A 115,343-nucleotide genomic window follows, 5' to 3' on the forward strand; every position below is an offset into this window, starting at 1 on the left:
TTTAAGGATTAGCTGGATTTTGTTTTTTCGCTTCTTGAAAGCGCTTTATCAATCAACAAAATCCTGAAAATCTGTTCCATCCGATAAATCCTGGTTCAGAAAACAAAAAATATGATTCTCCCAATTATAGCCTACGGCGACCCAGTACTGCGGAAACGGGCCAAAGAAATTGAACCCGATAGCATCGACGTCAAAGCGTTGAGCGAAAATATGTTTGAAACGATGTATGCCGCATCGGGCGTGGGGCTGGCTGCACCACAAATCGGGCAAAGCATCCGCATCTTTGTTGTAGATGGAGAACCGATTAATGAAGATGAACCAGAGGAAGATATTGACAAAAGTCTGATCGGTTTCAAAAAAGTCTTTATCAATCCCGAAATCATTGAAGAAGCAGGCGACGACTGGGGTTTTGAAGAAGGATGTCTGAGTATTCCCGGCATTCGGGGAGAAGTATTTCGGCCCGAAATCGTTGTAATCCGCTATTTCGATACCGACTGGAACGAACACCAGGAAGAATATGAAGGTATGGCAGCACGTATCATCCAACATGAATACGACCACCTCGATGGTAAATTATTTACCGACTATTTGCCATCACTACGTCGGACACTTATCAAGAAAAAACTAGCCGACATATCGAAGGGTAAAACCGATGCTGATTACAAAATGAAATTTCCAAGTAAATAGATAGCGTGAGTTGCAGAAAAGAACAGGGCGCTTTTACCCTTTTTGCAACCCACGCTAATTCCTGCAATCTCCAGCTTTTATGCACGTCACTTTCCTCCAATCAAACCTGTATTGGCACGACCCCGTAGCTAACCGTGCTAGGCTGGAGGAGCAGATATTCAATCTTCCGGAGAAAACAGACCTCATTGTACTACCCGAAATGTTTACAACAGGGTTTACCATGCAGGCGTCAGACGTAGCAGAACCAGTAAACCTTGCTACGTTTCGCTGGATGAAACAAATGGCTGCCCAAACAGGAGCAGTTGTTACGGGCAGCTACGTAGCACAGGAAGGGGGCGGTCCGACGGGTCGGCGTTATTTTAATCGACTGATCTGGATGCAGCCTGATGGGCAGTCTGATACGTATGATAAGCGTCATTTGTTTCGAATGGCTGGCGAAGATGAAATCTACAATGCTGGAACCCACCGAATTATTAAGGAATGGAAAGGCTGGCGTATTTGCCCACTCATTTGTTATGACCTTCGTTTTCCAGTCTGGAGCCGCAACCGGCAATCTGATTCAACCAATTTCGCTTACGATTTGCTGCTTTACGTAGCAAACTGGCCAGCCGCCCGACGTAACGCCTGGAATACCTTGTTGCAAGCACGTGCCATTGAAAACCTGAGCTACGTAGTGGGTGTAAACCGAGTTGGAACCGATGGGAACAACCATCCATATACAGGCGATTCGGCCGTTATTGATTTCAAAGGCGACGTACTTTTCCGACATTCAGATACTGAAATTATTCACCAGCAAACGCTTTCGCTGGATGAACTACGTTCGTTTCGGGAGAAATTTCCGGCCAATCTGGATTCCGATTCGTTCAGACTTCTTTAAATCAGCGATTTAAATCCAGATGCTGCGCACTTACCTGTTTCCAGCCATCTTTTCCTTTCGCAAATACATACGTGAACAGATGTTTGCTCCGAAAGCTGTTGCCACCACCAAATTCTCCTGAATAATACGCTGTACCCGTAACGATACCTGTGTTTCCGTAAACGCGATATTTTTCGTTCTCGAAAGTCAGTTTTAAGTTTTTTACACTCCCGTGTACCTGCGCTGTTTCTTCGAGCGAGCGGATGATACCATCTCCTGCAATTATCTGATAATCAGAAGCGGCTCCTTCATGCAAGGTCTTGGCTGGATTGGCCGCATAGGCCTTGGCATACGTAGCAAAAAATGTTTTAAACTCGGTCGTATCATCTGATTGGGCCATCAGCGACGTAGCTACAGAAAAGCAGAAAATAAAGAATATGTTCATGCATCTATGATTTTAGAAATGAAACCCTAAAATCATAGATGCCAGCGACTTATAGGCTTCTGTTTTCTGAAAAGCGGAACCTGTTTCCTGAAATGCACTATTTAACTAATAGCCAACCGACCAAGTAAATCCTGTTTCGTATTTCTGGAAACTCCTATTTCACTTCCATCCATCAATATGACCGAGCCGCCTTCTCCCCGAACGTAACGCTCCACTTTTTGAAGATTAATAAGATGCGATTTATGTACTCGGAAAAAATCGACTGGATCAAGCTGTTGCTCAAAGTAGGCAATTGGGCGGGAGGCCACTACTTTTTTATTGTCAGATAAATAGATCGTACAGTAACTACCCAAAGCTTCAAGTCGGAGAATATCCTGCGTTGTCAGCAACAGAATACCGTAGAGCGTGTAAAATTTATTGGCTGGCAGAATGCCCGCAAAGGCTAACGTAACAATAGCATAACCCGTTAGAAAGCATCCAAACGCAATAACATAGTACTTGGCGGGTTTATAACCCAGCAGATAAATGTGAATTCCACCAAATAGTAGCGATACCGAAAATGTCAGATGAATGACTTGATACACATTGTTTACCCACGGCTGGTCCGGAAAAAATTCGGTGGGAAGCAGCGCAATGCCTAATAAGGCTAAAAACGTAATCCAGCGATGGAAAACCGGAGATAGTGCACGTGAATTCAGAAAACGGATTGAGAATAGCCAGGCAAACGTAATCATCAACGATGCGCTAACATTCGTTTCGCTAAACCAGAGGGGATTGTCGTGGAATAAAAACTCATGCGTTAATCCTTTAGTATCGACAATCAGATAAGCCGAAAAAAAGATATAACCTGCGTAGTAAAGGTAAAGCCGGTCTTTAACGAAAAAGAAAAAAGCCAGATTATAGACTGCCATCGCAAGGAGTAGACCCGTAATAATACCAAAAAGCAGGTCGACCCGATGTGTTTCGTTAACGATGGGCTTAACCACCCCAATTTCCATAGGGGCATACATCACCGGTGTTTTCAGACGAACATACACCTGTTGAGGTGTCGTTCCCAGATCCATTGCAGGAAGATTTGTCTGAAACGAATAACGTCCAAACGGACGTAGTACGCCCGCACTCCAGGTTTGCAGTTTTCCATTTGCCGAAATACTATAAACGTCAGCCAGTCGTGCATCCTGAATTTTCAGCAACAGATATAACGACTGCTGTGTCTGATTCTGAATCGTGAGCCGAAACCAGTACGTAGCACTCGTATTGCCATAACTCATTCCAGAATTATCGTTTAGCCGGAAAGACGTAGGAGCCAGCTTCCGAATGGCGTCGAACGAAAGTAAATTGGTTGAATCAATATAATAAGACACATAAGGGCTAACCTAAACCAGTTTTGTTGAGTCTCGATAAACCAGTGTCGATTGGGCCTTACTTTCCCAAAGACAAATCCAGTAAAAAAACAGCGTAAGTAACGTAGTGCGGACAGACATAACGAATAGCGTGCGAACGTAGCAATAATACGCTATTCGTCAGGGATTTAAAAGGAGGGTTCTCTTTCGAACAACGTTAGCAGTTCGCGCGCGCTTGCCAACGTAGTGAACGATTTTCCGACCAATTGTTCATCAGCAACATGTTCGTGTATCCACGTAATGGCATACGGAATATGGATGGCGCGGGCACCAATGTGGACAACCGGCAATATGTCGGATTTTAGTGAGTTGCCAATCATGATAAAATCGGCAGGGTGTACGTGGTATTTCTGCAATACACGCTGATAGGCATTTTCGTTTTTCTCGCTCACGATTTCAACATGTTTGAAGTAGTGAGCCAAACCCGAACGCGCAATTTTACTTTCCTGATCGAACAAATCTCCTTTGGTAAGTACCATCAGATCAAAATCTTTTGATAACGCTTCCAATACTTCCGGAATGCCGTCCAAGAGATCAATCGGAAAATTCATTAAGTGTCGGCTCGCGTCGATTATTTGTTGAATTTCTTTGCCTGTAATCGCGCCATCGGTCAATTCGATAGCCGTTTCAATCATCGACAGAATAAAACTCTTGGCTCCATAGCCAAACAAATGCAGGTTGCGCGTCTGCGCATCATAGAAGCGGTCAGTTAATACGCTTTGGTCAACGTAGTGTGATAATAGCTCACATAATTTTTCTTTAACATCTACGTAGTTTGGCTCGTTAACCCAGAGCGTATCATCGGCATCGAAAGCAATTAGTTTCATAATACTAGAGTTGAGTGGCGTAATACGGCAAAGTTAAGGGAGTATATAGGAATATAGACGTATAAAATAGACATTTAGTTAGTTGATTTTGCAATAATTTGATTTGCGTCCTATTTCCGAAATCCGCAATTTGCCGTCCGTTCGATAGTCGCTTTTTCGTTTATATCTATATGCAGTTTACTGAACAGGACCAGGACCAGATTCTGGCACAGGGCGTCTCGCTCGACCAGATTGATCAACAGATACAACATTTTGTACAGGGATTCCCCTACTTACATGTTATTAAAGCCGCAACCATTGGCGATGGAATTATTCGCGTTGAAGACAGCCAATTACCCGGTTATATTCATCGATTCGATGAGGCCGCACACGAGCGCGATCTGGTAAAATTCGTGCCAGCGTCAGGGGCTGCCACCCGAATGTTTAAATCGTTATTTGCCGCACTGGATGGTAAATTCGATAAATCGGTGGATGAGGTATTTGCCCGCCTAACCGACTTTGCTTTCTATGAAGATCTGAAAGCGGCTATGGCAACTAAAGGTCTCGATTTAGACAAAGCTGTTGCCGAGAATGACAGAAAGACCATTTTGCAGTTTATTCTAACGGCCGATGGGCTTGATTATGGAAGTTTGCCAAAGGGCTTGCTGAAGTTTCACAATTACGCCGACGGCCCACGAACGCCAGTAGAAGAACATCTGGTTGAGGGAGCTGCTTATGCTAATTCCGATGGACTAGTGAAAATCCATTTTACGGTTTCTCCCGAACACCGTAGCCGTTTTGAGCAACTAATCGAAGAGCAGAAAGCCGATTACGAAGCGTGGCTGGGCGTTACGTTCGACATTAGTTTTTCGGAACAGAAGAAATCGACCGATACCATTTCCGTAAATCCTGATAATTCACCATTTCGAAATGCAGACGGTACATTGCTTTTCAGACCGGCCGGTCATGGCGCGCTGATTGAAAACCTGAATGACATTGACGCTGATATTGTCTTTATTAAAAATATAGACAACGTAGTACCCGACGAAATTAAAGAGCCAACCATTACGTATAAAAAAGTACTGGCCACTGTTTTGCTCGATGCACAGCAGCAAATTGCTCGGCTACAGCAGCTTTTGTCGGCCGATGAAGTCAGTGATGGTTATCTGGCCGAAGTTGATGAACTCCTTCGCCGAACGTTGTATACATTGCCTCCCGATGGATTTGAAAATCTGCCGAAAGCGGAAAAACTGGATTACTACCGTCGGAAGTTAGATCGGCCTGTTCGGGTTTGCGGCATGGTAAAAAATGTTGGTGAGCCAGGTGGTGGGCCGTTTTGGGCTAAAAATCAGGATGGTTCAGTTTCATTACAAGTGGTTGAGTCGGCGCAGATTGACCTGAACGACCCCAGCCAGAAAGCTATTTTCGATGGTGCTACACACTTCAACCCCGTTGACCTGATTTGTGGACTCAAAGACTCGAATGGCCGCAAATATGATCTACCTGCATACCGTGATCCGCAAACGGGCTTCATCACGGCCAAATCGAAAGACGGCAAAGACCTGAAAGCGCAGGAACTGCCCGGTCTATGGAATGGAGCTATGGCAGATTGGAATACGATGTTTGTAGAAGTGCCGCTCATTACATTCAATCCGGTAAAAACCGTAAACGATTTACTTCGGAAAGAACACCAACCTTCGGAAGAATAAAATTTCGTTATAAAGTTGGAGGGATATAGAGTTGTAAAGTTTTGGGTTTCTGCCAACTTTATAACTCTATATCCCTTCAACCTTATAACTAACGGCTAGGCTGTCATTCGGTTCGACGTATCGGGAATTTCCGAAGCGGGTGCCCCAATAGAAATCTCTTTAGTTGCTAACGATTCTGGATTTTGGAATGTTAACAGCGTCGTATTTTCATAAACGCCTAAGTTAGCGTCGCGAACTCGTTCCATAATCGGACGTAGCATACAAGTTACTTCATCGTCGCAGTCGTCGCATTTAACGTAGAAGTTAAACGACACACAAGGGGTTGGCGCAATGGGACCGTCAATTACCCGAAGTACTTGCGCCAAATTCACCCGGCCCGGATCGACACGTAGCAAATACCCCCCTCCTTTTCCTTTCTGACTTTGAAGAATGCCGTGGTTTCTAAGCTCCAGCAGAATAGCTTCCAGAAATTTCTTTGGAATATTTTCTTTGGCCGAAATATAGGAAATCAGTACGGGACCTTTTCCGTATTCTTCGGTCAAAACTTTCAGTGCTTTGATAGCATATTTGGCTTTTTTCGAAATCATAGTTACGGTGACTGAAAAGTTGTATTGGGTGTAGTGAATTTACAGGTAGTAGATGGGTGCAGTCAAATACCAACTAAAAAGTTGGTTAATTGCCTACAAACAAAAAATCAACGCATTTAGCACATCGAGCATACAAAAACGCTAACTAGTTGCGCAGGCAAATTTACTGTCGAACATTCATATAATCCCTAAAAGTTCATGGATTTAGTCGAGTAATATCCATAAATATACAGTTTTATATGTTTGGCTAACTAATTTACAGCTTTGTAAACGCCTGCTTAGCCGCTGTTTATTGTCTTGTCATCAATTTTAGGCTAATTGTAAGAAAATTTTTGATAAGCTGATCAATTAATTATTCCATTTCGCACAGAATTTAGCTCGTCTTTCCAGAAACCATTTACAAATCGGTATTGAATCTGGCTTCCTTTTTTCAGTAAAAACGTAGGTATTTGCTCCAGTTCGAGCGGAGTTCCGGGCAAGTTGCCCTCATAAAGTAAGTGAGCAGCTTGCTTAAGAAACGTATCGCTCTGCGCTTTTCTGACCTTAAACGCCACAACCCCGTTACGCCGGAGCGTGGCCAAATCAAGCGTGGCCAAATCAGCAGCGGAATCAAGCGTGTCTGGATAAACGTTGGCAGGACTAAGTGTCAGACCTGTAGCATCAATTTCGTCAATACCGAAAAAGGTAGACAAATCACCGATGTCATCAATTTTGCTTTTATAAGAGAACGAACGAGCAGCCAGATCGCTCACTTCATACCGGTTGATGCCGATATCTATCAAAATAGGATGGCCTTCGCGCATGATCGTTGCATTTCGAATCAATACGTCAAAAAGTGCCCGACCGTTTTCTGGAATAGTCTGATAATCGGCCATATTTTCCTGTTTATAAGACCCTTCGGCAATCGCTTTCAGCGCAGTAAGAATAGCCACGAAGTTGAGCCTTCGGATGGCCATTTTTTCCGAATCATCTTTAAAACCGCCCGACTCGATCAGGATTAACGTGGTACCCCATTTCTGAATATTGTCACCAAAGGCACGGGGCTCAAATTCGTCGTCATAGCGGGCAACTTGTCCGGGTATAAACTGCTGTAATATCCGATTCATACCCACAACAAGCTGCATCGAACGTTGCCGCACATCGTTTACATTCCGTTCTTCGTCATAAGCTGTTGCTAAAAAGGAAACTACGGCCTGTTTGCCGGTTTTGCCAACGCTATAACGAGGGTTTTGATCGTGTAAATTGAACCCGACCAGCGGTTTTAATGTCTGTTGAAGATGTTTCAGAAGTGCACCTTCAGGAGTTTGCAGACGTAGCGCATCCCGGTTCATATCTATGTCGGTAGCAGTACGTCGCTGAAAACGTTCGGCTCCATCGGGGTTAAGCATAGGCACGAAATGAATAGACGTATTGCCCAGAATCGTCTGCCGGAGCGCGTCGAAACCATCATTTTTCGCTTGCAGGAAATTGAAAATATCGAAGAGTGCCATTGTAGCCGTAGCTTCATCGCCATGCATTTGGCTCCAAAGTAGTACGTTCGCAGAACCAGTTCCTGTTTTTACCTGATAAATAGCCCGTTTCTCCAGCGATTCGCCAACCTGACTTACAGATAGAGGATGACTCAGTTGCTGTATTAGCGGCACCAGATCGGCATGTTTGAACCGACGATGGGTAAGCGTTTTTTCCTTGAACGTATCGTGCGCGTCGTAAAGCCGACGAGACAATTCTAAATCCTGAGCTTGTAAATTCGTAACCGACATTCGTGATAAATAGAGAAGTAAAACGAATAAAGCGGCTGGGTACTGCGTAATACGAAACCGCCGATTCGTTAAGAGGAGTATAAATCTGCGCTGCGCCTGGGAAGTGAGAACGCCCTTTTTCATTCGTTTTTACAGTTTATGCCCAATCCACAGACCACCAACCGAAGCGAACAGACACAGCACAAGGTTCAGGCCGATATTAAGCAAAGCCGCACCTGGCCGACCGCCCTGAAGCAGGGCAACCGTATCATAGCTGAAACTTGAGAACGTACTGAGTCCTCCGCAAACGCCAACACCAACCAGTAACCGTACATCTTCGGCCTGCCGATACGTTGCCCAGCCGACTACCATACCAAGTAAAAAACTAGCTACTACGTTGACCAGCAGAATGGCGTTGGGAAACGGTGAACCCGTAAGCACAGCCGGTACGAAGCGTCCTGCCAGATAACGTAGCAGACTGCCCGCACCTCCGCCAATAAAAACCAATACGTAGGGATGTGTCAGCAGTAATCTCATCGGAACAAACTTACAAAAAATCGGGAAGGATGGCCGTTTCGGGCGCGAATGCTACGTCGAGCAAGCAACTTTTTCGCTATCATTGCAAGATTACCCATTCCTGCGTTCACCTACCTGATTATGGCTCAGAATCAACTCAAAAAACTATTGGGTGTTGGTTTCGGTGTGGCTGTCACCATTGGCGGCACCATCGGAACAGGTATTCTTCGAAAACCAGGCCCAATTGCACAGGATATCGGCGATCCGACATTAATAATTGCGGTATGGCTGGCTGTTGGGTTTTATGCATTAGCAGGTTCACTTTCGGTGATGGAGTTGGGCACTATGTTGCCCAAAGCAGGTGGCTGGTACGTATACGCTCGTCGGGCATTTGGGGATTATGCAGGTTTTGTTATCGGCATAAGTAGTTGGCTGGGTAGTGTATCGGCCATGGCCTTTGGGGCGGCTGTTATGAGCGAATACACGGGGTTATTGTTCCCATCGGCGGAGCCTTATCAAAAAGCCGTCGCCATTGGTATTCTGATCGCTTTTGTTGCGTTTCACTCGATTGGTGTTCGTTTGGCAAGTAAAGCGCAAGAAGTGATGAGCGTTCTAAAAGCTGTTGGTTTGCTACTTTTTGTAATCGTCTGCTTCACGGTTAAACCCGATAAACCAATTGAGCTGTCGCCCAGCACCATTCAGCCCTTAGCAGAAGGCGGTCTGTGGCTGGGTATTCTTGCGGCTTTGCAATCTATTTTTTATACGTATGATGGCTGGCATACAGCCGCCTATTTTACGGAAGAAGACGTTGACCCCAGCCGAAATCTGCCCCGCTCGATGATTAGCGGGGTTTTACTGATTATTGGCATTTATATTCTGGTCAATCTGGCACTTTTATACGTACTACCCATATCGACGCTGGCTGGCTCAAAACTGGCAGCCGCTGATGCGATTCAATATTTGTTTGGGCCAGGAAGTGCGCAGGTGGTTACATTCCTGCTGATGATTTCGATAATGGGGATCATCAATGCTCAGATAATGTTCAATCCCCGTGTCATTTTTGCCATGGGCCGCGATGGACTATTTTTTCGCTTCGTTACGCAGGTAAACTCAGGTGGTACGCCTACTAATGCTACTATATTAACGGCGGGTGCATCGGCACTGATGATCCTAACCAATACGTATGGCAAACTTTCTGATATTGCTACGTTCTTTTTCGTGCTTTGTTACGCATCCTGCTTTGCCGCATTAATTCATTTACGGCGCACCGCACCTGAGTTACACCGACCCGTACGCGCCTGGGGATACCCTGTTTCAACCTGGATCTTGCTGATTATATCGTTAGCGTTTCTGCTGGGCGTAGTTATCGGCGATTTTTCCAGTAGTATGTACGCCATCGGATTTATCGCTGTCAGTTATCCGGTTTACTTGTTTATCAAGCGATAAACTACACGGCATCCCAGAAAGCACCAATCTGCTCCAAAGCTTCATCAACCGATTCGGCTACAATCAGCAATGCTCGGTTAGCGGGTTTAAGAAAACCGTCGTCAACCATTCGGTTTAGTTGCTGGAGCATCAGGTCGTAGAAGCCGTTGATGTTGATAATAGCAATCGGGCCTTCATATATTTTCAATTGCCGCCAGGCCAGAATCTCGAATAATTCGTCGAGTGTGCCGTATCCGCCCGGTAACGCGATAACACCTTTCGCAAGTTGCACCATTTTGTATTTCCGCTCGTGCATGGTTTCAACAAAATGCAACTCGGAAAGTGTTTTGTGGGCCACTTCGAGATCGGCGAGAAAGTTGGGAATAACGCCAGTTACTTCGCCACCATGCTGTAAAACGGCATCTGCTACGTCGCCCATTAAGCCAAACCCTCCGCCCCCATAAATAAGACGAATGCCATTATTCGCCATTTTTTTGCCAAGCTCGGTAGCTATTTCGTTGTAAACAGGATTATTACCTGTGCTAGAGCCGCAGTATACGACAATACTATGCATGATTTTTGAGAATAGGTGTTACGTAGTAGCCTCCTTGCTAGCACGTAGTGATCAAATATGATTAGAGTAACTGACGGCCAATTGCGGCCATATCGAGCCCATCAAACGTAGCAGAACTCATAAACAGGAAAATATCGACGTGCTGGCGTTGGTCGAGCAGATATGTCTGCAAACTGTCGGTTGTTGTGAACAATCGTAAATCAGTCCGACCAAACGTAGCACTGAAAACTTCTGGAGCAACGACGTCTGACGTATTATTAAGGTGATTTTGCCCATTTACATAAACCACTGCTACGTCGGCAGCCGAGAGGCTATCTTTATATTGCTCCAGAAAGGTAATATTCTGGCTGTCGGAAGTCGATAATTCCAGAACTGACAGAAGTTTCTGACCCGGATACTGGTTTCTGACTGCTTGTGTTGCCGCATTCACCTGCAGGGGAGCGTGTGCAATGTCGCGGAAGAGAATTCGCTTGGCTGAGCCATTACTGGCAGTTTCGGCAATTTTTTCCAGACGTTTGTCCACACCTGCAAAGGTTGGAATAGCGGCATAGAACTGATCTTCAGTAATACCAATTCGGTCGCAGACAATCATGGCGCCAGCAATATTTTTCAGATTATGCTCACCAAAAATCTGTACGGGTATACGCTGTTTCTGCTTCGTAATCAGGTATGTTTGGCCATCAATTACTTCGCTGGCATGAGCCTGATACGGAATTTTGGTAATGTCTTCCCGCTCTTTCTGCCCAATTACGTCGAGCATGTCGTCTGACTCGTCAAAGATTAAAATGCCGCCTTTAGGCATGGCTTCCGCAAGTAACTCAAACGGGTCTACATAGGCCTCCCAAGTTGGGTAATAAGCAACATGATCCCAGGCAATGCCGCTGATCAGAGCAATATGTGGCTGGTATTGTAAAAACTTTGGTCGAGTATCGATGGGCGAAGATGGAAACTCATCTGCTTCCAGAATAATAACCGGTGCGGCTGTCTGATCCTTCCCATTCGTAAGTCGCACAGTTGTGTCGGAGCCTTGTGTTGGTGCGCCTATTACGTAGTCGACATTACGTTGATAATATTTCATTACGTGCAGAATGATTGCCGCAATGGTGGTTTTTCCGTGGCTGCCTGCAATAACAACCCGTTGTTTATTCTGGCTAAACTGATCAATAAATTCTGGATAGGAATAAATGGGCAAGCCAAGTTCCTGCGCTCGTACAAGCTCAGGGTTGTTAGCTTGCGCATGCATACCTACGATAACACTACTTAGCCCGGCATGAATTTTTTCGGGAAACCATCCTGCTTCGGCCGGCAACAAACCCTGCTGTTGCAGACGAGTACGCGACGGTTCATGGATTTCATCGTCGGAGCCGGTGATGACGTAGTCCTGCTGCTTAAGCGAGAGAGCGAGGTTATGCATGGCGCTACCGCCAATAGAAATAAAATGGATGGCCTGAGACATCAGATAAGAACAATAGGTATTGGAGAACAAAAGTAGGGCTTCTTTTTGGGAAGAACATAACCTATTTATCGGATACGTAGCGGTAAGAAGCATAGAATTTCGTCGGTGTTTTAGGGTGTTTCACTCCTCGATTTAGGCCGTTCATCACTTTCTGAAAATTATGCTGGAAACTGAGAACTATATTTGAGTTTCCAAAGTTCATCCTGCAAAAGTTCTATTTTTTTAATGAAACAGAGGATTCTGGCAGAGGCTGAGCGACTATTCTGGAAATATGGTGTCCGTTCCGTAACAATGGAGGATATCGCTAAACAACTTGGTATTTCGAAGAAGACAATTTACCAGCACTTCAACGATAAAGAACAGATATTATACCAAGTCATACAGGACAAAACCGACCGAAACCTATCAGAAATGGATTGTATGGCCATGGAGGGTGCTAATCCGGTAGAAGAAATGCTATGCGTATTGCAGATGATGCAAAGGCAGGCCGACCAAGTAAGCCCGAATCTGGTGGTCGATGTGAAACGTTACTACCCACAGGCGTTTGCGCTATTCAAACAGTATAAAGAAGATCAGATGATGGGCTCTATTCTTGAAAATATCCAAAAAGGTATTAAACAAGACATATATCGATCTGACATCAATCCGGCTATTTTAGCCCGTCTTCGAGTTGAGCAGATTGAACTGGCATTTAATAATGAAATCTTCCCAACTGACCAATATACTATGCAACAAATCCAATATGAACTTATTCACCATTTCGTGCGCGGGATGCTCACGGAGAAAGGTTTCACCATCTACAACCAGTATGTCAAACAGTACAACCATGAAGTTCACTAATACGAAACGAGCCCTGATGTTCGGGTTGCTTACTCTGGTAAGCGCCGGGCCATTGCTGGCTCAGAATAAGCAAGATTTCTCGTTGAATGAAGCGATTAAATTTGCTGTCGACAACAACATAAACGTGAAAAATTCGGGACTTGATGCCTTAAGTTCCGAAGCTCGTATCCGGGAGGTCAAATCGTCGGCATTGCCACAAGTGGGTATCGGAAGCCAATTGACCTATAATGCTATTATTCAGAAAGTTATTCTACCAGCGGGCGGTTTTGGGGCCCCCGCTTCTTCGACAGGCACCAGCGGTAACCAACCAGAAAATGCCAGTGTGTTGGCCATCCCGTTTGGGGTTAATTTTCAGGGAAATGTGCAGGCTACGGTGAATCAGTTGCTCTACGATGCCAACTACAAAATTGGTCTGAAAGCCGCTGCTACGTTGCGCGAGTTGAGTCAGAAAAACGTAACAGCTTCGAAAATTAACGTAGCAGAACAGGTTGCCAAAGCCTATTACAACGTACTGGTAAGCGAAGAACGGATTAAACTGCTGGATTATAACATCGGGCGGGTCGATACGTTGCTCAACGAAACCGTGGCGATGAACAAGCAGGGGTTTGTCGAAAAAATCGACGTCAATCGGCTTGAGGTACAGTCAAATAATCTGAAAGCGGAACGGCAGAATGTGCAAAATCTGGTTGGACTGAGCTATTATCTCCTGAAATTTCAGATGGGTTTGGGCATCAACGATGCCATTGCATTAACCGACAAAATTCAGGATCTAAATTTGGAAGAACTGGAACGATCAGTGGCGGTTACACCAGATTTCGACTACAACCAACGTATCGAATTCTCGACTCTGCAAAACCAGATCCAATTGGCCGACTTAGATTTTCAGAGTATTGGCAAGCAATACTTACCTAGAGTAGTGGCTTCTTTAGTCTACGGTCATAACAACGGTCGTAATAATCTGGGTACATTTTTTACAACGCAGTGGTTCAATTCGGCCGCTATCAATCTGCAGGTACAGGTTCCGGTATTCGATGGTTTTCAGAAACGCTACGCGGCTCAGCAAAAGAAACTGGCGCTCGATAAAGCAAAGCTGGGAAGCGACCTGCTGAAAAACTCTATCGATCTACAGGTTCGTCAGGCACAAATCACAACGCAAAACAGCCTGCAAACACTACGTACCCAGAAACGGAATCTTGATCTGGCGCAGGAAATTCTTCGCGTAACACGTATCAAATACAAAGAAGGCGTAGGTTCGAACATCGAAGTATTGAATGCCGAAACGTCGTCGCGCGAGGCACAAACCAACTATTTCGCATCCTTGCTCGATTTCATGCTAGCCAAAGTTGATGCCGATAAAGCCAGTGGGAAACTCTATATAGGACAGTAAATTTTAACTAATCATGTAACATGAATCATGAATAGTGGGGTGTTATATCTGGACTCTGACGGCAAACGTCCTTATCCATTTTTCATTATCCATTATTCATTCAATACAGACTATGAAACCATACTACGCCATTGCCCTGATTGGCCTATTAGCTGCCTGCTCAGGTGAAAAAAAGACCGATTTAGAAGGTAAAAGGGAAGAACTCGCAGAACTGAAATCGCAACAGGGCGAGTTGAATACCAAAATTAAAGCACTGGAAACCGAACTGACTAAGCTTGATCCTAACAAAAAAGAAGATGTTCGGGCGAAAGACGTAACGGTGGCTCCGCTCACAACCAGTACGTTCCGCCATTTTGTGGAATTGCAGGGAACGGTTGATGCCAAAAATAACGTACAGGTTTCACCAAAATCAGGCGGTGTTGTTACTGCCGTTTACGTAAAAGAAGGCGACAATGTTCGCGCTGGGCAAGCTATTGCTAAAGTTGATGATCAATTACTACGTGAATCGCAGGAAGAAGTAAAAACGCAACTTTCGCTGGCAAATACGGTCTTTGAAAAGCAGGCGGCTTTGTGGAAACAGCAAATTGGTACGGAAATTCAGTACCTACAGGCTAAAAATAACAAAGAATCGCTGGAGCGTCGTCTCTCTACGTTGAACGCTCAGCTAGGCCAGTCGACGGTAACGGCACCAATTTCGGGTGTTGTTGATCATGTGATGGTAAAAGTTGGTCAATCGGCCATGCCCGGTATGGGCTTGGTTCAGGTCGTTAACCTGTCGCAACTGAAAGTAGTGGCTAAAGTGGCTGATTCGTATTCGGGTAGTGTTCGGAAGGGCGATGCTATTGCCATTGAATTTCCGGATTTAAAAAAGCAACTGAACTCACGCATTTCGTTCGTCGCCACTACTGTCGACCCATCTACACGGACATTCACGATAGAAGCTCCGCTACCATCAGACAATTCATTGAAGCCGAATATGCTGGCTCGGGTTAAAATCAACGACCAAACGCAGGGAAACGCTATTGTTATCAACCAAAACCTGATACAGAGCACAGAAAACGGGCAACTCGTATACGTAGCGGTGAGTGAAGGTGGCAAGAAAGTAGCGAAAGCCAAAACGATCAAAACAGGCCAGTCATACGGCGGTCAGATTGAGGTAACGCAAGGTTTACAGTCGGGCGATCAGATCGTAACGACTGGGTATCAGGATTTGGTGGATGGTCAACCAATAAATTTCTGATTTGTAGAGACGCAACACCTTGCGTCTCATGTCCGGATGGCTTAATAGCGAACTAGATTATTGCTGGCGCGAATCAGACGCAAGGTATTGCGTCTCTACAAATCGAAAAAACTATTTCAATATGAAATTTGAACAGTATAAAACCCTCGGATTCACCAACTGGTGCGTTGAAAACCGGACGGCGATCTACATTTTCACCTTCCTGATTACGCTTGGTGGGCTGTTCGTATACAATAACCTGCCGAAAGAACAATTTCCGGATATTAAAATCCCGCAGGTATATATCAACACAGTCTACGTAGGTACCGCTCCTGCCGATATCGAAAACACCATCAACAAGCAGATTGAGAAGCAGTTGAAATCGGTGTCGGGCGTAAAACGAGTAAAATCGAATGCCTTACAGGACGTATCGGTTATTTTGGTCGAGTTTAATCCCGACGTAGAATCGGCTGAAGCACTGCAACGAGTTCGGGATGCCATCGACAAAGCAAAACCCGACCTGCCACAAAAGCTTGATTCAGGTCCAACCGCGCAGGATGTCGATATCTCGGAAATGCCGATCATGAACATCAACATGGCCGGTAACTTCTCATTGAAACAACTGAAAGAATATGCCGAAGATTTACAGGATGTGATTGAAGGAATGCCTGAAATCCGCCGTGTCGACATCGTTGGTGCGTTAACTCGTGAGATTCAGATTAACCTCGATCTGGCCCGGATGCAGTCGGCAGGGTTGGCGTTTACCGATATTCAGCAATCGATTCAGGGTGAGAATATTAACGTATCGGGCGGTGAACTTAATGTAGATGGTGTTCGTCGGACAGTACGTGTAAAAGGTGAGTTTACCGACGTATCACAACTTGCTAATTTACAGATACGTACCGCTACGGGCGCTACGGTACGTCTGGGCGACATTGCCGATGTACGTGACAACTTCGAAGAGCAACTGGATTTCGCTCGTCTGAACAAGAAATCGGTTGTTACGTTGAACGTTATCAAACGGGCGGGTGCTAACCTGATTTCGGCTGCTGACCGGATTGAGCATACAATTGAGGAGCGTAGAGGAACCGAATTCCCTCCGGGTCTGGACGTAAAAATTACGGCCGACCAATCGGAACGTACCCGGGAGAGTGTGAATGACCTGATCAACACAGTTGTGTTGGGCTTCATCTTCGTGGTACTCGTACTCATGTTCTTCATGGGCGTTCGCGATGCCATTTTCATTGGTTTATCGGTGCCCTTATCAGCGCTGGTAGCTTTCGTAATGATGCCGGTTTTAGGGCCTGTAGTAGGTACTACGTTCACGCTGAACATGATGGTGCTTTTCGCCTTCCTGCTTGGTCTGGGGCTTGTGGTCGATGATGCCATTGTGGTTATTGAAAACGCGCACCGACTCTTTAACGATCACAAGGATTGGGATATCAAAAAGGCGGTTAAGGCCGCTGCGGGCGAAGTGTTCGGTCCTGTATTGTCAGGTACATTGACCACAATTGCACCGTTCTTCCCGCTGTTATTCTGGCCGGGTATTGTGGGCGAGTTTATGAAATTCTTACCGCTTACACTCATCCTGACGCTGTTTGCCTCACTATTTGTAGCTTACGTAATTAACCCGGTCTTTGCCGTTACGTTCATGAAACGCCATGACGAAAGTGGTCATGACGAAAAGCCTACTTTTGAGGAAATCAAGCGTCCAATATTGATTATGACCGTTCTGGCGGGTGTTGGCTACGTTATTGATCGGGGTATCGGAAATCTATTTGTGTTGTTCCTGATTCTGTACGTTTTCAATCACTACGTACTGACGCCAAAACTGATTGTGCCGTTCCAGGAAAACCTGTTACCTAAGCTGAAGAATGGCTATCGGAAGTTGATTTCTTGGATTTTACACGGCTGGCGTCCGGTGTTTGCTATCATTGCTGGATTTGCTCTGCTGATTGTTACGTTTATTATTGTTGGCATTGCCAAACCTAAAGTGCTGTTCTTCCCGAGCGGTGAGCCGGATTATATCTACGTATACAACGTAATGCCGGTTGGTACCGACGCTCGCGTGACAGACTCCGTGACAAAGGTTATTGAGCAGCGCGTGTTTAAAATTCTGGACGATAATAAGGCGGGCGATATTGTTAACTCGGTAATCTCGAACGTAGGTAAGAACGCGGGCGACCCGCAAAATCCCGATCGGTCGGCCACTCCGCACAAGTCGAAGGTAACCGTTGCTTTTGTACCAAATGAATTCCGCCATGGTATATCGACGGATTCGTTACTGTCGAAAGTTCGGCTGGCAATGCGCGGATTACCCGGAAGTGAGATTTCTGTTGAACGCGAATCAAATGGGCCACCAACAGGTAAACCAATCGCCGTTGAAATTGCTGGTGAGGAGTTCGATGAGCTGAAAAAGCTGGAAACGCAAGTAAAACAAGCCATTGCGAAATCAGGCATTAAAGGTATCGATCAGTTGAAGTCAGATCTGATTACTAACAAACCTGAAATCGTAATTGATATCGACCGTGAGAAAGCCGAACGCGAAGGTATTTCGTCGGGCCAGATTGCGATGGCAATACGTACCGCGCTTTTCGGATTGGAAGTATCTAAATTCCGGGATGCGAAAGATGAATATCCGATTATGGTACGTCTGAAATCGGATGACCGTAGCCAGATTGACCGACTGCTGAGCCTGAATATTGTTTATCGCGATATGGTTATGGGTGGTCAACTACGTCAGGTGCCTATTACGTCGGTGGCTAATATCAGCTATTCTACTACGTTCAGCCAGATTAACCGGAAGAACCAGCAGCGTCTTGTTACGCTCAGCTCCGACGTAGTGCCGGGTTATAACGCAAACCAGATTGTGGCTCAAATTCAGCAGGTTATAGACCAAATGGAGATGCCGAATGGCTATACCGTGAAAATGGGCGGTGAGCAGGAAGATCAGCAGGAATCGATGAGTTTTCTGGGGGCGGCATTCATGATTGCATTGCTGCTGATTTATCTGATCATGTCGACCCAGTTTAACTCGGTCGTAAAACCACTGATTATCTTCGTTACCATTCTGTTCTCGCTGATTGGCGTATTACTTGGCTTCGTGGTCTTCAACAAAGATTTCTCGGTGATCATGTCGGGCGTTGGTATTATCGCGCTGGCGGGTATTGTGGTGAAAAATGGTATTCTGCTTATCGAATTTATTGAAGAGCTACGTGGTCGCGGTGTTCCGCTACGTGACGCCATCATCGATGCGGGCGGAATACGTCTGACTCCCGTATTGCTGACGGCTTCGGCGGCTGTACTCGGTCTGATTCCGTTGGCGTTTGGTATTACTGTCGATTTTGTTGGTCTTTTCCGCGATTTCGATCCACACGTAATTATCGGTGGCGATAGCTCGGTATTCTGGAATATTCTGGCCTGGACCATCATTTTCGGCCTGACATTCTCTACTGTCCTGACGCTGGTAATTGTGCCCTGTATGTACTGGGTCAACGAACGGATTCGGATGAAGTGGTTCGGTAAGAAAGATCCGGCACTGGCTATGAAGGAAGAGCCAGAAGAAGAGCTGGTTTAATCATAATAATTACAAAAAGAAAAGGTGGCCCATGAATAGAACTTCATTTATGGGCCACCTTTTTTGTTGCGCGTCTCTGTTAAAAGTTCGACCGATAGCCAGTTTTAAAGACGAAATTTAACTTTTAAAAAGCGCTTGATTAGTCCCAGCAATAGCCAGCCTCTACCAGAAAGTTTTTGTGAAAGACTATTTGGGCTTGTTTTTGCGTCGACCGTTGGACTGAGATTACTACTATGGCGTCGGTAAGAGGACAACGTTTCTGGAATAAACTCTACTTTGACAAAGGTTGAACAAATCAGCCCAATCCAGAAATCATGATAAACATGAAACTTAGCTGCGGAGTAAAGCTCTTTAGGAAAAGGTAATATAAACGATTTGGCAGAGCTGTTAAACGCCATACAGTTACCGATAAATGTATTTTTTGTAAAGTTCTTTAGCCAACCTTTTCCTGAGTTAAAAACTTTAAAGAAAGAATCGGCCGTTACGTTTCCTGCCTGATCTATGAAATTGCAATCACAAACGACCAGATCGGCTTGTTGAAGTGCCTGTTTTAGGCGGGGTACTTTATTGGCAAACCAGATGTCGTCCTGATCGCAAAGGAAAATGTGTTTCCCTCTCGACAATCGGATCGCATTCTCAAAGTTTCCAATCGGTCCACGAGTCCCCTCGTTGAGCTGAAACCTAATTCGTTTGTCGTTTAACTGCTCAATAATCCTGCGCGTGTTGTCGGTTGAGTGATCATCAGATATTACTACCTCATCCTGAGGAGCTAATTGCAGCAGTACGGATTGTAATTGAGCGGCTATGAATTTTTCGCCATTATAAGTTGCGATGCAAATGCTCACAACGTCTTCTCGACTGACTGATTCCAAGGCTAAAGAATGTTATTTCTGGGGCGTACCGACTAAATAACGCCATTTATTACGTGCAAAGATATTCAGAAGGGATTGCTGTAGTTACATTTTAATTGAGATGGTGATCTATTTGGCCTATACTTTTACACAAACGTCTTTTTGTTATCCTAACGAAGTGAGGACAACAAAAAGACGAATCGAAACACTTTCAACTTTCGGAATACCGTTTATTTGAACAACATTGGTACGTATTCATTGAGGTATTGCCGCCAATTGATCCAGGTATGCCCACCAGCAGTTTCTTTGTATTGGTATTTAATCTGATGTTTATCCAGCAGAGCCAGCGTCTTTTTGTTAGAATCCATCACAAAATCGTCTTTGCCAATACCAATCCAGAACAGCTTTTTACCCTTGTTAAAACCGGGATCGTTTAGCGCCTTTGCGTATTTGGTTTCTGCCTCATCAATTGAATTACCGAAGAAGCCCGAACTGAATACACCAACGTAGTTAAATAATTCGGGACGCGTTAACGTAACATCTAACGTTTGAAAACCGCCCATGCTTAACCCAGCGATAGCGCGCGTGTCGGGCGTAGTTGTAACTCGATACGTCTTCTCAACCAACGGCATAATGTCTTTCAGCAACTCATCGGCAAACAACGCCCGCATCTTGTTCATGTGTTGCGCCGGATTGGCCTGACCAGTTGTTAGCATCATGGGCATACTTCCGTTTGGCATTACCACAACCATTGGCTTTGCTTTACCAGCCGCCAGCAGATTGTCAATAATAAAGCCAGCCCGACCAATGCTGTTCCAGCCCGAATCATCATCGCCTGCGCCATGTAACAGGTAAAAGACGGGGTATTTTCCTTTGTTCTGTTCATAGCCGGGTGGCGTGTATACATGTAACCGACGCATCGTACCCAACGTATTGGACGAGTACCAGACTTCCCGCACTTCGCCATGCGGTACGGCTTTGTTATCTTCAAAAGCTGTTTCGGAGCCGGGGAGCAGCATTACGTTTTCGATACTGGCAATTCCTTGTTTGATAACCGGATTCTTAGGGTCCATTGTCCGAACACCGTCCACCATTAGCGTATAGGTGTAATAATCCGGCGTCAATGACCCTACTGAAACCGACCAAACGCCCTGTTCATTTTTATTCAGGCTCATTGGTTTGGCACCGTTCAGGAAATCACCACCAACCGTTACTTCGGTAGCCTTTGGCGCATAAATCTGAATAAGTACCCGCTTGTCGTCCAGCACTTTCGGCGATTTCAACGTATCGTTTGGCGTTGGCGTCCGCTGTTGGCCCTGAGCCAGTATTGCTGGCGTATGGAGACAGGCACATACTGCGAGTGAGAGGCTAGCAAATCCGGCCAGTATGTTTTGTTTTGAAAAATTCATCATGTATGGTTAGTTAATGGTTGTTGGAGTGATTTTGTATTTGGGCTGGTTTGGTTTATCGCAAAAAGGACAGAGGACGCTTACTTTTTCTGCCACAGATTTGGCAGCAATTTATAATAGAGCAGGTGTCGCCAGGTTCCCCAGTCGTGTGCGCCATCGCCACCAACGTAGTATTCGTGTCTGATGTTGTGTTTCTGCAAGGCGTTACGTAGCGACATCACCCGTTTACCAATTGGCGCATTGGCTTCGCCTGTCCCCTGCCCTATCAGCATATAATCAACTTTTTGATTGGCTTGTGGATCATTGAGGAACGTAGCACTAACCGTCTCAGTATTTGGATCGCCTGCGCTCAGAATGCCGAACGAACTGAACAAATCCAGGTTTTTCAATCCTACCAGTTGCGTATGCCGACCACCCATGCTCAACCCCGCCAGCGCACGGCCTTTTCGGTCGGCGCGGGTGCTGTATGATTTCTCCACAAACGGAATAATCTGCTTTTTCAGCTCTTCTTCAAACAGCGGGAAGGTTTTTTCGGTATGATTTGGGTCGCTACGATGAATCACCTGATTGTTAGGCATCGCAATCAGCATGGGTACCATTTTACCTTCGGCAATCAGATTATCAGCGATGAAATTTGCCCGTCCATCGAGTGCCCAGCCCGACGCCAGCTCACCGCTTCCACCCACCAGATACAATACCGGATATTTCTTTTTGGGCGAATAGTCGGGTGGCGTATAGACATATATTTCGCGCTCACCCTTTAATACGTCTGAATGGTAAACATGCCGGGTTACAGCTCCGTGCGGCACAGGTTTGGCATCATAATAAGCGGGACCATCGCCCGAAACAACCAGATTACTGTAACCGGGCTGATCGTTGAAACCGGTCAGCGTATTATTTGGGTCGGGCACCGTAACGCCATCGATAATGAACTTGTATACGTAAATATCGGGCTTGATCGGGCCAACCGTCAGCGACCATAAACTGTCGTTATCTTTCTGAAACGGAATCGGATCTTTCGCTGATAAAGCCAACAACATAGGCCCGCCCGTGAGCATAACCTGTTTGGCTTCGGGCGCTTTCAGCCGGAAGGTTACGGTACGGTCGTCGCGCACTTCCGGTGAGATAACATTCGCACCAAAAGGCAGTAAGTTTTGGGTATTTTCCTGCGGATTCCAATCAAGATTTACGTGAGCCTGTTGCGCCTGTACCCATTGATTTCCAAGCAGAAAAAGGCAAATAAAAAAGCTATTTAGTCGGCTTATAGTCATTACGTTATCATAGTATCTTGCTAACGTAAAAGCACATTTTCACTAAATGTACTCACCAACGTAGCGCAATTCTTTAGCGCTGACAGCTTACCCAACACCATACTTCCGCCGACGTATTACCTGCCAGATAAAGCCTGTGGCACCCACCAGCAAAAGCGGCCCAAGCAGATTCAGCAGTTGCCAGCCTGTGCGGTTATCGTTGACCCGAATTTTGTCGAGCGGACGTAGCGTAACGGTTCGCGAGCGGGCAGCAATAACACCATTCGGATCAATCAGGTAATCAATCGCATTCAGCGCAAAATCCTTATTGGCGAACGTATTGCGGGTGTATCGGTCGAAACCCAGCGGATAGGGCGCATTACGTTTGTAATCGACATCATTTATTACCAGATCGCCGTCGGAGCAGACAAGCACCCGTGACGTTTCGCCGGACGCCTTGAAGCCAGCCGCTCGTTTATCGCCCGGCAAAATTCGATTGGCGTACATCGACTGAAATTTACCTTCCAGTAAACAAGCCACGATACGTACCCCGCCATCATACGTTTTGGGGTCGGGCTGCTGCCGGGCTTCATTATAGGAAATCAGTGCAGGCGCTTTCAGAATTTTGGTGTAGGGTGAGGTCAGCAGCAACGGCGTTTTCTGAATTCCTGATGCACGTACCGTATCAAGCGAACTCACAAAGCGACCTAACACGGCATCGAGATTCCGGACAATCGGATTGCCACTGGTACCGAAATTATTCAGCAACGGATAAAACCGCCACGGAACGAGTTGAATATTCGGTTTGTCGCCCATGTTACCGACGTTGAGCGGAATAGGCGCGCAGTAAAAGTCTTTTATTACGTCACGGTTGATACGTACTCCCCAATGAAAAAACAGATCGTCGAGGTTCAGATTGAGCGGCTGAGCATAGGTTCCCTCCGTACTAACCGAATCAACGCGCTGGCCATCGGTAAAAAACAACGCCCGCCCGCCATTCACTACGTATTGATCTATTTTAAATAAATCGTCGTCTGAAAAAGGCGTATCGGGTTTCATTACCAGCAATACATCAATACCCTCAATGGGTCCGGGTTTTGCCATATCGACGAAAAACAAATCATAATTTTGCTGCACCGACGCCAGCAAATCGGCAAATCGCGAAGGAGGCACCTGCGTGTGACCATAAAGTAATCCGACATGCCGGCGATTCTCTTTGGTCTGGGTAAGTTTCCGAATCGTTGCCGCTAATTGAAATTCAACGCCTTCGTAGGACTGATTGAGTTGTTCTTCAGGCGAAGCCGTTTTATTTCCTTTCAGGAATAACACCGCCGATTCGTTTCCTTTATAGGAAACTATTGCTCCCGGAAATACCAGTTTTTCAGTACGTTTACCGCCTTCGCTCGCAAACAGATTAGTCGGTAAAAGCCCCCGCTGTTGCAGTTTATCAATCAGCTTTGCTTTGGCATCCGGATTCGTAATCTGGTCTGGATTAATGAATCGATACGTAATGGTTCGATCAGCGCGAGCCTGAAATTCATCCAGTGTTTCGCGAACGGCGTTTTCGAGTCGTTTGAAACCCGGCGGTAAATCCCCCGTCAGATAAACGTCAACGTGTATATCGTCGGGCAGATCGGTCAGGAGCGTTTTTGTAGCACCAGAGAGCGTATAGCGTTTTTCCTGCGTTAAATCGAGCCGAAAAAACACAAAAGCCGACAATATATTTACCGCAATTAAAGCGGCTACGACAATAAGCGTAGAAGAAAGCGCAGATTTCATACCGAACTATAACGAAGAACGTAGCCGCAAATGTCTGGCTTTTTTTTCGTTATGTAGATTTTATATAGCGTGGCAGGGGTTGTAAGGAATGACTCGAGAAATGAAAATGTAAGCTCTACTCAATCAGAATAAGCTCGTCAATGCGCTCGAAGTGTTTTTTGTTCAATGTGGCAAATGCCAGATTATGTGTTACAGCAGTGGCAGCGATAAATAAATCGGCAATGTCAATTTGCTTTCTTTTTCGTTTAAGATTTGAATTGATGGTAACGGCGGTATCCACACATCTTTCATCAAAAGGTATTACAGAAATGGTTTGCAGAACACTATCCCAAAAAGCTAACTGGATTTGAGTAGCGCCAGTATATATTTCGTATTTAGTAATCGCTGAAATAGCAAATTCATAGCCCTGCCTTACTAAGGCTAGCCAAACAGAATTGCTTTTCTCGGTCTTGCGATAATAGTCAATAAGAATAGACGTATCAACCAATATTATGTTGTTCGCCATTGGTTAATCGCTTTTCTATTACTATTAATTACGTCTAGTTGCTTCTTTGTCGCAACAGGCCCATTTAAAAGCAGTGACTCTAAATTTGTTTTTGCTTTAGCGACAATCGTTTCTTTCTCAATTTCTGCCTTGAGCTGTCTAAGTTGTCCGGGTGGCAATTCTCTGACGATTTTGACCAGTTGGTCGAAATCTATATTTACCTGTACCTGCATAAATCAAATTTAAGAAACCTGAGTCAAATAGTGCTAATACTTAGACGTAGTAAAGCTGGGAAAAGTATTGACGCTTCCCGGCTTTACCCTGCCACCCCAGCAACCCCTGCTTTTTTACTACGTATCAATAATTGCCCTTGTACCGATGGTCGTTCCGTTTTTGGCGGATGGGGTGAAGCGGGATTTGTAGGCCATTGGTCGATTCGAGCCAGTCAAACACCTGATTCCGTAAATCTTTCGCAATTTCCTGATGCTCTTTGCTACGTATCAAATTGTTCACTTCCTGCGGATCGCTCTGTAAATCATATAATTCGTTGGCATCCCAAACGCCGTGATTGAAGATGTACTTGTAGCGGCTCGTCCGAACGCCGAACATTGTGGGCGTTTGCGGGAAATCGGCTTCCCAATAATATTCGTAGAAAGCCCGATCGCGCCAGGATACCTTTTCGCCTTTTAGGATCGGCAAAAATGAATTTCCCTGCATTTGAGCAGGTTTGGGCAAACCGGCATAAGCCAGAAATGTAGGTGCCAGATCAACATTCTGAATAACCTGTTCAACTTTAGAACCCGGTTTTACAACCGCCGGGCAACGTACCAACAACGGAACCCGCATCGATTCTTCATACATGTGCCGTTTGTCGATCAGCCCACGCTCACCGAAACTGAAACCATTGTCGCCCATGTAAACGACCATCGTATTTTCTAACTGACCGTTTTCTTCCAGCCATTTCAATACGCGCCCAACGCTATCATCGACGCCTAGCAACGTTTCGCAGTATTGGCGATAGAAATCGTTGAAATCGATGGTACCGTGATAGAGATAATCGACGCCGTGCCAGCTATACCGCTGTTGCTTCACCCAGTTTGGCATATCGGCCATGTTCACTTTCAGATTTGGGCCGAGTTTTGACTTCGATTCGCCCCAGACTTTGCTTGTATCACTGGCCGTCAGATACATCGTTTCCGGATACTGAATCGGCATCGTCCGATACGTATTGCGGTGCCGACGGGCGGGCTGAAAATCGGCATGAACTGCTTTATGCGATAAGTACAGGCAAAACGGTTTGTTTTTATCCAACGTACCAAGCCATTTCAGCGCATAATCCGTCAGCAAATCGCTGGTATAGCTGCTGTCTTTATGCGCAACCTGTTTACCGTTTATGTTGAATATCGGGTTATAATAAACGCCCTGCCCTTTGAAACTCAGCCAGTAACCGAAACCGGGTTGTGGCGCATCGTCGGTATTACCCATGTGCCATTTTCCCAGAAAAGCCGTTTTATAACCCGCTTTTTGGAGGTACTGCGGAAAAAATTTCAGGCCGGGCGTTAGTGGCGCAAAGTTGTCGACAACCTTGTGCGTGTGTGCATACTGGCCTGTCAGAATACTAGCGCGACTGGGCGAACAGAGCGCCGTGCTCACAAACGCATTGGGAATATGCGCCCCTTCATGGGCCAGCCGGTCGAGGTTTGGGGTTTTCAGGCCGGGAACCTTACCTGTGAAACCCATGAAATCATACCGATGATCGTCGGCCAGAATGTAAATAATATTTTTCGGTGACGTAGCATTTCGATGAGAAACAGTTGGCTTGTCGGGCGTCAGCTCAATCTGTGGGCGAAACGCAACCAATAAACCAATAAGCGCTAACGCCCCAACAGCAGGCGAAAAACTTTTTTTCATAAACAAGATATATAAATTAACATTATTTATCCGGATTGTACTAACCAACGAAATTACTGTTTACTACGTTTTTTCGCCGATTTTTCTACCATAAAAAGGTTTATCCTCCGAGCCTGCTGACTTCAAGTCAGCTCTTTCCAATAGGTGTGCGAAGCATGAATTCAATAGATTTACTGTTAAAAATTTGTTATTATTGATACAGAAAACTGTACGAATTCTTAATTCAGCGACAAACGATTAAAAATAAAGCGAACCGAACTTTGTATCACCTATCAATCAATTGAACGGACTTAGGAGATTCAGGCTATGAGCTCAATTTTTACGACCTATTCCGATGAAAGTGAAGATGAGAAGGAATTTGTCAGCCTTTACAATTGCTATTTTCGGCCATTGTTCAACTATACCTTTAGTAAGGTAAATGACCGATTTATTGCGCAGGAAATTGTACAGGAAGCCTTCATCAGCATCTGGAAACAACGTAGCAGCCAGTCAATTCAGTCAAGCCGTTCGTATCTCTTTTCGACGGCTAAAAACCTCATAATCTCGCACTATCGTAAAGAATATACCCGGCAATATTACTACGCTCAGGCAGGCATTGAACAGAACGAATACGAAGCCTCGACCGATCAGGATTTGTTAGCCTCTGATTTACAGGAACAATACGAAAAAGGACTTCAGTTACTGCCGCCTAAATGCAAGGAAGTATTTATCAGTAGCCGGAAAGGTCATTCCAACCGGGAAATCGCTCAGCAACTGGCCATTTCAGAAAAAACAGTTGAGCAACACATCACAAAAGCGCTACGTCTGCTACGTACGCATCTGAAAGAGTACTACGCTTATCTGTTGCTTTTCTTCCTGTCGTAAAACGCTACGTTTAACTTATTACCTACGTAACAAGTCGGGTTCGCTACGTAGCGAACCCGGTTTTGTATTAATTGACTTTGGTTAGTTCAAGCACTACGCTTGTCCGGCGGGCGTTTACATCGGGGTTTATTCCTACGTTCATCAGAAACGAGCCGCTATACGTTTTCCCCTGCTCAATTGTCGATTTCGTGCCCGGATACAGATTCAGTTCAGTAATACGGTATTTGGCGTTAGCATCTAACCCGGCTAACTGAACAGGACGGTTCGAGCCGGTTTCGACTACCTGACTAGAGTGAAAATATGAGAACATGATTGCTTTGTCTTTACTGGCACTGACGTAAGCAACCGAAGCAAATGGATTCTCGTAAGGGCTGGCCAGTCGATATTGTTCGCCGTGCCAGACAGTCGATTTGAAGTTATCGTAATTTTTGAGTGCCTGCTGGCAAAAGATCAGGTCGTTTTGATTCAGATGGCTAACCACAATATCGAAACCCATTTTCCCCATACTCGCTACGTCGACCCGGAACTTGATCGGTTGCTTGCCCCAGTCCGTTACGTGGCAATCGACCGTAAGCGACGGGAAAAAGTAGGAGTAATTCCACTGTTGAAAAATCCGCTCAATAGGTTCGGTATTATCGCTGGGCCAAAACTCGGTGAAATATTTCAGCATTTCGTAGTCGCCCCGGCCACCGCCACCCGAACAAAGCATCATTGGTACTTTTGGGTATTTGCTACGTATCCGCTCCAGCACTTTATACAAACCATGCACGTACTCGACGTAAAGGTGTGATTGCGGCAGTTTATTTTTAGCCAACCACGCCGAATATGCATTGTAAATCACGGCATTACAATCCCACTTAATAAACGCCAGCTCAGGGTTTTTGGTAAACAGATTATCGACCACGCCAAATACGAAATCCTGAACCTGTGGGTTCGACAGATCAAGGACTAACTGATTTCGGTAATATTTCTCAGGGCGTTCCGGCTGACGGATTATCCAGTCGGGGTGTTTTTCGTAAAGCTCGCTTTTCGGGTTCACCATTTCCGGCTCAATCCAGATTCCGAATTTTACACCCGTTTCTTTTGCCGCTTTTACCAGATAACCGATTCCGTGCGGCAGTTTTTTTACGTTTTCCTGCCAATCGCCAAGACCAGCGTGATCATCGTTACGTGGGTATTTATTTCCGAACCAGCCATCGTCGAGCAGAAACATATCGGCACCTAATTTTTTCGTGTCCGTAATCAGACCCGATAGTTTAGTTTCATCGAAATCAAAATACGTAGCTTCCCAGTTATTCAGCAACGTAAGGCGGTCGCCTTGCCCATCAAGCACCCGGTATTTTCTGGCCCAGCTTTGCAGCTGGCGACTGGCTTTCCCCGTACCATTATCCGAAAGTGTATAAACGAGTGCCGGTGTTTTGAATGATTTTCCGGCTGGTAACGTATAGGCCGATGCATAGGGGTTGATGCCAGCAATGAGCCGAAGTGTTTTGTAAGAATCGACCTCAAAATCAAGCTTGTAATTACCACTCCATGCTAACTGACCCAGCATCACCATGCCCGAATTTTCCTGTGCAGGCTGATCGAACGAGACGATAAAATTAGGCGACCCCAGCAACATAGCGCGTGTACCCAATTTGGAGTCGATGGTGCGAATACCCTGCTGGAGTTTCTCCTCGGCGGGTTGCATTTCTTTCAGATACTTGCCCTGAAAGCTGGTCAGGTAAAATTCTTTATTCGGAAAGAACAGATTGGCCGACGCGTATTTCTGTAACACCAGCGAACCTTTTTCCTGATTGGTAACCTCAGCCCACTGCTCAATTACGTTTTCCTTCGTCCAGGTTTTATAAAATAACTTAACCGTTGTTTTATAAACCGGGTCGGCCAGTTCAACGGTGGTCAACGTAGTATTTGCGTCAGGTTTAGCCGTCTGGTGCGACACATATTTTAGCTCGAGCGATGGGTTTCCGTCGGCATGAGTAACCTGAATAGCGGGTTCAACGAGATTCCAGGTGCCTGCGGGCGTGTAGACGTGGCTGTAAATACCGCTGTTGCCACTCGGGAAATGATACGTATCGAAAATATTCTTATAATCATCGGTCTGACTTATTTTTTTGCCAGCATACACCATATGCAGATAATTCTCCTTATCGCTTTGGAGTACCAGGGCAAAATCAGCGGTTTCGATTGGAATGTTCGTCTGGGCAACCGCTTGCAGGGCGACGAAAAAACAAACAGCAACGGTTCTACAGAATGTAATCATAGGACAAGAATCAGGTTAATCTATACAAGTATAAACAGAGCAAAAAACCACCGACAGACGTAGCAAACCGCCATTTATAAAGTCAGCCCTGCTCAATATATAGTTAAGCGTTTAAGAGCTATTTCATACGCTACGTTTACTACGTTATCCGCAAATTTTCATAAATTCTATCCAGATGAACGTTAGCCCTCTCTCTTTTCTCTACTCGCTGTTTGTTACGTTGGCACTGTCTTCCGAAATCGCATTAGCGCAGACAAAACAGGAAAATCTTCTAATCAGGCACCTCGTCCGGGAAGCCAGTGAACCCGATGCCCACAGCGAAAACGATACGTATCTACGAATCACAATCGGAGCAATTGATTACGTCGCCGAACTTAAAACGGCAACTATTGTCTATCAGCAAAAGTCCGAAAATCCGAGTGGCGGGACTTGCGGCAATTACGTTGAAGCAGGACTTACTTTACTGGACAAAAACAAGCAGCAAACCTCGCAGGGAGCCAGTCAGGTGATACGTTATAACGATGGCAATAAGTGGACGCGAATAGCTTTATCAGAAGGCGATTATTCGTGCGAAAAACTGAAACGTATTCCAAAATCTGTGATTAGCTGCCTCAAACTTGAGTGTAATTGATAGTTCTTTTTAAGCGCAAAGGTTTTCGCAAAATCGCGAAGTGATTCGTGCTACGTTCTTTGCGGCAAAAAAGTGATAAATTTTTCTGCGTAGAGTAAGGGTTGGGCTTTTGGTAGGCGACTTAGGTTTTGTAATCGCCCTAAACCATGCTGAAAATTTCACCACAACTACTTGACAAATACCTTCGGAACGAATGTACAGAGCAGGAAAAACAGCAGGTAGAAGCCTGGTATGCTACGTTGCAAGGCGATACTGATTTTCTCAGTTCGCTACCTGAAACCGAGCAACGGCAATTACAAAATGATACGTTCACCAACATTCAGGAAAACCTTGCACCTGAACATCAGCCTGTTATTCGAAAAATTTCGTGGGGCTGGACGTGCTGGCTCGCAGCTTCCATTCTTCTGGCGTTGGGATTTTACGTAACGTATCGTGATTCGGCCGAGCAGATTGCCGCCTTTAATCAGACGACCATACAAAGACCACTCCAACTGGATTTAGCCAATACCGTCCGGTTTGTTAATCAGAAATCGCGCCCGGTTATGCACACGCTTCCCGATGGAAGCTCAGTTTGGATGCAATCTGGGGCGGATATTACCTACCCGAAAAAATTTGATAAAGCCCAACGATTAGTATCCTTTTCGGGAGAGGGGTTCTTCGATGTTAAAAAAGATAAAACCAGCCCTTTTTTCATTCAGAGTGGTGAAATGAGAATCAAAGTGCTTGGCACCAGTTTCAACGTAAAGGCTCTGGCAAGAAACAAGGTTTTTCAGATCGCGGTCGTCACAGGTCGTGTACAGGTAAGCGCGCCCGATCAGGATAAAAAAGAGCAACAGATTATTCTGGCTCCACAACAGCAGGCCACCTTCGAAACCGAGTCGAAGCGGTTGGTAGCAACGCTTATTCCGACACAGATTCGCAAGGAAATTTACGAGCCAATTACGGTTGTTTTCGATAACACCCCGCTGAGCCAGGTAATTACAAAACTCCAGCAACGCTATCATATAACGTTCCATCTGGCTAACCCAAAACTTACTAACTGCCGACTCAATGCTGACTTCGAACGGCAGTCGTTACCAGACATAATGGAAATGTTATGTACTGCGCTCGATGTTACGTACACCATGTCCAATAACATCATTATGATCGACGGTGCTCCTTGCGAATAAACCTCAACGTAGCAACAATATATAATCTCAATTATTGACCCGTAAATCAGAATTCAACTATGCTGAAAACCACCTAAAACTGACTATAAAACAAAAAAACCGGAGTGTACCACCACCCCGGCCCAAATAAAACCATCCTTTTCTCAATTCGTACCACCGAACGAAAGGATGATCAATCAAACAGTGACGAACCATTTGACAATCAAAATTATGCAAAAAACACTCCTTAACAAGTCCGTTGACTGGCGAAAGATTATGCGATACGGATTACTTCAGTGCCTTCTGGCTGTGCTGTTGGTTAGCATGGCAGACGCCAGAGAAATTTCGGCACAATCTATTCTAAATAAGGATATTACACTTCGTCTCAACAACGTAACGCTCAAAGAAGCACTGGATCTGATTCAGGATAAAGTGAACACCCGATTCGTATACAGCAGTCGGATTTCACTGAAAGAGCAGGTGTCGATTGATGAGAAAAATCAAAAATTATCGAAAGTATTAGATCAGTTGCTCTCACCCAGAGGCATTACGTATAAGCTTATCAATGAGCAGATTGTGCTTGCCCGTGAGAAAGCAAATAAACAAACTTCGTTTCTGGAAGAGCTTAAAAGTCGGCCCATTACTACGTTCACCCCAGCCGATATTCGAATTAAAGGTAGCGTTACGGCAGCCGATGGACAGGGCGCACTGGCGGGTGTAAGTGTGGTAATAAAAGGAACCACACGCGGTACTACTACCGACGGAAACGGCGCGTATGAAATTACGGTACCCAATGCCTCGGCGGTACTGGTTTTCAGCTTCGTTGGCTACACATCGCAGGAAATCGCGGTGGGAAATCGTTCGACACTCGACGTTACGTTGGTGGCTGATAATAAAACCCTCGAAGAACTGGTTGTGGTGGGTTATGGTACGCAGAAAAAAGTGAACCTGACGGGTGCTGTTTCGCAGGTGCAGGCAAAAGAGCTGGAAAACCGCCCACTGAACAACATGTCGCAGATTCTTCAGGGTATGGTACCGAACCTGAACATTACCTTCAGCACCGGGCAACCGGGGCAGGGCGGAAACCTGAACGTTCGGGGCGAAACGTCGATCAATGGCGGTGGTCCACTCGTACTTGTCGACGGTGTTCCGGGCGATATCAACCGGATCAATCCAAATGACGTTGAATCGGTTTCGGTTTTGAAAGATGCGGCTGCTTCGGCTATTTATGGCGCGCGGGGTGCGTTCGGGGTTATTCTGGTAACGACCAAAACGGCCAAGAACGGCAAAACAACCATCGATTACAGCAACAACTTCGGCTGGTCGACACCTACGGTAAGCACCAAATTCATGACCAACGGCTATGAAAGCACCATGCTGAACGACGAAGCTTTTATTCGCGCAACGGGAAATAGCTACACGCGCTATTCGCAGGAAGATTACAAAGAACTGGAAGCGCGTCGGTACGATAAAGTTGAAAACCCAGCTCGCCCGTGGACGGTCGTGAAAAACGTAAACGGCAAGGACATTTATAACTATTACGGCAACTACGACTGGTGGAATACGCTGTTTGTAATGACTGAACCGTCGAAACAGCACAACCTGAACCTTTCGGGCGGAACCGATAAAATCAATTACTTTCTGTCGGGTTCGGTTTTTGAGAAAGACGGAATTATGCGCATCAACACCGATAAGTTTACGTCGTATACACTACGTAGCAAAATCAATGCGCAGTTAACGCCCTGGCTCAAAGTGAGCAATAACACCCAATATTTCGATTCGAGATATTCATATCCGGGTCTGGAAGGCGGTGCAAATTCCAACTTTGTGGCTATTACCGTACACGCGCTACCCGCTTATGCCCCTCTCAACCCTGATGGAACCGCTACGTATAATACGCTGAAAAACAACTACTCCATTGGCGATGGTCTGTTTGCGAACCTGCTGAAAGGCGTTGCGGGTGGTGAGAAGAAAGTGCACGAACTGACAACTATTAACTCGGTTACAGTTGACTTTACCAAGAACTGGAATCTGGTTGGAAACTATTCGTACTCATTTTATATCGCTGACGACTGGTATCGGTCGGCAGTAGCGCAATATTCGATTCAGCCAGGTATTCTGACAACTGTACCCAACTACAACGTTGACCAGTACCGGAAAACACTCTGGTTTGACCCTGCAACGGCAGCGAACCTATATACTTCTTATAATCAGACGTTTGGCAAACATTATTTTGCCCTTACAGCCGGCCTGAACCATGAGACTCGTAAACACCAGCGTTTATTTGGTGCACGCAAGAATCTACTTTCGGAAAGCCTGAACGATCTGAATCTGGGAACGGGCGAACAATTGTCGTCGGGTGATGCGTTTCAGTATGCATTATTTGGTGCGTTCTTCCGGGCTAATTACGATTATCAGGGAAAATACCTTTTTGAACTGAATGGCCGTTACGATGGTACATCACGCTTTGGTACAGGTCGTCGGTACGGTTTCTTCCCATCGGTATCGGCGGGCTGGCGGATTAGCGAAGAGAAATTCTTCGAATCGGCACGTAGCGTTATCGACAACCTGAAAATCCGGGCATCATATGGTACGTTAGGCAACCAGCTACCTCCGGGTTCGAACGCTGTCCCTTACAACACTACGTCGTCGAACTACTATCCATACGTAGAGATTATGCCAACAGCACAATCGAGCTGGATCAATAACGGCCAGAAGCTTTTCTACGTAAACAGCCCAAACCCGATTTCGGAAAGTTTAACATGGGAAAAAGCGACCACTACCAACCTCGGTCTGGACGCTACGTTGCTCAAAAACCGACTGAATATGTCGTTCGATGCATATGTACGTAACACCACCGACATGCTCGTGCCGGGTAAAGTGTTGCCAGCGGTTTATGGTGCCAGTGTACCAACTGAAAACGCGGGCGACCTTCAAACGAAAGGTTTTGAATTAGCCCTATCATGGCGCGACAATGTGAAAGTGGCAGGCAAGCCATTTTCCTACAACGTATCGTTCATGCTTTCAGATTCTAAATCGACTATCACCAAGTTTGATAATCCGAACAAGATTCTGTCGAGCCGTTACGAAGGTCAGGTCATTGGCGATATTTGGGGTTACTCGATGGCTGGCTATTTTAAAACCAATGAAGAAGCTCAGGCCTATACCGTCGATCAGACGTTGGTAAACCGTCAACGCTTAAGCGCTCCGGGTGAGTGGAGTAAGCTTCAGGCGGGCGACATTAAATTCAACGATCTGGACGGCAACGGTAAAATCGATCAGGGAGCCAATACGTTGGCAAATCACGGCGATCTAATTATTGTGGGTAACGACCGGGCACGCTACCGCTACGGTATGAATCTGGGTGCTTCCTGGAATGGTTTCGACGTATCGGTACTGGCGCAGGGCATTCTTCGGAAAAACTGGTATCCGGGCAATAACGCCGATAAATTCTGGGGACCTTACTCACGTCCATATTACTCATTCGTTCCAGAGAAATTTGCTGACGATGTCTGGACACCAGAAAACCCAGACGCTTATTTCCCAATCCTGAGAGGTTATACGGCGCTTAACGATGGCGGAGATTTACGTTCGCCCAACGACCGCTATATCCAGAACGTAGGCTACTTACGCCTGAAAAATATAGTCATTGGCTACAGCATTCCGCAAAGCATCACCAAGAAAATACGCCTTTCCAGAGCGCGCATCTATTTCAGTGGTGAAAACCTACTGACATTCACGCCACTACGTACTAAATACATTGATCCCGAACAGCTCGATGGCGACGGTACCAACGGACGGACGTACCCAATGTCGAAAACGATTTCTGCCGGCCTCAACCTTACGTTCTAAGCCGATTTCCATACGTATTCAGATGAAAAAACTAATCAGCTTTATCGCCATTGCCATCGGTTTGGTCTCGTGCGATCTGAACCGATTACCCGAAGATGCTATTTCTCCCGAAACGTTCTTTAAGACAGAGAATGACCTGCTTCTTTACACAAATTCCTTCTACAATTCCCTGCCATCGGCCGAGGATGTTTACAACGAAGATGTAGATAATGTTGTCAAAAACAGTCTGCGCGACGAATTGCAGGGAACACGTATCGTTCCTACGAGTGGAGGTGGCTGGAGTTGGGGTACGCTACGTAACATCAATTACTTTCTGGCTAATTCAGACAAATGCCCCGACAAAAAAGCAGTAGCGAAATACAACGGTCTGGCGAAATTTTTCCGGGCTTATTTCTACTTCAATATGGTAAAGCGCTTCGGCGATGTGCCCTGGTATAACGGTGCAATCGAAGTGTCGGACGCCGATATGCTAACCAAAGCCCGCGATTCTCGTGCCATGGTGATGGATTCGGTGATGGCAGATTTAAATTTTGCCGTTGCTACGCTTGATGGGTCACGTCAGGTATATAGCGTTACAAAATGGACCGCACTGGCACTGAAATCAAGAGTCGGCCTGTATGAAGGTACGTTCCGGAAATACCATCCCGAATTCAGTCTGCCCGATGCCAATAAGTTTCTGGATGCCAGCATAGAAGCTTCTGACAACCTGATGAAAAGCAGTGGCTACACCATTTACAAAGCCACCCCCGCAACGGCTTATATGAGGCTGTTTTCTTCGGACAATGCTATTCCTGATGAGGTAATTCTGGCGCGTGATTTCAGCGATGAATTGCAGGTATATCATAACCTGAATTATTACACAATGACGGCATCGTATGGTAAACCCGGCCTGGAAAAGAAACTGGTGAACAGCTACCTGATGGCTGACGGCACCCGTTTTACGGACATCAAAGGCTATGAAACTATGCAGTTTGCCGATGAAGTTCAAAATCGCGATCCTCGTTTGTCGCAAACCATTCGAACACCGGGCTACACACGTATCGGCGAAACTACACCACTTACGCCTGAATTCGGCGCTACGGTGACAGGGTATCAACTGATTAAATTTGTTTCGGCACCGAAATGGGATACGTTCACTAAGGACATTACCGATATGCCTATTTTCCGGTATGCCGAAGTCCTGATGAACTATGCCGAAGCCAAAGCCGAACGCGGTACGTTAACCCAGGCCGACCTCGACCTGTCGACCAAATTAACCCGCGACCGGGTTGGTATGCCGAACATCAATCTGGCAGCGGCCAATGCCAATCCTGACCCGTATCAGGCACTGCAATACACGCAGTTGACAGGTGCGAACAAAGGCGTGATTATGGAAATCCGTCGCGAAAGACGTATCGAACTGGTTATGGAAAACTTCTTCCGCTGGGATGATCTTATCCGTTGGAAAGAAGGCCAACTGCTGACCAAAGTATACAAAGGCATGTATTTCCCCGGCCCCGGTAGTTATGATCTGGATAAAAACGGCAAAGTTGATTTCGTTATCTACGAAGGCACAAAGCCAACTGTAGCGGGTGCACAGGTACTTAAATTAGGCAGCGAAATTCTGCTCGAAAACGGTAACAAAGGCGGTAACATCGTGGTCAATGGACACATTAACAAGAAGTTTAACGAAACCCGCGATTACCTGTACCCAATTCCAACGCAGGAACTGCTGCTGAATACGAACCTCAAGCAGAATCCGAACTGGTAAGCATGTATGGGCCAAGCTCCAGCCTGGCCCGTGGTAACTAGAGTCAGTAACGACAAGGGCCAAGCTGGAGCTTGGCCCATACTTCCTAGATCCCTTCATTATGCTATCTGACAGACGGTCGTTCCTCGAAAAAATGTCGCAACTAGGTGCGCTTAGCCTGATTCCGACTTCTGCTACGTTGGCCGAAACCAATTCATCGGTCAAAGCCGACGAGAAAAACCATTTCGTAGTTGGCCCGTATCTGCAAAATATGGACACCAGCGAGGTTACCATTATGTGGATTACCCACAAAAACTGCTTTAGCTGGGTCGAATATGGCGCCGGAGCCCATACAAGTAAGCGCGAATTTGGCTACGTCAACGGGCTTATTGAAGCGAACAACCGCATCAATAAAGTTACTCTGACTGATCTAAAGCCCGGTACCGAGCACAAATACAAAATCGTTTCGACAGAAGTTCTGGGGTACAAAGGCTCGAAAGTTGAGTTTGGTGAAACCATTAGCAGTCCGATGTATGGTTTTAAAACGCCCGCCGAGAATGAAGAAGAATTGAAGCTGGTTATCTTCAACGACATTCACGACCGTCCGCAGATTATTCCGCAATTGCTTTATCGTCACGGCTATACGGGCAATAAACGCGATTACGATTTTGTGGTATTCAACGGCGATTGTTTTGATTGGGTCACGGATGAGCAGCAGATGGTCGATCACCTGATAAAGCCAACTGTCGATATTTTTTCTACCGAGTTGCCGTTCATTCTGACGCAGGGAAACCACGAATGCCGGGGTAGTTTTTCGCGGCACATTCCGAGTTACTACGCCTATCCTGAGAATAAATTTTACTACGCTTTCACACGAGGGCCGGTACGTTTCGTCGTGCTGGATTCGGGCGAAGACAAAACCGACGACAGCGTTGAATATGGCGGTTTATCGGCCTTTGACCGGTATCGGGAAGTGCAGAAAAAGTGGCTTGAAAAGGAAATCGAAAGTCCTGAGTTCAAGAAAGCGCCTTATCGGGTCGTGCTTATCCACATTTCACCGTACCATTCGGGCGACTGGCATGGTCCGTTGCATTGCCGCGAAGTATTTGGTCCGTTGCTGAACAAAGCAAAAATAGATATCCAGATTTCGGGGCATACTCATCGTTACGGTACGCATGACGCCGATGCTTCCCACAATTACCCAATCGTAATTGGTGGCGGCCCAATAGAAGGAAACCGGACGTTAATAAAGCTCCACGCTACGCCGAAAGAAATGAATCTGAAAATGATACGTGACGATGGTGAAGTAGTTGGTAAATACACTATTCCTAAAAAGGCACGAACGTAGTGCGGCCGGGCTGGCGCACCAGCATCCCATCCACCATGTTAACTTGCGGACATCCTGTCCGCGTTACTCCAATGAAAAAACTACTTTTTCTTTTCCTGATTTCCGTCACTACCTATGCTCACAACGACCCGGCCAAAAACGCTACGTCATCTGGGCAAAAGCCGACGAAACTGCGGGTAATGACCTATAACATACACCATTGCAACCCGCCGTCGGCTGGAACAAACATTGAGATTGACGCCATTGCCCGCGTCATTTCGAAGGAGAAACCCGATTTGGTTGCGTTACAGGAAGTTGATGTGAACACAGAACGTTCGGGGAAAGGTGTCGATCAGGCGAAAGAGCTGGCCCGGTTGACCGGCATGCACTATTTCTTCTCAAAAGCCATCGACCATCAGGGGGGCGATTATGGCGTAGCGGTTCTCTCACGTTTTCCCATTCTTGAATCAATACGATATACCCTTCCTGTTGATCCGGCCATCGGTGGCGAAATCCGAACTATTGCCGCTATAACGGTAGACGTAGCGAAAGGCAAAAAAATTACCTTTGCCAGCACGCATCTCGATTTGAAAGAAGACAACCGGGTGATTCAGTCCGAATTGATTGTGAAGCATTTCGGTGATTCAAAAACGCCAATGATTCTAGCAGGTGATTTTAACGCCCTGCCTGATAGCAAGGTCATTCAGTATTTCGACAAGATGTTTACGCGGAGCTGTCAGGAATGCGGGTTTACGATTCCCGTTAAAAACCCGAACCGAACCATCGATTTTATCATGTATAAATCAGGCAGCACGTTTTCGAACGTATCGACGCGGGTTATTGATGAGCAATACGCATCCGATCACTTACCCGTTGTGGCCGATTTGACAATGAACTAAGAAACAAAACAGCTAAAGGTGATAGGCAAAGGCCGAACGGTTGGCATCAACTGTTCGACCTTTGCTTTTTTAATGCAGTTACAACGTAGCGAGTTTATTAATGTTACGTTCAACTACCTCAACTACAATGATATTGGGGCGTTCAGATTTGAGAACAGCCGGATCAAGTCGGTCGTCTCGTACGAAAAATGATTGCTCAAAGTAGCCCGGTAAATAATGCATCATGCTGTGACTAAACGAATCACCAATGAGCAACAGGCGGTTAGTACCAGAACCGGCAAGACGCGTTGAGGGAAAGCCAAACCGTTCATTTGGCACGGTAGCAAGCTTACGACCTTCCAGCTTTTCAGGGAACGTAATGTAATAGAATACAGGATCTTTTATCTCCTGTTGCAGGGTTAGCATTGTTACCAGATCGCCACCGCCACCTTTCTGTTTCTCTATATGATAATCGGCGATACGTACTGGCGGCACTGTTGGAAAATCCTCTCGAATTCGGGTAAGCAATGCTGCGCAGCCCACCAACGTACCGTAATCGTTCCAGTGTGTATCTGTCTGGTTATAAACTATATAATCGGATTTGGCGGAACGTAACGTATCGCGAATATCTAAAAACGGCACCGTAGTAGAAGCCATCGCCTGACGTAGTACGTCTAACCGTGACGGGTTCGGGCTTGGTTGCAGGTGATCGGGTAAATTTTCGGGATAAATCGAGTGCGAATCGGGCGCAATCAATACGTAGAGCCGAATTCCCTGATGTGCCAGTTCCTGCTGCCGAAGCGTTAAATGAGTCGCTATGATTCGCGCCGAATCAGCCGAAAGTGGCAGAACGCCCCGGTGCTGATCGACAACGCGGTTGTAGTTGTTTCCGAGGTAAAACCAGCCGTTTTTACCAACCACTACTTTTTCGGGCAGGGGCGACGTACCGAGAATTTTGAATTTCCACCGGCTATAGACGTAAAACAGCGCATTCCGCCAGCCAAAATTTTCTTTATAGTACTGGTCAAACTGTTTAACGAAGGTGCGAACGTGCGGAAAATGTAAAGCGGGCCGATTACTAATAGCTCGGTTTTCGGTACTGGTAAATCGGTTCGATAAACCCAGCAGCTTATCAAGCACGGGCAAAATCAGCATACCAGCGAAAACAAATGCAATTACTCGAGTTCGGGTTGTATTCATTCTATTGTTATCGCCTTAGAGCTGCCCTAACATGCCAATGTTTCGTTCAACAATTTCTATCACCACTACGTCCGGGCGCTCGCTCTGGAACAGCTTTCTGTCGAAATGGTGGGTACGTATCAGGTACGATTCCCGGAAATAATTCGGCACAAACTGATTCATCGAGAAGCTAAACGAATCACCAATCAACAACAATTTGGGTGCATCGTTCGACTTACTCACAAACCGTTGCGTGGGCAAACCAACTTCAATATTTTCAGTGGTTTCAGTCTGTTTTGTCCGCAGAAACGTTGCTGGAATAACCCGGTACGAAACAGTGTCGATAAACTCCCGATTCAGCGCAATCATGGTCACCAAATCACCACCAGCCCCTTTAAACGGTTGAACCGTATAATCGGAACGGCTGGGTTTTGGCATCTTCGGAAAATCTTGTCGAACGCGCTCCACCAGTCCTAACGTAGCAACCATAGACCCGTAATCATTCCAGTGCGTATCGGTCTGGCAGTAAATCACCCGCTCGGATTTAGCGGCACGTAGCGAATCCCGCACATCAACCACCGGGATGCTTGTATGCTGACTCATGTACGCTTTAAATCGGTCAAAATTCGACGTTTGCGGTTTTAGCTGAAGATTTTCGGGCGCATTTTCGGGATAAATTGTATACGAATCTGGCGCAACCAGTACGTATAATTTAGCACCCTGAGCCGTCAATTGCTGCTGCAACTGAGTCAGGTTACGGACAATAGACGCCAACGTATCAGTTCGAATTATGGATACGCCCCGGTGCTGATCGACTATCTGACCAACACTATTTCCGGGATAGAACCAGCCGTTTTTACCCACAACCACCTTTTCGGGCAAGGGCGACGTACCGAGAATTTTGTATTTAAATTGGCTGTACTGATAAAACAGCGCATTCCGCCAGCCAAAATTTTCTTTATAGTATTGTCCAAACTGGGCAATGAATGTTTGTACACGCGGAAACTGAAACGTAGGAAATGGCGTCAGAATTCTCTTCTCGGTGCTTTTGAAGCCTGCCGACAAGTTTAGTATCTGATCTAGCGTTGGTAGAATGAGCAATAAGGCAAATCCTACACCAACCACGATGGTTTTGAAACGCTGTGCTCCACTACTGGCACTGGAATGTTGCTCAGCCCGAACGTTCGTATCAGTCGATGATTTTTGAGTCATTGGTTCGTGCCTGATTAAAACCGGAAATAAATAAATGGATTGTAGGTGTCAGCCGCCAGATACATCACAGCTAAAACAAACAAACCAAACAGACCAACCACATAAACCGAATCGAATAAAAAACGAGTCGATGCCAGCCGCGCCAGCAAGCGTTCCCACCAGCGCTGAAACATCGGAAATATCGGCGTTGCGAACAAAATTCCTAACATCAACGTAACGAGCAGTTCGGCGTTTAGGAAGTAAGATGGTGGGTAGGCAATGGCTGAAGCTGACGAAGTTGCCAGTCCAAACATTTTCTTCAGATAGTCGACACCCGCCCCAAACGTCTCAACCCGGAAAAACACCCAGCCAATTAACACTACTAATAAGGTATAAGCATGAGCAATCGGTGCCCAGATACGTTCCAGTAGTTTGCCAAGTCCGGCGCGTTCAACCAAAAGAAACAATCCGTGATACAATCCCCAGAAAATGAAGTTCCAACTAGCACCATGCCATAGTCCGGTTACAAAAAAGACAATCAGCAGATTGCGATACGTACGCGTTTTATTTCCCCGATTACCGCCTAACGGAATATAGACGTAATCACGGAACCAGCTCGATAGCGAAATATGCCATCGACGCCAGAAATCCTGAACGGAGCGAGAAATGTAGGGATAGTTGAAATTCTCTTTGAAATCAAAGCCCACCATTTTCCCTAACCCAATAGCCATGTCGGAGTAACCCGAGAAATCGAAGTAAATCTGAAGTGAGTAGGCCAGAATGCCCAGCCATGCCGTTGCGGTTGGATAACTATCGGGCGGGGCGGTGAAAATGGTATCGGCCAGACTGGCAAACGTATTGGCCAGCAATACTTTTTTCGCTAATCCAAGAATAAATCGTTCGGCACCGATACCAAACTTCTCGATGGTTGTGCTACGTTCGGCCAGCTCGGGGGCAATATCGGCATAACGAACAATGGGGCCAGCAATCTGGTGCGGAAACATCGCTACGTAGGTACCATAATCCAGAAAACTACGGTTGGCCTTAATTCGACCCCAGTAAATATCCAATGTATAGGAAATTCCCTGAAAGGTATAAAAACTGATACCGATAGGCAGAGCAATATGCTCTAACGACAAACTTGCTGATACGGGCAGCATAAAAGATTCGGCAAACCCTCGCACCGAATCGACAAAGAAGTTGGTATACTTATAATAAAACAGCAACGACAAACTTCCCGTCAGCGAAAGCCACAAACCGGCCCGTCGTTTTCCCTGTTCAATCAGTCGACCCGCTACGTAGTTGATGAATGCCGATAAGAGCAGAATTAAAACTACTTCACCTTCGCCCCAGGCGTAGAAAACCAGACTGGCCGCAAATAAAAAGGCATTATGCCAACGCTTGGGCAGTATATAATAAATGAGCAGGAAAGCGGGCAGATAAAGAAATAAAAAGATTGCTGAACTAAACAGCATAGTATTTTCGCTAATAGATGATGGCAAAAATAGGTGTTTTGTGCCACATAGAATCCGATTCGAACGTATTAGGCACTGTATGAGGTTTCTAAACGAACTAAACTCTTATTGACCGGTTCTATTCATACTTAAATCCCTGTCGCTCGTTTTTACGTAAACTTTACGATATAAAGTGCCTTGAAACGGCAATTAGGCGTATTTTTGCTTACTTTCACCTGATGGCATACTTGTAATACCTATACGGATGTATACTCAACAAAAACGTTTATACCAGTTCATTGGCGTGCTCAGCCTTGTTGGCTGCCTTATAGCTAGTATTCTTGGAATGAACGGATGTGCCAGAAATTATACAGCCGAAATAGGCCCAACCGTCACTAAGCCTCCTTCCTCAACTACTGTTTGCCCCTGTAATACGTCCCCAGGAACAGCTACTACTACGTCGCCAGGCACCAATACCTCTACCACAACATCGCCAGGAACAAACACCACTACGTCGCCAGGTTCGGTAACAAACCCTGTTACGCAGGTGCCCCAGTTAGATACGCTTAACATACCCGCTCCAGTTTTCTCACCCAACGGGGGTAATTTTCACATGAGCGTATCAGTAAAGCTAACGGCTGCTATTATACCAACGGGAGCAATTATTGAGTATTCCATTGATAATGGCACCAACTGGATAAATAGTCAACAGTTCACACTAACAACGGGCGGAAAATTTTTGGCCCGGTTACGATCAGGGAATAGAGTATCGCCCGTTAGCTCGGCTCAGTTCGGTATTTATTTTCAACGCATGCTGGTTATCGGAAACAGTATTATGATGCACCAGCCCGACCCAACCCGAGGCTGGCTTAATGCGAACGGTATGGCAGCCTCCGCTCCCGATAAAGACTTTGTTCACCTGTTGACCGCCAAACTACAGACACTTCACCCACCTATGACCGTCAGATTACAATCGGGCGGTGATTTTGAACGCTATTATGGTACGTCGGGTTATAGTTCAGCCGAATTGCTGGCAACGCTTCAGGAGTACAAGCCTGATTTGATTATTGTTCGTATTGGCGAGAACGTAGCACAGGGCGAAGCTATCCAGCGCGATTTTCAAAAATATTACCGGCAGCTTCTAGAGCAGTTGAACTACGGCCAACCCGTTCGAATTGTCTGTACAACCAGTGTCTGGTGGCAAAACGTATCGGACCCAATTATTCGAAAACTGGTGGCTGAGAAAGCCTACACACTCGTTGATTTAGACTGTATTGTTGGGCAGACACAGTATTTTGCCACGCAGTATAAAGACAAAGGTGTAGCAGAGCATCCGAATGATGCAGGCATGCAACTCATCGCGGATCTGATTTGGGGGAAACTTCAATAATTTGTCTATATTATAACCTACCTATTCTCCTTAAATTGATTCTGTTAACGGAAACTGAAAAGTATACCGTAAGTAATCATAAGGCTATATTTCATTAGCTATTAATATGATTATAACGCGAATCATATTTTTCTTGTTAATACATGTATCTTAAGTCCTTCTACTAAGTCAAAAGATAAGGCTAATGGCAGCTTTTATGTCACCAGAAGATTGGCATAGTTTTGGAGGGGTCATTTAAGCTGATCATACAATCTGTTGTGGTGAACAAAATCTTATACTCCTCAAGGCTCAATCGTTTGTCTATATGGTACGCCATTGTAGGTTTTCTCTGTTTTGGCCTACAATCGTATATAAGTGCTCAAACAATTCCACCGTGCGCGCCGGGGTGTGTACTTATCACCGTCAGACGTTTACCTAAAGGCACTACCCCAAATCTACTACCAACGCCTTTATTTAGTACGCAAAACGGCGGAGTACCCTATGGCAATACGGTAAACGTAACAAGTACTACGTTGCCGGCCGGAGCGGTTCTGGAAGTATCGAAAGATAACGGGCAAAGCTGGCAGACCAGTAATCCAACAACAATTATTAACCCAACGAATCTGCTTGCCCGCACTCGACTAAATCAGCAGGTATCGGCAACGGCTAGTGGAAATTTTACGCCCTATTTCCAGCGGATGCTGGTTATTGGCAATAGTATCATGAGCCATGGCCCTGCCCCACAATTAGGCTGGTTCAATACCAATGGCATGGCAGCTTCGGCCCCAGAGAAAGACTTTGTTCATTTGTTACATGCCTATTTAACGACGCGAAATTCAGCAGCTACGTTTCAGTTACAATCAGGTGGTGATTTCGAGCGGTATTTTGGGAATCAGAATTATAGCATCGACCAGTTTAATCAACCCGTTCAGGATTACAAACCCGATTTAATTATTGTCCGGATCGGCGAAAACGTCGACGACGGTGAAGTGAATGGCAGTCGTAATTTCGAAGCGAATTTTAAACAGTTGCTTGAGCGCCTGGCAAGTCTGAACTCGTCGCAACCTCTAAAAATCGTTGTTACAACCAGCGTCTGGGATAGACCCAATGCGGATGCCGTTATTCGGCGCGTAACCAACGAGAAAGGTTATCCTTTGGTTGATCTACGTAGCATGGTTGGTCAGAGTCAGTATTTCGCCAGCGAGTATGCTGATCCTAACGTAGCGGCTCACCCCAACGATGCCGGCATGAAACGTATCGCTGATTTAATTATTGAGAAACTACCTTAATACGTAACATCCAACTAAAAAAGGCGCTTCTTTTCACAGAAGCGCCTTTTTGTTTGAGTAAATCAGAAACTAGAAGAATGAGATACGTAGCACAAACGGGCTACCATATACCTGACGAGCAGCAAAATTATCACTATAATTCAGGTTATAAAGTGCTGTTAAGTTAACACCAAATCGACGCGAAATTGGCTGAGAATACGTAACACCAACTAATGGTGAAGTCAACCCAAAGCTGGTTGTCCGATCATTATTTGTATTCTCAACCTGCTGGATCGTTGTATTCTCCAATTCGCCATGTAAATACAGGTTAGGCAGAATTGAGGGAATAAATTCATACATCGCAAAGACCCGCCCCCCAAATTGGTTATACGTCAAATAAGGTACGCTTGCACCGGTTACTGTATTTATCGCTTTGTAACGGGTATACGTATAACTTCCTCCAAGACCAACAAGCAAGCGCTCTGAAGCCTGATAGGCAACCACTGGAGAAACACCTAAACTAAATGGGTTCCCAAAGCGAAAACCATTGATACCGCCACCAAACCGAAGCCGTTGGCCAAATGGCAATGGACGACCTTCAGGAGTTTGGGTTCTGAGTGGGTCACGACCCTGATCTTTCCGATCTTCAGGGTCTTCGGTAAGCTGGCCAAAAGCAACGCTACTACTTAATAATGCTGTGATAAACAGCAATTTGTGAATATATTTCATACTCGTTTTCAGGAGAACTTATTTTCTTAACTAACGAAATCAAAAGGTAAATTCTTTTATTTCTGGATCAGACAGCAATTGTTTAATGCATTTTTCATGATTCTTTTCAGAACCGCGCACGCGCCAGTAACCAATTAAGTCCGATTCGGTACGCTGTTGGCGAATTCGGGAAACTGACAACCCACATTTTTTAAACACTTTTTCGTAATAATTGTGCGGCTGGTTACGAAACGTAACAACAATTTTATAATCTCGTGCCTGATTCAGTTCGCCAATCCATTCCGACAAACCCGTCAGCAAAAATAAGGAGCCCATAATCAGCCCAAACCCGATCAGTGCTACATCATATTGGCCTCCGCCTACACACATACCCAACGCCGATACCGACCAAATCGTTGCAGCAGTTGTCAGGCCGCGCACCCGATTATCTTCCTTAAAAATGATTCCAGCGCCTAAAAAGCCTATACCGTTTACAATGTTAGCAGCAACACGGTCGTCGTTCACACCGAGTCGTCCTGAGATAATGGTAAACAGCGATGAGCCGACGCAAATCATAATCATGGTCCGAAAACCAGCCGCTTTGCCATGATACTCCCGTTCAGCTCCGATCAGCCCTCCCAATACCAGTGCTACACACAAGCGAATAATATCTTCCGATGCAAAATTCATTCGTTCAATACCGATACGACAAACTAAAGTATCTCGTTGCAATGAGGCTATTAAGAAGCCAGTAAGAATAGCATTTCAGAGAAACCATATTGCCAAATAAACCGTTAAAACTTAGATAGAGTTTACCCTCATTTGCATCGAATGACTCAGATACCGGAAACCGATCCCCGGAATACCATTGACCAGCTCGACCCCAAACAATTTATCATTATTAAAGGGGCGAAAGTACATAATCTAAAAGGAATTGACGTAGCCATACCTCGTAATCAACTGGTTGTATTAACTGGTTTGTCGGGGTCTGGTAAATCTTCACTGGCTTTCGACACGTTATTTGCCGAAGGTCAGCGCATGTACGTCGAAAGCCTGAGCAGTTACGCCCGGCAGTTTCTGGGCCGGATGGAAAAGCCTGAAGTCGAATACATTAAAGGCGTTTCTCCAGCCATTGCCATCGAACAAAAAGTATCGACCCGCAATCCACGCTCAACAGTTGGAACGTCGACCGAAATTTATGATTATCTCAAACTGCTTTTTGCCCGGGCGGGTATTACGTATTCGCCAGTTTCGGGTCATGAAGTACGAAAGGATACTGTTACCGACGTAGTACGTTATATGTACGGCTTCGAAGAAGGTCAGCGCGTGATGATCATGGCACCGCTACGTATCCGTGAGGACCGCACGCTGGCTTACGAACTGAATATTCTTCTTCAGAAAGGCTATACACGTATTGTATCGAACGGAAATGTGCTTCAGATCGAAGACATACTCGAATCGTCAGATGCTACCTCACTAACTGGTGATTTGGAAATTCTGGTCGACCGGGGCTCCGTGCTTTACGATGCCGACGGAAATCCTGACGAAGACAATCAGTATCGCTTTTCAGATTCTGTACAAACGGCTTTCAGCGAAGGAGATGGTACGTGCCGTGTCGATATTGTAGCACGGTCCGGCGCTCCGGGCGAGTCGCGCGTTTTCTCCGATAAATTTGAATTGGATGGCATTGCGTTCGAAGAGCCAAGCGTAAACCTGTTCACATTCAACAATCCATATGGTGCCTGCCGCCGATGTGATGGATTTGGGAAAGTGATTGGCATTGACCCTGATCTAGTCATTCCCGACAAAAACCTGTCGGTATTCGAAGGGGCAATTGCACCGTGGCGAAGTGAAAAAATGAGCGAGGAATTTTTACGTCCGCTGCTCAAAAATGGCATTCGCTTCGATTTCCCGATTCACCGGCCCTATAAAGACCTGACTCCTGCTGAACAGGAATTACTCTGGACAGGCAATACGTATTTCGACGGCTTAAACGCTTTTTTCGACTACGTTGAAAGTCAGACGTTTAAGGTTCAGTATCGGGTAATGCTTTCTCGCTATCGGGGACGTACCACCTGCCCCGAATGTCGTGGTTCGCGTTTGCGTCGAGATGCCAGCTACGTAAAAGTAGGCGGCAAATCCATTACTGATCTCGTGTTGATGCCGCTTACAGAAGCTACGGCATTTTTCCGGGAAATTACCTTGCCCGAAACCCAACAGCAGGTTGCCAACCGAATCCTGATCGAAATACGCAACCGGCTCGATTATATGGAGCGGGTTGGGTTGGGTTATCTCACCCTCAATCGGCTAACAAATACACTTTCTGGCGGTGAATATCAACGTATTAAACTCGCTACGTCGCTTGGGTCGGCGCTGGTTGGGTCGATGTATATTCTGGACGAACCCAGCATTGGCCTTCATCCACGCGATACAAAACGGCTGGTGAGTGTACTGGAATCGCTACGTGACATGGGCAACACAGTCATTGTAGTAGAACACGAAGAAGAAGTTATGCGGGCCGCCGATCAGCTTATCGACATTGGTCCCGATGCTGGTTCATTGGGTGGCAATCTGGTTTTTCAGGGAACATGGGATGAAATAAAACAGGGAAAAGTTCAGGCAGAAAACGGTGCAGATTCCGAAAAACTGCCCTCCCATACGCTTGATTTTCTGACAGGTCGTGAGATAGTTCCCGTACCAACGTATCGCCGGCGGTCTGCCAACTTTATTGAGTTGAAAGGCGCTCGGGAAAATAACCTAAAAAACGTCGATGTGCGGTTTCCGCTCAACACATTAACGGTTGTGACGGGCGTTTCGGGTTCTGGGAAAAGTACGCTGATTCGGAAAGTGCTTTATCCGGCTCTGATGCGCGAAAAAGGCGAAACGACCGAAGATGGCGGCAAATTTGACTCTCTGGAAGGATCGCTTAATCGGATTTCAGCCGTCGAAATGATCGACCAGAATCCAATTGGCAAATCAAGCCGTTCAAATCCAGTTACATACATCAAAGCTTACGATTATCTGCGGCAAGTTATGGCCGATCAGCCTTTGTCGAAAGCGCGAGGTTACAAACCAAGTCATTTCTCGTTCAACGTCGATGGTGGCCGCTGTGAAGTTTGTCAGGGCGAGGGTGAAGTGAAAATCGAAATGCAATTCATGGCCGACATTTATCTTAAGTGTGAAGGCTGTGGCGGCAAACGATTTAAGCAGGAAGTGTTAGAAGTAACGCTACACGACAAAAACGTGTCAGACATTCTGGACATGACGGTTGACGACGCCATTAATTTCTTTCGGAAAACCGAACCCAAAATGGCCGATAAATTACAACCCTTACAGGACGTTGGTTTAGGCTACATTGGCATGGGACAGTCGGCCAATACGTTGTCGGGCGGTGAAGCACAACGGGTTAAACTGGCATCGTTTCTGGGAAAAGGTAACGCCAATAAAGGCGGTACGTTGTTTATTTTCGACGAACCGACTACAGGCCTTCATTTCCACGACATCCGTAAATTGTTAGCAGCCATCAATGCGCTTGTCGATCAGGGAGATTCAGTAATCATAATCGAACATAATATGGAGGTTATCAAAAACGCCGATCATATTATTGATTTGGGGCCAGAAGGTGGCGAAACTGGCGGATACGTAACATTTACGGGTACTCCCGAAGAAATGGTAAAACTAGAAGATGACAACTACACGGCCGCTTATTTGAAAGGAAAGGTATAAATTGGAGAAGTTTGTATTTACTACGTACAACCTGCTCCAATAATTTTGCTGTTACTTTGCGGTGAGATTCTTCGCTGGCTATGCTGTCATTTATAAAATGGTTTGTACTGGTCATCGGCTTTCCGATACTGGCCGTTGCTCAACTTCAGATTTCACACCCTATGCCGCGTCTGGTTGTACAGCGCGGCCTCGATGGTAATGGACGTATTTATTTGTCAGGTCGGTTGACGGGGGCTGTCGAACGTGTAGAAGCACAACTTACTCCCGTTTCGGCCGGGCAAGGTGTGGCCACAGGTTGGCAGGTTGTGCAAAACAATCCGACAAATAATCTCTTTCTGGGATACGTAACAGGATCGGGAGGCTGGTACGTAGTAAACGTACGTACCATTGTAGGCGGCAACGTATCAGCACAGGCATCAGTCCAGCCAGTGGGTATTGGCGAAGTATTTATTACGGCGGGTCAGTCAAATGCGCGCGGTCTGGGCATTGGCGATAACGATCTGGGAACCAATACTGACCGTGTCAATGCCATCGACTCAATCAACCATTATTATCCGCCGGGTAACCAGCCGCTTTTTTCTTCTGGCGATCCCTTACCTATACCAACCTACAAAGCACTGACTGCTGGCCGTAAGGTTTTTCCAATGGCCGAAAGCTCGTGGGGTTGGGGCGAACTCGGCGATTACATTGTGAATCGATATAACGTTCCGGTAGCATTTTACGTAACGGGATGGGATGGCTCAACGGTTGAAAACTGGATAAATACAGCCAATGGCATTCCAACCTGCAACCGCTATAACTGCAGTGGTGGCGACTGGCCTAATTTACAGCCTTATACCAACCTGAAAAATGTACTTGGTTACTACGCTTCGATGTCGGGGGCACGTAGTATCCTCTGGAATCAGGGCGAAGCCGAATTTGATTTTCCGGGCGGCCCTAGCAGTCTGGGCGAATATGTTGATCGGCTGAGAAATCTGATTCAGAAGTCGAGACAAGATTTTGGCGGACGTAACCTTCCCTGGATGGTTGCCCGAGTATCGTTCGATGGTAATTCAACACGTCAATCGGTTATCGATAAACAGAATGAAGTCATCAATACAAGCGGTCTAAACGTTTTTGCAGGACCCAATAACGATGAGATTATTAATCGAAATGCTGGTGATGTTGACGTACACTTTCGCAATGCATCACGTCCATCACCACACCCGCAATATTACCTGAATCCCGGTTCAATTCCTGCTAATATGGGGCTGTCGCTTTTCGCTCGAAACTGGAATAACAGTCTGGATAATGCCTTTTTTCAGAATGCTCAACCAATCACGCCTACCCAGTTTGCCGTAACCGGAAATCTTGCTGACAACGTATCACCGGGTGCTACGTTGAACGTATCATTTTCAACACTCGGTACGTTCGATGGTGGTAATCAGTGGCAGGTACAGTTGCTCGATTCGCTGGGCCGTTTCATGAGTGCGTTAGGCAGTGGCCCTACCAGCCCGATTCAGATAACTCTACCCGGTTCGTTGCAAAGTGGCCGTTTTCAGATTCGCGTTGTAGCCTCCTCCCCTGCTCTACCCGCCGTTCCATCCAATTTGTTTCGTATTGCCACCACAGCCGACGTTAGTCTGGCAATGGGCATCTCACAGCGAACACCAGCCGTTAACTCGCCCATTATAATTAACTTATTGGTACGTAACGCCGGTCCTTTGCAGGCCCATAACGTAGTGGTTCGCGATCGGCTGCCCGATAATCTGGCCTTTGTTTCATCGAACGATTTTTCGGTTAACAACAATGTATTGACCAGCAATACGTTGAATCTCGCTCCAGAAAGTACGCAGGTTCTCAGCTTTATTGCCCGGCCCACCGCAGAGGGTCTATATTTTAACGCTGCCGAAGTTGCACAAGCTACCACGCCCGACCCCGATAGTCAGCCTAATTCGGGTACGGGCGATGGACAGGACGACGTAGCATCACTGGATTTTCGGACACAACAGGCCAATGGTGCAGCCTTCGCATCACCTAACCCTAATCAGGTTCCACTGCCGGGTGTTCTCGGTAATCAGCCCCCAGCCATTGCCGGAAAAGCCGATGTTAGTATAAAACTGACTGTCAGCAACCGGGCTCCAAGCCTAAATGAGGTTATTACGTATACACTAACCATCGTCAATCAGGGCGCGCAGACGGCAACCGGATTGAACGTAGCAGCCTACCTACCTTCCAATCAAGCGTTTGTTCCCGGCGACGACTTTGGATTATCGGGGGGAACACTTTTGAGTGGCGTCAGCAGTTTAAACGCAGGAACAAGTATCAACCTACGATTTCGTGCACGCGCAACTGCTCTTGATTACGGCATCTGTACTGCTCAGGTGTTAGCCGCCAGCATTCCTGACCCCGACTCAGTTCCCGGTAATGGCACCTCGAATGGCGAAGATGATACAGACCAGATTGATGTTCGTGTTAAGTAATCTGGCCTGATTTACAACCTGTTTGGCTTTTCTACGTTATTAATAAAAGCACTGTTTTGTAAATTTACAGTACAAAATTTCACTCTTTCGCTTTTTATAGAAAGTAGATATTCGTTTGAATAAGTTGTATGAAAGCTCCGTGGATTCTTGTCGGCGCAGGAGGCATTGCGGGCGCATTGCTGCTCTCTTCGTTTCTGGGCATTTTCGAGAAACAGGTAGATTATAATAGCCAGATTAAGCCATTACTGAACAAAAACTGCATTGCCTGTCATGGGGGTGTTAAAAAGGCGGGGGGTTTCTCATTGCTGTTTCGGCATGAAGCAGTAGCCCCTACCAAATCAGGCAAACCGGCTATTATTCCCGGTGATGCCGACGCCAGTGAGATGATTCGGCGGCTTACACTCAGCGATCCTGAAGAACGTATGCCTCTCGATCATCCACCCCTTAAGCCCGAAGAAATTGATCTGCTTCGGAAGTGGATCGATCAGGGTGCGCAATGGGGCAATCACTGGGCTTATCTATCTGTGACAAAACCGGAAGTGCCTAAAATTGGTACGTTCCTGAGTCGGTTGGGCATCACCGAAAACGACGAAACACGTTGGGCAAAGAACGAAATCGACCATTTTATTCTCGACAAATTAAAGCAAGACAAGCTAACGCCTTCGCCCGAAGCTGACCCTGCTACGTTGATTCGACGGGTTTCTCTTGACTTAATCGGGCTACCACCTACAGAAAAGGAAGTACGCGATTTTGTGAGCGATACGTCGCCCAACGCTTACGAAAAAGTTGTGGATCGATTGCTTCAGTCGCCAGCCTATGGCGAACGTTGGACCGGCATGTGGCTCGATCTGGCTCGTTATGCCGACACAAAAGGATACGAACGCGATCCGGGTCGTAAAATTTGGCGTTACCGCGACTGGCTCATCAAAGCCTTCAACGAAGACAAACCCTTCGATCAGTTTACGGTTGAGCAGTTGGCGGGCGATTTATTGCCGCCACGTACCGACGGTTTGCCCGATGATGCCCAGCTAGTTGCAACAGGCTTTCATCGAAATACAATGAACAATGACGAAGGTGGTACGCAGGATGAAGAATTCCGCACATCGGCCGTTCTTGATCGGGTCAATACAACTTGGGATGTCTGGCTGGGCACTACGTTCTCCTGCGTGCAATGCCACAGCCATCCATACGATCCGTTTGTCAATGACGAGTATTACAAATTCGTTGCTTTCTTCAACAACACCCGCGACGAAGACGTAACAAGTGATACGCCAACGCTACGTTTCTACAAACCAGCCGATTCGCTCAAAATCGTTGATTTAAAAAACTACATCAAGGCCAGTTCCGGCGATTCAAAACAGGCTCAGGCGGCTGTAAATGAGGTTTCACATTTTATACGTACTGTAGAACCCAAAATTAACTCGCACGACTTCGACCAGTACGTGAATGCGTCATTGCTTGATGAAAAATATTTTGGTTTTCAGGACAAAGGTTCGGCACGTATCAAAAACGTTACGTTGACCGGACGGCCACGGATGCTGATTCGGTGGGGAACTAAAGCAACAAATGCAATGGTCACACTACGTTTGGATAAGCTTGACGGCCCTATTCTGGCAAAATTCCCTGCCCCTCGTCCTGGAAAAGATACCATTCAGATGTTTCCGATTCCGGCCATTCAGGGGAAGCATAATCTGTACATGTATCTGGACAGCCCTAAGACACCAAAAGACTGGGTACAGATTAAATGGGTTGCGTTTATGCCTATTTTGCCCGGCCAGCCTCAACTGGCTGTTGGTGAAAAAGATAAGATTTTACTCGATGTCTTGAATGCGGAAGCCGAACAAACGCCCATTATGATGGACGGAAAGGGTGATTTAGTTCGTAAAACTCACATTTTCGAACGTGGCAACTGGCTAGTCAAAGGCAAACAAGTAACTCCGGACGTACCAAAATCATTTCCGGCAATGGACCCTAAATTGCCTAAAAACCGATTAGGTATGGCTCGTTGGATAGTAAATCGGGAGCATCCGTTGACGGCTCGAGTGGCGGTCAATCGGTTCTGGGAACAATTGTTTGGGGCTGGCATTGTCGAAACCGTTGAAGATATGGGTACGCAGGGTATCTCACCAACCCACCGCGAGCTACTGGATTATTTGGCCGCCGAATTTATGGATGCTGACCACTGGAGCGTTAAAAAACTGCTCAAAAAAATAGTCATGTCAGCAACGTATCGGCAGGATTCAAAAGCCTCACCAGAACTATTGGCCCATGACCCATTCAATAAATTACTGGCGCGAGGTCCCCGCGTTCGTTTATCGGCCGAAGCGGTACGTGATCAGGCGTTGGCCGTCAGCGGCACGTTGAGCCAAAAGATGTTTGGACCGAGTGTAATGCCCATACAACCCGACGGCATCTGGCAGTCGCCCTACGATGGTGATTCGTGGAAACAAAGTACGGGCGAGGATTTGCACCGCCGGGCGTTGTACACGTACTGGAAACGTACTGCGCCCTATCCGTCGATGATAACATTCGACAGTCCGAGTCGCGAATTCTGTCAACTACGTCGATTACGTACCAATACGCCCTTACAGGCACTAGTGACGCTCAATGACCCTGTTTATGTAGAAGCGGCCCGGAATTTGGCTACGTACATGAAACAGCAAAGTTCATCGCCATCGGCGCAGATTCAGGCTGGTTTCCGGCGGATTATGTTACGTGATTTACCACCGAAGAAGCTCAACATACTTGTTCAGTTGTATAAAACTACAGAACAGCATTACCGTCAACGACCCGGCGAAGCGCAAAATCTGCTCGATCAACCCGGTGTTGATTGCAAAACGCTTACGCCTGAATTAGCCGCCCTGACCGTAACGGCCAACACCATGCTCAATCTCGACGAAGTGATTACGAAAGAGTGATATGAAAAACCTTCTTAACGAACTTCAGCAAGCGGCAGCGCTACGTGCCACCCGGCGGCATTTTCTGCACACCTGTTCAACAGGTTTGGGTGCTATGGCTATCGGCTCAACGCTGGCGGGTTGCGGCTTTTTCGATAAACGTACCGAACAATCGAATGACGTTGGCTCTACGTTACAAACCGATGAACCAACGGCGCCACGACCCTCTCAATACGTAGCAAAAGCCAAGCGGGTTATTTATATCCACATGGCGGGTTCACCCAGTCAACTGGAGCTATTCGATTACAAGCCCGAACTAGCTAAATATGACGGAAAAGATTGTCCGCAGGAATTACTAACGGGTAAGAAATTTGCCTTCATCCGAGGAGTTCCGAAAATGCTGGGACCTCAGGGTAAATTTGCACAACACGGGCAGTCAGGCGCGTGGGTATCAGACTATCTCCCTCATTTACAGAACGTAGTAGATGATATTACGTTTCTAAAAGGGATGCATACCGACCAGTTCAATCATGCCCCCGCTCAGTTATTGATGCACACCGGAAGTGCCCGACTCGGTCGGCCAAGCATGGGAGCTTGGGTAACTTACGGGCTGGGTACCGAAAATGATAATCTCCCCGGCTATATCGTACTGGCATCAGGCGGTAAACAACCCGACGCGGGCAAATCTGTCTGGGGAAGCGGGTTTTTACCGACGGTATATCAGGGCGTTCAGTGCCGGACCGATGGCGATCCGGTCCTCTACGCATCTGACCCATCGGGTATCAGCCGCGACGTTCGGAAAAACACCATTGATGCCATTAATCAGATTAACCAGCAGCAATACGACGACGTTAAAGATCCCGAAATCCTGACACGTATTGCGCAATATGAACTCGCCTTTCGGATGCAGATGTCGGTACCCGATGCGATGGACATTAAAAGCGAACCTCAGTATATTCTGGATAGCTACGGCGTCGACCCGAATAAAGGTTCGTTTGCCAGAAACTGTTTATTGGCTCGTCGACTAGTTGAACGCGGAGTTCGATTTGTGCAACTCTTCGATTGGGGTTGGGATACGCACGGAACCAGTGCACCGGGTTCCATCGATATTGGCCTGAAAAACAAATGTCAGGAATCCGACCAGGCCGTAGCTGCTTTGTTGCAGGATTTAAAGCAACGGGGACTTCTGGATGATACGTTGGTTGTGTGGGGGGGCGAATTTGGTCGAACGCCGATGCAGGAAAATCGCGATGGACAAACGCTTCCGTTTATGGGTCGCGATCATCATCTTGATGCATTCACGGTCTGGATGGCTGGTGGAGGAGTAAAACGCGGTTTTTCTTTCGGCGAAACCGACGACATTGGCTACTACGCGGTCAAAGACAAAGTACACATTCACGATCTTCAGGCCACGATTCTGCATCTGATGGGCTTCGATCACACGAAGCTGACGTATCAGTTTCAGGGCCGTCCATTCCGACTCACTGACGTAGCAGGGAAAATTGTTAAGCCAATTATAGCTTGATACAACGTAGCAAGACAGAAAAAAGCAACAATTTCTTAATCCTTGTATCGATTAAGCAGCTTTATTTAATGACGTCCTTTGCATCTATTGACACATAAAAGATGCATGGTTAGTCAGGCTACACTTTCGTGGATTTACCTGTTTAGTGCCGCCATCTGCGAAATGGTCTGGACATATTCGCTCAAATACATGCGCTGGGATGCGCTCAAAAGCCTGCGTTGGGATACTTTTTATCGACTCGACGCTGGGTTACCGATACTTTTACCCTGGGTTGCCTACGTTATTTTTGGTATCGTTAATACTATTCTTCTGGCCATCGCCATGCGCATAATTCCTACATCGACCGCGTTTGCTGTCTGGATGGCGTTAACGTTGGTTTTCCTGAAAGTAGCGGATGTCGTCTGGCTGAAACTAAGCTGGAGCTGGACAGAGCTATTTTTCATACTGCTCATCGCCGTTGGGATCGTTGGCCTGAAATCGGCAGAGCAAACTCAATAACGTAACACCTATTACGCTCTATTCCAAGACTTTCGGAACCTCGAAGAACTGTTCGTCGTGCTGCGGAGCGTTGACAAGAGCCTGTTCACGCGATAAGTGATTTTTCACTACGTCATCGCGTAATACGTTGGTTTCGTCAGAAATATGCGTCAACGGCTCAACACCCGTTGTATCAACTTCATTAAGCTGCTCCATCCAGGTCAATACGTTGTTCAGGCTGTTGAGCATGTCTGTTTCTTCATCAGGACGAACTTCTAAGCGGGCCAGATGAGCAATTTTATGGAGGGTTTCCTTGTCGACTTTCATAGGTCAAGAATGAAAGAGCGAAAGAACGAAAGGGTGAAAGAGTGAAAGTTATCCGGTCGACACGTTCACTCTTTCACTCTTTCACCCTTTCGTTCTTTGGGATTATTCATTAATTCAGTATTGATAATGTTATACGTTTCTTCTTTCAGCCACTCTAAATCATCAGGCGTCATCCCTTTTGTTTCGATAGGCTGATGAATAACGGCACGTAGCGGATGGCGCCGAAATCGAATTGGGCTTTTATCGGGCAGAATCAGGTAATTATTCAGCAACGTAACGGGTACAATTGGAACTTGCTGCTGAATCGCCATCGTAAATGCACCATCTTTAAACGGAACCATTTGCGGAGGGCTGGGCGCTTTTATACCTCCTTCCGGAAAAATAGCAATGCTACGTCCCGACGCCAGCGTACGTATCGATTTCGCTAATGAATACGCTCGGCTATTCGGCTGGCTCCTGTCGACCTGTACGTGCAGTTTGGCAAACATATAGCCGAGTAGCGGAATGTGTTTAACTTCACTTTTCCCTACAAAAGCGTAGAAATTCTTAATGATAACGCCGAAAGCGGCAATATCAAGATACGAAAAGTGATTGGCGCAGAATACGTACACCGTTTTGGGATCAGGACGAAATCGATGATCGACTTCAACCCGAATACCTGCTCCCAAAAAGAACAACGTTCCCCAGATGTAATTGACTTTGTGCGCCAACGGTTTCCAGGCTTCACGCTGTAGAAACACAAACTGGATAGGGAACAGGATGAGATACAATCCCACAAACCAAATAGCGCACCAGATTGTGTATAGCATATGTTTCAGAACCGCTCCGGCGGCCCGGCGGGATTTTACAAGATTGAATTCAGAACCGCTCCGGCAGCCCGGCGCGGTTCTGAAATTATCAGTGTTTAAAATGACGCACGCCGGTAGTTACCATAGCCAGATCGTGCTGATTGCAGTAATCGATAGAGTCCTGATCGCGGATGGAGCCGCCGGGTTGAACAACGGCTGTGATGCCAGCCTGTCCCGCAATTTCAACGCAATCGGGGAATGGGAAAAAGGCATCTGAAGCCATAACCGCACCGTTCAGATCGAAGCCAAACGTATGGGCTTTTTCAATGGCCTGTTTCAGCGCGTCAACCCGCGAAGTCTGTCCTACTCCACTAGCCAGCAACTGACCTTCTTTGGCCAGAACAATCGTGTTCGACTTAGTATGCTTGCAAACTTTCAGCGCAAACTCAAGTGCACGTACTTCGCTGTCGGTCGGTACTTTATTCGTTACGGTTTTGAATTGACTGGCGGTTTCGGCCTGATTGTCCTTATCCTGCTCCAGAACGCCGTTCAAAATGGTTTTGAACATAACCGTTGGCAACGTAACGGCATTACGTTGTAACAGAATCCGGTTCTTCTTCGACTGGAGCAATTTTAGGGCCTCAGGCTCGTAGCTGGGCGCAATCAGAATTTCCATGAACAACTTGTTCAGTTCTTCAGCCGTTTCCAGATCAACCGCTACGTTCGTAATCACCACACCCCCAAATGCCGAAACAGGGTCGCAGGCTAACGCTTGCAGATACGCTTCTTTGGCAGTTGGTGCTGTGGCAATTCCGCAGGCATTAGTATGTTTAATGATGGCAAACGTGGTATCGCTAAACTCATCGATCAGGCTTACGCAGGCATCAACATCGACCAAATTATTGTACGACAGTTCTTTACCATGCAATTTCTCAAACATCGCTTCTAAATCACCATAGAAACTTGCTTGCTGGTGCGGGTTTTCGCCGTAACGCAGGTGCGTAGCTGGCAACGATTTGAAATCGTAAATCGCACTGGCCGAACGTGGTTCAACGCCCGAAAAGTAAGCCTGAATAGCCGTATCGTACTGCGACGTAACAGCAAAAGCTTCACCCGCATAATGACGACGATCTTCTACGTCTGTCGAACCATTTTTCTCGCTCAGCAACGTAGCAACCTTGCCGTATTGACTCCGTGAGGAAACGATCAGTACGTCGTTATAATTTTTAGCAGCCGCCCGAATCAGCGAAATACCACCGATGTCTATCTTTTCGATGATGTCTTCATCGGAAGCACCCGATGCTACGGTTTCTTCGAAAGGATACAGATCAACCACTACCATGTCGATAGGTGGAATCTGGTGCCGCTCTGCCTGTACCAGATCTTCGGGCAGTTCGCGACGATACAAAATACCGCCCATAACGGCTGGGTGCAGCGTTTTCACACGTCCGCCGAAAATAGACGGATAACCCGTTATATCTTCAACAGCCGTAACCGGAACGCCGAGTTGCTCAATAAAAGCCTGCGTACCACCCGTTGAATAAAGCTTAACGTTCTGATCGTGTAACAGACGTACTAATGGTTCGAGTCCGTCTTTATAAAAAACGGAAATCAGTGCCGAAGAAATTTTGAGAGACATGAAGTCGATAAACCGTCGGTGGGTTCTTTTTAATAGTTGTTGGTTAGAAAGTTTTTCGCTGCTGGGTACAGCGCACTTCGAACAGAAGTGCAAAGATAACCAAAGGTCTTAACTTTGTCAGCCCATTAGGTCGTCGGCTTCATAAAGCTTTGTTCGGCAGGGCATTCCTGACAAAAATGAGTACGTTCAAAAAATTAGCGAGCGACACGGCACTTTATGGTGTCAGTACAATTCTGGGGCGGCTGCTTAACTACGCGCTCGTACCAATTCAGACCTATGCCTTCGCCAAACCAGCAGCCATGGCGTCAAACGTTGAGTTGTATAGCTGGATCGGCGTTTTACTGGTTGTATATACCCTTGGTCTCGAAACGGCATTCTTCCGTTTTATTGCCCGTTCGAAAGATCAGCCGGCAGCCGAAAAGCAGCGCATTTTTAATCAATCGCTCAGCATCGTTGTCTGCATCAGCCTCATTTCCAGTATATTTCTCATCATTCTGGCTCCACAAATAACGGTTTGGCTTGATTTTCCGGGACAGGAACGGTTTATACGCTGGTCGGCCATGCTGGTTGCCATCGACGCTGTTGTCGCCATTCCGTTTGCCCGACTGCGGGCCGAAAACCGGGCGCGGGAGTTTGTCGGGGCGAAAATTACGAACATCGTCATCGTTGTTATCCTGAACGTATTCTTTCTGGTTCTGGCGAAAGACATTTCCGAAGGAAAATATTTGTCCGACCTGCGTTCTATTGCCCAACGGATTTATGATCCTGAAATCGGTCCCGGTTATATATTTCTGGCGAATCTGATCGGGAACGCGCTTTATTTCCTGATTATTCGGAAAGCTTTTGCCGGATTTAGCTTTGAACTTAACGGAACACAAAGCCGTGCGCTGGTTGCCTATGCGTTTCCCATCATGCTGACAAATCTAGCCAGTGTACTCAACCTGCTCACTGACCGGCTTTTTTTACGCCATTTTCTGCCAGAAGGTTTTTATCCCGGCTTATCGTCTGAAACCGTGCTGGGTATTTACGGCAACTGCCTGAAACTATCGGTCTTTATGGCGTTGGCGATTCAATCGTTCAAGTTTGCCGCCGACCCGTTCTTTTTCTCACAAGCCGAAGACAAAAATGCGCCTTCACTGCTGGCCAACGTAACAAAATGGTTCATCATTGTTTGCGTCTTGATCTGGGTGGGAGTCAGCCTGAACCTCGACCTGATCGGTACCATTTTCCTTCGCTCGAAAGCATATCGATTGGGTCTGGACGTAGTGCCATTTCTGTTGCTGGGCAATCTCTTGCTGGGCGTTTATTATAATATTTCGTTCTGGTTCAAGCTGAAAGATAAAACCCAGTTTGGCACGTTGATTACCGTTGTGGGTACACTGGCAACCATTGGCCTGAACCTGATTCTCATTCCCAGAATGGGGTACATGGGCTGTGCCGTGGCATTTCTGGCATCAAGCTTTATCATGATGGTGCTGTGCTACGTACTGGGCGAGAAGTACTACCCCGTTCCGTACGATGTGCGGTCAGCCACTACGTATATTTTAGCGGCAGGGCTGCTTATCTGGGGCTCCTGGCAATTTCCCATCGCTAACCTCTGGATTGCGGTTCCTGTGCATCTGGGACTGTTTGGCCTGTTTTTACTATTAATTCTCCTGCTCGAACGTAGCAGTTTACGGCCCTTGCTACGTCGTGTTCAGCAACGGGGCCGCCCGAAAGCTACTCCGAACGTATCGTCTCAAAACGATCCATCCTGAGTCGGCAAAATTTAGTTCGATACGTAGCGTTTTTTGTACAAACCGAAGTTTTTATCGGTAAATTTGACGATAGTCGACTCTTTTTACCACCGTAGAAGACGATTACCTATTCATGAATACATATTTTCGAAGCAACCTCTGGATACTGACCATTGCGTTTGCCTGCTTCCTTGCTGGCTGTAAAGAAAAAGCCTTATTTGAGCGCGTCAGCTCCAGCGAAAGCGGAATTTCCTTCGCCAATACCATTACCAACAGCGATACCCTTAATATTTTAAGCTACCAGTACTTTTACAATGGCGGAGGTGTTGGCGTTGGTGATTTTAATGGTGATCAGAAACCCGATGTTTTCTTTGCCGGGAATCAGGTAGCTAATAAGCTCTACATTAATGAAACAGAGCCGAACGGCGGTAATTTTCAGTTTAAAGACATAACCGAATCGGCAGGTGTTGGTGGAGGAGGGCGCTGGTGTTCGGGCGTGTCGGTGGTTGATATCAACGCCGATGGCAAATTAGATGTTTATGTATCGACAACACTTCATAAAGATGCCGCGCGTCGAGCCAATTTGTTATATGTAAATCAGGGAAATGACGCTAGTGGTTCGCCCAAGTTTCGCGAAATGGCAATCGATTACGGTATTGCCGATACTACGTTTTCCACGCATTCGGCATTTTTCGATTACGATAACGACGGTGACCTCGACCTTTTTGTACTGGTCGATCAGGTTTACGACGAACGTAGTCCGAGTTATTTGCATGCACGTATCGACGATGGTTCATCACCCAATATCGACCGTCTGTATCGGAACGACTTCGACCCAAAACGGGGCCACGCTTATTACACCGAGGTGACTAAACAGGCTGGTATTCTGGCCGAAGGTTTTGGTCTGGGCGTAAATATCTGCGACATCAACCGCGATGGCTGGAAAGACATCTACATAACAAACGACTTCACAACCAGCGATGTACTGTACGTAAACAACCACGACGGTACATTTACCAATCGGGCACAGCAGTCGTTTAAACATACCAGCCTCACGGCCATGGGCAACGACGTAGCGGATATTAATGGCGACGGACTGGCCGACATAATTGTGATGGATATGCTTCCCGAGGATAATCTCCGCAAAAAGAGCCTGATGGGAAGCACTGCCTATTTCATTTATCAGGAGTGGGAAAAGCTGAAATATGAGCATCAATACACCCGTAATACGTTACAGATAAATCAGGGAGTTCCGCCAACCGATACGTCGAAAGCACAGATGCCGGTTTTCAGCGAAGTAGGTATGTTGGCGGGTGTAGCCGAAACAGAATGGAGCTGGTCGTCTTTACTGGCCGATCTTGACCACGACGGAAATCGGGATCTTTTGGTGACCAATGGTTATCCCCGCGATATTACCGACCGAGATTTTATGACGTATTACAGCTCAGTCAATAGACTATTAACCAGTGACTTAAAAAAAGAATTGATCGAAAAAGTACCGGAAGTAAAAATAAAGAATTACGCGTTCCGAAATAAAGGAAATGCTACCTTCGAGAACGTAACAGATAGCTGGGGTATGTCGGAACCTAGTTTTTCTAATGGGGCGGCTTATGCCGATTTTGATGGCGATGGCGATTTAGACTACGTAATTAACAATATCAACGACGAAGCATTTGTCTATCGAAACAACCTAAGCGATAAGAAAGCGGATGATACACATTTTTTGCGCATCCGGTTTGAGGGCGATGGTCCCAATCCAATGGGACTAGGCGCCACGGTTGAATTTTCGCTCGCCGACGGACGGAAAGATTTTTATGAGCATACACCTTATCGAGGTTATCTATCTAGCGTTGAGCCAATTGCTCATTTCGGTTTAGGTAAAGATAAAGTCATCAAAACACTGAAAGTGACCTGGCCGGGTGGCCACGTTCAGGTCCTTTCAGACGTCAAGGCCGATCAAACGATTTCGGTTAAGGTTAGCGATGCAAAACCTATTACGGCTATTCAACAAAGTCGTCTGGCTCAGAAAACGCTGCTTCAGGACGTAACAAAATCGCTTGGCATTACGTATCGCCATGAAGAAACCGATATTATTGATTTCAACGTCCAGAAAACATTGCTGCATAAACTGACCGAGTATGGCCCTGCGCTGGCCGTTGGCGATGTAAACGGCGATGGACTTATGGATTTGGCAATAGGTGGTAGTTCAAATTATCCTACAGAACTTTTATTACAGCAACCAAATGGTCGTTATACCTTAAAACCATTACCGACTAAGCTGGCCGAAGATACTGGACTGCTTTTATTTGATGCGGATGCCGACGGTGATTTGGATTTATATGTTGCCAGCGGAAGCCCCGAATTTAACCCCGATCAAATGGCCGAAGTCATGCGTCATCGGCTTTATCAGAACGACGGCAAAGGCAATTTCACATTATCAATCAATGCGTTGCCCAATTTCCAAACAAATGGTTCCTGCGTAAAAGCGGCCGATTTTGATGGTGATGGCGACCTTGATTTATTTGTGGGCGGGCGTGTTGAGCCGTATAAATACCCCAAAGGTATATCGAGCCATTTGCTACGTAACGATAGCCAGAAAGGGCTACCGAAATTTACCGACGTAACGGTACAGGTGGCGCCCATTCTGGCCAAGGAAGGTCTTACCTGTGACGCGCTCTGGACCGATTACGACAACGATGGCGATCCCGATTTGCTAATAGCCGGAGAATGGGCACCCTTAATGATGCTTCAGAATCAGAAAGGTCAATTAAAACCTTTGGAAAATAATGGCCTGACCGACAAAGCTGGTTTCTGGAATTCGCTCACTCCCGGTGATTTTGACAACGACGGTGATATTGATTATCTGGCTGGTAATTTAGGCCAGAACAATCTTCTACGTGCCAGTTCCGATCGCCCGGTGCGTATCTATGCCGGCGATTTCGACAACAACGGCTTCTATGACGCATTCCCGACGGTTTATTTCAAAAATGCCAAAGGCCAATACGACGAATATCCGTATTTCGGCTGGGACGATATGGTGAAGCAGATGATCGGTATTAAACGTCGGTATCTAAAATATGCCGATTATGGCGCAGCGACTATCAGCCAGATTCTGACTGAAGAAGAACGAAATCAAGCACTTAAGTTGTCAGCTACGTATTTATCGAGTAGCTACATTGAGAACAAAGGTCAAGGCAAATTTGAGGTTCACCCTTTGCCAACAATGGCACAGACGGCCCCTCTATTTGGTATGGTAGCTCAGGATATTGACGGCGATGGAAATCTGGATGCGGTTCTGGTTGGCAACGAATATGGTAGCGATTTAGTAGCGGGCCGGATGGACGCGTTCGACGGGTTAGTGCTGAAAGGCGATGGAAAAGGCAATTTTGTACCGCTTTCTATGGCAAAAAGTGGCTTCTACGTTCCGGGAAATGCGAAAGCTATGGTAAACTTACCCGATAATCAGGGCCGGAGCCAATTAGTGATAAGCGAAAACCGAGGACCACTACGTGTCTTTTCCGTAACACAACCACAAACCTTTTCGCCCGTCGACTCACGCACGACGACGTTAACCATTCAACTCAAAAATGGGCAATTACGTCGGCAGGAAATTCCGTTTGGTACGTCGTTCTATAGCCAATCGGCGCGGGGAGTATGGCTACTACCCGGTGAGAAAATCATCAAGAAATAAACTGTATCAACCCTCCCCTAAATCCCTCCCCTAAAACTAGGGGAGGGGTTTAGGGGAGGGTTCAGATTAATAAGGGCGCTCACGGAGGTTTGGAGCCGCCACCGTGGCAGTTATACTACGTACTGCCGATGTAATAAAGAAGCCGGTCGCCTTTCGGCCATTGGCATTTGTATTGATAACATTGGTTGGTACGTTGGCTGGAGGAGTTGCAAATAATCCGCCATTCGTGATCTGACCACGTAGCAGATTCCAGAAGGTAAACGCTTCGTGCGAAATCGAATGAAGTTCCACCTTTACGTTATCATTCTGAGCATATAAACTATCCGGATTGATTGACAAACGAATCGGAGCAATAAACAGCAGCCCGTCTGTTACCTGACTCGCCCCCTGAAACGCTCCATCTTCCGATAGAATAATATTTCGGGCTTTGTTCTGTAGTTCACCATTCCGGTAAAAACGAACCCGGTAATAATCGGTTCCGCCCGCAATGTCGGTTGAATAAAATTCGCCCCGGTAGCCTTCGTTTTTCGACAATGGATTCAGTTTCCGTTTTACAAAAACAAGCGAATCAACTTTAGGAACCCGATTCAGTTTCGACGTAGCACGGTACGTTTCGCCCTGATAAGCAATAGTTAGTTGATACGTCCGGCCAATTTTGCCCAACGTATCGTTTTTGGTTGGTTGCCAGACGTAGTACCCGTCATTATCCAGATCGAGAAATTGATACGTTTTCCCGGCATCGTCCGAAACCGTTACCGTTGCACTGGTTGCAACTGGCGGTGTGCTGCTATCGAAATAAGGCGCTGTTTGGGTAAGCCGAATACGCTGCGGTCCCGGTTGATCGGTTATCAAGGCATCAACCGAAAGCTGCGATGGGCCTGTATCAAGTTTGGCGTCGATAACCGTTGTACACTGACTGAATAGCAACGTAACGCCTACTATGGATAAGAAAAAAGAAAACCGTTTCATGTTCGTATAGATCGACCCGAAGGCAGTTTCTTAAAATTTGAAGTTGTAGGTCACCGATGGAATTGCCGTTGCAAAAACCGAATAGCGAATGGCTTCGGTTACCCGTGGATTGTCGGCATTGGGTTGGAAATACACCGAAAATGGATTCTTCCGGGCATAAGCATTATAGACCGAGAAAACCCAATTGTCTTCTTTGCGCTTGCCCGGCCGTTTACGTCCCTGCAACGTAACGGCTAAATCGAGCCGGTGATACGCCGGAATCCGGTAATTATTTCGCGCATTTTCGTAATTGTTCGGTACTACGAAATCGCCATACTCAAATCGATTAGTCGGGAATGTAGTAGGTGTACCACTGGCCAGCGTGAACGTAGCGGAAAAATTCCAGCGTTTTGCATTTGGCGGATCGAACAACAAAACGGACGTAAGCGTGTGGCGTTTATCGAAACGGGTTGGGTACCAGTCACCATTGTTGATTCCGGCTACCTGCCGTTCGGTTTTGGCCAATGTGTAGCTAATCCAGCCATTTACTACGCCCGTGTTCCGTTTGACATAAAACTCGGCGCCATAAGCCCGGCCTTTTCCGTTCAGCAGATCACCTTCGAGGTATTTATTCAGAATCAGGCTAGCTCCGTCAATGTAATCAATCTGGTTCTGAAGCCATTTGTAATAGACCTCTACCGACGCTTCGAACTCCTGCCCGTTTTTACCAAAATTCTTGAAATAGCCACCCGCCACCTGATCGCCAATTTGTGGGGCAATATTATTAGTCGAAGGCGTCCAGATGTCGAGTGGAGTTGATGCGCTCGTATTCGAAATCAGGTGAATGTATTGTGCCAATCGGTTATAACTCAGTTTGAGCGAACTGTTGTTATTTAACTCATACTTGGCCGAAAAACGAGGTTCCCAGTTTCCGTAGGTTTTAATCGTATTGTTCCCTTTGTAGCCCACCGTTGTAACAACCTCCCGTCGTTGTCCCAGCGGAACTTCGGTCTGGAATACATAAGCTTCGCCGGGACCGATGTAGTTAAACAGAGAATAACGTAGCCCGTATTGAAGCTGTAATTTTGGTGTTACTTGCTGTTCGTTACCTATATAAAGTGCATTTTCAAGCGCGTATTTACTTTCCAGCCCAAACGAACGGACGCTCCCGCCACTTGCCGCCGTAGCCATTCCCGGTTGAAAATCATGCACAATCGACTGCCCGCCAAACGTGATCGTATTCTTACCCAGAAACAGCGAAAAATCAGGTTTAATACTGTAATCGACAATGCGCGAATCCGTCTTGAAAAAATCATTCGGACGTTTTCCTTTTAAGTCGGTGTTGAGCGAATAGTCGTAATTGCTGTAATAGGCTGTTGTATTCAGGAAAAGTCGGTCGCTGAATACGTGGTTCCAACGGGCCGACAACGTAGTGTTTCCCCAGTTAAATCCGAAATCAGAACCGAACACATCGCGCCCTAAATAGCCCGACAGAAAAACAGTGTTTTTATCATTGATGCGGTAATTACCCTTCGCCGTGAGATCGTAGAAGTAAAACTTAGCCCCTCGCAGATCACTATTCAGAAATGGTTGCGCCAGAATATCGGCATACGAACGTCGGGCCGCTACGATAAATGATCCTTTCCCTTTAAAAACTGGACGTTCATACGACAATCGACTAAATATCAAGCCAATGCCGCCGTTCAGTTCTGGTTTTTTGGCGTTTCCTTCTTTCAACCGTACATCGAGAATAGAAGCAATACGTCCGCCATAATTAGCTGGAATACCGCCTTTGATGAGCTTTACGTCTTTAACGGCATCGGGATTGAACACCGAAAAGAAGCCAAACAAGTGCGACGAATTGTAAACTGGTGCTTCGTCGAGTAAAACCAGATTCTGGTCGATGCTACCACCCCGAACGTTAAAACCCGTTGCGCCCTCTCCTACCGTCGAAACGCCAGGCAAGAGTTGAATGCTGCGTACTACGTCGACCTCACCCAACAGCGCCGGAATACGTTGCAGGGTTTTTACGTCAATCTTATTGACGCTCATTTCGATGTTTTTGACGTTGTCATCTTCCCGTTTGGTAGACACAACCACTTCCTGAAGATCTTTTCCCTCCTGCTCCAGTTCAAGGTCGAGCCGTACGTTTTTATCGTCCAACGTAACGGTTTTGGTTTGTTTGGCATAGCCAACGTAACTGATAACCAGATTATACGTACCGGCTTGCAAGGTAACGCCGTAAAATCCGTAGCTATTAGTTACGGCTCCGGTGCCCGTTTCTTTCACATAAATAGAAACGCCAATAAGTCCTTCGCCGTTGGCGGCATCTTTTATATAACCACTAATGGTATACGCAGCCGAACGAGCGCCTTTGTTCTGATACGTATCGAGCGAATTGGCAGTCTGATTACTTTGTGCTTTGCTAGCCATGAATGGCAGAAAAGCAATAAAAGCATAGCATACCCAGAATCGGATATTGTTTTTCATTGCGTTATCAGAGAAGTCTTCATGGTTGGCATGAAGACTCAGGTTGTATAGTTGTAACAACGCAAAGGTATTTCCGGGCTTGCTCAACTTTGCCAAAAATTAGATGAACCATCGAAATTTGGGGTTGAATGGCCTTGAGTGTATGACAAAACCAATACGTTCATTGATTAAGAATCCACTACGTTACTGAGCTTTTATAACCTCAATTAGCTTCTGAAGCTCCTTAAACCGCTTTTCGTCTGACTTTGGATTCTCAATAGGCAGCTTTTTGATCTCCTGAATAACAATTTGGCCTACCAACAGCCGCATATTCTTTTTATCGTCGGCCGGAATAACGTACCAAGGCGCATTTTCCGTAGCCGTTTCGTTAATGCAATCTTCGTAAGCTTTCTGATAGTCGTCCCAGAAATTACGTTCTTTTACGTCACCTTCCTCAAATTTCCAGTTTTTTTCAGGGTCCTCAATACGTTCGATCAATCGGTCGGCCTGTTCTTCTTTCGATACGTGCAGGTAGAATTTAATGGTTGGAAAGCCATTCCGATGCAGGAATTTTTCCATTTCCTGAATAGCCTCGTAACGATGTTTAAAAAGCTTGTCGAGATTATCAGTCGTTTTTTCGGGCAATCGCTGGCTCTGCGTCAGAATTTCCGGATGCACTTTCACCACCAGTACTTCTTCATAGTAGGATCGATTGAAAATACCGATAGTACCCCGTTCGGGCAATTCGCGCCAGCTTCGCCATAGGAAATCGTGGTCAAGTTCCTGTTCGGTTGGTCGTTTGAACGACGTAACACGTAGCCCGGCCGGATTCGTACCGGTAAAAACGTGCTGAATCGTACCATCTTTCCCGGCGGCATCCAACGCCTGAAATACAATTAACAAACCATATTTATTGTGCGCATACATGCGTTCCTGCCACTTATCGATTTCGGCCGCCTGATGACGTAGCATTGCTTCGTAATGCTCGTCATCTTCGTAAACATCGTCTACTTTGGTAGGGGCTTTTTTCAGTTTTAATGATTTTGTACCGTCGTAGCGAAATTGGTCAATGTCAAATTCCTTCACAGTATCGGAGCGTAAACTTTACGCGAATTAGTTATGTTATGATTACGGATTTACAACCACAAACCTAACGAATGGTTGCTCTATTATATCGTTCAAAACCAATTACGTTGTTGATTCTTCTGTTGTTCAGCTCTGGGCTGGTTGGGAAAGCGCAACGACTCACTAAAAAGAAAACAGTTTCTATGACAACAAATCAATCGGCCAATCTAGAGAAAGCTACGTTCGGTACGGGCTGTTTCTGGTGTACCGAAGCCGTGTATGAATCGCTCGATGGCGTCATATCAGCCGTATCAGGTTATGAAGGCGGTCAGAAGGTGAACCCAACGTATAAAGAAGTTTGTACGGGCGAAACAGGTCATGCCGAATGCGTTGAGGTAACGTATGATCCTTCTAAAATTACCTATACTGAATTATTGGAAGCCTTCTTCCGAAGCCACGACCCTACTACGTTAAATCGGCAGGGTAATGATATAGGAACCCAGTATCGTTCGGCCATTTTTTATCATAATGATGAACAGAAAAAATTAGCCGAAACTGCTAAAACAGAGCTCGATAAATCAGGAGCCTACGGCAGTAAAATTGTAACTCAGGTTGTACCAGCTACTACGTTCTACGAAGCGGAAGCTTATCATCAGAATTATTTTGCCAATAACCCAAATCAAGGATATTGCGCATTTGTGGTAGCACCCAAGCTCGAAAAATTCCGGAAAGTTTTTAAAGAGAAGCTAAAGCCCGAAATCAAGGCGGTAGCAAACCACTAAGAAAACCCCTTAAGCCCCAGAAAATGGGGCTTTTTTATTGTCTCTTATTGTAGATAGTACCTGTTTACTATTAGGTTGTTAAGTAAGTTTTTGTACCTTATTTACACTATAAGATACAAGCATAGTCTCTTTAAGGTACAAATGAAAGTTACCCTACGCGAAAAGCCGATCGGTAGTGGCCGTAAAAGTCTTTATCTGGATTTTTATCCGCCTATCTCCCACCCAGAAACTGGTAAACCTACCCGAAGAGAGTTTTTGGGCCTTTATGTCTATGATAAGCCTCGACTTGAGTTGGAGCGTAGACACAGCAAAGAAACACGTCTGCTGGGAGAGAATATCTGTGCTAAACGGCAATTATCGACCCAGAGTGGCCACTTGAGTATTTCGGAGTAAACTGACCCACTTAACACGGAGCATGCCGACCCAGGCATTCCGGAGCAAACTGACCCACCCCGTTTTGAAGTAGGAATCGCGTCACCGCTGTAGTTTTCGGAGGTAATTGACCCACCCCCGACTATGGCTAATCACCGAGTTCCTATGCACTTGCTGCGCCAAATCCTGCTGCTCAAACAACAGGGCAAATCCATCCGAGACATTGCCCGATCGCTGGCAATCGCCCGTAATACCATTCGCGGGTATTTACGCCTTTTGCCCCAAACCGATCTAACAGCTCTATTGAGCCAGACCGATGCTCAACTCAATCTGCTCATTCAACCCCCACCCGCTGGCCCACTGGTTGGTAGTCGACTGGCTGAGTTACAAAAGCGTCTCCCCGTTATTGATCGACAACTAGCCTGCACCGGCGTAACTCGCTATGACCTGTGGTTAGCCTACAGGGGGGAGCAACCTAAGGGCTATCAATACACCCAGTTCTGTCACCATTATCGGCAGTGGCGCCAGACTCAGCAACTCACCATGCACTTCGAACACAAAGCGGGTGACAAAGTATTTGTCGATTTTGCCGGTAAACGCCTCTCGCTGGTTGATGAGATAAGCGGGGAAGTAAAGTCGGTTGAGTTTTTCGTCGCCGTGTTAGGTTGCAGTCAGTTGACCTATGCTCAAGCCATTACCAGTCAACGCACGGAGGACTTTATCGAGGCCTTGCAAAATGCCCTGTGCTACTTTGGCGGAGTACCAGCAGCCATTGTACCCGATAATCTCAAAGCGGCTGTTATCCGGCCGATCGCTATGAACCCCAGATTAACGAGATGCTGAGCGATTTTGCGCTTCACTACCAGACCACGATCCTGCCGGCCCGTAGCGGCAAGCCCCGTGACAAGGCGCTGGTGGAAGGAACCGTCAATATCCTTTACAACCGGGTGTACGCTCCGCTTCGCAACCGCGTCTTTCACCGGTTGGATGAGCTCAATGCCGCCATCCTGGAACGGGTCGATGCCCACAATCAGATGCTGTTTAGTGGCAAAGAGTACAGCTGGAGAACTCGTTTTGAAGTCTATGAGCAAGGAGCATCTCAAGCCACTACCCACCAGTATCTATCAGATCAAACACCATTTGGTGGCTCGTGTGCAGAAAAACTGTCACGTACTGCTCTCGGAAGATAAGCATTATTACAGTGTCCCCTATCGCTACGCTGGCAAGCGAGTTCGACTCATCTATACCCAAAGCACAGTTGAAATATATGTTCATTATGAGCGGATTGCCATCCACCAACGGGACAGAAGTAAGTATCATTACTCGACCACTAAAGGTCTTTTACCCAGCACCCAGCAATGGGTGAATGATTGGAACCCAGCCTCCTTCATTCGATGGGCAGGCCACATTGGCCCTCAAACCCAACGCGCCGTTGAAGTAGTATTAGGCAGTCGGGCTCATCCCGAACAGGCCTATAAATCCTGTCAAGGCATCTTGAGTCTGGAAAAGAAAGTCGGCGTTGATCGCCTGGAGCGGGCTTGTGAGCGCGCCCTTTGCTATCAAAGTGTCAGTTACAAAGTCATCCGCTCCATTCTGGAACGAGGGCTATATAGCTTACCCGAATCAACACCTAACCTGATTACAGCCACTCATGAGAATATACGGGGCGCAACCGCCTACCAATAATTACAAAGGCGGCCGCCGCGCGGGGAAAAAGAAAAGACTATAAAACCAAGCGAACTATGAATAACCAGGCGACACTAGATCGATTACGTGAACTCAAACTGACGGGCATGTTCCAGGCCTTTGAAGCGCTCTTACAACTACCAGTTCATCAACAGCCACCGGCTGACGAGTTGTTGGCTCAACTCACCGATGCCGAGCACGAATACCGTCAGCAACGCAAGACGCAAATGGCCATCCGAGCGGCTCGCTTCCGCTATACGGCATCCTTGGAAGAACTTCATTACGGGGAGGGGCGGAATCTGGATAAGACAGCTATCTTACGCTTAGCCGATTGTCGCTTCATTGATCGTTCGGAAAACATCTTCCTGACGGGTGCCACCGGCTGTGGGAAAACCGGGCCGCCGGTGCGGTTATATAGCCTCGGCCTTGGGGTATCAGGCCTGTCAGTTAGGCTACCGGGTTGGCTATCACCATCTGATCAAGCTGTTGCAGCGTCTACAACTGGCTAAGGCTGACGGCTCTTATCAGAAGGAGATGAATCGACTTGAGCGCCTACACTTGTTAATCCTGGATGACTGGGGTCTTCAGTCGCTGGACCAACATGCTCAACTGGCTCTGTTACAGATCATGGAAGATCGGCATGGGAAAGCGGCCACCATCATTACCTCGCAACTGCCGGTCAGCAAATGGCATGAGTATATTGGTGAACCTACCCTGGCCGATGCCATTCTGGATCGGATCACTCATAAAGCCCATCGACTAGAGTTGAAGAGAGAATCGATGCGTCGTAAACAGCGGGTTGTTACAGATAAACAATGATCACTAACTTTGAGTGATTCCTACTTCAAAACGGGGTGGGTTAGTTTGCCCCGAAATACCTGGGTCAGCATCTCCGTAATACATAGATGCAACCAGATCACGACAATAATCCTCTAACCGTAGCCAAGATTGCCGGTTGAACTGTGGTGCCTGCGGTACAATGTTGGTCAAGATAAATGTAGTCCTATTTTCTTCCGCTGTACTGTCCCGATCATCGGGGGGACAAAGGTGCCCACGGTCGAAACCGGTATTCGTGTAGTCAGCATGTCTAGCCTGGTACCAGCTTGAGGGCAACGATTGGTCAGGAATAAAATTGCCAGCATAGCGAGTAGCTGATCCTTTCCAGGCAGTAGATAGATGCCAACTTACCCAGTTAGCAATACCAGTAGAATTGTTAAGATAGTGAATAGGTTGGACGATTAATCAGGTAGGCGTTATGGCTGGATTCTGTTGGCTTTGCACCGTCAGGATTGCCCATCGCCATATTATCGTCTCGGGTAGGTGTGGTATTCTGTGAGACGTCAACAGATCGCTGTTTACATTGCTCGAATGCCCCTAGGAGTAAAAGAGAAATAACTACTTTATACAGCCCTTTCATCTCGACAAAATTCAGTTGGTTACGAAGCCCCAATTACTCTCTTTTTAAGGTGGTAAGGTGGTAAACTCCTATATACGGCCTTTACCATTACCACCTTGAAAAATGAGTAATATAGCCTTGCGGTACTTTCATTGATAGCCTAAGAATTCACGCTAACAATCATTTTTACTGACTATTAAATAAAAGTTTTGACTGGCTATTGTAGCGTAGTTTTGCTTTGCTATCAAAAAAATCAAGAAAATGAGCATAACCTTTATATGTTTCCGGTAACGCTATAGAATGTTTTAATAAAACACGATCATTGCCTGTTGGAAGGCGCTTACACGACCAAATTGCCGGGTCAGACCAGTCACCATCTTTTATTGAATATTCAACTTGCTCACCTGAAATAGTTAAAACAGGGCTGATAGCAGTTCCACATCCATTGGTAGCTACACAATAAAAGGATTTTATGTCACGAGTGGAAAGACCTGTCAAGCTTAAGGTAGCACTGGTTTGACCTGGCAGGAGCGTTTTTTCAGGATGCTTATACCATTGATAACTTAATGGACTACTTGCGACTCCAGTGGCCAATTGTAAAGCAGCTGGCTGATTAGCACCTTTACAAATTATTGTATCGCTTGAAAGAGGGACCAGATTACAAGGTGTACTGCCATGCCGAATACTGGTATTCAAAGCATACGCCGTATGCTCATCAATGGTGGCAAGAGGCCAGACTGTCCTTGAGCGTTTTGGCATTTTATTCCAGCTTTTCCCGCCGTCAATCGTCTTATACAAGCCTCCCCAATACCCTATATCCTTATTAAAAAATGTAAATTTTGACCCGTAGCTCTGGTCCTCATCATTCAAAATAGGCTCAAATGTATTCCATGATCTACCGCCATCATGAGTGACTTTCAATCTACGATCATTCATAAAGCCTGTGTTAGCATCCGTAAAGTACATACTTATAACGGGAAGTCCGCCCCTTGCACCTTGCCCAACCAACTTCCAGGTCAAACCACCGTCTACAGTCTGATATATCTGACCATTATATTTTCCCTCTTCTCCTGTGCAAAAGCCAACCTGTGTATCAACAAATGAGAATATCGGTGTATTTGTGAAGGTAGGTGCTGCTACCTGTATCCAGGTGTTACCTCCATCTGAAGTTTTAAATACTTGATTTGTATTACTAATTCTTAGCCAGTTTAGATCGTCGATAAAGTAAGACCTTTGAAATTTCTCAGCAAAATTAATAGGGTAATAAACTCTTTCCGGTAAGAATGGGGCAGGTGTAAGTTTTCGTTGCCAAGATTGTCCACCATCTGAGGTTACCCAGACAGCATCTTGTGTAGTCAAAAAGCCAGTCAGTGAATTTAGAAAGTATACTTCAAAAAGTCGCTCCGTTTCAGGCAGCAATACTTTTTTCCAAGACAAGCCACCGTCTGTTGATTTATGATAATAACTAACTAGTGTAAAAGAAGTGTAAATACTGTAATAGCCTTGTATGAATACTTGGGCGGGCCCAACCATATAGCTTTCTTTATCTGTCCGAAAGGCAATTGAACGAGGAATGATGTAAGTTAGATCACAGCTCCTTTCCCAATTTGCCCCCAAATCTGTTGAAGTTAGAGTCAGTCTGTCTGTTCGGCCGGGGTAATTATAGTCAACACCCGCCCCAAATATTACCACCTGCTGACCCTGGATACTAAGTTTCTTTAGTTGAATTTCGATCGGGGTACTTGTATTAAGTAATGTCCAACTCAAACCTCCATCACTTGTTTTATAGATATAACCGGTTGCTGGCTTCGCTCCGCCTGAATCATCATACCTCCCTGCTTTACCACCAATGACAATCCCTCGTTGAGCGTCTGCAAAACGAATATCATAAACATTAATCGGTTCATATTGATTAGGGAGCCGATCAGGTAAGTCGATTTTCGTCCAGGTAACTCCTCCATTGGTTGTATGATAGACATCTGTATTTTGGTTTAATTGGCCAAATATCCAAATATCATCAGCAGAAATGGCATGCAATCGTGTGATACCTGCCACCCCTGTTGGAATGAGGTGCTTGTGCCAAGTTATCCCTCCGTCCGTAGAGATGGCGATACGATCCCGAATGCTGTAATCATTATTGACGAGTGCTGTGAATCCGACAATTGTTGAGCTTCCAATAAAACAGGGTTTAACCTTTTGTTGTAAATACCATCCATTATCATCAAGCAAAAACTGTGGGCTATTAGAGAGTTTATCAAAAGAGTAGCCGCCGTTTGTAGTCTTATAAAGAGTGTAATAAGACCCAAACGCGGACGGTTTAGCCAACATATACCCTACAGAATCGTTGACAAAATGAACTGAGAATGATTCTAAGTTTATATCATCAATTTTAGGAAAGAGTCGTTTCCAAGTTAATCCCCCATCTTCTGTTTTAAATATATTAGGGCGGCCACGACTTATAACAAAGCCAAGATTTGCTGATGGAAAGGAAATATCAGCATACAGCGCGTTATCAGCATCACATACATCTAGTGTTTGCCACTGTCGCCCTCCATTAATCGATTTTATCAGTTCGGTTCCCGATAAAGCATAAAGGATTAAAGGCGTTGGCTGCTCAACACGTCTTATAATACCGATGTCATCGCCTATATTATTGACCTGCACGCAATCGTTTGATCGAAGAGATTTAGCTATTGGAGAATAAGCTGAATAACCTCCCCCTTTCTTTGCCCGTATACGATAATAGTAACTGATACCTGCCCGTACCTGACCATCCTGAAAGGTGGTAATACCCGCTGCCACACTACTGATCAATTGAAATGAAGTAGAAGACTGCTCAGATCGTTCAATTTCAAAGCTCTCTTCGCCGTCGGATACATCCTGCCAGCTTATAACATTTGTAAACGAAGTCCATTCAGTAACAACTGGCAAAGCTGGAGCGGCAAAGTATGTGGCTTCTAATTCCGCAAGCGGTCGACTGTAAAGCTTATAATAAAATATATATTGACTAACAGGAGAAGGATCTACTACTATCGTATAAATACGCCCATCAGTGATCATCAAATTAGCTTGGACGCTAACGTCGCTGCCATAAATTACTCTTGGTTTAATTCCTTCACGACAGTTAGTCCAAGAAGATGCGGCTGTTGTTTTCCATACATCACCCTTTGCTGACGCGTAAAAGTGCCCAGCCGTATATGTAATATTTATATCAACGGGCATATGGATTCCGCCGTATTCATTGTAGCTGAACTCTGTCTGAGTCCAGGAGTGTCCACCATCTTTGGATGTATATAGGGATACTTTTTTTCCAATGTAACTACCTATTCTATCATACCAATCCTCAGAGGTGCCGACTGCAATATCGTTCGAATTCACGCAAAGGGCAGTGGCGGTACTATTACCTACTGACAGAGACAGAGGCTCCCAAGTCTGAGCATCATTGGTTGAAACGAGTAGACGTTTAGCAGTTAATAAATACCACTTATTGTTAGCCCAACTGATGAATTGCCTTGGTCTCTGGTTCGGAGAATCATTAGCCGCTTCTGTTATTACAAATGGTTCTGACCATGTATTACCTTCATCGGTTGAGGTCGCAGTTCTACCGTCACTCAATAGGGCAATAAATTTATGGGGGGACAGAACAAGTTGTAAGACACTAACATCAACAGAGAAGTTAGGGCTTGAATTAGTATCCACAAAGTTTTTAACTAGCTGCCAGTTTATGCCCTCATCTGTGGAGCGATATAGTCCATGATTGGTGCATCCAAAAAGAAAGTTTTGATAAGTAACAATTTGATTTACCATTATCAAACCATTGTTCTCCAGGGGGCTGACATTTCCCTGATAATGAAGTTTCCACTTCTTTATCCATGTGTCTCCATTATCCTCTGACACGTATAATCCATTAATCGCTGTACTAACCCACAGCTTGTTATGCCATTCAAATATATTGGTAACAGGACTATCGAAATTGGTCGGAAAGGAGACAAATTGAGCTTTAGAAACACAAATAGTAATTACAACAAATAAAGCAGTTAATAAACGGTAGTGCATAAACTAGTTTTTAGGAGTAGGGCGGGCGATTGAGACGTAAAAAGTATACATAATAATAAATTTACCTTACTTATTTACCTAACGGTATAAAAATAAGCCCTAATGTTGGCAGCATATTATTGAGTATATTATTCAACAAATTAAGAATTACCTATTCCTCAAACTTTACTTACTTAACAATTACCTCATGCCCATACTCTTGGAATAAAGCAAGTCCATAATATCCTGGCTCTGCATATTGATCGCGTTAACTTAAGAGCGTATCCCTATCAACGATAATAAGATAAAAAAGTCTAGCTTAGAAACTATTTTTTAAGTCAAATCCCAGTGCTAATAAAAAATATTCCACATATTTTCATCCTTATTTGTACCCAAAAAGAGATATTTATGTTTAATTAATTCACTATCAGTTACTTATATCTAAACTTTAATTTTCTAAAGAGAAACTAAAGCCCGAAATCAAAGCCGTGGCGAACCACTAAGAACAAAAAAGCCCCTCAATTGGGGCTTTTTTTGTTTAGGTCACTCAACTGGCAAATTAATATAATAAGGGCTATTTAATGATCTACTTATGAACCACACGGCAGCGACCGGGGGTAAAAGATAGTCTTAAGAAAGCATTGTCACTTGATAATCAGAGATATAAATCCATCATTTACGTTAAATTACTTTTTCTCAGATGTTATAGAACAAAGTACCCATATAGCATAGTCGTTATTATAAAAAGTAAACCCGGCACAGTAAAGCGTAGTGCCGGGTTTATTCTTTATAAAATACCTATTCGTTAGAAACAACTAGCGGATAGGATCGCCGATACGTCGGGCCCGTTTGGTTTGCTGGAGCACGAAGGGCACACAAATCTCTGCCGGACATCCACAAACTGTTGGGATCAGCAGTACCGTCACATCTGTATAACAACCCGCCTGATTATACACCCGCACCGTATACGCCTGAGCGATGGTCGGATTCGCCAGATTGTTGGCAATGACACCATTCGCCGGAATCACCTGAGGAGCACCCGAGACCGAGCTGCTGAAGCTACTGCCCAGCGAATACTGATAGGTATAACCTGGCTGGAATCCACTTAGTACAATCTGGCCGTCCGACTGGGCTACATTACCTATACAATTAACAGGGATGGTAGCGGCCTGATAACGCGGAATGGTATCTTCTTCAACAATAAAGGGACAGCAACTGAATTCAGGGCATTGGCCACTCTGGTTGTCAACGCGCAACGTATAAGCACCGATAGCCGTAACACTAAGGATGTTGGTGGTTGCATTCGCAATGGGTTGTCCATCTTTATACCATTGGTATGTGCTTTGTCCGGCCGGGGCTGTTAGTGTAAACTCAAATAAATCATCGGAACAAACACGAGCCGGAATGGAGGTACAAACCGAGGCTGTGTCGCCGGGAATATAGGCCGTATTGTGTAGAATGCCTGTACTATCGGCGATACTTTGCAAGGTAAGCGACAGACTTTGTCCAGCTCCGATGGATGAGACCGCCCAAGTATTTACTGGTGTTCCCTGAGTAAAGGTAGTTCCAGCAGGTGCCGTTGCCGAATTAGCCACGTAAGTTAGCCCCAATCCCATCGAATCGCGCACGACCACGTTGCTAGCGGAGTTATTACCTGTATTGGTCAATACAACTGTGTAAGAGATAACTTCCCCAAGTCGGGCTCTGGATTTATCAACGAATTTTTGGATTTCAAGAGCCACTGCCGTACAACTCACTGGCGCGGTATACTGGGCCGAGGTTGTACCACAACCCGCCAACGTAGCGGTAACCGTATGAGCGGCTCCATCAGAAGGCAAGCCATTGAAAATGGCTGGGAAAATCACCTGTCCGCTACTGGCAGGAATGTTAGCTGTTATGCTGGCCGTTCCAGTGGCGACAGTTACTACACCGCCTGCTGGATTCGTCAAACTCACTAATACCGTCATCGAATACGTATTCGTCGCTGTAACACACAAGCCTGGCGTGGCCGTTGCGCTTAAACTACAAACAGGCGCTATTGAACAAGAAGCCGGGGCCGTGTATGTGGTCGATGCCGAGCTACAGGCCGTTGCCGAACTCGTGACCGTAACGGTATGCAGAGCACCGTCGCTCTGAATGGTGGTGTAGCTGAAATTAATACTAGTGGTACTGGCATTAGCCGTCAGCGATCGAACATAGCTGCCATCGGTTAGCGTAAGCGTCTGGCTGCCTGGGCTGTTGGTTAAATAAATCGTACCACTCAATACATATAGATTGGTAGTCGGATTACAGTTGGCTCCAGATGCTGTGACGGATAGGCCACAGACAGGTGTTACTGAACAACTGACTGGTGCGGTATACTGGGCCGAGGTTGTGCCACAACCCGCCAACGTAGCGGTAACCGTGTGAGCGGCTCCATCAGAAGCCAAGCCAGGGAATTCAACCGTATACGTAGCAACAGGTGCGGCTGAAGTAGCAAAGGTGGCACTCAGAGCGCCATTGGTAATGGTGAGAATACCTATCGTTGGGTTCTGAATAGTCACCACAGCCGTTGCTGAGTAGGCATTGGTGGCACTGGCACAGAGACCTGCTGTTACGTTAGCGGTCAGACTACACACGGGGGCCACCGAACAACTTACTGGCGCGGTGTACTGGGCCGAGGTTGTGCCACAACCCGCTAACGTAGCGGTAACCGTATGAGGTGCCCCATCCGAAGTTAATCCGTTGAAGGTGGCTGTATACGTAGCGGAGTTAACTGCCGTGGTGGCAAAAGTCAGACTTTGAGCCCCGTTAGTTACCGTCAGGATACCCGGTATTGGATTGGTCAATGTTACTACGGCAACTGCTGAGTAGGTATTGGTGGCCGAAGCACACAGCCCTGCCGTTACGTTAGCGGTCAGGCTACAGATCGGTGCCACTGAGCAAGAAACGGGCGCGGTATATTGAACTGACGTAGTGCTACAACTGGGCAAACTTGCCGTAACGGTATGGGCGACTCCATCGGAGGTTAGTCCAACAAATATAGCTGTGTAAGCTACAGGCCCTGTCGCGTTGGTGGTCGCTAGGGTTGCACTTTGAGCCCCATGCGTAATGGTCAGTACGCCAGCCACCGGATTCTGCACCGTTACCACGGCTGTTGCCGAATAGGTATTGGTAGCAGAAGCACATAGTCCAGCGGTTACGTTGGCCGTTAGACTACAGACTGGTGCTACTGAGCAAGTCACTGGGGCCGTATAGGTTTGACTCACCGGAGCGCAAGCCGAATTGGAATAACTCGCCGTTAATATATACGTCTGACCATTGCTTACCAAACCACTATAACTAAACGTACCAGAGGCATTGCCGGCTGGTAGTGTCAAACTACGTGGCGTGAAGGCTCCTGAACTAATGGTTAACGTACCCGAAGTTGGTACGTTGCTTGTGCTGATCATGCCAGAAAGGACGTAGCTATTGGTCGCCGACAGACACAGTCCGGGTGTAACTGTAAGATCTATACCACAGGGGGCTACTGTGCAGCTTACCGGCGCCGTGAAAACGGCACTGGCCGAGCCACAATCAGACAGGTTGGCGGTAATTGTTTGGGAAGCTCCATTAGAAAGCAGCCCTGTGAACGAGAAAGGCAATGTCTGCGTAGCACTCGTTACGTTTAACGTGGTACTGCCAACACCTGTAGAAACAACCAGTGCACCCGATGTAGCATTGGTCAGACTAACAGTACCGGACAAGGTATATTGGTTAGTTGCTGGATTACAGACACCCGGTGTAGTACTGATGTTTATAATCGGATCTTTAACCAGCACATTAACTGTATCGCTTGAACTACAAGACTCATACGGATACAAGCTTATGTCGTCGATACCAAAGTTATTGCCTGGCCCCAACAAATTATCATCAATAATGGCCAGTGTTACTGAACTGGTTGTTGGCGTAAACGTGTACAAATACTGCCGCCAGATACAGGTTCCTATACCCGTAAAGTCGAGTGTAGCGCCACTGGTCTGTCCATCAATAGTTGTTCGAAGAATAGGTAAATTCGACGCTGAAAACGAAGTGGCCCAATACGAAAACTGATACGCTACATTGGGTATCACTGTGTAGGTTTGATACCAGATCCGTTGATTAGCAACAGTTGAACCATTGATAATCAGCATATTTCCTGTAATTGAACCTCCGTTAGTGTGATCATTACAGGCAGTTCCCATACTGTTGGCCGTAACCGAAGCGGGCTGACCGACCTGGTACGTACCGGTAGCAGTTGTCGAAATGGCGGCTGTATAATCACTTGAAAAACCCGTATTGCCGCTATTGAAATTGCTATTCTGTACCAAATTCGTTGTTCCCAGAAAAGCACTCGGCGTGCTCTGGGTTACTACGTAGCTACCACTCATGGCACCTGTAGCATTAGGCCGCTGCAACACTGCACCCGTAGCCGTGAAATTATTCGGCCCTGTCCAACTATAGGTTGCGTTGCTGGAACTACTCGTAGCAGTTAGCGAGATGGTCTGTCCTACACATATTGTTGTACTGGTAGCTGTTACGGTAGCACAACTAAAGCCAATATCGTACGAGTGATTGATACCGACTTCGGTTCCGGTTGTCAACGTAATCACCGCCTGCCCACCTGTGAGCTGAGCATCGCTGTCGAGTTCATCATTACCACCCAGATTGGCTCCTGTGAGCCCTAGATTTTGAATGGGCAATTGGCTAGCCACAACACGAATCTGATACGTAGTGTTAGGTAAAAGGCCACCGGGTACGTTCGATAAGTTAAAGTAGTACTCGCCGTTAGCGTCTGTTGTGGTCGTAGCGACCAGAGTGTTATTCGAGTAGAGCGTAACAGTAAGCCCAGAAATCCCCGGCTCGCCCGCATCCTGAACCCCATCTTTATCAATATCGGTCCAGATTCGGTTACCAATCTCACCCAGATCAGGCGAAGGTATGGGCTCAATGTCGCCTAAACCAACGGCTTTGGCAAAGTAACCAGCGCCACCACCATTAGTATACAAATTAACACCATCAGATTTACTACCATTCGTGTTATCGAGCCAAAGCACACCACCACTATTGATCGTATTTTCTGGGTCCATAGCTGTCAGCAGAATTTCGTTTTTGCCCGGTACGTAGGCTAAACCGCCAAACGGCGTCTCGAAGTGAGTTATTTCTGACCCTGCCCCCCCAACATAATATTCGCCCCAGTAAAACTCCCGGCCACCTGGAGCCGCTGTCTGAGAACCCGTATAGCCATTTACCGTAAACGGGTTGGGCATTGATGTGGTTTTAGTTCCTCCCGTGCCATTAGTAATTCCGTTATTCTCAATTGTGTAGGTTCCATTTGCATTTCGGCCAGCCCGCAAAATATCCCCCGCCGATACGTAGCTGACCAAAGTTGTACTACCCGTTACCGGCGGAAAGTTACCCGAGCCAAACTGAATACCGCCCCGGTCCAGAAATCCCAGAATCATATCGCCACTTCCATCAATTTCTATATCGGATAAGATAGGCTGAGCATAGTTTCCTCCCCCCCGAGAAGCATTTTCCTCATATCCACCCGTTTGCGTAGTTGCATTGTAAGCCGCCAGCATTACGCCTGCGTAATCGTTTGTCCAGGGCTTCCAGCCAAAATTGTTACCGTATGCGTTGTTACCCCCAGGGTCCTGCCGTAAATAGTTCAACGGAAACGATAAACGGGGCGTGGTTACCCAGCTGTTGGTGGCTGGATTATATTCATATACTGAGGCTGACAAGTTAGCCCACGTTTGCGATACGCCCGCGCTACAAACCATACCCAGATATAGTTTATCACCGGTCCCATCGTTGTGTACTTTCAACGCCCAAGGACGCGCTGTTCCATTTGTGCAGGGGGGCGTAGCGATATACGGAGGAGCCGGTAAAGCCGTCAACGACCCCGCTACCGCGTTGCCATTTGCATCGATGCTGATACGATATACTAATCGATCATTCAGATTGACCACATAGAGCGTACTTTCATCGGTCGATAAATCGATGTCACCAATACCAGCTATACCCACTTTCGCAAACGCATCCAGATCGTAACTAGGTGCAGCCAACGTAGCAGGCAGGTCGCGTCCTGTCACTGAACCCACACTAGCCCCCAGATCATAAAACAACGAAGTTGTATTGGGCTTATAGGGGTCAGCCTTATAAATAGCTCCGATTCCATTGGGTCCAAAACCGACATGGCGACGAACCACCGAGGCCATATATAGCCGCTCCTTATTTTTGGCGTAGGCCATTCCCCAAATAGCCCCTACCTGCCCCAGTGTAGACGACGCAAATTTGGCCTTACTATAATAATTAATTCCGGCAATGGCCGTTTCGGATGCCGACTGGGAACCACCAGTCTGAGAGTCGCCATTAGCGTAACAACTGGTAAACAGGTGATAACCATAGGTATCATAATCCGCTTGCGACAATACGCCCAGACTAACTGTAGTAGCAGGGGCGCTCACAAACTGAATCAGGGTTTTACTGTTGGTACCAAAAGCAGTAGGAAAGGCTCCAGCAGGCAAACTGGAAAATTCGACCCGCACAGACGTACCGTTGGGTACGCTAATGGAATAATTACCATTAGCGTCTGAGGTAGCCGTAGCACCTACCTGCGCACCAACGTTGTTAAAGGCTCTAACCGTTACGTTCGCCACGCCGGGTTCGCTCACTATACTACTGGTTTGCCGAATACCATCTCCAGTATAATCTCGAAAAACGGTACCAGAAACCTGAGCATGAGCCTGATTGGTTAGACACAAAAGACCGGCAATAATCGCACCGAGGTAGCCAATCTTTATTTCTACGTTGCTGTTGCTATTTCTGGCTAATAAAGCCATTATCTGATTCGCAATGAGGTCTTTGGCATCAGAAAGTACAGATATTTTCATAGTAAACTCGTTCGGTGTATGTATGTAAACGTCAATGCATATAAGGTCTCTGTTTCAGAGAAAAAGAAGGCGGACTTGTTGTTAATCTGATTGGTTAAAAACCAATATATCTTGTTGTTTTTTTGCAGCACCCAATAATCACTGTAAGGGAAATAACTATCGCCCCTAGAAATTCTATAGTAACCAATCCTCCGACAAATACTTATTATCTACAATTCATCAGCAAATAGTGTGCCCTACAAACAAATAGGTAACTATCATTGGTACTTAGTCAATTATGTTAGTATATTTACTATATAATATACATTTAAGTATATCGAAACGTATTATTAGCACACAAAACGTCTATTTAACAAAATTTGCAATATGCCCTCAAATAGTATGCCGTTTGTATATTTTTGACTACAAACCAGAATAGTAGTTTGATTTGTAGTCAAAAACATACACTTCACTAGCATTATTTTATGCTATGCTGCTTAATCCACCAGATAAAAGCTTAGAACGAGGTGAACAGGATGTAGCTGAAACTTTAGGTAGTTCCCCGGTAATATATGCTAGATTTTATAACTATACTTGAAAGCGCAATAGGTATGAATTTCGCATAACCTATAGTCTATCAACCTTTTATATTGCTCTATTTGTATTCAGTTCAGTAGCAGTAAGAGGTTACTCAGAAACTTGTCGGTAAGTAGTCTCAGTAGAAAAGTGCTTTTCGAGTTAACACTAAACAAGGTTTATTGCAGAAGGCATGACCCTGGTTCGCTATACAAGATCATAGACGCAGACACACCTCTTCTAATTATTACTCTTTGGCAACAGAGACGCTACGTCCTGTCGGTCATAGTAATGATTCGCAGAATGGCCTAACCAAGAAAGGAGAAAATCAGATTAAATTATAAACGTGGAGTGTCTTTTTGCCACGTCACTTCCTGGTTGGAAAGAAACCAGCTTCTGCCCTTGTCGTTGTTTCCCTGAAAGAATAAATACGTTTTACCGATTGGGGTTTTGAAAATATGCGGATGGCCAGATTCGCTGCTGTTCCAACTACCGGATGGGCCGTTTTTCAGAAATGGTTCGGCTTGAATTCGTTCCCAATGAAGGCCATCTTTACTACGTGCAATACCTATTTGTTGAGGCCAATTATTGTACGCTCCTGCATAAAACATAACCAATTCATTACCCCGCTGAATAACGGAAGGAGCTTCTATACACTCTCCTTCCCAGGCATATTGTGGCTTCAGAATTGGCCCATCAGTTGCCACCTGTTTCCAGTCTTCTTTATTAAAATTAGTAGATGCCGGAGCCACTGCCACGCCCAATTGCTGAATCTTGTACGATGGATCACGTGTGGCGAAATACAGAAAATACTGATTGTTGAAGAAGAACACCTCAGCATCGATAGCACGTCCACACGACCACTCACTTACCGCCGGATGAAAGATTGGATTGGTTGGGTTGCGGGTAAAATGAATACCATCTGATGAGAACGCGTGGCAAATCGCATCGTTCTTTCCGTTTCCGTAGGTTTGGTAAAACAAATGGACTTTCCCATCACGGACTAATGCGCCCGGCGCACAAAATCCTTTTTTCTCGTAGTCGGCGCTGGAGGCAATCTCGGCCACTTTACGCCAGTTCATCAAATCTTTACTTTCGGCAATACCAATGCCCCAATGATCGGCACGTGTCGAGTCTTTTCCGGTTGGAACAGAGTAATAAAGCAAGTACCGTTTATTAAACCAGACCACATGCGGGTCTTTTGCATACCCTTGTTTTTTATGTGTAGTGTCGGCAAATAACATTGGCGGACGTACCGATTGCGCGTTTAGCCGTGTATACTGGCCTGTTAACAGTAGAGCAAAAACGAAAAGAATTAATCTGACTACCTGCATCACACTTTCGGGTCAATATTTCCAATAAGCAAGGTAGACATAGCGTTTTTCTACTTTACAATCATCGTCCATTAATGACGTTATAAAACTCATCGAGAAATGGGTCGGCATCCTGAAGTTCACACTCCGACGAGAGTTCGGCCATTTGTTGGTTGCTAATAATGAGTCGATTAAACTCTTCCTGCTGGCAATCACTATTGAAGCCTTTTGCATGAACTGCCAGTGTCAGAATATCTCCATTTTCCCAGATTTCTCCTTTTAAAAGCATCGACTTATCGGTACTCTGATCGCAAAACGTCAATCGGCTCTCAGGGCTGGCAACCCCTTTGCCGTGCTTCTTAACAAAAGCGCGTTCTATGTCAGCATTGTAATCGCAGGAGATGCGAAAGAGTTTATCGTCGTAAAAGAATAAATATAGATTGGTAAACGTAACGCCACCTATTTCGACACCGCCCGACGCAAACGTGCGAATGTGCGAACAGGACAAGGTCAGTGTGCCTTTAGCATTTGCCTTTTCCAATTCCCGAAACTTTGCCGAGTTCAAGGAGTCAGGCGTGGTAACATCTATACGATACGCTCCCAAACCTGTTACGTTGGGTTGAGCACGTAGCGGCAATGCCAGCAAACAAAATAATAGTATAACGTAGTACATTCAGGCTATATGGCTTAAATACGCTGGTATTGTGAATTCTTTTCAGATTTTGTGTGTCCAGAAGATTTTACAGGAAAACCAGTCTCAAGGAAAAAGATTAAGTAACCGTTCAATACGTCCTATATTGCATCGTATCAAATTCATGCAGCCACTTGTGTTCGCCTATACGACTTGTATTCTGTACAAAATAAATTGATAATTAACAGTTTCCATTAAAATTTTACAGATACCTATAGGTTATATACGCTTGTTTACTATGTTTGCCATGCCCGATTCGGTGTTAACGCGATGACCGATTAATAAGACCTTTATATCAACATTTGTCAGCCCACCAGAATCGCGCTTACTTTGTCCTAAGTTTTACATAAATCAGTTTTACCAAATGAAAAAAATCCACTTTACTATTTTATTGGCTCTTGGCATACTAGTTAGTACCCAGTCGTTCGCCCAATATAAAATTGACAAGGGTAACAAGCTTATCAACCTTGGTATTGGCGTAGGTGGTTATTCCAGTGCAGGTGGTATTGCTTTCGGCGGATCTGCCGATTTTGGTGTGGCACCTAACATTACTGTAGGTGGTCAGGTAGCATATCGTAGTTGGAATTATGGCTATTTAGGCTACAATGATAAAATTAATTATCTGTACTTCGCGGCTCGTGGCTCGTATCACTTCAACGAGCTTTTAAGTTTGAGCACAGATAAGGCTGACCTGTATGCGGGTATTGGTCTTGGTTATCAAAGTGTTTCTTATAGCGATAGCTTTGGAACCGGTTTCAATACATTTGGTAGCGGAATTTTTGTACCTATTCACTTGGGTGGTCGCTATTTCTTCAGCGAAAAAGTAGGTGCATTTGCTGAATTAGGAACTGGTGTAGCTCCCCTTATGCTAGGTATTACATTTGGCTTATAAGCTAACCTAGTAAATAAACAAAAACAGGCGGCTAATTAATTAGCCGCCTGTTTTTGTTTATTTACATGTTTTTAAGGCTCTTTATTCCCATATTCCACAGAATAAACGAGTAAATATCAGCGGCCGTTTCGATGTTCTTTTTTGTGTTGCTGGCACCATGACCTGAGTTGGTGTCAATGCGAATGAGCACCGGACTATTCCCTTTGTATACTTCCTGCAACGTAGCCGCATATTTGAACGAATGAGCGGGAACAACTCGGTCGTCATGATCGGCGGTGGTAATTAACGTAGCGGGGTAATTCAGATTTGATTTGAGGTTATGTATGGGCGAGTATGCATACAATGCCTTGAATTCATCGGCATTATCGCTGCTGCCATAATCGGCAATCCAGTTCCAGCCAATGGTAAATTTGTGAAACCGCAGCATATCCATCACCCCCACCTGCGGAATCGCTACCTGGAACAATTCGGGACGCTGGTTCATAACGGCCCCAACCAACAATCCACCGTTAGATCCACCCTGAAGTGCTAATTTTTCAGAACTGGTGTATTTCTGAGCGATCAAATATTCCGCAGCGGCAATAAAATCATCGAACACGTTCTGCTTCTTGAGCTTCATGCCCTGTTCGTGCCATTTCTCACCGTATTCACTACCACCACGTAAATTCGCCTGTGCATACACACCACCTTGTTCCAGAAATGCGATGCGGAACGGACTAAAAGCGGGTGGCAAGCTGACGTTGAATCCACCATAGCCATATAACAATGTCGGGTTAGTACCGTCCAGTTTCAGCCCTTTCCGATACGTTAGAAACATCGGCACTTTGGTACCATCTTTACTGGTATAAAAAACCTGCTTTGTTTCGTAATCAGCGGGTTTGAATGCAACTTCAGGAGCGCGGAAAACGGTGCTTTTCCGCGTAGCAATATCGTATCGGTAAATTGTGGGTGGAAACGTAAAGGATGTAAATGTGTAGAATACAAACGTATCGTCTTTCTCGCCACCAAAACCACCTGCCGAGCCTACGGCTGGCAACTGCACTTCGCTTTCGCGCTTTCCGGCATAATCGAAGACCTCAATTTTAGACGTTACGTCTTTTGTATATTCTACGAACAACTTTCCACCGGCGGCTCGTACGCTACCTTCGGCTATTGGTTCGGGGCGTTCGGCGATGAGGGTTGTAAATGCACCATTTTTTGTATCGAAAGCCAGCACTTTACTGTTCGGAGCATCTGCATTGGTCAGAATTAACAGCCGGGCATTGTCATTATCAACAACCCCATAGCTGAAATCAGAAACCTCGGCAATAACGGGAGCAAATGATTTCTTGGGCGACTGGGCATCCATGAAAAAGAGTGCGTTGCCATCTTTTCCTTTCCCCCGGTCACTTACCGATAATAACGCAAATCGCTCGTCGTCGGTCGTGCTTACAATATGAAAACGTTGCGGATGTTGCGCGTCTTCAAAAACCAGCCGGTCGGCCGATTGGGGTGTATTGAGTTTGTGAAAAAATACCTGATGGTTTTCATTTTTAGCCGCCAACGCACTGCCTTCGGGTTTTGGGTAGCGGCTGTAGTAAAATCCATCGCCCTGCCACGCTGCTCCCGACACTTTAACCCATTCGATTTTTTCGGGCAGATAGTTCTTCGTAGCCAAGTCCATAATTTGGTATTCCTGCCAGTCGGAGCCACCTTTCGATAAGCCAACAACGGCGTATTTACCATCTTTCGACAGCGAGAAAGCTCCTAATCGGGTCGTTCCGTCGGTCGATAACTTGTTTGGATCAATCACTACTTCGGGCTTTCCATCGAGCCCTTGTTGTCGATAAAGTACGGCCTGATTTTGTAAGCCATCATTTTTCGAGAAATAAAACCACCGACCCGTCGGACCGTTCCCCTTTCCGCTGGGTGCCGAATACTTCGGATAGTTATAAATTTCTTCCAGCCGATTCTGAATCTGTTTTCGGTATGGAATCTGCTCCAGATAATCGAACGTAACCTTATTTTCGGCTTTCACCCATTCGGCAGTTTCCGCCGAGCGGTCGTCTTCCAGCCAGCGATAAGGATCGGCAACCTGTTTGCCGTGATACGTATCAATTTGATCGGTTTTACGTGCCTGTGGATAAGATAGTGGGGATTGCGTTTGTCCCAGAGCAATGGACGTACTTAGCATAAGACAACAGGGAATTGTTTTCAAAAATTGCATAGCTTGTAGGTTGATGATCGCGCGTTGCTACGTAAAGGTACGTAAACCCGTTTTAACCTATTGTTCTTGTTCAGCGTTTTACATATCTGTTGGTTTACTAACATACGTAGCGAAAAAGTCGCTCTGTTCCAGTAATTTGTAAAAAAATCAGTTCCTGCAACGAATGCGACGGTTTGCTTTCATCTGTATTCATTTTCTTGTCTTGGCCTTATGCTCCCAAAGCGGGTGGGCCCAGTCAGATGGACGTAGCACTACTCCTTCGTTTCGTGTTCATCACATTAGCGTAAGTAATGGTCTTACGCAGGGTTCGGTCTATTCGATTCTGAAAGATAGTCGTGGTTTCTTATGGTTTGGCACGCAGGATGGACTCAATCGCTACGATGGACAACGGTTCCGAACATATCGTCCTATCATCGGTAATCAGGGGAAGGTCCAGACAGGTGCCATTCGGGGCAACAATATTCTGGGTATTGTTGAAGACCCAACGGGTAATCTATGGATTGGAACAGAAGCAGGGCTTAACTGCTACGACCGACAGCGGGATTTATTTAGTTGTGTTCTGACAAACACTTCCGGTCCCGATAAAACTCGTCTAAACAGTCGCACATTTCCTTTTTTTGCCGACACTACGTATCTCTTATACCTAAGCGATTCCGAAGGTTTGGTACGTTACGATTATCGGAAAGGCCACAAAACGGTTCTAACCCCCCAGCTCTCTCCTACTAAAGAATATGATTTATATAGCTCCGCCATCTTTACATCGGCCGGCGATGTTTGGTTACAAGCACCTACGGGCATGCTACGTTATAATCTGCACAGTAAAAAACTATCGGCTTATTTCAGCAATCATCCTCAAAACCAGTTTGGTCCGCCCTTAACCATTTATTCGTTTTTTATCGATGATCACAACGTAGCGTGGCTAGGCACGCAGAATGGACTGATACGTTTCGATTATCAGCAAAATACGTATCAGCACTTTCCGATTTCCGGCGCTTCTGCCCCCAGTGCCGTATTGAGCATTGCCCCCGATCAGCAAAGTCGACTGTGGTTAGGTACGCAACGTAGCGGTGTGCTTTATTTTGATAAACGCATGCAAACGTTTGGTCAGGTTCGGGATTTCGCCAGCCCATCCCGCCAATTGAATGAATTTACTATCAGCAAAATTTTCGTCGACGATCTGGGAATTGTCTGGGCCAACACCGATCCTGACGGCCTGATACGTATCATCCCCGAAGCCTTTTCGTTTAATGGTATGACCAAACGCCAGCTAACGGATTCACTGTCAGCGGAAAAGCAATTAAGTAATTATACGATACGCGGCTTTCTGGAGGAGCGATTCGACCGGATTTGGGTACTTACCGGAAAGGGAATTGATATAGTAAACCCGATTACCAATCGAATTACGGAGCGTTTTTTTTCCAACCCATCCAACAAATCAACGAATAACTTTCGGCTACGTAGTATATACCGCGATCCGCAGAAACGTATTTGGGTGGGTATAAACGGCGGTGTGCTCGCCTATCAACCAGGCACTAAAACATTTAGTCCAATTCTCTGGAATGCGTCGCACCAGAATCTGGTGGCCAATAATTACGTCCGAAATCTGGTTAGTCTTGCCGATACGTTGCTTGTGGCCGCTACCGAAGATGGGCTTCACGCATTGCAACCTCACAAACGAAGCTGGTCGAAGTTAGCGATTCTGTCGAATCAGAATGTTTTCAGCTTATGGTATAATGCTGCCATGCGCCAATTATGGGTTGGTACGTATCTGAATGGCTATTATTGCTACCAATTTGTTAATAACCAGTGGCGCTTGCTTAGATCGGGATTAAAAGGGTATACTATTCTCAACATTCGCCCAAATCCATATTCCTCGGTTTTATGGCTTTCCTCCGACAGAGGGTTGGTTGCTCTCGACGAAAAAACGGGGCGATTCAGGTTGTATACCGAACAAAATGGGCTGGCGAATTCATTTGTTTATGGTGCTCAGGTCGATGTTCAGCGTAATATCTGGTTAAGTACGAATCGGGGTATTTCCCGTTTAGACCCGGCTTCACAAACGATTAAAAATTTCACTCCTGCCGATGGACTTCAGGGCTATGAGTTCAATGGTAATGCATTCCTGAAAACGGCTAGTGGCGAATTATATTTTGGGGGCGTAATGGGTTTCAACCGATTCCGTCCCGATGTTTTCCGACAAAGTTTGTTCAATCCTCGCGTACATATTTATTCACTCAGTATCAACGAAGAGCCTTTTACGACCACAACCTACGTTGGTGAAACAAATAGTCTAAAACTAAATCATACGCAGAATACACTCGCGCTGGAATTTTCGGCATTGGATTATTTCAGCGATGGACACACTAACTATCAATATCAACTGACTGGTTACGATGCTAACTGGGTGATGGCAGGTGAACGTAACTACGTCCGTTACGCAAATTTGCCGCCCGGTCAATACATGTTTCAGGTGAAGGCAACTAATAAAGACAATCGCTGGAGCCATTATACACGTCGGCTGGCAATTCATATCGAACCACCGTTCTGGCAAAAACCGTCGTTTATTACGTTAACGCTGCTGATTATTATTGGGCTGATCTGGGCTTGGGTACGTCAGCGCGAACACACGATTCGCCAGCAACAGGCCGAAAAACTCCGGCTTGCCTACGATATTCAGGAGCAGGTAAAAAAGGAGATCGCCCGCGATTTGCACGATGAAATTGGTACCCGACTGGCCACCATTAAACTCTACACAACCCAACTCACGCAGGAAGCTGGTGAAACGCCCAAAATTCGAATTCTCAAAGCAACTATCTTCCAGCTCATCAACGACACGATCAGCGATATTCGAAACCTTCTGCGCAAGCTCAATCCGCAAACGCTGGAGCAGCATGGCTACGTAGCAACCGTAGAAGAACTGTTTTCGCGGATAAGCGCCAGCGATATAATCGACGCCCAGTTTACCTACGATGAACCCACCGAAAATACAGACCGGTTTCCGACCGATATGGAGGTGATGTTGTATCGAATTACGCAGGAGCTGGTCAACAATTCGCTCAAACACGCCACGCCTAAACGTATCGACTTAGAGATGTCGCAACAGCCGGGCCGAATCAGGCTAGTCTATAAAGATGATGGATCGGGCTTTGACTTTGATCAGGCTCGAAAAAATGCAGCCGGTCTAGGAATCAGCAATATAGAATCACGAGTTGCCTTACTGAATGGACAGATCTCTTGGCAAAGTAAACCCGGACAGGGTCTTTTGGTTACCATCGACATACCGATTAGCCCGGCTTATCAGAAAGCTTTTCACAAACCGTCGGGGCAAGTACCTCAATCCAATTAGAACGATTTGGATGGCAAAGCAGGTCGGGGAATTAATCCAAGCGCGTCATGCTGCATCAATAGCTCAAATAAAAGGACGGTTGCGGCAGCATCGCCCTGCGCACGGTGACGACCATTTAACGGAATATTCAGTGACCGACAAAGCTTACCCAAGCTATACGACGCATGACCGGGAATTAGCTTACGACTTGTCCGAACGGTGCAAATTGTCCGTCGAAAAAAATCGTAGCCGAGCCAGTTCATCTCTTTCTGGATGAAATTAAAATCGAAACTTACGTTATGGGCAATAAAAACAGCTCCTTCCGTAATTGCTAATATATCCTTTGCTACGTCGGCAAACGTCGGCGCATCCTGAACCATTTCATCCGAAATACCCGTCAGATGGCGGATAAAAGGAGGAATCGGACAACCGGGATTTAGCAAGGAGTGGAACGAATCGACCACTTGCTGACCATCATGCCGGAAAATAGCGATTTCGGTAATTCGAGATGGGCCTTTTACCCCACCAGTAGTCTCAACGTCAACGATACAGTACACAAAAAATCGTTTATCAGTATATTCTAAACACACATCTATTAGCTATGAGTTCGCTAACGTAGCGTTGTCGGGGCTTGATTAACGTATATAATGAATCTGTTTAGCCCTCCTACTCTATTTATTGCTAATTTATAACGTAGTACGTTCAGATTCGTCACATGGTCCAAATTTGAGCTACTACGTTCTCATTATTATCTCAGTGTCGACAACAAAAAAGCTGTTTCCCGATGGTTAGTCGAGAAACAGCTTTTCTAAAAATTAATCACTACGTTGCTATTAGAAAATACCAATGTAATGGTTTCCGGCTTTATTGACCAGCTTAGCACCTTTGGTAACGGCACCGGTTTTGCTGTTGATGATGTATATGTTTCCGTCTTTACCGACTGGCGTTACAGCAATATACACTTCGTCGCCACTAACCAGAATTCCCTGATACTGACCGAAATCAAGAGCTGCATCGTAAGCAATATCGTTTACTTTAGTCGCCGTTTTTGCATTCAAATCCAAGCGTGCTACGTATCCCTGCGAAGATCCATCCTGCGTATACAGCACATATGCAATGCCGTTGCCAGCATACTTCCAGCAATCGACATAGACGTTTTTAGCATTCAGTGCCGCGTCCAGACTAAATACGTATGAGTTGTCATACTCATTGCTCTGGTTGATTTTCAGAATATGCGAGCCTTTTGAATCCCGTTGCGTAGCCTGATAGATATTACCATCAGTAGCCAGGAACGAATTGTGGCTGCGGTAACCGCTGTTATCACCAAAACCTACTGTCGATGTGATTACTTTCGGATTCTCCAGCGAAGGATAATCAACCACAACCGCCTTAGAACCTAAACGTGTAAAGGTAGTCTCGGTCAGGCCAGTTGCCGGATTACGTTTCTGCATCCACGTACCGATGATCAGTTTGTTCTGCGCTTTATTCAGCACAGGCGCATCGAGCCGGAAAATGTTGTGGCCCAGCAATTCTTCGGCTGGTGTAAGCGGAATCTGGTATTGCTTATAACCCGAAATCAGTACTTTCTGAAGATCCAGCGCCAATACCGTAGCAACACCCCGGTAATAAGCAAACGCAGCTGTTGGCGTCGAACCCGTCGATGCGTTGTTCGCCACGATATTCGCTACGTTGACAGCAATACCTGTTTTGTCGGTATCGAACAGCTTAACCCAGCGTGGCGACGTACTGGCATACTGCGAAATGTTTACCGTTACGTCTTCCTGTGCAAATGAACCAGCCCCATTCACTTTATATCGGGAAAACTCTCCACCATTATCGCCTGTGTAAGCAATATTAAACAACGTTTTGCCATCTTCAGATGCCTGCAGACGAGCAGTACGGTTCGATTTTACGGCAAATCCATTATCATAAACGCTAATTGATTTATCTGGGTTTTTAGCGTCTGCTTTGCTCACCGAATAAACCATTGTTCCGCCGTTGCCATCGCCCGCCGTTGTTCCCATCAGGGCACCAGCTATTGTAATCCAACGATCTGCGGATGCGGATGGGTCCTCAATAACGGGGGCAGTTGTTTCAGTCTTACAACCTGAGAGGGAAAGTCCCACTACGCTACTGCATAACAAAAATTTTAAGAAATACTTTTTCATACCTAACCTATTAAACCGGGAATTTTGAGTTGTTATTGATTTAGAAGTTGTTGATTGCATAGTTCAATTTGATGTAAAAGGCGCGTCCGGGTTTTTGAACCGCGAAATTGTCGTAAGCCTGCTGGTCGAAAATGTTCTTCACGTCGGCGCTGACAATGATTCTTTTGTTTGGGAATACGTAGCTGGTTCCGATATCCTGAATGTACTGGCGCGGAGTTCTGAAGTCTTCAATATCCAGCCAGGTCGTGTAGAACCGCTCCACGAAGCCAAAGCCGTAGTAAACGTTTAGCATTGATTTGCTGCCGAACAAGTCCCGGAATGAGTATTGGGCCGTACCATTGATGGTAAAAAACGGCTCATTGGGCAACTGTTGATTATAGTAAGGATACTCCCGACCGTTGGCGTCGTTTTGCATGTTGAACACCGAGTTGAACTTGGAGAAATTCAGCCCAACGTTCAGATTCTGGTTGAACGAGTAATTTCCTTCCGCTTCAAACCCGATTGATTTGGCTTTTCCGAGGTTTTCGAAGGGGTCAGTTTGTACGGCATCGTTGAGCCGGGTATTCACGCGCCGTACAATTTTATCCCGCGTGTCGCGAATGAAACCGGATGCAGAAAACGAGTATTTGTGCTTACCAACAACGTATGGCCCAGCCCTGAATCCTACATTCAGGTTATTACTCACCTCGGGCCGGATACCAAAGTTCTCGACGATATTCTCCCCCGGACTTCCGAATACCTCGCCCTCAGAAGGTAATCGCACAGCTTTCTCCGCCGAAACCAGTGCGTATAAATTGGGCTTGATAGCATACGAGAAAGCAGCTCCGTAACCGGTCGTTTGCTTGCTGTTACCCTGTCTATCTTCCCGACGGGTGCTATTTCCCTCTACAACGACCAGCCGGGGATCTACTCTGTCTATTTTTTGTTGATAGTATTTACCAAAAATGTTGGCTCTCAGTTTAGTATCGAAAGCTTTTAGTTCGTAGGCAACAGACGTAATGTTTTTGGTCAGATTTCTGGTCCCTATAAACGACCGCTCAAGCTCCGACCGGATCATGTCCTGCTCGTTTCGATCTATCTGGTACAGAATATGATTAAGTACAATCCGGTGATTCTCATGAAAATCATAGTTGAACCCACCACGTATCGTTTTAACATTCCGGTCAATATGATTCAGCGTAGGTACTCCCTGCTGTGCACCACTTGGACGTAGTATGGGGTCACCGTTCAGACCGATGCTTTTTTCGCCAAACCAGTTGTAGTTCCAACGTACCGTATCAACGATCACCTCACTACGGCTGCTGGCCATTCCGCTCAGTGTAAACTCAAGTCCCTTTACGAGAAAGTTTTTCTTCCGATAGTTCAGACTAAAAACGTGCGCCTGCGACTCACTGAAACGTCCCTTATAGGGGATAGACATGTACGTACCATGCTGAATTTCATTGTAATCGCTTGAACCGTTGTAGCCAATAAAAAATTGATCGGCCCATTTTACGTCGGTAAATCCGGCTTCAATCTGTCCACCAACCGACCGATACGCATCGTTGAATCGTCTGGCTCTAACGTAGTCGTATCGACCGTTTGGTAAAATATTACGTACGAACTTTCCCCATACCTCGTAGTTATTGTCGGAGTAATTGTAGAACCCGGAGGCTTTTACCGTAAACCCAGTTTGGTTGTTCCGATACATTCCACTCAAATTGGCCTGTAACGTATTGAACGACCCGTAAGAAACAGAGGCTGCAAGGTTATTGCTCATCCCCTTTTTCAGAATCACATTGATGGCCCCGCCCAACGCATCATCGGCCAGATGCGCCGGAATCACGCCTTTGTAAACTTCAATTCGTTCAATATTGGCCGGAGGAATACTATTCAGGCTAAACGATGAGCCGTAGGTAGACATCGGAATACCGTCGATGAAAATACGTACCGACCCACCCGACATTCCGTTGAGGTTATAATTCACTGCCGAACCCAATCCACCATTCTGTCGAACCCGAACCCCGACAGATCGATCCAACATTTCGTTTGTTTGAAAATTTCGGGCTGCTACGTCCTTCGTTTCAATCACGTTGACAGCAAAACCTTGTGTTTCAATCTGTTTCTTTTCGGTTTTCTGTACGACACGTACCTCGGCGAGATCAAACACTGCCTTAACAACCGAAACGGATAAATCGTGAGCAGCTTTGTGAACGTGTAGTTTTACGCTTTTAGGCTGAATTTCAACGGATGAGATTAATACCTCATGGTGGCCATAGGGAACATTTTTGAGTTCGAAGCTTCCCGAGCCATCTGACAACGTAGCGATTTTGGTATTTTTTATCCGTACAGTTATGTGTCCAGCTCCTTCTCCGCCATCGAAATGAATTTTCCCACTCAGATTAGCAGTAGGAAATGAATTTGTCTGAGCATGAAGACAATAACTGATTAAACTAAGTAGTACTGTATAAAAGTATTTCATGCTTTAAAACGGCGGACCTTTCACTATTTATATAGAGACTAAATAAACGACCATCAAAAGTAATGGACAGCATTAAAAATTGATTAAACAAATTCAAAAAGCACAATAGATTCATGATTTATTTATGAATCTACCTTGGCTGATCATTATATACGTTTGGAGAGCTTAATTATGGGCTAAAATTGAAATCCCAAAAAGGTAAGTATGGCAATCAACTATCATTCAGCAAGTTATTAACACATTGATTTACCCTTTAAACAAGCTGGCAACAGAGATAATCCACTCCTATATCGTATAATAATTCTCTTCCATCATCTTATTTAGACTGGATCTTATTAAATTGCGCCCCTATTAGCCCTGAACACACATTAAAATATAATTAAAGGCTAATTCATATATTTCATCTCGTGTCAGCATGAAAAAGATAGCTATTGCGCTTTTTACATTCATTACACTTTCTGCTCAGGCGCAGAAAAACCCGTTGCTCGACCAGTCGTTCTGGCAGGGTAAACCCGACGTAGCGCAGGTAAAAGCAGAAGTCGAGAAAGGCAGCAATCCATCGCAAATGAACCCGTCGGGCTTCGATGCTGTGGTAATGGCCATCAACTCGGGCACTCCTGACGAAACCGTCAAATATTTGCTGCAACAGCCCGGCAACGAGGTATCGAAATTAACCCACGACGGACGTATCTATATTCACTGGGCGGCCAGCAAAGGAAACGTAGCACTGATGGAATATTTGCTCAGTAAAGGCTCGAAAGCTAATCTGGAAGATAACCACGGCATGACGGTATTGAATTTTGCTGCTGCCGGTGGCCAGCCCAATACGCAGGTTTATGATCTCTGCCTGAAAAACGGTGCTGACCTTAAAAAAGATTTGAATCATGATGGAGCCAACGCGCTCCTGATCGCTATTGCGAACGATAAAGAGCTGAAACTGACTGATTATTTCGTCTCGAAAGGGCTGGATCTGAAAAGCACCGATGCAGCTGGCAACAACGCGTTTAGTTATGCGGCTCGCGGTGGCAATATCGACCTGATGAAAGCCTTGATAGCCAAAGGTGTTCCGGCTCAGGACAATGCATTTATTATGGCTAGTCAGGGATCGCGCCGTGGACCAAATTCGCCGGAAGTATTCGCGTATCTGGAAACCCTGAAACTGAAACCAACCGTGGTGAACAAAAACGGAGAAAATGCGCTACACGCCATTGTTCGCCGTCCGCGCCAGAACGAATTGATCCAGTATTTCCTGAGCAAAGGCGTTGACGTAAATCAGGCCGACGAAGATGGTAATACCATATTTATGAACGCGGCTGCGTCAAATCGGGACGTAGCAGTGCTCGAACTGTTAGCCCCAAAAGTGAAAAATATTAATCAAGCGAACGAAAAAGGCGCAACGGCACTAGCGATGGCTGTAAAAGGTAATTCGCCAGAAGTAGTAAGCTATCTATTGAGCAAAGGTGCCGATGTAAAAGTTGTTGATAAAGCGGGGGATAATCTGTCGGCTTATCTGATTCAGGCTACTCCGCCGATGGGTGGAGCACGTCCAGAAACTGGACAACGTAAGGATGAGTTTACAGAAAAACTGACGCTGCTTCAGGAAAAAGGCCTAGACGTAAAAGCACCACAGAAAAACGGAAATACGTTGTACCATCTGGCGGTAGCTAAAAATGATCTGGGTCTGGTTAAAAAGCTGGAGCCACTGCAAATCGATATCAACGCGAAGAATAAAGACGGAGTCACAGCTTTGCACAAAGCCGCAATGGTTTCGAAAGACGACGCTATCCTGAAATATCTGCTCTCGATTGGCGCTAAAAAAGACGTATCGACCAACTTTAAAGAAACAGCTTTCGATCTGGCCAGCGAAAATGAATCGCTGTCGAAAGGCAACGTATCGCTCACTTTTCTAAAATAAGTATGTCTGGTTTACAGAAGATTGGCTTTCTATCACTGGCTTTATTCGTAGCGAGTTCATATGCTACGTTGGCACAGTCGACTACACAGTATAAATGCATGATTCAAATGTCCAACTACATGGGCGAAGGAGCCTACATTGTTGTGTCATTGATCAATGGAAAAGGAGCCTACGAAAAAACGCTCTACGTATTGGGTTCTGACAAAAAATGGTATCCCGACGTAAAGGAATGGCACAAGGCACTGGGCAAAAAAACGCCCAATATTAGTGCCATCACTGGTGCTTCGGTAGCGGGCGGTGATCGTAGCGTTGTGACGCTCGATATCGATAATTCGAAACTGAACAAGGATTACAAACTACGGTTTGAAAGTGCGGTTGAGGATAAAGAGTACTACGTTAAGGACCTCGAAATACCACTTACAACCGATGGTCTTTCGGCAAAAAGCGAAGGTAAAGGATACATCCGCTACGTTCGTTTCAGCCCAAACAGTGCCAATTAAGTTGCTTTAATCGAGTTACGACAACCTGAGTTGCGCTAATAAATAGCGGCCGATTACATGACCATTTCAATCTGGAGATACAGCCACTTAGCCCTGGCTGTATCTTCTTTTCTTTTATTGGCCCTTGCTTCTGTTACGGGCATTATTCTGGCTTTTGAACCCGTTTTGCAGAAAACGCAACCGTATCGGGTCGATGGGTTTGGAAATATTACGTTGGCGCAAACGTTGCCTGTTCTGAAAAAAAGCTTCTCCGAAATAAGCGATCTAAGCGTTGATGTTCACGGTTTTGTACAGCTAAAGGGCAGCGATGCCGACGGTAAAAGCCTGAATGCCTACATTGACCCCCGTACGGGCAAAGTGCTGGGTGAGCCAACCAAACAAAGCGAATTTTTTCAATGGGTAACGGCCTTGCATCGGTCACTGTTTTTGCACGAAGCAGGACGTTTTTTTATTGGCCTGACCGCGTTTCTGTTGCTCCTGATTTCGGTGTCGGGAACCGCACTGATTATTCAGCGCCAACGCGGGCTGAAGCGATTTTTTACCCGCATCATTCGCGACAATTTTGCGCAGTATTACCATGTAGTACTCGGTCGCTTGTCGCTCATTCCCATTTTCGTGATTGCTCTGTCGGGAACATACTTATCGCTGGCTCGTTTCGAACTGATCGGTTCAACGAAAATCGAATCGTCCGATGTTGATCTCGACAAAATCCAGTCGAAACCGGAACGGGAACTGGCCGATATACCTATTTTCCAACGTATTAAACTGGCTGATGTACAGAGTATTGAATTTCCTTTTTCGGACGACGTCGAAGATTATTACACGCTCAAACTAACCGACCGTGAACTGACCGTCAACCAGCTTACCGGCGACGTATTGACCGAAACGCCCTATCCAACAACTGTACTGCTGACGAATCTGAGCCTGAATTTGCATACGGGTCGGACGAACGCGATCTGGGCCATTATTCTGGCTATTGCTTCTGGAAATATTCTCTTTTTTATCTATTCCGGTTTTGCCATTACGTTGCAACGGCGTGCCAACCGATTCAAAAACAAGTTCAAAGCCGACGAAAGCCGATTCGTGATTCTGGTGGGTTCAGAAAACGGTACTACGTTCCGATTTGCCCGACTGGTGCAGGAACAACTGCTGAAGCAGGGCGAAAAAGTATTTCTGGCCGAACTCAATCAGTACGCTACGTTCCCAAAAGCTGAACACCTGATCATTCTGACCGCTACGTATGGATTGGGCGATGCGCCGACTAATTCCAATCGTTTTACTACGTTGCTTACTAAATACCCGCAAGCGCAGCCGATACGTTATTCGGTAGTCGGGTTTGGCTCGCGGGCTTATCCCGATTTTTGTCAGTTTGCGTTTGAAGTCAATACGTTGCTGTCGCAGCAGCCATGGGCTACGTCTCTAGTCGATATTCACACTGTAAACGACCGCTCTCCGGCCGATTTTAGTCTGTGGCTCGAAGCCTGGTCGCAGCAGACCAACCTACCGATGACGGTTTCGGTGGATGATTTGAAACTGCCAACTCCTCAACTGGAAACCCTAACTATCACAACGAATACCCGCACCACCCGCCCTGACGGTACGTTTCTGGTTCGGATGCGGGCCGGGCGTACACGTAGCGTTACATCGGGTGATTTACTAGCCATTTATCCAGCTAACGATCATCGTGAGCGTTTGTATTCAATTGGTGTGGTCGATAAAGAAGTGCAACTAAGCGTTCGACTCCACCAGAACGGACTGGGTTCCAGCTTCCTACATGAGCTAAGTGAAGGTCAGCACATTCGAGCCCGGATTGTTTCGAACGCACATTTTCATTTTCCCAAACAGGCATCGTCGGTGGTTATGATCGCCAATGGTACGGGGATTGCGCCCTTTCTGGGCATGATTAGCCAGAATAAATCGAAGATTCCATGCCATTTATATTGCGGGTTTCGAAATGCTACGTCCTTCCAAGTATATCGTGATTTACTGGAAACCAGCCATTCAGCTAATAAACTCACGAATCTACACGTAGCGTTTTCGCGTGAAGGTGAGCGTCAGTACGTTAGCGATTTGCTACGTCGAGATGCCGATTTTATTGCCAACGTATTGCTTACCAAAGGCGTTGTCATGCTATGCGGCTCATTGGCGATGCAGAAAGACGTTTTGACGTTGCTGGACGATCTATGCCAGCATAAATTGGGCAAGCCACTGAGTTATTTTCAGGCCCATAACCAAGTGCTGACCGATTGTTATTAAGCTGCAAGCGAGTATATACCTGTTTGTAGCATCTATGTTGAAATCAGCAGTGCCATAAAAGTGACTTGCATCAATTGGTTACAACCGATTTTGTTTTATGTCTAAATCCGGCGATGAAAGAATGTACCCGTCGTCAGTGATCAGGATATATTGATAGTCAGGATACTTTTTAAGCAGATTCAACCCGTTTTCTTTTCCTAATACCATTATTGACGTACTGAATCCATTGGCTTTTTCAGCACTAGGGCCGAAGACTGTTACACTGCTAACACCCGTGGCCGGATAGCCCGTTTTTGGATTGATAATGTGGGCGTATCGTTTGCCATTGAACATCACGAACTTTTCGTAACTTCCCGACGTCACGACTGCCGGTTGACGTAGTGGCACAATTGCGAAAATTGTATCCCGATGAAGTGGATTCGTGATACCGATAGTCCAGGGTTTGCCGTCTGGTTGTTTTCCCCAAGTGCTCATGTCGCCCGAGCCATTCACAATACCTGCTTTGATGCCTCGCGACAGCATCATTTCTCGACAGCGGTCGGCGGCATAACCTTCGCCGAGCGCGCCGAAGCCAATTTTCATCCCTTTTCGCTTCAGGAATATGGTCGATTTTACCTTATCTAGTTTAATATTTTGATAACCAACTTTTTCTACGGATTTCCGAATCGCTTCCGGGCTGGGCATTTTGGCCATTGAGCCATCGAATTTCCAGATTCGGTCCATAGCCGCAAAGCTAATGTCGAAAGCACCGTTGGTAATTTTTGAGAAGTGAAGTGCCCTTTCAGTTAAGGCAAACACTTCGGCATCTACCCGAACAGGCGCAATACCAGCGTTTTTGTTGACAAGGGAAATCTGCGTTTCTGCTCTCCAGTCGGATATCAGATTTTCGATACGTGTTACTTCAGCAATTACCGTATCAATATTACGTTCGGCCGTCAGCGAATCGGAAGCCACAATCGTAATATCGAACCGGCTTCCCATCAACTTAACGGTTCGTTTTCGAACAATCTGGGCCTCGGATTCAAAGCTCAGTAAGATCAACAGAAAAAGGGCAATTCTTGTCATGACACAAAGGTCAGACAATTCTTCAGGAAGATCGCACTGGTTTGGCTTCTAATCGGTCGTTCCTTTCAATCCGATCGAAGCCTGCAAAGGCCGTTGGTGCATCGGTTGGCGGGCCACTACGCCCTGCCGAATGAGTTGAATGGTATAATTCAGCGTATAGTCTCGGTTACTCATCAGATCTTCGAAGGTGCGATTCACCTCAAAATCGGGCTCTACTGTAAATCCATTCGCGCAATTTTCATCGACGGCGTGCGTCAACTTCTTTAGGGGCATTCTCAACTGAATCCGCGAATTTGGCAACGTAACGGTTTTAAAATGGCCGGCGAAATCGCCCCAATATGCGCTACCACAGGCTTCGCCTACAAACGTACCAAGGCCAGCATCCAGCGTTTTAGCCATTACCGACGTAGCAGCCGAGAACGATGCACCATTCATCAGAAAATATAGGTTTCCTGCAAAAGCGTCTTTTTTGCGGGGATGATATTTATACTTTGTTGACCGACTGGCAAAACCTCCGGTGTGATTAGATTTATATTGTAGGCTAAAATTGAGAAAGGAAAACGGATTCCAGCGCGCAACCAATTCAGAACGAGCCGCTTTTTTCATTTCTTCGTTTGCCATAATTCGAAACGGTTTGGGCATCCAGTAACGTAGCAGTCGAGCTGAATTCAGCACAATTCCGCCCCCATTTCCCTGCATATCCACAATCAGGTTCTGAACATTCTGTTCACGTATCTGCTTAAAAGCCTGCTTGAGTTTGCGATTAAATGCCCATTGAAACGGATCTTTTTTCTTCAGACCCATAAATGACGATACACGTAGCACAGCCGTATGCGTCAACGTATCAACCACACGTACTGATAAGTTGGCTGGCTGATTAATTTCAACCCCATATCGACGTCGGATCGTGTTTCGGAATGTGTTCAGGTTGGGACATTTCAACCGGGTTTGTCTCACCAACGTATCACCCCGAAGTCGATACGTTATCGAAATTGAATCAGCAGAGCCATACCAGGCTGCGTAGTAGTCGGCAAATTGCACGGTGCTCCACTGTCGTCGTCCGGTAATATTGTCGCCATCAGATCCCGAACGGTCGGCATTCATCAATTCCTGATGCAGATCGGCAATGTTACGTCCATTGATGGTTAATAATTCCGTACCACGCTGAAGACTGGTATCGGCCGATACGTTATGGCTTATGTAATACGTATCGTCTACCGGGCGGATATAGAACGGGATGAACCGGGTTTGTTTGCCGATATAGTTTTTACGATGATTAAGATTTGTGTGACCGTCTTTCAGCGCAGCCACATAGGGGCTGATGTGTTGATAAAACGTCAGATAATTGACAGGAGTTGTCAGGCCGTTATACAGCGAATCATACATTCGCTCCATCCGTAGCTTGGGTGTATAATAACCCATACCCGGATGCAGTACATCGATCTTGTGTTTAAGGTAAGTTAAATCGGCGCGCGCCTGTTCTGGGCTAATAGTTTGTGCATGTAAAACTGAACGAGCTGTTCCCAGTACCAAGCCCGCCAGCACCAAAATTCCCCCAATCTTCATCGATACAAGTTACGGTATACACTAACTCTTGCGAGTCAGGTAGTTTTTGTAAGGTGAAGATACAATTTGGCGTAACTATAATCAATAAAAAAGGTTTAAGACTTTTATAAAATTTTGTTAATTGTTCTTAGACGAAGGTAACTCCAGAAGTTAATCAGCTTATAATCAATACAAAATCCGTAGGCTAACTGTCTTTCTGATGAGGAATTACTGTCCAATGTTTTACGTGGGGCAAATGTTCGGCAACAATTGTGGTGGCTACATCTTCCAGATTTTCTTCGTTGGTCGTAAAAAACAGACTATGCGGCTGGTCGCCTTCCTGTGTAGAACGGACTTCATAATATTCGTTATGATGTTCTATAGCGTGTTTATCAACAAGTTTGTAGTTGCTCATACGTAACTGGTTCTTAGAGGTTCGGTAGTTATTAACTCGTTTTTCAGTAAGCTGTTTATCCATAGAGCGTAATTAATGCAGCACCTGCAACCATAATAGAAGCCCCAACCAGTTTCCGGGCAATGCCGCGTTCCTGAAAAAACTGGTAGCCAAACAGAACGCTGAACAAGGCTGATATCTGAAACAATGCCAGCGCATAGCCTACCGACATACCCTCCAATGCTACGTTACTGGCCAATTGTGTAATACCAACTGATAAACAGAGGCCCATAAATATCAGTTTTTCCGAAAATAAGCGATTCATCTGCGGTCGCCATTGTTTACGCATGGTGAGAAAGATCCAGACGAGTGTACAAACAAAACCCAGCAGACACCAATAGAAAAAAGCAATCATTGGTGAAGATACGAGAATGGCTTTTTTCAGAAACACACCGTCTATTGCCGAAAAAATCAAGGCCGCCAGTCTCAATTTTATTTCCGGTCGCTGAACTATATGCCAGCCTAAACTGCTACGTTGCCCTTTATCGGCCAGTACTACGTAGCTGCCCACTATAATCAACCCCATACCAGCTAACCCCCACCATCCAGGAATTTCGTTTAGTAAGAAAATTCCTACGAAGAGTCCCACTACAGATTTGTAGGCGTTAATAGGGCCAAGTACTGATAAATCGCCAATATGGAGTGCCTTCACCAGAAAAACGTTACCGAACATAGCTAATACACTCGTTATGAGCATACTAGTCCAGAATTCAGTTGGTAACCCATATAATCGTAACTGTGGCCAGAATAGCATACAGACAACGCTCAACAAACCATACGTAGCTGAAATTACGAATACCGGGTCGGCGGTACGTTGTGTAAGTTGTTTTTGAAATACGTTGGCTAATGGATTGGCGATAATACGTATCAATACCGCAAACGTGGTCAGCGTAATAACAGTCAATAACATATATTGTCGCTTAAATAATGCCTGTAAGATAGCCAGTCCATCCAGAAAATATAATTCGATTAACCTTTTTCCGGGTTTCACTTTCCTGATTCACAAACGTTTCGTACCTTTGCGGTCTTATTTTTGGAGAGGATAAAAAGTGAACCCGCTACGCGCATACGATATCCATATTGCTGGATTAGACAATAAACGCTATGAGTACGATTTTACGTCGGAAGATGCGTTTTTTGCTGCATTGGAGCAGGAACTTATCCAGAAAGGGAACATTCAGACGCATTTAGTTCTCGATAAGTCAGAAACGATGATTCGGCTGGATTTTCATAGCACAGGTATGGTTGAACAAACCTGCGATCGGAGTCTGGATGAGTATGAGGAGCCGATTGATACTCGGCAAACGATGTTGTTGAAGTTTGGCGATCACAACGAAGAGTTGAGTGACGAAATTGAACTCATCGAACGTAACACGCCAACCATCAACGTAGCACGATACATTTTTGAGTTTATCAGCTTATCGCTTCCAATGAAACGGCTTCATCCCCGTTTCCGCAACGAAGACGATGAAGAAGATAGCGAAAACCAGAACGGACGTGTTATTTATCGTTCGGACGACGAATCAGTAAACGACAATGATGATCAACAGGGGATTGACCCTCGATGGGCAGCTTTGCGGAAATTAAATAACAATTAAAAAGAGCTGTAGTGTTAAAAGGTTGTCGGGTTATAAAGGTTATGGCCATTTCAACTACTAACGCTACAACTGTATAACCATACAACTAGATAACTAAAAACAATGGCACACCCCAAACGACGCCACTCCAGTACTCGCCGTGACAAGCGCAGAACGCACTATAAAGCTACGCCTGTAGCGCTTTCGACCGACGCTCAAACTGGTGAAGTTCATCAGCGGCACCATGCCCACGTTTTCGAGGGCAATTTGTTCTATAAAGGCCAAATGATCATTGAAAATTACGCCAAAACGGCCTAAATTTTACCGATTTTAGATAAGTATTTCGCAGATGTCTTTCCGAAGATGAACGCGAAATACTTTTTTATTGCCCGTTACCTGCCTATTTTTACGCATATTTAGTCTACTGATCCAGTTTTGCTGGGAGGTATTGAAAAAACGGAGTCAATGAAAATTGCAGTTGATGCAATGGGTGGCGATTTCGCTCCCGACGCTATTGTGGAAGGAGTTGCGATGGCCGCTGCCGAATTGCCAGAACAGGTAACTATTGTACTGATTGGTAAGGAGTCAGTAGTTCAGGAATTGCTTCATACCTATGGAGTCGACACGGCCTCCAATATTGAATTGGTAAATGCCGACGATGTTATTGATATGAGTGAGCACCCCACAAAGGCGCTTTCTCAGAAACCCAATTCCAGCATCGGAATTGGGTTTAAGCTTTTGAAAGAAGGGCAGGTTCAAGCATTTTGCAGTGCCGGTAATACGGGTGCCATGCACGTGGGGGCTCTGTTTAGCATTAAAGCTATTGAGGGTATCTTGCGCCCATGTATTGCAGGCTTTGTTCCACAGATTACAGGTGGTCACGCCGTGATGCTCGATATTGGTGCCAATGCCGATTGTAAGCCAGAAATGCTCGCGCAATTTGGTCAAGTGGGGTCTATTTATGCCCAATACACCTTCGGTATCGACAAGCCACGCGTTGCCCTAATGAACATCGGTTCGGAAGAACAGAAAGGTTCGCTGGTTGCTCAGGCAGCCCATCAGCTTCTGAAAGAAAATCGCCGGATAAATTTTGTCGGAAATATGGAAGGAGGAGACTTCTTTGCCGGTAAAGCTGATGTAATCGTTACCGATGGATTTACAGGTAATACCATGTTCAAGTTGGGCGAATCGTTTTATGGCATCAGCAAACAGCGCGGTATTAGCGACGACTTTTTAGATAAAACCAACTATGAGTCTGTAGGTGGTAGCCCCATTTTGGGTGTCAATGGCAACGTGATTATTGCGCACGGTATTTCGTCGCCGTTAGCCATCAAAAATATGATTAGTCTGGCCATCCGTCAGGTTGAGTCTGACGCCTACACTAAAATTGCACAAGCCCTCAGTTGATACGTATCGGCAGGTGATCAAACGTTCTGTCAGAACGCCATTGCTTAACGATATCTGTTAGCTGTATCTGAACTTATGAGTAAAGCTGCCATTACTGGAATTCACGGTTATATTCCCGATTATGTGTTGACCAATGCCGAATTGGAACGCATGGTGGATACGAACGATGAATGGATTACGAGCCGCACAGGAATTAAAGAACGGCATATTCTGAAAGGTGAAGGTCTTGGAACGTCTCATATGGGCGCAAAGGCAGTGGCAGGCCTCCTTGAGAAGTTAAATACGAAGCCAGAAGAAGTTGATTTATTAATCTGTGCCACCACCACTCCTGACTATGTGTTCCCTTGCACGGCTAACCTTATCTGTGATATGGTTGGAATACGTAATGTGGGAAGTTTCGACATTCAGGCCGCCTGTTCAGGCTTTTTATATGCTTTAACGATTGGTAGGCAGTTTATTGAAGCAGGAAATTATAAGAAGGTTATTGTTGTCGGAGCCGATAAAATGTCGGCTATTACAGATTACAGTGACCGAACGACCTGTATTCTTTTTGGTGATGGTGCCGGGGCTGTTATGCTCGAACCAAACGATGAAGGTTTCGGAGTTCTGGATTCGATTATCAAATCGGATGGAGCCGGTCAGACTCATTTATTTCAGAAGGCTGGCGGTAGTAGATACCCACCCACCCACGAAACGGTTGAAAAACGGTGGCACTACGTCTATCAGGATGGACCATCGGTATTTAAATTTGCCGTTAAGAATATGGCCGACGTATCAGCTGAAATTATGGAGCGTAACCACCTGACTGGCGACGATGTAGCTTGGTTAGTACCGCATCAGGCGAATAAACGTATTATCGACGCTACGGCCCACCGGATGGGTATCGACTCAAATAAAGTCATGCTGAATATCCATAAATACGGCAACACTACAGCAGCCACCATTCCGCTCTGTCTGTTCGATTACGAATCACAGCTAAAAAAAGGAGATAATTTAGTACTGGCTGCTTTTGGTGGAGGTTTTACGTGGGGAGCAGCTTATGTAAAATGGGCATATTAATTTTATATATGATGCATGAAACAGCATATATGGGATTTTCTCACGTAGCAGTTCATATATCATACACTTTACATCATATATCTTAAACATGGCAACAACCGCAGATATCCGCAACGGGCTGGTTATCAACTTCAACAACGACCTTTTCCAAATCACGGAGTTCCAACACGTAAAGCCGGGTAAAGGCGCAGCCTTTGTACGTACTAAATTAAAAAGCCTGACCACTGGCCGAGTTATTGACAATACCTTTAACTCAGGCGTTAGCATTTTTCCTGTGCGTGTAGAACGCCGGAAATTCCAGTACCTCTATAAAGATGAATCTGGGTTTAACTTTATGGATCAGGAAACATTTGATCAAATCAACATCGACGAAAAAATCGTTGAAAGCGCTGATCTGATGAAAGAAGGTCAGGAAGTTGAAATTATGATGAACGCAGAAAACGATACGCCGTTATCCTGCGAACTTCCTCCTTTTGTTGAGCTTGAAGTTACTTATGCCGAACCAGGTATAAAAGGCGATACGGCCAACAGTCCTAAAAAACGGGTAGAAGTAGAATCGGGGGCTAAAATTATGGTTCCGTTGTTTATCGAATCGGGCCAGAAAATCCGGGTCGATACGCGCACACGCGATTATGTTGAACGAGTGAAATAACGATCCTTAAACAGTTATTCGTCAATACAGTTAGAAAGTAAACCTCTTTCCTAACCTACACTAATTAACTGTGTGACTAAAGAATATGACGACAAAAGACATACAGCAACTTATCGACTTCATCTCTCAATCGGGTTTAGACGAAGTTAACATCGAAACGAACGACCTGAAAATCAGCGTTAAGCGTTATGGTTCAGGCACTCCAGTGGTCCCAGTCCCTGTAGCACCAGTAGCGCAGGCTCCCGTAGCTGTTCCTCAGCCAACAGCTCCTGTAGCAACACCTGCGGCTACTACACCCACTGCGCCTAAAGCCGATACGTCGAACTACCTGACTATTAAATCGCCGATGATTGGTACGTTCTATCGGTCATCCAACCCTGAGACGCCTTCGTTTGTTGAAGTTGGCGATAATGTAACCGAAGGAAAAGTGGTTTGCATTGTCGAAGCTATGAAGCTTTTCAACGAAATAGAATCAGAAGTTTCTGGACGTATCGTAAAAGTTCTGGTCGAAAACGCTACGCCCGTTGAGTACGATCAACCTCTGTTTTTGGTAGAACCCATTTAAAATAAAGAGCGAAAGGGTGAAAGAGCGAAAGAGCGCTATACCGTAGTGGGTTGGCGCACAAATTTCGCTCTTTCGCTCTTTCGCTCTTTCGCTCATTATGTTCAAAAAGATCTTAATCGCAAATCGTGGTGAGATTGCGTTGCGAATTATTCGCACCTGCCGCGAAATGGGTATAAAAACGGTAGCCGTGTATTCAACTGCCGACCGTGATAGCTTACACGTGCGTTTTGCCGATGAAGCTGTTTGCATTGGTCCGCCCGCGAGCCGTCAATCCTATCTGAGTATTCCAAGCATTATTTCAGCAGCTGAAGTGACGGGTGCCGATGCTATTCACCCCGGCTACGGTTTCTTGTCTGAAAATGCTGAATTCTCGCAAATTTGCGCTGATTACGGTATAAAATTTATTGGTGCTACGGCTGAGCAGATCAATGGTATGGGCGATAAGGCGACGGCTAAAGCGACCATGAAATTAGCTGGTGTACCTGTCATTCCGGGTTCTGATGGTTTGCTTGAATCTGTCGAACAGGGCAAAATACTATCGGCCGAAATGGGCTATCCGGTTATTGTGAAGGCAACTGCCGGTGGTGGTGGTCGTGGAATGCGGATTGTACGTACGGAAGCCGATTTTGAAAAGGCGTGGAACGACGCCCGTACAGAAGCAGGTGCTGCGTTTGGTAACGATGGTCTTTATCTCGAAAAATTTGTGGAAGAGCCGCGCCATATCGAGATTCAGATAGTTGGCGATCAATACGGTAAAGTTTGCCACCTCTCTGAGCGTGATTGTTCGATCCAGCGTCGTCACCAGAAATTGGTTGAGGAAACGCCATCGCCTATTGTTTCAGACGAGCTTCGTCAGCAAATGGGGGAGGCCGCCATTAAAGGTGCTCAAGCCATTGGGTATGAAGGTGCTGGAACTGTTGAGTTTTTAGTGGATAAACACGGGAAGTTTTATTTCATGGAAATGAACACCCGGATTCAGGTTGAGCACCCAATTACGGAAGAAGTAACCGACTTCGATCTGATTAAGGAACAGATAAAAGTGGCGGCAGGTACCGAAATTTCTGGCCGAAACTACACCCCGAAACTCTATGCCATGGAGTGTCGGATTAATGCCGAAGATCCAGCCAATGGCTTCCGCCCATCGCCGGGTAAAATTACCAATCTACACTTCCCCGGTGGACATGGTGTTCGGATTGATAGCCACGTTTATACAGGCTACACGATTCCACCAAATTACGACTCTATGATTGCGAAACTGATTGTTTCCGGGCAATCTCGGGAGGAAGTAATTACACGTATGAAACGTGCTCTGCAGGAGTTTGTGATTGAGGGTATTAAAACAACCATTCCGTTCCATATCAAGTTGATGGATGATCCGAAATTCAAATCGGGCCAGTTCACAACAGCCTTTCTGGAAGGCTTCGACTTCAGTAAGCTGTAAGGCTCCGTCATGGGCAGTAAGCCATACTAGGTATAAATAACTATAATCAAACGGGCATTCATTTGGTTAGAAAAAACGAGGTATCTTGCTTTAGTGCTGAGATACCTCGTTTTTATTTTAGCTATTCGAATGAATCACCTCGCTACTGCTGACTATCTGGTTTTCCTTGTCTATTTCGTTATTGTTGTTGGTTACGGTTACTGGGTTTATCAGCGCAGACGCAATAAAGAGATTAACACAACCGATTTCTTTCTGGCCGAAGGTTCGCTAACGTGGTGGGCAATCGGCGCGTCTCTAATTGCCTCCAATATTTCAGCCGAGCATTTTATTGGGATGGCGGGTTCTGGCTTCGCCATGGGGCTGGCGATATCATCTTATGAGTGGTTTGCGGCAGCCGTTCTGCTCATTGTAGCCGTATTTTTCATTCCGATTTACCTTCGAAATCACATCTATACCATGCCGCAGTTTCTGGCGAAACGGTATAGCGATACGGTAAGCACCATTCTGGCCATATTCTGGCTGGTTGTTTACGTACTGGTCAATCTGACGTCTATTTTGTATCTGGGTGCCATCGCTATCGAATCGCTGGTGGGCATTTCATTTACAGTGTGTACTATTGGACTGGCCGTGTTCGCCATTTTCATTACGTTAGGTGGCATGAAAGTTATCGGTTATACGGATTTCATTCAGGTGATTGTCTTGATTTTTGGTGGTCTGGTTGTTACGTATCTCGCGTTGGATCTAGTAGCTCAACAAACCGGTACGTCCAGTGTCTGGGAAGGCTTGCTTTCGCTTCAGCAAAAGGCCGATGGCCATTTTCACATGTTTTTCCCAAAAGGTCACCCTCAATACGACGTATTGCCCGGCATGGCGTTGGTTACGGGTGGTATGTGGCTCAATAATCTTTATTACTGGGGCTGTAATCAGTACATCGTACAGCGCGCACTGGGAGCAGACCTTAAAACGGCACGTAGCGGTATTCTCTTTGCCGCTTTTCTGAAATTGATGATTCCGCTAATTGTTGTCATTCCGGGTATTGCTGCCTACGTATTGTATCAAAGTGGCCCATTTCGCGATGCCATGACCGATGCTTCGGGCGTAGTAAAACCCGACCATGCTTACCCGGTACTAATGAATCTATTACCAGTTGGTATGAAAGGGCTGGCTTTTGCCGCACTAACGGCTGCTATTGTTGCTTCTCTGGCCAGTAAATGCAATTCGATTTCAACCATTTTCACGCTTGATCTGTACAAGAAATACGTTGACCCAATGGCTTCTGAAAAGAAACTGGTTAACGTAGGGCGTTGGGCTGTGATCGGATCGTTTGCTATTGCATTGGCGTTGGCACCTATGCTACGTTCGCTTGATCAGGTATATCAATACATTCAGGAGTATACCAATTTCGTTACGCCCGGTATTTTCGCCATTTTCTTACTCGGCTTTTTCTGGAAACGGGCCACCAACCGAGCGGCATTAACCGTTGCCATTTTAACCCTTCCATTTTCACTTGCCCTTAAATTCTGGCCTGAATTGATGAGTGCCCTTAATATTGAGGCCGACCCAATTCCATTTCTTCACCGAACAACCTGGGTTTTCTGCATCGACGTA

85 protein-coding genes (1 of these 85 only partly in view) are annotated in these 115,343 nt (G+C 46.0%); 44 read left to right on the top strand and 41 right to left on the bottom strand.

What is annotated here, in order from left to right:
* Positions 1-111: 111 nt before the first annotated feature.
* The gene (gene def / locus ACYVD4_RS04300; protein WP_460942729.1) at positions 112-687 is read left to right on the top strand and encodes a peptide deformylase; all 576 of its coding nucleotides are present in this window, start codon (positions 112-114) and stop codon (positions 685-687) included.
* Positions 688-766: 79 nt separating this feature from the next.
* Entirely contained in the window at positions 767-1,564 is a 798-nt protein-coding gene (locus ACYVD4_RS04305; RefSeq protein ID WP_460942731.1) for an amidohydrolase, read from the top strand.
* Position 1,565: 1 nt separating this feature from the next.
* Here ACYVD4_RS04305 and ACYVD4_RS04310 read toward each other — a convergent pair whose 3' ends face one another.
* From ACYVD4_RS04310 to ACYVD4_RS04320, 3 genes are all read right to left on the bottom strand, one after another.
* Positions 1,566-1,988 (bottom strand): nuclear transport factor 2 family protein, encoded by a 423-nt coding sequence (locus tag ACYVD4_RS04310; RefSeq protein ID WP_460942733.1) that lies wholly within the window; start codon positions 1,986-1,988, stop codon positions 1,566-1,568.
* Between the two features lie 101 nt (positions 1,989-2,089).
* Entirely contained in the window at positions 2,090-3,352 is a 1,263-nt protein-coding gene (locus tag ACYVD4_RS04315; protein WP_460942735.1) for a 7TM diverse intracellular signaling domain-containing protein, read from the bottom strand.
* 167 nt (positions 3,353-3,519) lie between these two features.
* Positions 3,520-4,218 carry an HAD family hydrolase gene (locus ACYVD4_RS04320; protein ID WP_460942737.1) on the bottom strand — a complete coding sequence of 233 codons (699 nt, stop codon included), beginning with the start codon at positions 4,216-4,218 and terminating at the stop codon, positions 3,520-3,522.
* Between the two features lie 170 nt (positions 4,219-4,388).
* On the opposite strand from ACYVD4_RS04320, the gene ACYVD4_RS04325 reads away from it, so the two are divergent.
* Positions 4,389-5,906: a DUF4301 family protein gene (locus ACYVD4_RS04325; RefSeq protein ID WP_460942739.1), complete on the top strand. Its 1,518-nt coding sequence runs from the start codon at positions 4,389-4,391 to the stop codon at positions 5,904-5,906.
* Between the two features lie 95 nt (positions 5,907-6,001).
* On the opposite strand, the gene ACYVD4_RS04330 is transcribed toward ACYVD4_RS04325, so the two are convergent.
* The 3 genes from ACYVD4_RS04330 to crcB all read right to left on the bottom strand — a co-directional run bounded on the left by ACYVD4_RS04330 (position 6,002) and on the right by crcB (position 8,769).
* Complete coding sequence (locus tag ACYVD4_RS04330; RefSeq protein WP_460942741.1) at positions 6,002-6,493, bottom strand: RrF2 family transcriptional regulator; 492 nt, start codon at positions 6,491-6,493, stop codon at positions 6,002-6,004.
* 344 nt (positions 6,494-6,837) lie between these two features.
* Positions 6,838-8,253, bottom strand: a complete 1,416-nt coding sequence (locus tag ACYVD4_RS04335) for a M14 family zinc carboxypeptidase (RefSeq protein ID WP_460943002.1) — start codon at positions 8,251-8,253, stop codon at positions 6,838-6,840.
* A 129-nt stretch (positions 8,254-8,382) separates the two neighbouring features.
* Positions 8,383-8,769, bottom strand: a complete 387-nt coding sequence (gene crcB, locus ACYVD4_RS04340) for a fluoride efflux transporter CrcB (RefSeq protein WP_460942743.1) — start codon at positions 8,767-8,769, stop codon at positions 8,383-8,385.
* A 120-nt stretch (positions 8,770-8,889) separates the two neighbouring features.
* Between crcB and ACYVD4_RS04345 the strand changes: the two genes are divergently transcribed.
* A complete protein-coding gene (locus tag ACYVD4_RS04345; protein ID WP_460942745.1) occupies positions 8,890-10,194 on the top strand; it encodes an APC family permease in 1,305 nt (434 codons plus the stop codon).
* Position 10,195: 1 nt separating this feature from the next.
* Here the strand turns inward: ACYVD4_RS04345 and ACYVD4_RS04350 are convergent, their stop codons facing one another.
* Together ACYVD4_RS04350 and ACYVD4_RS04355 are read right to left on the bottom strand one after the other, a co-directional pair.
* Positions 10,196-10,747 carry an LOG family protein gene (locus ACYVD4_RS04350; protein ID WP_460942747.1) on the bottom strand — a complete coding sequence of 184 codons (552 nt, stop codon included), beginning with the start codon at positions 10,745-10,747 and terminating at the stop codon, positions 10,196-10,198.
* A 61-nt stretch (positions 10,748-10,808) separates the two neighbouring features.
* A complete protein-coding gene (locus ACYVD4_RS04355; RefSeq protein ID WP_460942749.1) occupies positions 10,809-12,203 on the bottom strand; it encodes a UDP-N-acetylmuramate--L-alanine ligase in 1,395 nt (464 codons plus the stop codon).
* Between the two features lie 225 nt (positions 12,204-12,428).
* Here ACYVD4_RS04355 and ACYVD4_RS04360 point away from each other — a divergent pair, with 225 nt between their 5' ends.
* The 4 genes from ACYVD4_RS04360 (at position 12,429) to ACYVD4_RS04375 (ending at position 19,226) form a co-directional block, all read left to right on the top strand.
* Entirely contained in the window at positions 12,429-13,043 is a 615-nt protein-coding gene (locus ACYVD4_RS04360) for a TetR/AcrR family transcriptional regulator (RefSeq protein WP_460942751.1), read from the top strand.
* The gene (locus ACYVD4_RS04365; protein WP_460942753.1) at positions 13,030-14,430 is read left to right on the top strand and encodes a TolC family protein; all 1,401 of its coding nucleotides are present in this window, start codon (positions 13,030-13,032) and stop codon (positions 14,428-14,430) included. Before ACYVD4_RS04360 ends, ACYVD4_RS04365 begins: the two co-directional genes overlap by 14 nt.
* 112 nt (positions 14,431-14,542) lie before the next feature.
* On the top strand, positions 14,543-15,670 hold the full coding sequence (locus tag ACYVD4_RS04370) for an efflux RND transporter periplasmic adaptor subunit (RefSeq protein WP_460942755.1): 1,128 nt from the start codon (positions 14,543-14,545) through the stop codon (positions 15,668-15,670).
* A 121-nt stretch (positions 15,671-15,791) separates the two neighbouring features.
* The gene (locus ACYVD4_RS04375; RefSeq protein ID WP_460942757.1) at positions 15,792-19,226 is read left to right on the top strand and encodes an efflux RND transporter permease subunit; all 3,435 of its coding nucleotides are present in this window, start codon (positions 15,792-15,794) and stop codon (positions 19,224-19,226) included.
* Between the two features lie 104 nt (positions 19,227-19,330).
* On the opposite strand, the gene ACYVD4_RS04380 is transcribed toward ACYVD4_RS04375, so the two are convergent.
* The 7 genes from ACYVD4_RS04380 to ACYVD4_RS04410 all read right to left on the bottom strand — a co-directional run bounded on the left by ACYVD4_RS04380 (position 19,331) and on the right by ACYVD4_RS04410 (position 26,910).
* Complete coding sequence (locus ACYVD4_RS04380; RefSeq protein ID WP_460942759.1) at positions 19,331-20,098, bottom strand: glycosyltransferase; 768 nt, start codon at positions 20,096-20,098, stop codon at positions 19,331-19,333.
* Between the two features lie 209 nt (positions 20,099-20,307).
* Positions 20,308-21,489, bottom strand: a complete 1,182-nt coding sequence (locus ACYVD4_RS04385; protein ID WP_460942761.1) for an esterase — start codon at positions 21,487-21,489, stop codon at positions 20,308-20,310.
* Positions 21,490-21,566: 77 nt separating this feature from the next.
* A complete protein-coding gene (locus ACYVD4_RS04390) occupies positions 21,567-22,757 on the bottom strand; it encodes an esterase (RefSeq protein WP_460942763.1) in 1,191 nt (396 codons plus the stop codon).
* An 87-nt stretch (positions 22,758-22,844) separates the two neighbouring features.
* Positions 22,845-24,515 carry a gliding motility-associated ABC transporter substrate-binding protein GldG gene (gene gldG / locus ACYVD4_RS04395; RefSeq protein WP_460942765.1) on the bottom strand — a complete coding sequence of 557 codons (1,671 nt, stop codon included), beginning with the start codon at positions 24,513-24,515 and terminating at the stop codon, positions 22,845-22,847.
* A gap of 115 nt (positions 24,516-24,630) precedes the next feature.
* The gene (locus tag ACYVD4_RS04400; RefSeq protein WP_460942767.1) at positions 24,631-25,020 is read right to left on the bottom strand and encodes a type II toxin-antitoxin system VapC family toxin; all 390 of its coding nucleotides are present in this window, start codon (positions 25,018-25,020) and stop codon (positions 24,631-24,633) included.
* Positions 25,005-25,232 carry a hypothetical protein gene (locus ACYVD4_RS04405; RefSeq protein WP_460942769.1) on the bottom strand — a complete coding sequence of 76 codons (228 nt, stop codon included), beginning with the start codon at positions 25,230-25,232 and terminating at the stop codon, positions 25,005-25,007. Before ACYVD4_RS04405 ends, ACYVD4_RS04400 begins: the two co-directional genes overlap by 16 nt.
* Before the next feature lie 124 nt (positions 25,233-25,356).
* Positions 25,357-26,910: a sulfatase family protein gene (locus ACYVD4_RS04410; RefSeq protein ID WP_460942771.1), complete on the bottom strand. Its 1,554-nt coding sequence runs from the start codon at positions 26,908-26,910 to the stop codon at positions 25,357-25,359.
* A gap of 306 nt (positions 26,911-27,216) precedes the next feature.
* Between ACYVD4_RS04410 and ACYVD4_RS04415 the strand changes: the two genes are divergently transcribed.
* Positions 27,217-27,774, top strand: coding sequence for an RNA polymerase sigma-70 factor (locus ACYVD4_RS04415; RefSeq protein WP_460942773.1), 558 nt, complete (start codon positions 27,217-27,219; stop codon positions 27,772-27,774).
* 67 nt (positions 27,775-27,841) lie between these two features.
* Here the strand turns inward: ACYVD4_RS04415 and ACYVD4_RS04420 are convergent, their stop codons facing one another.
* Positions 27,842-30,037, bottom strand: a complete 2,196-nt coding sequence (locus ACYVD4_RS04420) for an alpha-galactosidase (RefSeq protein ID WP_460942775.1) — start codon at positions 30,035-30,037, stop codon at positions 27,842-27,844.
* Positions 30,038-30,212: 175 nt separating this feature from the next.
* Here ACYVD4_RS04420 and ACYVD4_RS04425 point away from each other — a divergent pair, with 175 nt between their 5' ends.
* The 6 genes from ACYVD4_RS04425 (at position 30,213) to ACYVD4_RS04450 (ending at position 39,623) form a co-directional block, all read left to right on the top strand.
* A complete protein-coding gene (locus tag ACYVD4_RS04425; protein WP_460942777.1) occupies positions 30,213-30,668 on the top strand; it encodes a hypothetical protein in 456 nt (151 codons plus the stop codon).
* A 146-nt stretch (positions 30,669-30,814) separates the two neighbouring features.
* Positions 30,815-31,837: a FecR family protein gene (locus ACYVD4_RS04430; protein WP_460942779.1), complete on the top strand. Its 1,023-nt coding sequence runs from the start codon at positions 30,815-30,817 to the stop codon at positions 31,835-31,837.
* A gap of 210 nt (positions 31,838-32,047) precedes the next feature.
* A complete protein-coding gene (locus ACYVD4_RS04435; RefSeq protein ID WP_460942781.1) occupies positions 32,048-35,668 on the top strand; it encodes a TonB-dependent receptor in 3,621 nt (1,206 codons plus the stop codon).
* Positions 35,669-35,690: 22 nt separating this feature from the next.
* Positions 35,691-37,418, top strand: a complete 1,728-nt coding sequence (locus ACYVD4_RS04440) for a RagB/SusD family nutrient uptake outer membrane protein (RefSeq protein WP_460942783.1) — start codon at positions 35,691-35,693, stop codon at positions 37,416-37,418.
* Between the two features lie 100 nt (positions 37,419-37,518).
* Positions 37,519-38,745 carry a purple acid phosphatase family protein gene (locus ACYVD4_RS04445; protein WP_460942785.1) on the top strand — a complete coding sequence of 409 codons (1,227 nt, stop codon included), beginning with the start codon at positions 37,519-37,521 and terminating at the stop codon, positions 38,743-38,745.
* Between the two features lie 71 nt (positions 38,746-38,816).
* Entirely contained in the window at positions 38,817-39,623 is an 807-nt protein-coding gene (locus ACYVD4_RS04450) for an endonuclease/exonuclease/phosphatase family protein (RefSeq protein ID WP_460942787.1), read from the top strand.
* Between the two features lie 78 nt (positions 39,624-39,701).
* Here ACYVD4_RS04450 and ACYVD4_RS04455 read toward each other — a convergent pair whose 3' ends face one another.
* The 4 genes from ACYVD4_RS04455 to ACYVD4_RS04470 all read right to left on the bottom strand — a co-directional run bounded on the left by ACYVD4_RS04455 (position 39,702) and on the right by ACYVD4_RS04470 (position 43,999).
* Positions 39,702-40,802 (bottom strand): alginate O-acetyltransferase AlgX-related protein, encoded by a 1,101-nt coding sequence (locus ACYVD4_RS04455; RefSeq protein ID WP_460942789.1) that lies wholly within the window; start codon positions 40,800-40,802, stop codon positions 39,702-39,704.
* Between the two features lie 15 nt (positions 40,803-40,817).
* A complete protein-coding gene (locus ACYVD4_RS04460) occupies positions 40,818-41,993 on the bottom strand; it encodes an alginate O-acetyltransferase AlgX-related protein (RefSeq protein ID WP_460942791.1) in 1,176 nt (391 codons plus the stop codon).
* Positions 41,994-42,007: 14 nt separating this feature from the next.
* A complete protein-coding gene (locus ACYVD4_RS04465) occupies positions 42,008-43,447 on the bottom strand; it encodes an MBOAT family O-acyltransferase (protein ID WP_460942793.1) in 1,440 nt (479 codons plus the stop codon).
* Between the two features lie 345 nt (positions 43,448-43,792).
* A complete protein-coding gene (locus tag ACYVD4_RS04470) occupies positions 43,793-43,999 on the bottom strand; it encodes a hypothetical protein (RefSeq protein ID WP_460942795.1) in 207 nt (68 codons plus the stop codon).
* A 40-nt stretch (positions 44,000-44,039) separates the two neighbouring features.
* Between ACYVD4_RS04470 and ACYVD4_RS04475 the strand changes: the two genes are divergently transcribed.
* Positions 44,040-44,816 carry an SGNH/GDSL hydrolase family protein gene (locus ACYVD4_RS04475; RefSeq protein ID WP_460942797.1) on the top strand — a complete coding sequence of 259 codons (777 nt, stop codon included), beginning with the start codon at positions 44,040-44,042 and terminating at the stop codon, positions 44,814-44,816.
* A 260-nt stretch (positions 44,817-45,076) separates the two neighbouring features.
* Positions 45,077-46,084 carry an SGNH/GDSL hydrolase family protein gene (locus tag ACYVD4_RS04480; RefSeq protein WP_460942799.1) on the top strand — a complete coding sequence of 336 codons (1,008 nt, stop codon included), beginning with the start codon at positions 45,077-45,079 and terminating at the stop codon, positions 46,082-46,084.
* Positions 46,085-46,153: 69 nt separating this feature from the next.
* On the opposite strand, the gene ACYVD4_RS04485 is transcribed toward ACYVD4_RS04480, so the two are convergent.
* Together ACYVD4_RS04485 and ACYVD4_RS04490 are read right to left on the bottom strand one after the other, a co-directional pair.
* Positions 46,154-46,792, bottom strand: a complete 639-nt coding sequence (locus tag ACYVD4_RS04485) for a hypothetical protein (RefSeq protein WP_460942801.1) — start codon at positions 46,790-46,792, stop codon at positions 46,154-46,156.
* Positions 46,793-46,831: 39 nt separating this feature from the next.
* A complete protein-coding gene (locus ACYVD4_RS04490) occupies positions 46,832-47,461 on the bottom strand; it encodes an MgtC/SapB family protein (protein WP_460942803.1) in 630 nt (209 codons plus the stop codon).
* 141 nt (positions 47,462-47,602) lie between these two features.
* Here ACYVD4_RS04490 and uvrA point away from each other — a divergent pair, with 141 nt between their 5' ends.
* From uvrA to ACYVD4_RS04515, 5 genes are all read left to right on the top strand, one after another.
* Positions 47,603-50,497: an excinuclease ABC subunit UvrA gene (gene uvrA / locus ACYVD4_RS04495; RefSeq protein WP_460942805.1), complete on the top strand. Its 2,895-nt coding sequence runs from the start codon at positions 47,603-47,605 to the stop codon at positions 50,495-50,497.
* An 80-nt stretch (positions 50,498-50,577) separates the two neighbouring features.
* Complete coding sequence (locus ACYVD4_RS04500) at positions 50,578-52,959, top strand: sialate O-acetylesterase (protein WP_460942807.1); 2,382 nt, start codon at positions 50,578-50,580, stop codon at positions 52,957-52,959.
* Between the two features lie 128 nt (positions 52,960-53,087).
* Positions 53,088-55,877 (top strand): DUF1553 domain-containing protein, encoded by a 2,790-nt coding sequence (locus tag ACYVD4_RS04505; RefSeq protein WP_460942809.1) that lies wholly within the window; start codon positions 53,088-53,090, stop codon positions 55,875-55,877.
* A gap of 1 nt (position 55,878) precedes the next feature.
* Positions 55,879-57,381, top strand: coding sequence for a DUF1501 domain-containing protein (locus ACYVD4_RS04510; protein WP_460942811.1), 1,503 nt, complete (start codon positions 55,879-55,881; stop codon positions 57,379-57,381).
* Positions 57,382-57,486: 105 nt separating this feature from the next.
* Positions 57,487-57,879: a DMT family transporter gene (locus ACYVD4_RS04515; RefSeq protein ID WP_460942813.1), complete on the top strand. Its 393-nt coding sequence runs from the start codon at positions 57,487-57,489 to the stop codon at positions 57,877-57,879.
* Between the two features lie 18 nt (positions 57,880-57,897).
* Here ACYVD4_RS04515 and gatC read toward each other — a convergent pair whose 3' ends face one another.
* The 3 genes from gatC to purH all read right to left on the bottom strand — a co-directional run bounded on the left by gatC (position 57,898) and on the right by purH (position 60,612).
* Complete coding sequence (gene gatC / locus ACYVD4_RS04520) at positions 57,898-58,185, bottom strand: Asp-tRNA(Asn)/Glu-tRNA(Gln) amidotransferase subunit GatC (protein ID WP_460942815.1); 288 nt, start codon at positions 58,183-58,185, stop codon at positions 57,898-57,900.
* 65 nt (positions 58,186-58,250) lie between these two features.
* Positions 58,251-58,994: a lysophospholipid acyltransferase family protein gene (locus ACYVD4_RS04525; protein WP_460942817.1), complete on the bottom strand. Its 744-nt coding sequence runs from the start codon at positions 58,992-58,994 to the stop codon at positions 58,251-58,253.
* A gap of 88 nt (positions 58,995-59,082) precedes the next feature.
* On the bottom strand, positions 59,083-60,612 hold the full coding sequence (purH, locus tag ACYVD4_RS04530) for a bifunctional phosphoribosylaminoimidazolecarboxamide formyltransferase/IMP cyclohydrolase (protein WP_460942819.1): 1,530 nt from the start codon (positions 60,610-60,612) through the stop codon (positions 59,083-59,085).
* A 176-nt stretch (positions 60,613-60,788) separates the two neighbouring features.
* On the opposite strand from purH, the gene ACYVD4_RS04535 reads away from it, so the two are divergent.
* Both ACYVD4_RS04535 and ACYVD4_RS04540 read left to right on the top strand, forming a co-directional pair.
* The gene (locus ACYVD4_RS04535; protein WP_460942820.1) at positions 60,789-62,369 is read left to right on the top strand and encodes a lipopolysaccharide biosynthesis protein; all 1,581 of its coding nucleotides are present in this window, start codon (positions 60,789-60,791) and stop codon (positions 62,367-62,369) included.
* A 112-nt stretch (positions 62,370-62,481) separates the two neighbouring features.
* Positions 62,482-66,039, top strand: coding sequence for a CRTAC1 family protein (locus tag ACYVD4_RS04540; protein ID WP_460942823.1), 3,558 nt, complete (start codon positions 62,482-62,484; stop codon positions 66,037-66,039).
* Between the two features lie 66 nt (positions 66,040-66,105).
* Here the strand turns inward: ACYVD4_RS04540 and ACYVD4_RS04545 are convergent, their stop codons facing one another.
* From ACYVD4_RS04545 to ACYVD4_RS04555, 3 genes are all read right to left on the bottom strand, one after another.
* Positions 66,106-67,008: a DUF4249 domain-containing protein gene (locus ACYVD4_RS04545; RefSeq protein WP_460942825.1), complete on the bottom strand. Its 903-nt coding sequence runs from the start codon at positions 67,006-67,008 to the stop codon at positions 66,106-66,108.
* A 30-nt stretch (positions 67,009-67,038) separates the two neighbouring features.
* The gene (locus ACYVD4_RS04550) at positions 67,039-69,477 is read right to left on the bottom strand and encodes a TonB-dependent receptor (RefSeq protein WP_460942827.1); all 2,439 of its coding nucleotides are present in this window, start codon (positions 69,475-69,477) and stop codon (positions 67,039-67,041) included.
* 183 nt (positions 69,478-69,660) lie between these two features.
* Entirely contained in the window at positions 69,661-70,542 is an 882-nt protein-coding gene (locus ACYVD4_RS04555) for a PPK2 family polyphosphate kinase (RefSeq protein WP_460942829.1), read from the bottom strand.
* Between the two features lie 182 nt (positions 70,543-70,724).
* Here ACYVD4_RS04555 and msrA point away from each other — a divergent pair, with 182 nt between their 5' ends.
* From msrA to ACYVD4_RS04590, 7 genes are all read left to right on the top strand, one after another.
* Positions 70,725-71,303 (top strand): peptide-methionine (S)-S-oxide reductase MsrA, encoded by a 579-nt coding sequence (gene msrA / locus ACYVD4_RS04560; protein ID WP_460943004.1) that lies wholly within the window; start codon positions 70,725-70,727, stop codon positions 71,301-71,303.
* Positions 71,304-71,444: 141 nt separating this feature from the next.
* Positions 71,445-71,696 (top strand): hypothetical protein, encoded by a 252-nt coding sequence (locus tag ACYVD4_RS04565; RefSeq protein ID WP_460942831.1) that lies wholly within the window; start codon positions 71,445-71,447, stop codon positions 71,694-71,696.
* Positions 71,697-71,840: 144 nt separating this feature from the next.
* A complete protein-coding gene (locus ACYVD4_RS04570; RefSeq protein ID WP_460942833.1) occupies positions 71,841-72,518 on the top strand; it encodes a transposase in 678 nt (225 codons plus the stop codon).
* The gene (locus tag ACYVD4_RS04575) at positions 72,512-72,865 is read left to right on the top strand and encodes a hypothetical protein (RefSeq protein WP_460942835.1); all 354 of its coding nucleotides are present in this window, start codon (positions 72,512-72,514) and stop codon (positions 72,863-72,865) included. Before ACYVD4_RS04570 ends, ACYVD4_RS04575 begins: the two co-directional genes overlap by 7 nt.
* On the top strand, positions 72,828-73,361 hold the full coding sequence (locus ACYVD4_RS04580; RefSeq protein ID WP_460942837.1) for a Mu transposase domain-containing protein: 534 nt from the start codon (positions 72,828-72,830) through the stop codon (positions 73,359-73,361). The genes ACYVD4_RS04575 and ACYVD4_RS04580 overlap by 38 nt, the downstream gene beginning before the upstream one ends.
* A 56-nt stretch (positions 73,362-73,417) precedes the next feature.
* Complete coding sequence (locus ACYVD4_RS04585; protein WP_460942839.1) at positions 73,418-73,870, top strand: ATP-binding protein; 453 nt, start codon at positions 73,418-73,420, stop codon at positions 73,868-73,870.
* A complete protein-coding gene (locus ACYVD4_RS04590) occupies positions 73,788-74,180 on the top strand; it encodes an ATP-binding protein (RefSeq protein ID WP_460942841.1) in 393 nt (130 codons plus the stop codon). The genes ACYVD4_RS04585 and ACYVD4_RS04590 overlap by 83 nt, the downstream gene beginning before the upstream one ends.
* A gap of 3 nt (positions 74,181-74,183) precedes the next feature.
* On the opposite strand, the gene ACYVD4_RS04595 is transcribed toward ACYVD4_RS04590, so the two are convergent.
* The 5 genes from ACYVD4_RS04595 to ACYVD4_RS04615 form a co-directional block, all read right to left on the bottom strand.
* Positions 74,184-74,600: a DNA/RNA non-specific endonuclease gene (locus ACYVD4_RS04595; RefSeq protein WP_460943006.1), complete on the bottom strand. Its 417-nt coding sequence runs from the start codon at positions 74,598-74,600 to the stop codon at positions 74,184-74,186.
* 343 nt (positions 74,601-74,943) lie between these two features.
* Complete coding sequence (locus ACYVD4_RS04600) at positions 74,944-78,813, bottom strand: YCF48-related protein (protein ID WP_460942843.1); 3,870 nt, start codon at positions 78,811-78,813, stop codon at positions 74,944-74,946.
* 794 nt (positions 78,814-79,607) lie between these two features.
* A complete protein-coding gene (locus tag ACYVD4_RS04605; protein ID WP_460942845.1) occupies positions 79,608-85,688 on the bottom strand; it encodes an SdrD B-like domain-containing protein in 6,081 nt (2,026 codons plus the stop codon).
* Positions 85,689-86,581: 893 nt separating this feature from the next.
* Positions 86,582-87,577, bottom strand: a complete 996-nt coding sequence (locus ACYVD4_RS04610) for a family 43 glycosylhydrolase (protein WP_460942847.1) — start codon at positions 87,575-87,577, stop codon at positions 86,582-86,584.
* Positions 87,578-87,638: 61 nt separating this feature from the next.
* The gene (locus ACYVD4_RS04615; RefSeq protein ID WP_460942849.1) at positions 87,639-88,229 is read right to left on the bottom strand and encodes a hypothetical protein; all 591 of its coding nucleotides are present in this window, start codon (positions 88,227-88,229) and stop codon (positions 87,639-87,641) included.
* Between the two features lie 382 nt (positions 88,230-88,611).
* Between ACYVD4_RS04615 and ACYVD4_RS04620 the strand changes: the two genes are divergently transcribed.
* Complete coding sequence (locus ACYVD4_RS04620; RefSeq protein ID WP_460942851.1) at positions 88,612-89,139, top strand: hypothetical protein; 528 nt, start codon at positions 88,612-88,614, stop codon at positions 89,137-89,139.
* Between the two features lie 61 nt (positions 89,140-89,200).
* Here ACYVD4_RS04620 and ACYVD4_RS04625 read toward each other — a convergent pair whose 3' ends face one another.
* Entirely contained in the window at positions 89,201-91,312 is a 2,112-nt protein-coding gene (locus ACYVD4_RS04625) for a prolyl oligopeptidase family serine peptidase (protein ID WP_460942853.1), read from the bottom strand.
* 196 nt (positions 91,313-91,508) lie between these two features.
* Between ACYVD4_RS04625 and ACYVD4_RS04630 the strand changes: the two genes are divergently transcribed.
* Entirely contained in the window at positions 91,509-94,691 is a 3,183-nt protein-coding gene (locus ACYVD4_RS04630; protein ID WP_460942855.1) for a ligand-binding sensor domain-containing protein, read from the top strand.
* Here the strand turns inward: ACYVD4_RS04630 and ACYVD4_RS04635 are convergent.
* From ACYVD4_RS04635 to ACYVD4_RS04645, 3 genes are all read right to left on the bottom strand, one after another.
* Positions 94,688-95,227 (bottom strand): 3'-5' exonuclease, encoded by a 540-nt coding sequence (locus ACYVD4_RS04635; protein ID WP_460942857.1) that lies wholly within the window; start codon positions 95,225-95,227, stop codon positions 94,688-94,690. The two genes, ACYVD4_RS04630 and ACYVD4_RS04635, sit on opposite strands and share 4 nt — an antisense overlap.
* 276 nt (positions 95,228-95,503) lie before the next feature.
* The gene (locus ACYVD4_RS04640) at positions 95,504-96,838 is read right to left on the bottom strand and encodes a hypothetical protein (RefSeq protein ID WP_460942859.1); all 1,335 of its coding nucleotides are present in this window, start codon (positions 96,836-96,838) and stop codon (positions 95,504-95,506) included.
* 40 nt (positions 96,839-96,878) lie between these two features.
* On the bottom strand, positions 96,879-99,299 hold the full coding sequence (locus tag ACYVD4_RS04645; RefSeq protein ID WP_460942861.1) for a TonB-dependent receptor: 2,421 nt from the start codon (positions 99,297-99,299) through the stop codon (positions 96,879-96,881).
* Positions 99,300-99,714: 415 nt separating this feature from the next.
* On the opposite strand from ACYVD4_RS04645, the gene ACYVD4_RS04650 reads away from it, so the two are divergent.
* Genes ACYVD4_RS04650 through ACYVD4_RS04660 form a run of 3 tightly spaced genes read left to right on the top strand, consistent with a single transcriptional unit; the run spans position 99,715 to position 103,970 of the window.
* Complete coding sequence (locus tag ACYVD4_RS04650; protein WP_460942863.1) at positions 99,715-101,214, top strand: ankyrin repeat domain-containing protein; 1,500 nt, start codon at positions 99,715-99,717, stop codon at positions 101,212-101,214.
* A gap of 2 nt (positions 101,215-101,216) precedes the next feature.
* Positions 101,217-101,714, top strand: coding sequence for a DUF2271 domain-containing protein (locus ACYVD4_RS04655; protein ID WP_460942865.1), 498 nt, complete (start codon positions 101,217-101,219; stop codon positions 101,712-101,714).
* Positions 101,715-101,771: 57 nt separating this feature from the next.
* On the top strand, positions 101,772-103,970 hold the full coding sequence (locus ACYVD4_RS04660; RefSeq protein ID WP_460942867.1) for a PepSY domain-containing protein: 2,199 nt from the start codon (positions 101,772-101,774) through the stop codon (positions 103,968-103,970).
* A 78-nt stretch (positions 103,971-104,048) separates the two neighbouring features.
* Here the strand turns inward: ACYVD4_RS04660 and ACYVD4_RS04665 are convergent, their stop codons facing one another.
* The 4 genes from ACYVD4_RS04665 to ACYVD4_RS04680 form a co-directional block, all read right to left on the bottom strand.
* Positions 104,049-105,035 carry an FAD:protein FMN transferase gene (locus tag ACYVD4_RS04665; protein ID WP_460942869.1) on the bottom strand — a complete coding sequence of 329 codons (987 nt, stop codon included), beginning with the start codon at positions 105,033-105,035 and terminating at the stop codon, positions 104,049-104,051.
* Positions 105,036-105,083: 48 nt separating this feature from the next.
* Positions 105,084-106,601, bottom strand: coding sequence for a S41 family peptidase (locus ACYVD4_RS04670; RefSeq protein ID WP_460942871.1), 1,518 nt, complete (start codon positions 106,599-106,601; stop codon positions 105,084-105,086).
* A gap of 184 nt (positions 106,602-106,785) precedes the next feature.
* Positions 106,786-107,058: a hypothetical protein gene (locus ACYVD4_RS04675; protein ID WP_460942873.1), complete on the bottom strand. Its 273-nt coding sequence runs from the start codon at positions 107,056-107,058 to the stop codon at positions 106,786-106,788.
* Positions 107,051-108,025 carry an EamA family transporter gene (locus tag ACYVD4_RS04680; RefSeq protein ID WP_460942875.1) on the bottom strand — a complete coding sequence of 325 codons (975 nt, stop codon included), beginning with the start codon at positions 108,023-108,025 and terminating at the stop codon, positions 107,051-107,053. The genes ACYVD4_RS04675 and ACYVD4_RS04680 overlap by 8 nt, the downstream gene beginning before the upstream one ends.
* 58 nt (positions 108,026-108,083) lie before the next feature.
* Between ACYVD4_RS04680 and ACYVD4_RS04685 the strand changes: the two genes are divergently transcribed.
* From ACYVD4_RS04685 to ACYVD4_RS04720, 8 genes are all read left to right on the top strand, one after another.
* Entirely contained in the window at positions 108,084-108,632 is a 549-nt protein-coding gene (locus ACYVD4_RS04685) for a YceD family protein (protein WP_460942877.1), read from the top strand.
* 102 nt (positions 108,633-108,734) lie between these two features.
* On the top strand, positions 108,735-108,929 hold the full coding sequence (gene rpmF / locus ACYVD4_RS04690) for a 50S ribosomal protein L32 (protein WP_157587039.1): 195 nt from the start codon (positions 108,735-108,737) through the stop codon (positions 108,927-108,929).
* 147 nt (positions 108,930-109,076) lie between these two features.
* The gene (plsX, locus tag ACYVD4_RS04695) at positions 109,077-110,018 is read left to right on the top strand and encodes a phosphate acyltransferase PlsX (protein WP_460942880.1); all 942 of its coding nucleotides are present in this window, start codon (positions 109,077-109,079) and stop codon (positions 110,016-110,018) included.
* 75 nt (positions 110,019-110,093) lie between these two features.
* Positions 110,094-111,077, top strand: coding sequence for a beta-ketoacyl-ACP synthase III (locus tag ACYVD4_RS04700; RefSeq protein WP_460942882.1), 984 nt, complete (start codon positions 110,094-110,096; stop codon positions 111,075-111,077).
* A gap of 88 nt (positions 111,078-111,165) precedes the next feature.
* On the top strand, positions 111,166-111,729 hold the full coding sequence (gene efp / locus ACYVD4_RS04705; RefSeq protein WP_460942884.1) for an elongation factor P: 564 nt from the start codon (positions 111,166-111,168) through the stop codon (positions 111,727-111,729).
* Between the two features lie 85 nt (positions 111,730-111,814).
* Positions 111,815-112,294, top strand: coding sequence for an acetyl-CoA carboxylase biotin carboxyl carrier protein (gene accB / locus ACYVD4_RS04710; RefSeq protein ID WP_460942886.1), 480 nt, complete (start codon positions 111,815-111,817; stop codon positions 112,292-112,294).
* Positions 112,295-112,391: 97 nt separating this feature from the next.
* The gene (gene accC / locus ACYVD4_RS04715) at positions 112,392-113,735 is read left to right on the top strand and encodes an acetyl-CoA carboxylase biotin carboxylase subunit (RefSeq protein ID WP_460942888.1); all 1,344 of its coding nucleotides are present in this window, start codon (positions 112,392-112,394) and stop codon (positions 113,733-113,735) included.
* Positions 113,736-113,864: 129 nt separating this feature from the next.
* A protein-coding gene (locus tag ACYVD4_RS04720) for a sodium/sugar symporter (RefSeq protein ID WP_460942890.1) crosses the window boundary here: on the top strand, positions 113,865-115,343 show its 5' portion. Its footprint extends 159 nt past the window's final position; the window shows 1,479 of its 1,638 coding nt (coding positions 1-1,479); its start codon is at positions 113,865-113,867; the stop codon falls past the right edge of the window.

It is taken from the genome of Spirosoma daeguense (assembly GCF_054776875.1).

Excerpts from the sequence above, each read along its gene's own strand:
- ACYVD4_RS04415 (WP_460942773.1), top strand. The coding sequence starts at position 27,217 with ATGAGCTCAATTTTTACGACCTATTCCGATGAAAGTGAAGATGAGAAG.
- ACYVD4_RS04310 (WP_460942733.1), bottom strand. The coding sequence starts at position 1,988 with ATGAACATATTCTTTATTTTCTGCTTTTCTGTAGCTACGTCGCTGATG.
- ACYVD4_RS04460 (WP_460942791.1), bottom strand. The coding sequence starts at position 41,993 with ATGACTCAAAAATCATCGACTGATACGAACGTTCGGGCTGAGCAACAT.
- ACYVD4_RS04465 (WP_460942793.1), bottom strand. The coding sequence starts at position 43,447 with ATGCTGTTTAGTTCAGCAATCTTTTTATTTCTTTATCTGCCCGCTTTC.
- ACYVD4_RS04345 (WP_460942745.1), top strand. The coding sequence starts at position 8,890 with ATGGCTCAGAATCAACTCAAAAAACTATTGGGTGTTGGTTTCGGTGTG.
- accB (WP_460942886.1), top strand. The coding sequence starts at position 111,815 with ATGACGACAAAAGACATACAGCAACTTATCGACTTCATCTCTCAATCG.
- ACYVD4_RS04670 (WP_460942871.1), bottom strand. The coding sequence starts at position 106,601 with ATGAAGATTGGGGGAATTTTGGTGCTGGCGGGCTTGGTACTGGGAACA.
- ACYVD4_RS04535 (WP_460942820.1), top strand. The coding sequence starts at position 60,789 with ATGAGTACGTTCAAAAAATTAGCGAGCGACACGGCACTTTATGGTGTC.
- ACYVD4_RS04330 (WP_460942741.1), bottom strand. The coding sequence starts at position 6,493 with ATGATTTCGAAAAAAGCCAAATATGCTATCAAAGCACTGAAAGTTTTG.
- ACYVD4_RS04455 (WP_460942789.1), bottom strand. The coding sequence starts at position 40,802 with ATGAATACAACCCGAACTCGAGTAATTGCATTTGTTTTCGCTGGTATG.
- ACYVD4_RS04550 (WP_460942827.1), bottom strand. The coding sequence starts at position 69,477 with ATGAAAAACAATATCCGATTCTGGGTATGCTATGCTTTTATTGCTTTT.
- ACYVD4_RS04665 (WP_460942869.1), bottom strand. The coding sequence starts at position 105,035 with ATGACAAGAATTGCCCTTTTTCTGTTGATCTTACTGAGCTTTGAATCC.
- ACYVD4_RS04435 (WP_460942781.1), top strand. The coding sequence starts at position 32,048 with ATGCAAAAAACACTCCTTAACAAGTCCGTTGACTGGCGAAAGATTATG.
- ACYVD4_RS04430 (WP_460942779.1), top strand. The coding sequence starts at position 30,815 with ATGCTGAAAATTTCACCACAACTACTTGACAAATACCTTCGGAACGAA.
- def (WP_460942729.1), top strand. The coding sequence starts at position 112 with ATGATTCTCCCAATTATAGCCTACGGCGACCCAGTACTGCGGAAACGG.
- ACYVD4_RS04370 (WP_460942755.1), top strand. The coding sequence starts at position 14,543 with ATGAAACCATACTACGCCATTGCCCTGATTGGCCTATTAGCTGCCTGC.
- ACYVD4_RS04515 (WP_460942813.1), top strand. The coding sequence starts at position 57,487 with ATGGTTAGTCAGGCTACACTTTCGTGGATTTACCTGTTTAGTGCCGCC.
- ACYVD4_RS04505 (WP_460942809.1), top strand. The coding sequence starts at position 53,088 with ATGAAAGCTCCGTGGATTCTTGTCGGCGCAGGAGGCATTGCGGGCGCA.
- ACYVD4_RS04410 (WP_460942771.1), bottom strand. The coding sequence starts at position 26,910 with ATGAAAAAAAGTTTTTCGCCTGCTGTTGGGGCGTTAGCGCTTATTGGT.
- ACYVD4_RS04585 (WP_460942839.1), top strand. The coding sequence starts at position 73,418 with ATGAATAACCAGGCGACACTAGATCGATTACGTGAACTCAAACTGACG.
- ACYVD4_RS04510 (WP_460942811.1), top strand. The coding sequence starts at position 55,879 with ATGAAAAACCTTCTTAACGAACTTCAGCAAGCGGCAGCGCTACGTGCC.
- ACYVD4_RS04420 (WP_460942775.1), bottom strand. The coding sequence starts at position 30,037 with ATGATTACATTCTGTAGAACCGTTGCTGTTTGTTTTTTCGTCGCCCTG.
- uvrA (WP_460942805.1), top strand. The coding sequence starts at position 47,603 with ATGACTCAGATACCGGAAACCGATCCCCGGAATACCATTGACCAGCTC.
- ACYVD4_RS04320 (WP_460942737.1), bottom strand. The coding sequence starts at position 4,218 with ATGAAACTAATTGCTTTCGATGCCGATGATACGCTCTGGGTTAACGAG.
- ACYVD4_RS04450 (WP_460942787.1), top strand. The coding sequence starts at position 38,817 with ATGAAAAAACTACTTTTTCTTTTCCTGATTTCCGTCACTACCTATGCT.
- ACYVD4_RS04620 (WP_460942851.1), top strand. The coding sequence starts at position 88,612 with ATGAAAAAAATCCACTTTACTATTTTATTGGCTCTTGGCATACTAGTT.
- ACYVD4_RS04650 (WP_460942863.1), top strand. The coding sequence starts at position 99,715 with ATGAAAAAGATAGCTATTGCGCTTTTTACATTCATTACACTTTCTGCT.
- ACYVD4_RS04360 (WP_460942751.1), top strand. The coding sequence starts at position 12,429 with ATGAAACAGAGGATTCTGGCAGAGGCTGAGCGACTATTCTGGAAATAT.
- ACYVD4_RS04625 (WP_460942853.1), bottom strand. The coding sequence starts at position 91,312 with ATGCTAAGTACGTCCATTGCTCTGGGACAAACGCAATCCCCACTATCT.
- ACYVD4_RS04470 (WP_460942795.1), bottom strand. The coding sequence starts at position 43,999 with ATGTTAAGCGTATCTAACTGGGGCACCTGCGTAACAGGGTTTGTTACC.
- ACYVD4_RS04385 (WP_460942761.1), bottom strand. The coding sequence starts at position 21,489 with ATGATGAATTTTTCAAAACAAAACATACTGGCCGGATTTGCTAGCCTC.
- ACYVD4_RS04365 (WP_460942753.1), top strand. The coding sequence starts at position 13,030 with ATGAAGTTCACTAATACGAAACGAGCCCTGATGTTCGGGTTGCTTACT.
- ACYVD4_RS04350 (WP_460942747.1), bottom strand. The coding sequence starts at position 10,747 with ATGCATAGTATTGTCGTATACTGCGGCTCTAGCACAGGTAATAATCCT.
- ACYVD4_RS04500 (WP_460942807.1), top strand. The coding sequence starts at position 50,578 with ATGCTGTCATTTATAAAATGGTTTGTACTGGTCATCGGCTTTCCGATA.
- ACYVD4_RS04425 (WP_460942777.1), top strand. The coding sequence starts at position 30,213 with ATGAACGTTAGCCCTCTCTCTTTTCTCTACTCGCTGTTTGTTACGTTG.
- ACYVD4_RS04570 (WP_460942833.1), top strand. The coding sequence starts at position 71,841 with ATGCACTTGCTGCGCCAAATCCTGCTGCTCAAACAACAGGGCAAATCC.
- ACYVD4_RS04405 (WP_460942769.1), bottom strand. The coding sequence starts at position 25,232 with ATGCAGGTACAGGTAAATATAGATTTCGACCAACTGGTCAAAATCGTC.
- purH (WP_460942819.1), bottom strand. The coding sequence starts at position 60,612 with ATGTCTCTCAAAATTTCTTCGGCACTGATTTCCGTTTTTTATAAAGAC.
- ACYVD4_RS04610 (WP_460942847.1), bottom strand. The coding sequence starts at position 87,577 with ATGCAGGTAGTCAGATTAATTCTTTTCGTTTTTGCTCTACTGTTAACA.
- ACYVD4_RS04700 (WP_460942882.1), top strand. The coding sequence starts at position 110,094 with ATGAGTAAAGCTGCCATTACTGGAATTCACGGTTATATTCCCGATTAT.
- crcB (WP_460942743.1), bottom strand. The coding sequence starts at position 8,769 with ATGAGATTACTGCTGACACATCCCTACGTATTGGTTTTTATTGGCGGA.
- gatC (WP_460942815.1), bottom strand. The coding sequence starts at position 58,185 with ATGAAAGTCGACAAGGAAACCCTCCATAAAATTGCTCATCTGGCCCGC.
- ACYVD4_RS04545 (WP_460942825.1), bottom strand. The coding sequence starts at position 67,008 with ATGAAACGGTTTTCTTTTTTCTTATCCATAGTAGGCGTTACGTTGCTA.
- ACYVD4_RS04355 (WP_460942749.1), bottom strand. The coding sequence starts at position 12,203 with ATGTCTCAGGCCATCCATTTTATTTCTATTGGCGGTAGCGCCATGCAT.
- ACYVD4_RS04565 (WP_460942831.1), top strand. The coding sequence starts at position 71,445 with ATGAAAGTTACCCTACGCGAAAAGCCGATCGGTAGTGGCCGTAAAAGT.
- ACYVD4_RS04660 (WP_460942867.1), top strand. The coding sequence starts at position 101,772 with ATGACCATTTCAATCTGGAGATACAGCCACTTAGCCCTGGCTGTATCT.
- plsX (WP_460942880.1), top strand. The coding sequence starts at position 109,077 with ATGAAAATTGCAGTTGATGCAATGGGTGGCGATTTCGCTCCCGACGCT.
- ACYVD4_RS04485 (WP_460942801.1), bottom strand. The coding sequence starts at position 46,792 with ATGAAATATATTCACAAATTGCTGTTTATCACAGCATTATTAAGTAGT.
- rpmF (WP_157587039.1), top strand. The coding sequence starts at position 108,735 with ATGGCACACCCCAAACGACGCCACTCCAGTACTCGCCGTGACAAGCGC.
- ACYVD4_RS04630 (WP_460942855.1), top strand. The coding sequence starts at position 91,509 with ATGCGACGGTTTGCTTTCATCTGTATTCATTTTCTTGTCTTGGCCTTA.
- ACYVD4_RS04375 (WP_460942757.1), top strand. The coding sequence starts at position 15,792 with ATGAAATTTGAACAGTATAAAACCCTCGGATTCACCAACTGGTGCGTT.
- ACYVD4_RS04600 (WP_460942843.1), bottom strand. The coding sequence starts at position 78,813 with ATGCACTACCGTTTATTAACTGCTTTATTTGTTGTAATTACTATTTGT.
- ACYVD4_RS04575 (WP_460942835.1), top strand. The coding sequence starts at position 72,512 with ATGCTGAGCGATTTTGCGCTTCACTACCAGACCACGATCCTGCCGGCC.
- ACYVD4_RS04525 (WP_460942817.1), bottom strand. The coding sequence starts at position 58,994 with ATGCTATACACAATCTGGTGCGCTATTTGGTTTGTGGGATTGTATCTC.
- ACYVD4_RS04605 (WP_460942845.1), bottom strand. The coding sequence starts at position 85,688 with ATGAAAATATCTGTACTTTCTGATGCCAAAGACCTCATTGCGAATCAG.
- ACYVD4_RS04335 (WP_460943002.1), bottom strand. The coding sequence starts at position 8,253 with ATGTCGGTTACGAATTTACAAGCTCAGGATTTAGAATTGTCTCGTCGG.
- accC (WP_460942888.1), top strand. The coding sequence starts at position 112,392 with ATGTTCAAAAAGATCTTAATCGCAAATCGTGGTGAGATTGCGTTGCGA.
- ACYVD4_RS04645 (WP_460942861.1), bottom strand. The coding sequence starts at position 99,299 with ATGAAATACTTTTATACAGTACTACTTAGTTTAATCAGTTATTGTCTT.
- ACYVD4_RS04445 (WP_460942785.1), top strand. The coding sequence starts at position 37,519 with ATGCTATCTGACAGACGGTCGTTCCTCGAAAAAATGTCGCAACTAGGT.
- ACYVD4_RS04400 (WP_460942767.1), bottom strand. The coding sequence starts at position 25,020 with ATGGCGAACAACATAATATTGGTTGATACGTCTATTCTTATTGACTAT.
- ACYVD4_RS04540 (WP_460942823.1), top strand. The coding sequence starts at position 62,482 with ATGAATACATATTTTCGAAGCAACCTCTGGATACTGACCATTGCGTTT.
- ACYVD4_RS04490 (WP_460942803.1), bottom strand. The coding sequence starts at position 47,461 with ATGAATTTTGCATCGGAAGATATTATTCGCTTGTGTGTAGCACTGGTA.
- ACYVD4_RS04640 (WP_460942859.1), bottom strand. The coding sequence starts at position 96,838 with ATGAAAAAGTATTTCTTAAAATTTTTGTTATGCAGTAGCGTAGTGGGA.
- gldG (WP_460942765.1), bottom strand. The coding sequence starts at position 24,515 with ATGAAATCTGCGCTTTCTTCTACGCTTATTGTCGTAGCCGCTTTAATT.
- ACYVD4_RS04305 (WP_460942731.1), top strand. The coding sequence starts at position 767 with ATGCACGTCACTTTCCTCCAATCAAACCTGTATTGGCACGACCCCGTA.
- ACYVD4_RS04615 (WP_460942849.1), bottom strand. The coding sequence starts at position 88,229 with ATGTACTACGTTATACTATTATTTTGTTTGCTGGCATTGCCGCTACGT.
- msrA (WP_460943004.1), top strand. The coding sequence starts at position 70,725 with ATGACAACAAATCAATCGGCCAATCTAGAGAAAGCTACGTTCGGTACG.
- ACYVD4_RS04675 (WP_460942873.1), bottom strand. The coding sequence starts at position 107,058 with ATGGATAAACAGCTTACTGAAAAACGAGTTAATAACTACCGAACCTCT.
- efp (WP_460942884.1), top strand. The coding sequence starts at position 111,166 with ATGGCAACAACCGCAGATATCCGCAACGGGCTGGTTATCAACTTCAAC.
- ACYVD4_RS04655 (WP_460942865.1), top strand. The coding sequence starts at position 101,217 with ATGTCTGGTTTACAGAAGATTGGCTTTCTATCACTGGCTTTATTCGTA.
- ACYVD4_RS04325 (WP_460942739.1), top strand. The coding sequence starts at position 4,389 with ATGCAGTTTACTGAACAGGACCAGGACCAGATTCTGGCACAGGGCGTC.
- ACYVD4_RS04390 (WP_460942763.1), bottom strand. The coding sequence starts at position 22,757 with ATGACTATAAGCCGACTAAATAGCTTTTTTATTTGCCTTTTTCTGCTT.
- ACYVD4_RS04475 (WP_460942797.1), top strand. The coding sequence starts at position 44,040 with ATGAGCGTATCAGTAAAGCTAACGGCTGCTATTATACCAACGGGAGCA.
- ACYVD4_RS04440 (WP_460942783.1), top strand. The coding sequence starts at position 35,691 with ATGAAAAAACTAATCAGCTTTATCGCCATTGCCATCGGTTTGGTCTCG.